Source organism: Hahella sp. NS-SX17 (assembly GCF_057367735.1).
This window is the reverse complement of the sequence record NZ_CM170632.1, coordinates 6,808,442-6,890,000: the sequence shown is the minus strand read 5'-3', so window position 1 is coordinate 6,890,000 and position 81,559 is coordinate 6,808,442. Positions and strand designations below refer to the sequence as shown.

The following is an 81,559-nucleotide window of genomic DNA, read 5'->3' as shown; positions in this document are numbered from 1 at the left end:
TGAGGTTCTAACTCTGACTGGTAATCCCGGTCGAGGACACTGTGTGGTGGGTAGTTTGACTGGGGCGGTCTCCTCCAAAAGAGTAACGGAGGAGCACGAAGGTGCGCTAAGTACGGTCGGACATCGTACGGTTAGTGTAAAGGCATAAGCGCGCTTAACTGCGAGACAAACACGTCGAGCAGGTACGAAAGTAGGTCTTAGTGATCCGGTGGTTCTGTATGGAAGGGCCATCGCTCAACGGATAAAAGGTACTCCGGGGATAACAGGCTGATACCGCCCAAGAGTTCACATCGACGGCGGTGTTTGGCACCTCGATGTCGGCTCATCACATCCTGGGGCTGAAGCCGGTCCCAAGGGTATGGCTGTTCGCCATTTAAAGTGGTACGCGAGCTGGGTTTAGAACGTCGTGAGACAGTTCGGTCCCTATCTGCCGTGGACGTTGGAGATTTGAGGAGAGTTGCTCCTAGTACGAGAGGACCGGAGTGAACGAACCGCTGGTGTTCGGGTTGTGATGCCAATCGCATTGCCCGGTAGCTACGTTCGGACGGGATAACCGCTGAAAGCATCTAAGCGGGAAGCCCCCTTCAAGATAAGATCTCCCTGAGGACTTGATCCTCCTAAAGGGCCCTTGTAGACCACGAGGTTGATAGGCTGGGTGTGTAAGCGCTGCGAGGCGTTGAGCTAACCAGTACTAATTGCCCGAGAGGCTTGACCATATAACACCGAAGTAATTTACCGGTATTGATTGAGTATAACTGCTTATCCAAGTTAAAGGTCTTCTGACCAAGCGCCAACTAGACAAGCTAGAACTAAGACAAAGCTTAACAGTTTTGCCTGATGATCATAGCGGACTGGAACCACCTGATCCCATTCCGAACTCAGAAGTGAAACAGTCCAGCGCCGATGGTAGTGTGGATTCCCATGCAAGAGTAGGTCGTCGTCAGGCTCTTAATACGAAGAACCCGTCCTTGTGGCGGGTTTTTTTATGCCTGTCATTTAGCCCAGGCCGAAACATAAGCTCGCTCCAGGCCCTTCTCTCCCTGTCATCACTCACTCTTATCGCTCAGTGCTCAGCGTCTGAATAAGCTTCACCTGCCCTTAATGCGACAAGTGAAGCAGGGTTGAGAAGGAGATGCCTAACCCTTACTCTGTCCTTGTCCAGTTTTCCATATACCTCTCTTGGCGTGTGCGCGCCTCTCTCTCATATTGTGGTTTTGGCCTGCGATGAACTTTGTCATAATCGAGCTGCTCGTTTTTGGGGGAGTGAGGGTGTATATGAACAAAAAATTGATCGAAATTCTTGCTGATGGTGGGTGTCACTCTGGAGTTGAGTTAGGAGAGGCTTTGGGCGTTACGCGAACAGCTGTATGGAAGCATATCTCGCAGCTGGAGGCGTATGGGTTAGGTGTTGAGTCCATAAAGGGGAAAGGGTATCGGCTCGAGCGGCCGTTGACATTGCTTAACGAGTTGCAGTTAAAAGAGCGGCTTGGGGGGCGGTGGAAGAGTAAGTTACGTAATTTAACTGTGGCGCAGTCTGTAGATTCCACTAATGTGAAGCTAATGGAGTGCAGTAAAGACTTGCCTGTAGGTCTGTATGATATTTTGCTCGCCGAGCAGCAAACTGCTGGCAGGGGACGTCGCGGAAGGGTGTGGGTTAGTCCATTTGCGCAGAATATTTATATGAGCGTGGCGATAAAGCTAATAGGCGGGTTCCCGGTTCTTAATGGGTTAAGCCTTGCGATTGGTGCAGCTGTTGCTGATGCAATTAAAAAACTGTGTGGCATTCAAGTTTCGTTGAAATGGCCCAATGATGTTTGGTGTGAAGAGAAAAAGCTGGCTGGACTTCTATTGGAAGTTCAGGGGGAGCAAGAGGGGCCTGTGCACGTAGTGATCGGTGTAGGGATAAATGTTGATATGGAAAGAGAGGCTGGAGAAGCTATCGACCAGCCTTGGGTGGCTTTATCTGAGGTTAGCAATGCTGGGGTGGATAGAAATCAGCTTAGTATGGCGTTAGTTGACTCTATCCTGGCTTGTCTTGAGTCTTATAAAAAGGTTGGCTTTTTGGGGGTGAAGGACGTGTGGGAAAAGTATGATCTCCTGAGGGGGCGAAAGGTGATGATGGTGAGTGGTTCTGACCAATGGGAGGGGGAGTATCTTGGCGTCTCTGACGAAGGTTATGCGCTTGTGCGTGGTGTCGATGGTCAGCTAAGGTCCTTGGCGGGGGGGGAAATTACGGTCAGGCCGATTTTATGAGAGAGCTTGATCTTGATGTGGGCAATTCGGGATTAAAATGGCGCCTCATCGAATCAGGGCAAATAGTCGCTCGTGGTGGGGGTTGCTACGATAAACTCTTATTTGGGCGAGACTTGCCTATAAGGGGGCTTGATAGGGTTCTTATCAGTAGTGTTGCCTCAGTAGAAGTTAACACGGAGCTTCGGGCTGCACTTAAGAAGGTTTTGAGGGTGTACTGGGCGAAAACAGAGGCTTCTTATGGCTCATTGATAAATGCTTATGAAGACTATTCGCTTCTGGGGGTTGATAGATGGTTGGCTTTGGTGGCGGCTTATTTCAAGTATAGAGAAGACCTTTGTGTAATTGACTGTGGCACCGCGGTTACTGTTGATTATGTGACCAAGTCTGGTGAGCACAAAGGTGGTTATATTGTTCCTGGGGCTTCACTGATGCTGAATTCTTTAAGCACAAAAGCGGCGGCGCTTAAGGGGGTCTACGAATATGCTTCTGATCTGTTGCCAGGTAAGTCGACGCGGGAGTGTATAGAAAGAGGGGTTTTTCATATGCAGAAAGCATTTTTTTTGAGTGTTTCTCGCCAGTATCCCGGTAGTCGAATCGTTTGCACTGGCGGCGGTGGTGCTGCCCTGTTGGAAGGGGCTGAGGCTCATGCGTATATAGAGGATCTGGTTCTGGATGGGCTGAGGATTGTTGCTAATGGTGTTCCTGTGAATTGATTGGGGTTGAACCTGTGCGCTGGATTTTTATCTCACTACTGATGTTGAATGGGTTGGTTTTTGCTGTTCAGTGGCTTGAGCTCCAAAAGCGGGAAGGGTTGGAGGAGGTTCGAAGTAGAGCTGCGGTGTCTGGATCGGGTTCTGATCGATTGACCATGCTAAGTGAGGTGGTTGTGAAAGAGGGCGAGGTGTTGCCTGCTCCCGCCAGTCCTGATAGGGGGCCTGAAGTGAAGGCGTCAAAGGATGATAAGCTTTGTTTGTTGATGGGGCCATTTATAGAAAATGATGTGGCTCTGGGTTTGAAGGCGGCTTTGGCGAAAAGGGGGGTTGAATCGATAACATTCCCTAACAATATTAGCTTGGCCCCTGAATACTGGGTTTACTTGGAGCCAATGGAAAGCCGTAAGACGGCAATTATTAAGTTGAGAGAGCTTCAGGTAAGAAAGATTGATAGCTATCTGATTAGTCAGGGCGAGTTGAGGAATGGGATTTCTTTGGGTCTTTTTAAGAATGTGGACTCGGCAAATCGTCTCCTGAAGCAAAGAATAAGTGAGGGGTATGAAGCTAGAATAAAAGAAGTTTCAAAGGAAAAGCTGGAATATTGGGTGGCTACTAAGGATGATGCAAGCCTTCAGACTATGGCGAGAGTGGATAAGGTTTTGGGTGAAAAAGCTTTAAATACAAATAAGAGACAAATTTTTTGTAAAAGTGTTGCATCGGGTATGAAACTTCCTTAGTATAGCGGCCTCGCGAAACAGGCGAGATGTAGAGCTGGTGTAGCTCAGTTGGTAGAGCAGCTGACTTGTAATCAGCAGGTCGGGGGTTCGATTCCGTCCACCAGCTCCATTTTTTAAAGGCATTGTCTCTGTTGAATGAGGTGTGTCGAATTTGGGAGGGGTTCCCGAGTGGCCAAAGGGATCAGACTGTAAATCTGACGCGCAAGCTTCGCTGGTTCGAATCCAGCCCCCTCCACCACTTATTAAAGTGCGGGCATCGTATAGTGGCTATTACCTCAGCCTTCCAAGCTGATGACGCGGGTTCGATTCCCGCTGCCCGCTCCACATATTGTGGTTTCTGTTCTGCTCATGTAGCTCAGTCGGTAGAGCACATCCTTGGTAAGGATGAGGTCACCGGTTCAATTCCGGTCATGAGCTCCAATAAGCATTCTATAAAAGTCTCGGCTGCTTCATTTCTTTAGGGGGATGGTCAAATGGCAAAAGAAAAGTTTGAGCGTAGTAAGCCTCACGTAAATGTAGGCACCATTGGTCACGTTGACCACGGTAAGACTACTTTGACAGCGGCCTTGACCCGCGTATGTTCTGAAGTTTGGGGTGGTCAAGCGGTGGCGTTTGACGGTATCGATAATGCTCCAGAGGAAAAGGCGCGTGGTATCACTATCGCGACTTCTCACGTTGAGTACGAATCCCCCATTCGTCACTATGCGCACGTTGACTGCCCTGGGCACGCTGACTATGTGAAAAACATGATCACTGGCGCTGCTCAGATGGACGGTGCAATTTTGGTTTGTTCGGCGGCTGACGGCCCTATGCCTCAGACTCGTGAGCATATCCTGTTGGCGCGCCAGGTTGGCGTTCCTTATATCGTCGTGTTCCTGAATAAAGCGGACATGGTTGATGATGAAGAGCTGCTTGAGTTGGTTGAGATGGAAGTTCGCGACCTGTTGAGTCAGTACGAATTCCCAGGTGACGATACTCCGATTATTGTTGGTTCAGCGCTGCTGGCGTTGGAAGGCAAAGATGATAACGGCATGGGTACTAGCGCTGTTAAGAAGCTGGTTGAGACTCTGGATGCTTATATTCCTGAGCCTGAGCGTGCAATCGACAAGCCGTTCCTGATGCCGATTGAGGACGTATTCTCTATCTCTGGTCGCGGTACGGTTGTGACTGGTCGTGTAGAGCGCGGTATCATCAAGGTTGGTGAGGAAGTTGAAATTGTTGGTATTAAAGATACCACTAAGACTACCTGTACTGGTGTTGAGATGTTCCGTAAGCTGCTGGACGAAGGTCGTGCAGGTGAGAACGTTGGCGTATTGTTGCGCGGCACTAAGCGTGACGACGTCGAGCGTGGTCAAGTGTTGGCTAAGCCAGGCACAATTACTCCACACACCGTTTTTGAGTCAGAAGTATACGTTCTGAGCAAGGATGAAGGTGGTCGTCACACGCCTTTCTTTAAAGGTTATCGTCCTCAGTTCTACTTCCGTACTACGGACGTGACTGGTGCATGTGAGCTGCCTGAAGGCGTAGAGATGGTTATGCCTGGTGATAACGTGAAAATGAAAGTCAGCCTGATCGCTCCGATCGCGATGGAAGAAGGTTTGCGCTTCGCGATTCGCGAAGGTGGGCGTACAGTTGGTGCTGGCGTTGTTGCTAAAATTTTCGAGTAACCTTTTTTAAGGTAGGCCAGTAGCTCAATTGGCAGAGCGGCGGTCTCCAAAACCGCAGGTTGGGGGTTCGATTCCCTCCTGGCCTGCCACCTTAAATTGTAGGTTTGGATAGATATGTCTTCAAACGTAGAGAAAAGCTCTGGAGCTTTCGATAAACTGAAGTGGCTGCTTGTTGTTGCTTTGGTTGCGGTGGGGGTTGTTGGTAACTCTTTTTACGCTGATCAGTCACTTCTTTATCGTGTATTGGCTCTTGTTGCTTTGGCTCTTGTTGCGGGCTTTGTTGCTGTGCAGACAGAAAAAGGTAAATCTTTTTTGGTTTTGCTTAAAGAAGCTCGTATGGAGATAAGAAAGGTCGTATGGCCAACTAGACCTGAGCTGACTCAAACAACCCTGATTGTGGTTGTTTTTGTTCTTGTGGTGGCGTTGCTGCTATGGGTCATTGATTCTCTGATCAGCTGGCTTGTGTCAGGCTTAATAGGGTAGGAGAAGGCTTTTGTCTAAGCGATGGTTTGTTGTTCAAGCCTACTCAGGCTTCGAGAAGCATGTTATGCGCTCCCTTAAGGAGCGCATAGTGCTTAAGGGAATGGAGGATCAGTTTGGAGAGATTCTCGTTCCTACCGAAGAAGTTGTCGAGATGAAAGAGGGTAAGAAGCGTAAAAGCGAACGCAAGTTTTACCCTGGTTATGTGCTTGTTCAGATGGATATGAATGACGACACTTGGCACTTGGTTAAATCTACCTCTCGAGTGTTAGGGTTTATTGGTGGTACTCCTGATAAACCGGCACCTATCAGTGATAAAGAAGCTGAGGCGATTTTGCGTCGTGTCGAGAGTGGTGCGGATAAGCCTAAGCCAAAAACTTTGTTTGAGGCAGGTGAAGTAGTTCGCGTCATTGATGGGCCATTTGCTGACTTTAATGGTGTGGTCGAAGAAGTCGACTATGAGAAGAGTCGGGTGAAAGTGGCCGTTTTAATATTTGGGCGTTCCACGCCTGTCGATCTGGAGTTTAGTCAGGTCGAAAAAGACTAATGTCTACATGACGAATGCTCGCTTCATTACTTGTGGGGCGAGCTTTTTGTGTCTGTTCGGGGAGCACTGAGTGCGTTATACCCATTAGGAGGAAAAATGGCTAAGAAAGTTAATGCCTACATTAAGTTACAAGTAAAGGCCGGTCAGGCTAATCCAAGTCCACCTGTTGGTCCTGCTCTGGGGCAACATGGCGTAAACATCATGGAGTTCTGTAAAGCATTCAACGCCAAGACGCAGAGTCTTGAGCCAGGCTTGCCAACTCCTGTTGTAATCACCGTTTATAGCGATCGTAGTTTCACGTTTATTACTAAAACTCCGCCTGCTTCAGTATTGCTTAGAAAGGCTGCTGGTATTAAGAGTGGCTCTGGTCGCCCGAATACAGAGAAAGTAGGTACAGTAAATCGCGCGCAATTAGAAGAAATTGCGAATGTTAAAATGCCTGACTTGTCTGCGGGTAGCCTCGACGCTGCAGTTCGAACTATCGCTGGCACAGCTAGAAGCATGGGTCTGAACGTAGAGGAGTAAGACGTGGCTAAGTTAACTAAGCGCCAAAAGGCGACTCGTGAAAAAGTGGAAGCTGGTAAGGCTTACAGTATTGAAGATGCAGTGGCTCTCTTGGCTGAGCTATCTGGCTCTGTGAAATTTAAAGAATCAATTGATGTCTCTGTGAATCTTGGTGTAGACGCACGTAAGTCTGATCAAGTGGTGCGCAGCTCTACGGTGTTGCCAAACGGTACTGGAAAGAGCGTTCGTGTAGCGGTCTTCACCCAAGGCGCAAACGCTGAAAAAGCGAAAGCGGCTGGCGCGGACATTGTTGGTATGGACGATCTTGCCGAAGAAGTGAAGAAAGGTAATCTGGATTTTGATGTTGTTATTGCAACGCCAGACGCTATGCGGGTTGTTGGTCAGCTGGGTCAGATTTTAGGGCCTCGTGGTCTAATGCCTAACCCAAAAGTAGGCACTGTAACCGCTGACGTTGAGACGGCAGTTACAAATGCTAAAGCGGGTCAGATCCGTTATAGAACTGACAAGAACGGTATTATTCATGCGCCTTTGGGTAATGTTGAGTTTTCGGCAGAACACATCAAGCAAAACCTGGAAGCGTTGATCGCGGATCTGAAAAAAATTAAACCCTCTTCGGCAAAAGGCGTTTACCTCAAGAAGGTAACTCTTTCTTCAACAATGGGTCCAGGCCTATTGATTGATCAAAACAGCTTGGCTGTTTAAATATGAAGATTTTGGTGGTCTTTCGGCATAAGCCGTAGGCTGTCCAAGACCGCAGGCTTTTCCCGCCGCAAGTCGGGAAAATTAAAGGCCCTGCGCAGACGGCTGATAGTAGTTTTCCTGCTTAAAAGCCGTAAACGTCTCTTTGAGACATAGTACGACTAACCGGCTTGGCCGGTACACATAGGAGAAATCCGGTGGCAATTAGACTCGAAGACAAGAAAGCGATTGTCGCTGAAGTCAATGAGACTGCCAGTAAGGCCTTGTCATTGGTGATTGCCGACTATAGAGGCGTGACCTCAAACAAGATGTCTGAACTGCGCGCTAAGGCGCGTGAGGAAAGCGTTTCTTTGAGGGTCGTGCGTAACACTCTGGCTCGTCGCGCCGTTGAAGGCACTGAGTACGAGTGTGTGCGCGAAGCTTTTGTTGGCCCCACAATCTTGGCGTTTTCAATGGAAGATCCTGGAGCAGCTGCTCGCCTGCTTAAGGATTATGCAAAAGAGAATGACAAGTTTGAAATCAAGGCTCTTGCTGTTGGTGGTGAGATGCTTGGCGCGGATCAAATTGATCGTCTGGCTAAACTCCCGACAAGGGATCAGGCTTTGGCGATGTTGATGAGCGTAATGCAAGCACCTGTTACCAAGCTTGCACGTACACTGAACGAAATCCCTTCGAAAGTGACTCGTGCTGTTGCGGCAGTTCGCGACAAGAAGCAAGAAGCGGCATAACGGTTTTTTATTTTTGGCTTTTAGGAGATTTTAGAAATGGCTCTGTCAAAAGACGATATCCTTAATGCAATCGCAGAAATGAGCGTGATGGACGTAGTTGCGCTTGTTGAAGCAATGGAAGAAAAGTTCGGCGTTTCCGCTGCCGCTGCAGTTGCAGTAGCACCTGCTGCTGTTGGTGATGTAGCAGCAGTTGAGGAAAAAACCGAATTCGACGTAGTTCTGCAGTCTGCAGGCGAGAAGAAAGTGAACGTGATCAAAGTGGTTCGCGGCATCACTGGTCTGGGCCTGAAAGAAGCTAAAGATCTGGTTGATGGCGCGCCTTCAACCGTTAAAGAAGCTCTTTCTAAAGATGATGCAGAAAAAGCTAAGAAAGAACTTGAAGAAGCCGGCGCTACGGTTGAACTCAAGTAAAACTTTGCTAGCTTTAGGCTATTAAAGAAGAATTCGGCTGGCGTTTATTCGACGTCAGCCGTTTTCCGTTGTGCAAGCTATAACTTTGCGACCAAAATTTCGCACGAACCGTAATAAGTATTTGCGGTTGTCGAACTCCTTCGAGCACACCAGAGTCAGTTTGAAGAAAGCTGGGGAATATCGATGACATACTCCTATACCGAGAAAAAACGAATTCGTAAAGACTTCGGAAAGCTTCCAGCAGTAATGGACGTTCCGTACCTTCTGTCCATACAGCTAGACTCCTATCATGATTTTTTACAGCAAGACGTAGTAATTGAAGACCGGCAGGAAGTCGGCTTACATGCTGCGTTTAAGTCGGTATTTCCAATTGTCAGCTTTTCGGGAAATGCGGCCCTAGAATATGTAAGTTACCGGCTGGGCCAGCCCGTATTTGATGTAGCTGAATGTCAGCTGCGCGGCGTTACTTATGCAGCGCCCTTAAGGGTTAAAGTTCGCTTGATCATCTACGATAAGGAGTCGTCCACAAAGGCGATTAAAGATATCAAGGAGCAAGAAGTGTATATGGGAGAGGTTCCGTTGATGACTGAAAACGGAACTTTCGTAATTAATGGAACTGAGCGTGTCATCGTATCTCAGCTTCATAGATCTCCTGGTGTGTTTTTTGACCATGATAAAGGCAAAACACATTCTTCTGGTAAGCTTCTTTACTCTGCGAGAATTATTCCTTACCGCGGCTCATGGCTTGACTTTGAATTCGATCCAAAGGATTGCGTATTCGTTCGTATAGATCGCCGCAGAAAGCTTCCTGCGACTATCCTATTGCGCGCTTTGGGGTATGCTGCTGACGAAATGCTTGAAATGTTCTTTGAGAACAGCCTGTTCGAAGTAGAAGGGGGCGAATATTTCCTGGATTTGGTTCCCAGCCGTCTACGAGGCGATATTGCTATCTTTGAAATTAAAGACGATGAGGGCAATCTCATTGTTGAAGAAGGGCGTAGGGTTACTGCAAGACACATTCGTCAAATGGAAAAGGCAGGGTTAAAGCGTCTGCGGGTTCCAAGCTCATATCTACTGGGTAAGGTAACAGCAACCAATATAGCTGATCCTTCAACAGGAGAGGTCATTGTTGAGTGCAACACTGAGATCACAGACGACGTTGTCGAAAAATTTGAGAAAGCGGGCATCAAGCGTGTTGAAACGCTTTATACCAATGACTTGGATTGTGGTCCTTTCGTTTCTGATACTTTGCGTATTGATGCGACTAGGTCTCAATTAGAGGCGCTGGTCGAAATTTATCGAATGATGCGCCCTGGCGAACCGCCAACTAAAGAATCTGCGGAAAACCTGTTTAATAACTTATTTTTCTCCGAAGAGCGCTATGACTTATCGGCAGTTGGACGGATGAAGTTCAACCGTCGATTAGGGCGGGAAGAAACTGAAGGTTTAGGCGTGCTAAGCCATGAGGATATTATTGACGTACTGAGGACGCTGATCGATATCCGCAATGGTAAAGGCGTAGTGGATGATATCGATCATCTCGGTAACCGTCGTGTGCGTTCTGTTGGTGAGATGGCTGAAAATCAGTTCCGTGTAGGGCTGGTTCGTGTAGAGCGGGCGGTTAAAGAGCGTTTGAGCATGGCGGAGTCCGAGGGACTTATGCCTCAGGACCTGATCAATGCGAAACCTGTTGCCGCCGCTGTGAAAGAGTTTTTTGGCTCCAGCCAGCTGTCTCAGTTTATGGACCAAAATAACCCCCTATCAGAAGTGACTCACAAGCGTCGAGTTTCGGCTTTGGGCCCTGGTGGTTTGACTCGTGAACGCGCAGGCTTTGAAGTGCGGGACGTTCATCCGACTCACTATGGCCGAGTTTGCCCTATTGAGACCCCTGAAGGTCCAAATATCGGCTTGATCAACTCCTTGGCGACTTATGCGCGGACTAATGCATATGGCTTCCTTGAGAGCCCGTATCGCAAAGTTGTGGACGGCTTGGTAACCGATGACATCGAATACCTGTCCGCAATTGAAGAAAGCGAATATGTGATAGCGCAAGCAAGTGCGGCTGTAGATGAGAATGGTCGGCTGATCGATGAGCTGGTAACTGTTCGCCATAAGAACGAATTTACCGTTATGCCTCCGGAAAAAGTAACCCTGATGGACGTATCTCCTCGTCAGGTTGTTTCCGTGGCGGCGTCTCTGATTCCATTCCTTGAACATGACGATGCTAACCGAGCCCTGATGGGGTCGAACATGCAGCGGCAGGCTGTTCCTACGTTGAAGGCGGAAAAGCCTCTGGTGGGAACTGGTATGGAGCGCTATGTAGCGCAGGACTCCGGGGTGTGCGTAGTTGCACGACGTGGTGGAGTAGTTGTTAGCGTCGACGCTGCTCGTATTGTTGTCCGCGTGAGCGATGACGAGACGGAAGCAGGTGATGCAGGGGTTGATATTTATAACCTTACTAAATACCAGCGCTCCAACCAGAATACTTGTATTAACCAGCGCTCCTTAGTGATGGAAGGTGACGAAGTTGCGCGCGGCGATGTTTTAGCCGACGGTCCGTCTGTGGATTTGGGCGAACTGGCTCTCGGGCAGAATATGCGCATCGCGTTTATGCCTTGGAACGGTTATAACTTTGAGGATTCTATCCTGGTTTCAGAAAGGGTTGTTCAGGAAGACCGCTTCACAACGATTCATATTCAGGAGTTAACCTGCGTCGCGCGTGATACTAAGTTGGGGCCGGAAGAAGTTACAGCGGATATTCCCAATGTAGGCGAAAGCGCATTAGCGAAGTTGGATGACTCGGGGATCATATACATCGGCGCTGAAGTTGAGCCCGGCGATATACTGGTCGGCAAGGTGACGCCGAAAGGTGAGACGCAACTAACTCCGGAAGAAAAGCTTTTGCGGGCCATCTTTGGTGAAAAAGCCTCTGATGTAAAAGATACTTCTCTGCGTGTCTCAACCGGTATGCGTGGAACGGTTATCGACGTCCAGGTATTTACTCGCGATGGCGTTGAGAAAGATCAGCGTGCGAAAGAAATCGAGCAAACCGAGCTGAACAAGTTCCGCAAAGACCTTAACGATGAGTATAAGATCGTTGAAGGCGCGACGTTTGAGCGTTTGCGCTCTGCACTGTTGGGTCAATCGGTAATCGGTGGTCCTGGTTTGAAGAAAGGTGATGCTCTGACGGAAGTTCACTTTAACGCATTCGAAAAAGAAGAATGGTTCAAGTTGAATATGGCGGATGAGCAACTGAATGAACTGCTTGAAAAAGCAGAAGGGCAGTTGCAGGAGCGTCGTAAGAGCATTGAAGATCGTTATGAAGACAAGAAGCGTAAGCTGCAGTCTGGTGACGATCTAGCTCCTGGCGTTTTGAAGATCGTTAAGGTTTACGTTGCTGTGAAACGCCGTATTCAACCAGGTGATAAAATGGCGGGAAGGCACGGAAACAAAGGTGTTATTTCCGCGATTAAGCCAGTTGAAGACATGCCTTACGATGAACAGGGCAATCCTGTCGATATCGTACTGAATCCGCTCGGTGTACCATCACGTATGAACGTGGGACAGGTGCTTGAGACTCACTTGGGTGCTGCCGCTAAAGGTCTTGGGGATAAGATTAACCGTATGCTGGCGGAGCAAAAGCAAGCTGCGGAAGTTCGTAAGTTCTTGCACGAAATCTATAACGAAATCGGTGGGAGAAACGAAGATCTGGACTCACTGTCAGACTCCGAGGTTCTGGTGTTGGCTGCCAACCTGAAAAAAGGCGTGCCGATGGCTACCCCGGTTTTCGATGGCGCGAAAGAGAAAGAAATAAAGGAGATGCTGCGTCTTGCAGACATGGATGATAGCGGGCAGGTCTGGCTGTATGACGGTCGTACCGGCGAGCGCTTCGAACGCCAAGTAACTGTGGGCTATATGTACATGCTGAAGTTGAACCACTTGGTCGACGACAAAATGCATGCTCGTTCTACTGGCTCTTACAGTCTGGTTACGCAGCAGCCGTTGGGCGGTAAGGCTCAATTCGGTGGACAAAGGTTTGGGGAAATGGAGGTCTGGGCTCTGGAAGCCTACGGCGCCGCTTATACCCTGCAAGAAATGCTCACGGTTAAATCCGATGACGTTAACGGGCGTACGAAGATGTACAAAAACATCGTAGACGGAGACCACCGTATGGAGCCGGGTATGCCGGAGTCATTTAACGTATTGGTTAAAGAAATTCGCTCTTTGGGTATCGATATCGAGCTCGAGGCCAACTAAGACGCGGCGTGAACCTTCACAAACATCCGTTGCCTTGACAGGAGCGGATGTTTGCTGCGAACCGAATTAACTGTGGGCGACAAGATCGCCCTTATTGATCAGTCAGAGGCCTTAGCCAATGAAAGATTTGCTGAACTTACTTAAAAATCAGAACTACGCTCACGAATTTGACTCGATTCGTATCTCTTTGGCGTCGCCTGATATGATCCGTTCTTGGTCATTTGGTGAAGTCAAAAAGCCCGAAACTATTAACTATAGAACCTTCAAGCCTGAGCGAGACGGACTTTTTTGCGCGAAAATATTTGGCCCAATCAAGGACTATGAATGTCTTTGCGGGAAGTATAAGCGTCTTAAGCACAGAGGCGTAATCTGTGAAAAGTGCGGCGTGGAAGTGGCGCCTGCTAACGTGCGCCGAGAGCGCATGGGGCATATTGAATTAGCCTCTCCAGTTGCGCACATCTGGTTCTTGAAGTCATTACCCTCGCGTATTGGTTTGCTGCTGGATATGACATTACGTGATATCGAGCGCGTGCTGTATTTTGAATCTTTCATAGTAATCGATCCAGGCATGACCACCCTTGAAAAAGGGCAGCTGCTTTCTGACGAGCAGTATTATGAGGCTTTGGAAGAGTTTGGTGACGAGTTTGACGCCCGTATGGGGGCTGAAGCAATCCAGGGACTTTTGGCCGATTTAGAGTTGGAAGACGAGATCGAGCGGCTTCGTGAAGAGATTCCCAATACTAACTCTGAGACCAAAATCAAGAAGCTGTCTAAGCGCTTGAAGTTGATGGAGGCGTTTGCCGAGTCAGGTAATCACCCCGAATGGATGATTCTCACAGTTTTGCCAGTGCTGCCGCCTGACCTGCGTCCTTTGGTGCCTCTAGATGGCGGTCGATTCGCCACTAGTGATTTGAACGACTTGTATCGCCGGGTCATCAATCGGAACAATCGATTGAAGCGTCTGCTGGAATTGAATGCTCCTGATATTATCGTTCGTAATGAAAAGCGTATGTTGCAGGAATCTGTGGATGCGCTGTTGGATAATGGCCGTCGCGGGCGGGCTATCACGGGTTCTAATAAGCGCCCATTGAAGTCTTTGGCAGATATGATCAAAGGTAAGCAGGGGCGTTTCCGTCAGAACTTGCTTGGTAAGCGTGTTGACTATTCTGGCCGTTCTGTAATCGTTGTCGGCCCGACTTTACGCCTGCATCAATGTGGCTTGCCCAAGAAAATGGCATTGGAGCTGTTTAAGCCATTTATCTTCTCCAAACTTGAACATCGTGGTTTAGCGACGACGATTAAAGCGGCCAAGAAAATGGTCGAGCGTGAAGAGGCGGTGGTATGGGATATTCTGGACGAGGTTATCCGGGAACATCCTGTTATGTTAAACCGTGCGCCAACTCTTCACAGACTGGGTATTCAGGCATTCGAGCCAGTACTGATCGAAGGTAAAGCAATTCAACTGCACCCTTTGGTATGTACAGCATATAACGCGGACTTCGACGGCGACCAGATGGCGGTTCATGTTCCATTGACGCTAGAGGCTCAGTTGGAAGCGCGTGCGTTGATGATGTCTACAAACAACATTCTCTCGCCGGCTAACGGGGACCCAATCATCGTTCCTTCGCAAGATGTTGTTCTTGGCCTTTATTTCATGACAAGAGAGCGCATCAATGCGAAAGGCGAGGGCATGGTCTTCTCCGATATCAAGGAAGTCCAGCGCGCGTATGGAGCCAAGAAAGTTGATCTTCAGGCAAAAGTGAAGGTTCGGATTCGCGACGTGGTTATCGATGAAGAGCGAAACAAGACTGTGACGATCTCAGTTGTCGACACCACGGTCGGCCGTGCTCTCTTATTTGATATTTTCCCTGAAGGGTTGGCGTTTTCGTTGGTTAACCAGAACATGACCAAGAAGGCGATTTCCCGACTGATTAATGCTTGTTATCGTCGCGTTGGTTTGAAGGAATCTGTCATCTTTGCTGACCAGATTATGTATACCGGTTTTTACTACGCGACGCTTTCTGGCGCGTCAATTGGTGTGAATGACTTCGTTATTCCAGAAGAGAAGGCGAAGATTATCGACGCAGCGGAAAATGAAGTTAAAGAAATTGAGTCCCAGTTTGCTTCTGGTCTGCTAACGCAAGGTGAGAAGTACAATAAGGTTATCGATATTTGGTCTCGTGCAAACGATAAAGTTTCCAAGGCAATGATGGACCGTCTTGGGAAGGAAAAAGTCGTTAATAAAGAGGGTAAAGAAGTCGATCAGGATTCCTTTAACTCCGTTTATATCATGGCTGATTCTGGCGCGCGGGGCTCAGCTGCTCAGATTCGTCAGCTGGCAGGTATGCGGGGACTGATGGCGAAACCCGATGGCTCAATTATCGAGACGCCTATTACGGCTAACTTCCGGGAAGGCCTTAACGTCCTCCAGTACTTTATTTCTACGCACGGTGCACGGAAAGGTCTGGCGGATACCGCATTGAAGACCGCTAACTCTGGATACTTGACCCGTCGTTTAGTGGATGTGGCGCAAGACTTGGTCGTGACTGACTTGGATTGTGGTACGTCTGAAGGTTTGCTGGTTACTCCTCATATTGAGGGCGGAGATGTTGTTGTACCGTTGGGAGACCGAGTGCTGGGGCGTGTTACAGCGAGTGACGTTTACTCTGCTTCAGATAACCAGAACGTTGTTGTGCCCGCGGGCACTCTGCTGGACGAGACTACCGTTGAGACGCTCGAAAAGGCGGGGGTCGATGAGATATTAGTTCGCTCCCCAATTACGTGCGAAACCAAGTATGGTGTATGTGCAAGCTGTTATGGTCGGGATCTGGCGCGTGGTCATTTGGTTAACGTTGGCGAGGCTATCGGTGTTATCGCTGCTCAGTCAATCGGTGAACCTGGCACGCAGTTGACGATGCGGACCTTCCACATTGGTGGTGCGGCGTCTCGGGCTTCTGCGGTCGATAACATCCAGGTTAAGCACGGCGGAACAGTGCGCTTGCATAACCTCAAGCACATCGAAAGAAAGAACGGTAACTTGGTCGTTGTTTCTCGTTCTTCCGCGCTGGCGATAGCGGATGAAGCTGGTCGTGAAAGAGAGTGGTACAAGCTCCCGTACGGCGTTGAGTTGAGCGTGAAGCAAGGGCAGCAGGTAGCAGCTGGCGAGATTGTCGCCAAATGGGACCCGCATACGCATCCGATTATCACTGAGGTCGGCGGTAAAGCAATCTTCGTTGGAGTCGAAGAGGGTATTACCGTTAAGACTCAGACTGACGAAATCACTGGTTTGTCTAATATTGAGGTTATGGATCCTAAGGATCGACCTGCATCAGGAAAAGACATTCGTCCTATGCTGCAGTTGCTTGATGCAAACGGCAAAGAAATGAAGTTTCCGGGTACTGATACGCCAGTGCAGTACTTCCTGCCTCCTAACTCGCTTTTTAGTTTGAAGAATGGCGATAACGTTGAGGTTGGTGATGTTATTGCTAGGATTCCGCAGGAGACTTCAAAGACTCGTGATATTACCGGTGGTCTTCCGCGGGTTGCGGACTTGTTTGAGGCGCGTAAGCCGAAGGAGCCTTCAATACTTGCCGAAATCTCTGGAATTGTTTCCTTTGGTAAGGAAACCAAAGGAAAGAAACGTCTTGTTATTACACCGACAGACAATACAGATCCGTTTGAGATTCTGATCCCTAAATGGCGTCAGTTAAACGTGTTTGAAGGTGAGAGCGTAGAGAAAGGTGAAGTTATCTCCGACGGCCCATCTAATCCTCACGATATATTGAGGTTGCTGGGCGTTGGTGAGCTGGCTAAGTACATCATTAACGAAATTCAGGATGTTTACCGTCTCCAGGGCGTTGTCATAAACGATAAGCACATTGAAGTTATCGTGCGACAAATGATTCGGAAAGTCGACGTAATGAGTTCAGGAGATACCACCCTCATAAAAGGCGATCAAGTCGAACTGGTTAAAGTTCTGGAAGAGAATGAGAAGGCTGGGGAGGAAGCGAAAATGCCGGCTCGTTATGAGCGGGTATTGTTGGGTATCACCAAGGCGTCATTGGCTACAGAGAGCTTTATTTCTGCAGCATCATTCCAGGAAACAACCCGTGTTCTGACGGAAGCAGCCGTAACTGGTAAGCAAGACCACTTAAGGGGCTTGAAAGAAAACGTGGTAGTAGGTCGGCTCATTCCAGCTGGTACGGGGTCTGCCTATCATCAGGAAAGAAGACGTAAACGCATGCAGAAGGAAGGTGGCGTTAGCGCAGCAGATGTTGTTCAGGCGTTAAGCGCAGAACTGAATAAATAATCTGCAATGTCGAAGGCGGCTGGTGGTTTTTTGGCCTCGGTCGCCTTGACTCGTTGAATGGGCGTCAGTACACTTGGCGCCCTTATTATAGTTGGGCACTAAATATCTATCTGTTGTTAACGGAGTAAGCTTGAATGGCAACCATTAACCAATTGGTGCGTAAGCCTAGAAGCCGTAAGGTCGCAAAGAGCGATGTTCCCGCGCTTCAAGGTTGTCCGCAGCGTCGCGGCGTATGTACCCGTGTTTATACGACTACCCCTAAGAAGCCAAACTCAGCTTTGCGGAAAGTATGTCGTGTTCGTTTAACAAACGGCTATGAAGTAACTTCCTACATTGGTGGTGAAGGTCATAACCTACAAGAACACAGCGTTGTATTGATTCGCGGCGGCCGGGTAAAAGACTTGCCGGGTGTGCGTTATCATACTGTTCGCGGTACTTTGGATACTGCAGGCGTAAACGATCGTAGACAGGGTCGTTCTAAATACGGCGCCAAGCGTCCGAAGTCTTGATAACATTTACTGGATAAGAGTAAGGCTGGTTGGCGTTAAGCTATGCCAGATTTACCTGAAGACCTTTTTTATTTTTGAGGGCTTATCATGCCAAGAAGAAGAGTCGCTGCGAAGCGTGAAATCCTGCCGGACCCTAAATTCGGAAGTAAGAAGCTGGCTAAGTTCATTAACCACGTAATGGAAAGTGGTAAGAAGTCAGTGGCTGAGCGTATTGTTTATGGTGCTCTGGATATTGTGTCCAACAAAGCAAAAAAAGAGCCGATTGAAACATTTGAGCTTGCTCTAGAAAATATTCAGCCTCTAGTTGAAGTTAAATCTCGTCGTGTAGGTGGCGCTACTTATCAGGTTCCCGTAGAAGTTCGCCCATCCCGTCAGATGGCGCTTTCTATGCGTTGGTTGGTTGAGTACTCCCGTAAGCGTGGAGAAAAGTCCATGGCTGCGCGTTTGGCGGCGGAAATGTTGGAAGCGGCTGAAGGTCGCGGAGCTGCTGTCAAGAAGCGTGAAGACGTCCATCGTATGGCGGAAGCTAACAAAGCTTTCTCCCATTACCGTTTTTAATCTTTGGAGTAATTAATCGTGGCACGTAAAACTCCCATAGAGCGCTACCGTAATATCGGTATCTGTGCTCATGTTGACGCAGGTAAAACAACGACAACAGAACGTGTTTTGTTTTATACCGGTCTTTCTCACAAGATTGGTGAGGTGCACGACGGCGCGGCGACAATGGATTGGATGGAGCAGGAGCAAGAGCGCGGTATTACTATTACTTCCGCGGCGACAACCTGTTTCTGGGCGGGCATGCAGCAGCAATTTGAACAGCATCGCGTCAACATTATCGACACTCCAGGACACGTTGACTTCACAATTGAAGTTGAGCGCTCCTTGCGTGTTCTTGATGGCGCTGTAGTTGTTCTTTGCGGTTCCTCTGGTGTTCAGCCTCAAACAGAGACGGTATGGCGTCAGGCTAACAAGTACGAAGTTCCTCGCATGGTTTTTGTTAATAAGATGGACCGTGCTGGAGCTAATTTTGAACGTGTTGTTAAGCAGTTGAAGGATCGTCTGGGCGCGACCCCAGTCCCTCTTCAGATGACTATTGGCGCTGAAGATGAGTTCAAGGGCGTTGTGGACTTGGTGAAGATGAAGTCCATTATTTGGAATGAAGCGGATCAGGGTATGACTTTTGAGTACCAGGATATTCCCGCTGATCTTCAGGATAAGTGCGCCCAGCTACGCGAGCAGTTGGTAGAAGCTGCTGCGGAAGCAAACGACGACTACATGAATAAATACCTGGAAGAGGGTGAGTTAACCGAGGAAGAGATCAAGGCTGGGATTCGAGCTCGTACTTTGGCTAACGAAATTGTCCCGGTGCTGGGCGGTTCTGCATTTAAGAACAAGGGTGTTCAAGCGGTGCTTGACGCAGTTATTGAATACCTGCCTTCTCCTACTGAAGTAAAGGCTATTGAAGGTATTTTGGATGATGGCGAGACTGTTGCAGTGCGCAAGTCTGATGATAACGAGCCGTTTTCTGCCCTGGCGTTCAAGATTGCTACAGACCCATTTGTCGGTACGCTGACTTTCATTCGGGTTTACTCCGGCATTCTTGCATCCGGAACTGGTGTTTATAACCCGGTCAAGAGCAAGAAGGAACGTATCGGTCGTATGGTGCAGATGCATTCAAACAACCGTGAAGAAATTAAAGAAGTGCGAGCTGGCGATATTGCCGCAATGATCGGGCTTAAAGATGTCACCACTGGTGATACGTTGTGTGATCCGGACAATGTGATCACTTTGGAGCGTATGGAGTTCCCGGACCCGGTTATTTCCGTTGCTGTTGAGCCGAAGTCTAAAGCCGATCAGGAAAAAATGGGTATTGCTCTGGGCAAGCTTGCGCAGGAAGATCCATCTTTCCGCGTCAAGACTGATGAGGAGACAGGGCAGACTATTATTTCCGGTATGGGTGAGCTTCACCTTGATATTATCGTAGACCGGATGCGTCGCGAATTTAAAGTTGAGGCGAATATTGGTAAGCCTCAGGTAGCTTACAGAGAAGCTATCCGTAATACCTGTGAAATTGAAGGTAAATTCGTTCGTCAGTCTGGTGGTCGCGGACAGTACGGTCACGTATGGATCAAGTTCGAGCCCCGTGCGGAAGGCGAAGGGCTGGAGTTTGTTAATGAAATTGTTGGTGGTGTTGTTCCAAAGGAATACATTCCTGCAATTCAGAAGGGTATCGAAGAGCAGATGCAGAACGGTATCTTGGCTGGCTATCCATTGCTGGCTTTGAAGGCGACCGTATTTGATGGATCCTACCACGACGTTGACTCTAACGAGATGGCGTTTAAAATTGCCGCCAGCATGGCTACGAAGCAGCTTGCAGGCAAGGGTGGTGCCGTACTGCTTGAGCCTATTATGAAGGTTGAGGTGGTCACTCCTGAAGAAAATATGGGTGACGTAGTAGGTGATTTGAACCGGCGTCGCGGCTTGATTCAGGGTATGGATGAAAGCGTGTCTGGTAAGGTTGTGAATGCGGAAGTGCCTTTGGCCGAGATGTTCGGTTATGCAACTGACTTGCGCTCTGCGACTCAAGGTCGTGCAACATACACAATGGAGTTTGCTCAATACTCGGAAGCTCCAAATAATGTTGCTGAAGCTATTATTAGCGCACGCAGCAAATAGTTTAATCATTCGTAGTTGAAACTTTTTAGAATAGTGATTTAGAGAGGAACTAACTGTGGCAAAAGAAAAGTTTGAACGCAGCAAGCCGCACGTAAACGTAGGCACCATTGGTCACGTTGACCACGGTAAGACTACTTTGACAGCGGCCTTGACCCGCGTATGTTCTGAAGTTTGGGGTGGTCAAGCGGTGGCGTTTGACGGTATCGATAATGCTCCAGAGGAAAAGGCGCGTGGTATCACTATCGCGACTTCTCACGTTGAGTACGAATCCCCCATTCGTCACTATGCGCACGTTGACTGCCCTGGGCACGCTGACTATGTGAAAAACATGATCACTGGCGCTGCTCAGATGGACGGTGCAATTTTGGTTTGTTCGGCGGCTGACGGCCCTATGCCTCAGACTCGTGAGCATATCCTGTTGGCGCGCCAGGTTGGCGTTCCTTATATCGTCGTGTTCCTGAATAAAGCGGACATGGTTGATGATGAAGAGCTGCTTGAGTTGGTTGAGATGGAAGTTCGCGACCTGTTGAGTCAGTACGAATTCCCAGGTGACGATACTCCGATTATTGTTGGTTCAGCGCTGCTGGCGTTGGAAGGCAAAGATGATAACGGCATGGGTACTAGCGCTGTTAAGAAGCTGGTTGAGACTCTGGATGCTTATATTCCTGAGCCTGAGCGTGCAATCGACAAGCCGTTCCTGATGCCGATTGAGGACGTATTCTCTATCTCTGGTCGCGGTACGGTTGTGACTGGTCGTGTAGAGCGCGGTATCATCAAGGTTGGTGAGGAAGTTGAAATTGTTGGTATTAAAGATACCACTAAGACTACCTGTACTGGTGTTGAGATGTTCCGTAAGCTGCTGGACGAAGGTCGTGCAGGTGAGAACGTTGGCGTATTGTTGCGCGGCACTAAGCGTGACGACGTCGAGCGTGGTCAAGTGTTGGCTAAGCCAGGCACAATTACTCCACACACCGTTTTTGAGTCAGAAGTATACGTTCTGAGCAAGGATGAAGGTGGTCGTCACACGCCTTTCTTTAAAGGTTATCGTCCTCAGTTCTACTTCCGTACTACGGACGTGACTGGTGCATGTGAGCTGCCTGAAGGCGTAGAGATGGTTATGCCTGGTGATAACGTGAAAATGAAAGTCAGCCTGATCGCTCCGATCGCGATGGAAGAAGGTTTGCGCTTCGCGATTCGCGAAGGTGGGCGTACAGTTGGTGCTGGCGTTGTTGCTAAAATTTTCGAGTAAAACAAGTCGGCTATAAGAAAAGGGGGAGTTAGCTCCCCCTTTTTTATTGAGCTGTTTAAAAAGTGCTCTTGACAGGAAATGGCCAGCTGCTTAAAATGCGGCTCCTTTTTGTAGGGTATGGCTGTCTTCCGTCGTCGGATTCGGAGTAAATAAATGCAAGGCCAGAAAATTAGAATCAGGCTAAAAGCGTTCGACTATCGCTTAATCGATCAGTCTACGCAAGAAATCGTAGATACGGCAAAACGTACTGGTGCGCAAGTTCGCGGGCCAATTCCTTTGCCAACTAAAAAGGAGCGCTTTACGGTGCTAATCTCTCCGCACGTAAATAAAGATGCGCGCGATCAGTATGAGATTCGTACTCATAAGCGTTTGTTGGATATTGTTGAGCCTACAGAGAAAACTGTAGATGCACTAATGAAGTTAGATCTTGCTGCTGGTGTTGATGTTCAGATTAGCTTGGGCTAAGCAAGGTTGGCGCGTATAGCGTCGCTTCATTGGTGTAACACTTTTGTATGTGGCCATAGAGGGTGAAAGCCCCGTGCACTAAGAGGTGAAAAATGGCGATTGGTTTAGTCGGCCGTAAGGCTGGCATGACTCGTTTGTTTGAAGATGACGGCGCAGCCGTCCCGGTCACTGTGATTCAAGTCGAAAAGAACGTTATCGCTCAAGTTAAAAGTCTTGAGGTTGACGGGTATCGCGCGATTCAAGTGACTTCTGGCTCAGTTAAAGCGTCTCGCGTAAATAAGCCCATGGCTGGCCACTTTGCTAAGGCCGGTGTGGAAGCTGGACGTGTTGTTTGTGAATTTACTTTGGACGCCTCTGACTCGGCTGAGTACAAGGTTGGCGACGAAGTCCCTGTCTCTATTTTTGAAGCCGGACAAAAAGTAGATGTGTCTGGGCGTTCAAAAGGTAAAGGTTTTGCTGGCGTTATCAAACGTTGGAACTTTTCTACTCAAGACGCTACTCACGGTAACTCTCTTTCTCATCGCGCTCCTGGCTCTATTGGCCAGAACCAGTCCCCTGGACGTGTGTTCAAAGGCAAAAAAATGGCCGGCCAGATGGGTAATAAAAACGTCACCGTACAGACTCTTAAAGTGGTAAGAGTCGACGAAGAGAAAGGTCTGCTTCTAATTAAGGGCGCAGTTCCTGGAGCGACCGGCGCAGACGTGGTTATCAAGCCCGCGGTTAAAGCATAAGAGGGGTGAGAGATGGAGTTAACGATTAACGGTGCGGGTAAGGGTACTGTCTCGGTATCTGACGTAGCCTTTGCAAGAGATTTTAACGAAGCTCTGGTTCACCAAGTGGTTACTGCTTATTTGGCTGGCGGTCGTCAGGGTTCAAAAGCCCAGAAGACACGGTCGCAGGTTAGTGGCGGTGGTAAGAAACCATGGCGTCAGAAAGGGAGTGGTCGTGCTCGTGCGGGCACTATCCGTAGTCCTATCTGGAGAGGCGGCGGCAAAACGTTTGCGGCCACCCCGCAAGATCACTCTCAAAAAGTGAACAAAAAGATGTACCGTGCTGCGATGCAATCTATCTTGTCAGAGCTTGTGAGACAGGAACGGTTGGTTGTTGTAGAAGAAATGGCGGTAGATGCACCTAAGACCAAGCAGTTCAATACGAAATTGAAGGATCTTGGTTTAGAGAGCGTATTAATTGTAGCGGATGCGGTTGATCAAAACCTGTATTTGGCTTCCCGTAACATTCCGCATGTCGACGTGTGTGACGCTGTTGCTATTAACCCTGTCAGCCTTATCGCGCATGACAAGGTCTTGGTTACAGTTTCTGCGCTTAAGAAAATTGAGGAGATGTTGGGATGAACCAAGAAAGGCTCTATAAGGTTTTGCTTGGGCCCCATATTTCGGAAAAGGCCACATTGTTAGCGGAAATCAACAATCAGGTGGTCTTCCGTGTGGCGGCCGATGCTAAAAAGCCCGAGATTAAGAAAGCTGTTGAAGCTTTGTTTGATGTTAAGGTTGAGTCGGTGCAGGTGGTGAATATCAAAGGCAAAACCAAGCGCACAGCGCGTGGTATGGGTAAGCGCAATGATGTTCGCAAGGCATATGTTCGTCTTGCCTCCGGTCAATCTATCGATTTTGTAGATGTCGAGTAAGGGGGGAGCGAAAATGCCAGTTGTTAAAACGAAACCAACATCTCCCGGTCGTAGACATGTAGTCGCCGTTACTAACCCGGCTCTGCATAAAGGCGCTCCATTGGCGTCGTTGACTGAGAAGAAACGCAAAAACGGCGGCCGAAATAATGCTGGTCGTATTACTGTCCGCCACCAAGGCGGCGGGCATAAGCAGCTTTATCGCGTTATTGACTTTAAGCGGACGAAAGATGGTATTCCTGCCGTCGTTGAACGTTTGGAATATGATCCTAACCGTACTGCGCACATCGCCCTGTTGAAGTATGCAGACGGTGAACGTCGTTACATTATCGCTCCCAAAGGCGTGTCAGTAGGCGATGCGATTGCTTCTGGTCAAGAAGCGCCGATTCGCGTAGGTAGCTGTCTGCCTCTGAGAAATATTCCAGTAGGCTCTGTCGTTCACTGTATCGAAATGAAGCCAGGTAAAGGCGCCCAAATCGCTAGAAGTGCAGGCGCGTCTGCGCAGGTAGTGGCTCGCGAAGGCGCTTATGCCACTATTCGTTTGCGCTCTGGTGAAATGCGCAAGGTCCTTGTTGAATGTCGTGCGACCTTGGGTGAAGTGTCCAATAGCGAGAACAACCTGCGTGTATACGGAAAAGCCGGTGCAAAACGTTGGCGTGGAGTAAGACCCACCGTTCGTGGTACTGCGATGAACCCGGTTGACCACCCGCACGGTGGTGGTGAAGGGCGTAACTTCGGTAAGCACCCGGTTACACCTTGGGGTGTTCCTACGAAGGGTTATAAAACTCGTAAGAACAAGCGTACAGACAAAATGATTGTGCGTCGTCGCAAAGCTAAGTAAGGGGGTGTCTAGTGCCACGTTCTTTAAAGAAAGGTCCATTTATTGATCTTCACCTTCTCAAGAAAGTGGAGACAGCGGTAGAAGTCAAAGACAAGAAGCCAATTAAAACTTGGTCGCGTCGCTCCACCATTTTTCCAGAAATGGTTGGCTTGACTATCGCAGTTCATAACGGTCGTCAACATGTCCCTGTCTATGTGACTGAAGACATGGTCGGCCACAAACTGGGTGAATTTGCAGCCACACGTACTTATCGCGGACACGCTGCAGACAAGAAAGCTAAACGGTAAGAGGGTATAGAGATGGAAGTAGCGGCAAAATTATTTGGTGCTCGCTTATCTGCTCAGAAAGCTCGTTTAGTTGCAGATCAGGTGCGCGGTAAGCGGGTTGAAGAAGCGTTGGACATTTTGACCTTTAGTCCCAAAAAGGCGTCCAGCATCATCAAGAAGGTGCTGGAGTCAGCTATCGCTAATGCTGAGCATAACGAAGGGCTGGATGTTGATGAGCTGAAGGTGGCCACTATCTGCGTGGACGAAGGTCCTACAATGAAGCGGATTAAGCCTAGAGCGAAAGGTCGGGCGGATCGCATTTTCAAGCGGACTTGCCATATCACCGTCAAGGTAGCCGAAGAGTAGGAGATAGCAGATGGGTCAAAAGGTTAATCCAGTCGGTATTCGACTGGGGATTGTTAAAGATCACAATTCAGTCTGGTACGCAGACAAAAAGAACTATTCAGATCATTTGCTGACTGATATTAAGGTTCGCGAGTTTCTGATGAAGAAGCTTGAAAAGGCTTCTGTTAGCAAGGTCATCATCGAGCGTCCGCCACAAAACGCAAAAATTACCATCCACACTGCCCGTCCAGGCATCGTGATTGGTAAGAAAGGCGAAGACGTTGATAAGCTTCGTCAAGAAGTGGGCGAGTTGATGAAAGTGCCTGTGCACATCAACATTGAAGAGATTCGTAAGCCTGATTTGGATGCCAAACTGGTTGCTGCTGGCGTTGCTGGCCAGTTGGAGCGCCGCGTTATGTTCCGTCGCGCGATGAAGCGCGCTGTGCAGAATGCGATGCGCCAAGGCGCCAAGGGTATCAAAATTCAAGTTGGCGGCCGTTTGGGCGGTGCAGAGATTGCTCGTACTGAATGGTACCGTGAAGGTCGGGTGCCTTTGCATACTCTTCGTGCAGATATTGATTACGCTACGCACGAAGCGCACACCACCTACGGTGTGATTGGTGTAAAGGTATGGATCTTTAAGGGCGAAATCCTGGGTGGCATCGAACAGGTTCGCGCTGAAAAGAAAGCAGCTAAAAAGAAAAGTTCTAAGTAGGGGGCAGTGAAATGTTGCAACCTAAGCGTACGAAATTCCGCAAGGTCCATAAAGGCCGTAACACTGGTCTGGCTCAGCGCGGAAACAAAGTAAGTTTTGGTGAATTTGGTTTAAAAGCGACTGGACGTGGACGTATAACTGCCCGACAAATCGAAGCAGCACGTCGTACCATGACTCGTCGTATTAAGCGTGGCGGTAAAATCTGGATTCGAATCTTTCCAGACAAGCCGATTACCAAGAAACCTCTCGAAGTCCGTATGGGTAAAGGTAAGGGCCCAGTTGAGTACTGGGTAGCCGAAATCGAGCCAGGTCGCATGCTGTACGAGATGGAAGGGGTAAGCGAGGAATTGGCCCGCGAGGCGTTTACGCTTGCAGCGGCTAAACTTCCTGTCGCAACTACTTTTGTGACAAGAACGGTGATGTAAATGAAAGCTGCAGAATTGAGAAACAAAACTCAGGAAGAGCTCAGTAACGAACTGATCTCTTTGTTGAAAGAGCAATTCAACTTGCGGATGCGCAAGGCGACGGGCCAATTAAATCAAGTCCATCTTCTGCGCAAAGTTCGTCGTGACATTGCTCGTGTCAAGACAGTCTTAAATCAGAAGGCAGGTGAGTGATATGAGCGCGAACGAAAAGAGCGTGCGCACTGAGACCGGTAAGGTTGTTAGTGACAAGATGGATAAGTCCATTGTGGTCCTGGTTGAACGCCGCGTGAAACACCCCCTGTACGGCAAGTATGTTAAGCGCTCAAGCAAGCTTCATGCTCATGACGAGAACAATGAGTGTCGCATCGGCGATACTGTTCAAGTTCAGGAGTCACGTCCTCTTTCCAAGACTAAGTCATGGAAGCTTGTGAACATTGTTGAGCGGGCCGAAAAAGTCTAGTCAAGCAAAAGCTGTTAGGTGGAGATAACCGATGATTCAGACGCAAACCGTGCTTGACGTGGCCGACAACAGCGGAGCCCGTCGAGTAATGTGTATTAAAGTGCTGGGTGGTTCACACCGTCGTTACGCAAGTATCGGCGACGTGATCAAAGTTTCCGTAAAGGAAGCGATCCCCCGCGGAAAAGTAAAGAAAGGTCAGGTTCTGAAAGCCGTTGTAGTGCGCACACGTAAGGGCGTACGTAGACAGGATGGTTCCTTGATTCGTTTTGATGGCAATGCCGCTGTTCTTTTGAATAACCAGGAACAGCCCATCGGCACTCGTATCTTTGGGCCGGTGACTCGGGAACTGCGTGGCGAGAAATTTATGAAAATTATCTCGCTGGCCCCGGAAGTGCTATAGGAGTCAGACCAAACATGAACAAGATCAGAAAAGGCGACGATGTTGTCGTCATAGCAGGCAGAGATAAAGGGAAGCGCGGTAAAGTTAATCGCGTCCAGAAAGACGGTAAGCTGGTTGTCAGCGGCGTCAATATGGTTAAGCGTCATACCAAGCCAAACCCTATGCTAGGTACTGCTGGCGGCATCGTCGAAAAAGAGGCGCCCATTCAAGCTTCAAACGTGGCGATCTTTAATTCAGCCACCAATAAGCCTGATCGTATTGGCTTTAAGATTCTTGAAGACGGTAAGAAAGTGCGCATCTTCAAGTCGACAAACGAACTTGTCGATAACTAAAGGTTAGGTGGTTGATTATGCCAAAGTATAAAGAGGTATATCAGAAAGAGGTTATCCCTGCGCTGATGAAGGAGTTGTCCTATAGCAGCGTAATGCAGGTGCCTCGTATTGAGAAGATTACCCTTAACATGGGTGTCGGCGAAGCTCTTGGCGATAAGAAGCAGATTGAAGCTGCGACTGCGGACTTGGAGGCAATTACCGGACAAAAAGCGGTAGTAACCAAAGCTCGTAGATCTGTAGCAGGCTTCAAGATCCGTCAAGGCTTTCCTATCGGTTGCAAAGTTACTTTGCGTGGCGATCGTATGTGGGAGTTCTTTGAACGTTTAGTGGATGTAGCTATTCCCCGTGTGCGTGACTTCCGTGGCTTGAACCAGAAGTCATTCGATGGACGTGGAAACTACTCCATGGGTGTTAAGGAACAGATTATCTTCCCGGAAATCGATTACGATAAAATCGACAAAGTTCGCGGGATGGACATCACCATAACGACTTCCGCAAACACTGACGAAGAAGGCAGAGCGCTGCTTAGCGCTTTCAGCTTCCCGTTCAGAAAATAAGGTGAACTGATATGGCAAAAGTTGGAATGCGCGAGCGTGAGCTCAAGCGTGAAAAAACCGTAGCGAAATACGCTGAAAAGCGCGCTGCGTTGAAGGCCATTATTGCAAATCCGAATGTCTCTGATGAAGAGCGTTGGGAAGCGCAGATGAAGTTACAGAAGCTACCGAGAGATGCTAGTCCCTCAAGACTGCGTAATCGTTGCCAAGTGACTGGTCGTCCGCATGCGGTATTGAGAAAGTTCCGTTTGTCTCGTATCAAGCTTCGCGAAGCCGCTATGCGCGGTGATGTGCCAGGCTTGAAAAAGGCTAGCTGGTAACGCTCGACCGTTGGTAAGCGCCTTTCGGTCGTATGGCCGAAAGCGCTGCACAACTAAAATGTTTGGAGCAAATAAATGAGTATGCAAGATACCTTGGCGGATATGTTTACCCGTATCCGTAACGCGCAGATGGCGGAGAAAGAAACTGTGCGTATGCCCTCCTCAAAGATGAAGGTCGCTGTGGCTAACGTTTTGAAGGAAGAAGGCTTTATCACTGACTTTAAAGCCAGTGAAGATGTGAAGCCTGTTCTAGAGATCACTTTAAAGTACTATCAAGGCGCTCCGGTTATTGAAAATATCAGCCGTGTGAGCCGCCCAGGTCTGCGCCAGTACAAAGCCGCAAATGATCTGCCTACCGTAAACGGTGGTCTGGGAATCGCGATTGTATCCACTTCCAAAGGCGTTATGACTGATAGAGCAGCTCGTAAAGCCGGCGTTGGTGGCGAAGTTATTTGTACCGTCTTCTAGGAGTGAATCATGTCTAGGGTAGCAAAAAATCCAGTACAGATTCCCGCTGGCGTAGAGGTTAAGTTCGACGGTCGGCTGGTAAATATCAAGGGCGGCAAAGGCGCTCTTTCTCTGTCTGTTCATCCTTCTGTTGAAGTTAAGCAGGAAGATGGTGTATTGACCTTTGGGCCTAAGGAAGGCTCCAACCAAGCTCGGGCTTTGGCTGGAACCACTCGTGCGCTGATCAACAACATGGTTCTTGGTGTAACCCAAGGCTTTGAGCGTAAGCTTGAGTTAATCGGCGTAGGTTATAGAGCGCAGGCTCAAGGCAAGGCGATCAACCTGACTCTTGGTTTCTCACACCCTGTAGTATTCGAAATTCCTGAGGGAATTACAGCTGAGACTCCCACCCAAACTGAGATTGTTATTCGTGGTATCGATAAACAAAAGGTTGGGCAGGTTGCTGCTGAAATCCGTAGTATCAGACCGCCTGAACCATATAAAGGAAAGGGTGTTCGCTACTCCGGCGAGCAAGTTCGAGTTAAAGAAGCTAAGAAGAAGTAGGGCGCGGCTATGAGTGACAAAAAGATTTCTCGGTTACGTCGGGCTAAGAAAACCCGCTATAAAATTCGTGAACTCGGTGTCGATAGATTGAGTATCAATCGGACGCCGCGTCATATCTACGCACAGATCATCAGTGCGGATGGAAGCAAGGTTTTGGCTACAGCTTCCACTTTGGATAAAGATTTGCGTGCAGGCGCTACCGGCAACGTAGAAGCTGCAGGTAAAGTTGGCGCCATGATCGCGGAAAGAGCTAAGGCTGCAGGCATTACCAAAGTGGCTTTTGACCGTTCCGGCTTCAAGTACCATGGTCGTGTAAAGGCGTTAGCTGATGCTGCGCGGGAAAACGGACTCGAGTTTTAAGAGGTTGAATGTATGACAAATAACGAGCAGCAAAAAGGAGCCGAGCTCCAAGAGAAGCTTGTTCAGGTCAACCGTGTGGCTAAGGTTGTTAAAGGTGGTCGTATTTTCGGCTTCACAGCTTTGACCGTAGTTGGCGATGGGAACGGTAAAGTAGGATTTGGTCGTGGTAAAGCGCGTGAAGTGCCTGTTGCTATTCAAAAAGCGATGGACGCCGCCCGTAAAAACATGATCACTGTAACTCTGAACGGCAATACATTGCAGTACCCGGTTAAGGCTCGCCATGGCTCCGCCAAGGTGTTTATGCAGCCTGCATCGGAAGGTACTGGTATTATTGCTGGCGGCGCAATGCGCGCTGTGCTGGAAGTAGCTGGCGTACAGAACGTATTGGCTAAGTGTTACGGTTCAACCAACCCTGTTAACGTTGTTCGCGCCACGTTTGAAGGCTTGAAAGCCATGCAAGCTCCTGAGGAGATTGCAGCCAAGCGTGGTAAGACTGTGGAAGAGATTCTGGGGTAAGTCATGGCCAATGCAGCAAAGACTATTAAAGTAACTCTGGTAAAGAGTACTATCGGAATCCTGCCTAAGCATAAAGATTGCGTTCGCGGTTTGGGTCTGAGAAAAATTAATCATACTGTGGAAGTAGAAGATACTGCTGCTGTAAGAGGTATGATTAACAAGGTTAATTATCTGGTGAAGGTGGAAGGAGAGTAATATGAAAATGAATACTCTCAAGCCGGCGGAAGGTTCCAAACAGTCACCTAAGCGACTGGGTCGTGGGATCGGTAGCGGGTTGGGTAAAACCGGTGGTCGTGGTCATAAAGGTCAAACTTCCCGCTCTGGCGGAACCATTAGGCCAGGCTTCGAAGGCGGTCAACAGCCTTTGCAGCGTCGTCTGCCAAAATTCGGCTTCACCTCACGGGTTGGCCGTTTCTCTGAAGAAGTGAGACTGAACGAAATCGACAGTCTTGGTACTGATATCATCGACTTAGCGGCCTTGAAAGCAGCTAATATCGTTGACCAGCAGGCTAAGCAGGTCAAGGTTATTCTGTCCGGAGAGATTACCCGAGCGGTGACTGTTAAAGGACTGAAAGTGACCAAAGGCGCGCAAGAAGCAATCCAAGCCGCAGGTGGCAAAGTCGAGGAATAAATGGCCAAACTAAACGCATTACCCGCAGGTGCAGGTAAAGGCCTTGCCGAGCTTCGAGCTCGGCTTTGGTTTGTACTGTTGGCGATACTAGTATATCGAGTAGGCGCTCACATACCTGTACCAGGAATCAATCCTGATAGACTCGCAGCGCTCTTTGATCAGAATCAGGGCACTATCTTGAGCTTGTTTAATATGTTTTCAGGCGGAGCCTTGGAACGTATGAGTATTTTTGCTCTGGGTATCATGCCGTATATTTCTGCATCGATCATTATGCAGTTGTTGACTGTCGTTAGTCCTCAACTGGAGCAGCTGAAGAAAGAGGGAGAGGCGGGTAGGCGTAAGATCAGTCAGTACACGAGATATGGTACTGTGCTACTTGCGACCATCCAGGCGTTTGGTATTTCCGTCGGTCTGGCGAATCAAGGGGTTACCTTTACAGCCGGGCCGAGCTTCTTCTTTGTCGCTGTCGTTACCTTCGTTTGTGGCGCAGTATTTTTGATGTGGGTGGGTGAGCAGATTACTGAGCGAGGTATTGGTAACGGCATTTCGTTGCTAATTTTCGCAGGTATTGTAGCGGGCTTACCTGGTGCGGTCGGTCAGACATTCGAGCAAGCACGTCTTGGCGAAATGAGCGTTTTGACTTTAATTGCCGTTGCTGTGTTTGCAGTTGCAATTATCGCCTTCGTGGTCTTTATGGAGCGTGGACAACGCCGCATTACAATCAATTATGCCCGTCGCCAACAAGGGCGTAAGGTATATGCTCAGCAAAGCAGCCATCTTCCTTTGAAAGTGAATATGGCTGGCGTAATTCCTCCTATATTCGCTTCTAGTATTCTGTTGTTCCCAGCTTCTTTGGGGCAGTGGTTTGGAAAAGGCGAAGGAATGGAGTGGTTGCAGGTTGTTTCGCAGGCGCTTGGTCCAAGCCAGCCGCTATACATTATCCTGTTTGCAATAGCAGTGGTGTTCTTCTGCTTTTTCTACACAGCATTAATGTATAACCCTAAGGAAGTTGCTGACAATCTGAAGCGTTCCGGCGCATTTGTTCCTGGCATTCGTCCAGGAGAAAATACTGCAAAGTATATTGATGGCGTCCTTACCCGATTAACTGTGTTTGGCGCCCTTTATATTGCTGCTGTAGCGTTGCTGCCTCAGTTTTTGGTGGTTTCTTGGAACGTACCATTTTACTTTGGCGGAACTTCCTTATTAATAGTTGTCGTAGTAGTCATGGATTTCATGGCCCAGGTTCAGTCTCATCTGATGTCGCATCAGTATGATTCACTCATGAAGAAGTCTAACCTGAAGAATTACGGCAAAAGCGGTTTGGCCCGATAGTCGAGCAAGTTTTAAAGTAATCGGCGTGAGACTGGAGAATAGCAATGAAAGTTAGAGCATCAGTGAAGAAAATGTGTCGTGGATGCAAAGTTATCCGTCGCAATGGCGCGGTAATGGTAATCTGCAGCACAGAACCAAGACACAAGCAGAAACAAGGCTAATATTTAGCTCGGTTGCTTGATTTGTATACACGAAGGCGCTATCATTCTGCGCCTTTTAATTTGTTGGTAATTGCTACCAATAACATTTACGCGGAGTAAGATGGATGGCACGTATAGCGGGTGTCAATATCCCCGATAACAAGCACACAGAAGTGTCCCTGACCTATATATATGGGATCGGGCGCACCACTTCACGTGGCCTTTGTGAAAGAACCGGCATTAGCCCTCAGTCTAAGGTCAAAGACTTGTCTGAGGAGCAGCTGGACATTCTGAGAAACGAAATCGCCAAGATGGTTGTCGAAGGCGATTTGCGTCGTGAAGTGCAAATGAACATTAAACGGCTGAAGGATCTTGGCTGCTATCGCGGTTTACGTCACCGTCATAGCTTGCCGGTACGAGGGCAGCGCACTAAGACAAATGCGCGCACCCGCAAAGGTCCTCGTAAGCCTATTCGTAAATAAGTATCAGGAATAGAGCATGGCAAAACCAGGTACACGTACCCGTAAAAAGGTGAAAAAGACCGTTGTTGACGGCGTAGCGCATATCCACGCTTCATTCAACAACACTATCGTAACCATTACCGACCGTCAGGGTAATGCTCTTAGCTGGGCGACTTCTGGTGGTTCAGGATTCCGTGGTTCCAGAAAGAGCACACCTTTTGCTGCGCAGGTAGCAGCTGAAAGAGCCGGTAATGCGGCTGCTGAATACGGCCTAAAAAACCTAGATGTTTTGGTTAAAGGACCTGGACCCGGTCGCGAGTCCGCAATTCGTGCATTGAACGCATGTGGGTATAAGATCACTAACATCACTGATGTTACTCCGATCCCACATAACGGATGCCGTCCTCCCAAAAAGCGTCGAGTTTAAAGAGGAAGAAGTCTAATGGCTCGTTATATTGGACCGAAATGTAAATTGTCTCGCCGTGAAGGCACAGACCTGTTTTTGAAGAGCGGAGCTCGCGCGCTTGATAGCAAGTGCAACATGGAGACCGCTCCTGGGCAACATGGCCAACGTCGTGGTCGTCTTTCCGACTATGGCCTGCAGTTGCGTGAGAAACAAAAAGTACGTCGTATGTACGGAGTTCTGGAAAAGCAGTTCCGTAACTACTACAAAGAAGCAGCCCGCATAAAAGGCGCTACAGGCGAAAACTTGCTTCAGTTGTTGGAGCGTCGTCTGGACAACGTTGTGTACCGCATGGGATTCGGCTCCACCCGCTCCGAAGCCCGTCAGCTGGTATCACACAAGGCGATTCTGGTGAATGGTAAGGCCGTAAATATTCCGTCCTATCAGGTCAGGCCTGGTGATGTAGTTAGCATTCGTGAGAAGTCAAAGAATCAGCTTCGCATTAAAGGTTCGCTTGAGTTGGCTGCACAACGCGCAACTCTGGAGTGGATTGAAGTTGATGCTGCGAAAATGTCTGGAACCTTCAAGTCAGTACCTGAACGTTCTGATCTGTCTCCAGATATTAACGAAAACCTGATTGTGGAGCTCTACTCTAAGTAAGGCCAGCAACTAATTTAGCCAGTAGGGGCGTCTATGCAGCGTTCATTAAACGAATTTCTTACACCTCGTACTATCGAGGTGAATCAAATCAATGCGACTCACGCAAAGGTGACCTTGGAGCCGCTCGAACGCGGCTTTGGGCATACTTTAGGAAGTGCATTACGCCGCATTTTGCTGTCTTCAATGCCGGGTTGCGCTGTCGTCGAAGTTGAGATCGACGGCGTTCTTCACGAGTACAGCACCGTAGAAGGTGTGCAGGAAGATGTGATTGAGATTCTTCTGAACCTGAAGAATCTCGCTATCAAAATGCACAACCGCGATGAAGCGACGTTGTCCCTGAACAAGAAGGGTGCTGGTCCAGTATTGGCCAGTGATATCCAACTTGATCATGATGTTGAGATTGCAAACCCAGACATGGTCATTTGCAATCTTAACTCAAATGGCGACGTTAAGATGAAACTGAAAGTGGCTCGTGGGCGTGGTTATGAGCCTGCGGATCAGCGGAACTCAGCTGACGATGAAACAAGAGCAATTGGAAGATTGCAGCTTGATTCCTCATTCAGCCCAGTGCTCCGTGTTGCTTATAACGTTGAAAGCGCTCGGGTTGAGCAGCGTACCGATTTGGACAAGTTAGTTATCGACTTGGAGACAAACGGCACAATCGATCCTGAGGAAGCGATCCGTAGAGCGGCGACAATTCTGCAACAACAGCTAGCTGTCTTTGTAGATTTTGATCAGCAAAATGAGCCAGAAAAAGTTGAAGAGCAAGAGGAAATCGATCCGATTCTTCTGCGGCCGGTTGATGATTTAGAACTGACTGTGCGTTCAGCGAACTGCTTAAAAGCTGAGAACATCTACTATATCGGTGATCTCATTCAACGCACTGAGGTGGAGCTTCTGAAGACTCCTAACCTGGGCAAAAAATCATTAACCGAAATTAAAGACGTGCTTGCATCGCGCGGCTTGTCTTTAGGTATGCGTCTTGAGAATTGGCCTCCAGCCAGCATTCGAGGCGATGATCGGGTATTAGGCGGCTAATGCGCGCCAACAGTGTAGTTGAAGGATAAAGAAGATGCGTCATCTTAAAAGTGGTCGTAAATTTAACCGGACTAGCGCGCATCGCAAGTCGATGTTCCGGAATATGGCGGCATCGTTGGTAGAGCATGAGCTGATCAAAACCACGGTGCCCAAAGCGAAAGAACTGAGAAGAGTGGCTGAGCCGCTGATCACTTTGGCTAAAAGTGATTCTGTTGCAAACCGCCGTCTTGCTTTCTCCCGTCTGAGAAGCAGAGATGCTGTGACCAAGCTGTTCGAAGAGATTGGTCCTCGTTACAAAGATCGCCCTGGTGGTTATCTGCGTATTCTCAAGTGCGGTCTGAGACCGGGCGACAGCGCTCCAATGGCTTTTGTAGAGCTAGTGGACCGTCCGGTAGTTGAAGCCGAAGGCGACAACGAAGAGTAAGTTCTTCTCGGATATTAAAAAGCCGCTTTTTAGCGGCTTTTTTTATGCCTGCATTAGGTTCAGGCATTCTCTCAGCTCAGGGAGCTTTGATTTATCGCTACTCCCTATCATTGCTCTGCTAAGCAGCTAACTTTCCAGAATGCGTTTCAAGAAATGAGCGGTATGAGACTTCTCACTGTCCTTAACTGTTTCAGGTGCGCCCTCGGCGATAATCAAGCCGCCTCTGCTTCCTCCTTCCGGACCCAGGTCGATGATCCAGTCTGCTGTTTTAATTACATCAAGATTGTGTTCGATTACAACAACTGTATTTCCATGATCACGCAGACGATGCAGTACCTTCAGAAGCTGATCAATGTCAAAGAAATGCAGGCCTGTGGTGGGCTCGTCGAGGATGTACAAAGTTTTACCCGTATCCCTCTTAGATAACTCACGAGAAAGCTTGACGCGTTGGGCTTCGCCTCCCGACAAGGTAACTGCGCTCTGGCCGAGGCCGATGTAGGAGAGGCCAACGTCAATCAATGTTTGCAGCTTTTTGGCAATTGCTGGAATGGCGTCGAAAAATTCTCGAGCGTCCTCAACTGTCATTTCCAGCACGTCATGAATCGACTTGCCTTTATAGGTGACTTCAAGAGTTTCTCGATTATAGCGTTTCCCCTTACATACATCGCAGGGGACATATAGGTCGGGCAAAAAGTGCATTTCAACTTTGATGACTCCGTCTCCCTGACAGGCTTCACAGCGCCCTCCTCGCACGTTGAAGCTGAATCTTCCTGGCTTGTAGCCGCGAGATCTTGCTTCTTGAGTCGCTGCGAAAAGCTCTCTTATTGGAGTGAATATACCTGTATAGGTCGCAGGGTTGGATCTAGGCGTACGTCCTATTGGGCTTTGGTCGATATCGATGACTTTATCGAAGTGATCCAGACCTTCGATTGTCTCATAGGGCTCAGCGGTGAGAGTGGTCGCCATATTAAGTTTGGTGGCGGCGATTGGGTACAGAGTGCTATTGATCAGGGTGGACTTACCTGAACCTGAAACACCTGTGATGCAGGTGAACAGCCCAACGGGAATTTTAAGCGTGACCGACTGCAGATTATTCCCGGTGGCCCCGCTGATAATCAGTTGCTTGTCTGGATCCGGCTGGACTCTTTGTTCTGGTATTGCAATACATCGCGTTCCTTTCAGATATTGGCCGGTGATGGATTTATCGCTTTCCATGACCTGTTCAGGAGAGCCTTGAGCGACGATTTCTCCCCCATGGACTCCCGCTCCAGGCCCAATATCTACGACATAATCCGCCATGCGAATGGCGTCTTCGTCATGCTCAACCACGATGACCGTGTTGCCGAGATTTCTCAGGTGCGTCAGGGTAGCCAATAGGCGGTCGTTATCTCTTTGATGGAGGCCAATAGACGGTTCGTCAAGGACATACATGACTCCGACCAGGCCTGCGCCTATCTGACTCGCCAGCCTGATACGTTGGGCCTCGCCCCCGGAAAGTGTTTCCGCACTGCGATCCAAGGTGAGGTAGTCCAAGCCGACGTTGACGAGAAATTGAAGGCGTAGCTGAATTTCTTTAACGATTTTCGCCGCGATTTCACCTTTCCGACCTGGCAGAGACAAGTGGTGAAAGAAGTTGCTAGCGTCGCCAATGGCCATGTGAGAGGTATCTGGCAGACTTTTATTGTCGATAAACACATGACGAGAAGAGCGTTTCAGCCGGCTGCCGTGGCAGTCTGGGCAGGACTTTTGAGTAAGGAATTTGGATAGTTCGTCTCGCACCATTTGCGAGTCCGTTTCCCTATAGCGGCGTTCGATATTTGGTAATATGCCCTCGAATGGGTGCTCTCGGAAGACAATGTCTCCGCGGCTGTTTACATATTTGAACTTGATATCTGTTCGTCCGCTGCCTTTTAAGAGCGCATTGCGGAACGACTCAGGAAGAGCTTCAAAAGGCGTTTCTATGTCGACTTCATAATGGTCTGCAAGGCTGGTCAGCATTTGAAAGTAGAATACGCTGCGTCTGTCCCATCCTTTGATTGCGCCTTCAGCCAGTGTCAGCTCTGGGCGCTCTACGAGTTTATCGGGGTCAAAATACTGTTTTACGCCAAGTCCGTCACAGCTTGGACAGGCCCCCGCTGGATTGTTAAAAGAGAAAACTCTCGGTTCCAGTTCGCTAACGCTGTACCCACATTCAGGACAGGCGAATAGTGCTGAAAAGATCAGTTCTTCGCCGTCTCCGTCCATTGGTGCGGCGATGACGACGCCTTCAGCCAACTCAATACAGGTTTCAATAGACTCGGCCAGTCGGGTCTGAATATCTGCGCGAATTTTGAGACGATCAATGACAACCTCAATAGTGTGTTTGCGCTTTTTATCCAGCTGGGGGATGTCGTCGAGGTCTGTCACGATGCCGTCGATACGCGCCCGAATGAAGCCCTGCGCGCGAAGGCCTTCGATCACATGCAGATGTTCGCCCTTGCGATTGCGTATCACCGGCGCCAGCAGCATCCATTTACTGTCTTGAGGCAACTCCAGGATGCGGTCCACCATCTGGCTGACTGTCTGGGCTTCGAGAACGATGTCGTGATCCGGGCAGCGAGGTTCGCCGGCGCGTGCATACAGCAGACGCAGGTAATCGTAAATTTCAGTAATGGTGCCGACAGTGGAGCGAGGGTTGTGGGAGGTGGATTTCTGTTCGATGGAAATGGCGGGGGAGAGACCCTCTATATGGTCAACGTCCGGCTTCTCCATCATGGACAGAAACTGTCTGGCGTAAGTAGACAGCGACTCCACATAACGCCGCTGGCCTTCCGCGTACAGCGTATCGAAAGCCAGGGATGACTTGCCCGAGCCAGACAGCCCGGTAATGACGATGAGCTTGTCTCTCGGCAAGTCCAGGTCGACATTCTTGAGATTGTGGGTTCGGGCTCCGCGGACTTGGATCGTGTCCATAAAATTCTTTTTCACCTCCGGAATTTACAGCCGGTCATTATATAAGTAGGGAAACAGGATGAGCAAAGCGACAGCGAATCGATTAATAAGTGGCTGGTCAAATGCTACAATATGCGCTTTTTGATGGAATGGTACGGTAGTTAAATGCAAAAGACGCAGAGGTTTATGCCCCAGGAGCGCCGCGCTGTCTCCGCGCTGGCTTCGCTGTACGCCATGCGAATGCTTGGGTTGTTTATGGTGCTGCCGGTTTTCATGGTGTTGGGGAGAGAGCTTGAGGGCGCAACGCCTGCTCTGCTGGGCCTCGCCATAGGTGTTTATGGTTTAAGTCAGGCTGTCATGCAGGTGCCTTTTGGCGCACTGTCTGACCGGTTTGGTCGAAAGAAGCTGATACTGATTGGCTTGGGGGTATTCTGCCTTGGCAGCGTCGTTGCTGCATTAAGCGATAATATCTATGGCGTTATCTTTGGGCGTCTGTTGCAAGGAGCAGGCGCCATCGCCAGTGTTTTGATGGCGCTACTCAGTGATTTGACGCAGGAAGAAAATCGCACCAAAGCCATGGCGACGGTGGGAATGACGATCGGGCTGTCATTTGCATTGGCGCTGGTTGTCGGGCCGTTGATTTCGGGCTTCGCAGGTTTATCCGGACTGTTTTGGGCGACAGCGTGCATGGCGTTGTCAGGAATGGTTTTGTTGTATAAAGTGCCGACCCCGTTGCAGCAACGGCGTAATCTGGAGACGATAGTGCTTCGCTCCGCTTTGCGGGATGTGTTCCAGCACAGGGAACTGATGCGTCTGAACTGGGGAATTTTCTCGCTGCACATGATTTTGACGGCGATGTTTGTCGCAATGCCGGTTACTTTGGCGGATAAATTTCATATGGCGTCGGATCGGCATGGGTGGTTCTATCTGGCGGTAATGGGCGGAGCTTTTGTATTCATGATTCCGCTGATCATCATCGGTGAGAAAAAGCGGCTTTTACGGCAGGTTTTCACCGGAGCAGTCTGGTTAATGGCGGCCGCTCTCATGATTGTAATGAACGGGGTGAACGATTTTATCGGGTTTACCCTGGCTGTGTTTGGTTTTTTCTTGGCTTTCAACTTCTTGGAAGCGACTTTGCCTTCTTTGGTCAGCAAGGTGGCTCCTGCGGGAATGCGGGGAACAGCGATGGGAGTATATTCCAGCTCGCAGTTCTTCGGCGCCTTTCTAGGGGGCGTCCTAGGTGGACTGGCTTACCAGAAGTTTGGTTTGATGGGAGTGTATGGTCTTTGTACAGTGATGGCGGTAGTATGGGGCGGAGTGTCCCTGTTCATGCCTGATCCTCCCTATACAGCGAGTTATGTGCTGTCGCTGCAGCCGTTCAATGTGGACGCGGCGGACAAGATAGCGCAGGAACTGACGCAAATTCATGGTGTTGAAGACGTCACTCTGGTGATCGAAGAACACTTGGCGTATTTAAAGATTGATAGACAGCGCTTTGATGAGAAAGCGCTGGTAAATTACCCTCTCACCGCCCAGGTTGAGGGATAACGTTTGGAGAGCGATATGGCGCGTGGTGTAAATAAAGTAATTCTAATTGGTAATTTGGGTAGCGATCCGGAAACACGTTATACCCCCTCCGGCAGTGCAATTTCCAACCTGAGGTTAGCGACTGACGAGAGTTATAAAGACAAGCAGACAGGGCAACTGGTGCCTCGTACAGAGTGGCACCGTGTCGTGCTGTTCGGCAAGCTGGCGGAGATCGCCGCTCAGTACCTGAGAAAAGGCTCCAAAGTATACATTGAAGGTCGTCTGCAAACGCGCAAATGGCAGGACCAGTCTGGACAGGATCGTTACAGCACTGAAATTGTTGTAGACATGCAAGGTCAGATGCAGATGCTCGACAGCCGCAATAGCGGCGGTGGTATGGATAACTCGCAAGGCTATAACGATGGCTGGCAGCAGTCCGGTTCCTCCGGTGACAGCTACGGTGGCGCTCCAGCTGCTGCGCCTGCCGGTAACTATGGCGGCGCTCCCTCCAACAACAACTACGGCGGAGCTTCCAATAACAACTATGGAGCCTCAAGCGGCGGCTATTCCGCCCCGAACCAGGGGCAGGGGCAACAACGCCCGCAACAGCCACAGCAACCAAAGCCGCCCATGCCTGAGCCTATGGACGACTTTGACGACGATATTCCCTTCTGACCCGGAAGCTAAAGAATATTTAAGACATAGAGCTATGACAGCCTGACTTAAAAGCCCCATTATTTTGGGGCTTTTTTTTTACGTTTTGGGCGAGGAGATCTGGGCCATGAAAATCGCAGTATTATTCGGCGGTACGAGTGAGGAGCGGGACGTCTCTATCGCCAGCGCCGCGCAAATTATTCCGGCGCTGCGTAGTCTGGGGCATGAAGTGTTTTCTGTGGATACAGCCACTGGACAGCTATCTGCAGCGGACGAAATGCGTCTTTTGCAAGCGGGTGTGGCGCCGGAGCCGCCGTCGACCTCGGTTATCGCCGATGTGCGGGGGCGAGCCATTGCTTTGTCTGCGGAGGCTTTCAATATTCGAGACGTTGATGTCGTTTTTCTGGCGTTGCATGGCGGCGCCGGAGAAGACGGGCGGGTTCAGGCGATGCTGAACCTGGCGGGACTTGCCTATACCGGCAGCAATCATATTGCGAGCGCGGCGGCCATGGACAAAGACCTGAGTAAGCGCTTATTTCGGGCCGCGGGCGTACCCACTCCGGATTGGCTGATGGCGCCGGCAAGCAGCGATGAGGTTGCGGAAAAGTTAGGCTGGCCAGTGGTGGTCAAACCCAGCAAACAAGGCTCCACCGTTGGTTTAAGTGTGGTGCGCGAAGCGTCGGAACTGGCGCGGGCGATAGCGCTTGCGAGTGAATACGACGATGAAGTGATGATCGAGAAGTTTGTCCCCGGACGAGAATTCACGGTCGGAATATTGGAAGGACAGACATTGCCAGTTGGCGAAATTATCGCTCCTAACGAGATTTTCGATTATCAGGCTAAATATCAGGCGGGCGGCGCCCGTGAAATATTCCCTGCGGATATTCCTGAGGCTGAGGCTGTCGTCATGCAGGACATTGCAGTGCGTGCTCATGCGGCGCTGAAGCTGGGCGTATACAGCCGGATCGACTTCCGTGTTGAAGAGAACGGCGCAGTCTGGTGCCTGGAAGGGAATTCCTTGCCGGGTATGACGGCGAATAGTCTATTGCCGCAAGCAGCGAAGGCCGCCGGTATCGAGTTTCCCGAGCTACTGGAGCGAATCTGCCGCGGCGCTGTACGTTGAGCGCTGCGTGGATAATGCATAGTTAGCCAATAAGCGGAAACTGTGGCGAGGCCAGGTTGGGAACATGCGGCCAAATCTATCGTTATATTGTGCCATAATGCTGGAGTCAGACCGTTAAGCCATAACGGCGTACATAAAAACTAACAGCAGAAACAAGGGAGTAGGGTATGACTACAATTTTGGATATCGCAAAAAAGGACTTTGAGACCGGCACGGAATATCAATTGGAGTTGATCACCAAGGAAGGCTCAAAAAATGGTAAGCCTTCGCCGTGTCTGGAAGTATGGGAAAGAGCGAGGGGGAACCGAACGATTCTAGGTAGAATCTTTCAGATTGATATGGAAGAAGCGCTTTATCATGCCTCCAAAAATGGCGCTGAAGAAGTCCTCATCGGTAAACGCGGTAAGGATGACGCAGCGTTTTCAGAAGGTAAGATTGTGCTGGAAGGCGGCGCACCCACGAAACTAACGTTGGCGCTGAAGGTCACTTCTTCACCTGCGCCGGAAGTGAAAGAAGCGGCTTATCCCTGGTAAGCCAGTCCGATATTTTGAGGCGAAGCGAGGATGTCCAACGCTTCGCTGCTCCCTATCTTTGATGCGACTGAATCCAGTTCAAGTCCACCTGCTTATTGGATTCCGCCAGTAATTCGCCTTCGTAAGAATACAGTTGAATCATGAAATGTTTACCCCCCAGTAAATCCTGAGCAGTCTTCTTGTCTGTGTTATAACCATCGCTATGCGGTTTACTGGCCAGCGCCGTAACGAGAATTGCGCGCTGATTCTCCCAGTCGAAGTTCGCCAATGTTTTCAACTGCTCCCGAAAAACCTGGCTGTCGCTTTGCGCCGCAACTAATACCGCATACGCAATGGGATAAGCTCTTCCATTACAAGTATGGATGTCCTGACGCAGACTGGTAGTCCGGTACTCGCATGAGGATGAGTCGTAGAAACGGACGGGTTGGGGCTGAGTGGCGCAACTCGCGGCGCTGGCGCCAAATACGACAGCTAGCGCCAGCCTTATCATGGATTTCATATTGTCTTCCCTTGAGCGTGGTTGTAGGTTCTTCATCGCCTGTGTGATGAGCGGGCGGATGAAATGATTTTGAATGAATATTTTAGCCTTGCATAACTTCATAAAAGAAGACCAAGACTAACTTATTGCAACATATCATGCTGAATTTATTGCAGTTTGTTGGAATATAGTTACTGCCTTGGCAACTGGTCCCGTTTTTACAATTAGTTTCTTTTTTGATCAGTTTCGTCCTTATAAGATGCCTTCGCCAAACGTCCGTGTTCAGGCGGTTGCGGGCGATGGATTGCATGTTTGCCGGCAGGTCCGGCGTTGAAGTTATGGGATGAACTATGTTGTTGCGAACTTATCAATGGCCTGACGCTTTGGTGCGATCAGGTTTCATGGCGGTTAGATTATTACTGGCGGCTCTATTTTTGACCTTATGCGCTTGTGGTGGCGGAAGTTCGGCGAATAGCTCCGGCTCCAACGGGGAGGTTGCGGGTACGCAAAGTGAACCACCCACAACGACAAATCCGGATACACCCGAACCCACAGATAATGAGGATAACGATGCTGGTCAGGACGACATCATCGACGATCCTGATGAGCCTGAGTCACCTAAAACCTACGAAATTGCCGGTATCTATTGCAGCTGCGGCCCGACCACCAGCACAACTTCGTCTGTGTTTAATAATATTAATGAGGCAGCTTATCTGGATGGGGTATTAGTGCGCATTCCCTGGGCGGAAATGGAGCCGTCTCCCGGCGTCTATGACTGGTCATTGCTGGATCAGCAGCTGGTTAAAGCCAAGGCGCAGGGGCTGCATGTCACCTTTGCGCTGCTGAATGGGTACGCCGCGCCAGCCTGGTTGGAATCCGAAGGCGCGGACATGCTGGATTACATCTTTCGCGGAGACATTCCCCGGCGTCTGCCGATTCCCTGGGATGAAACCTATCTGCGTTACCTGACAAACTTTATTGCGGCCTTGGGCGTTCGCTATAGCGGCGAGGAGGCGCTGCAGTTGGTGCATATGACCAACTCGACCACCAATGGCTTTGAAATGCAGTACTTTTTTGATGCTCAGGCGGAGGCGGACTTCTACGCAAAAGGATACAGCGAGTCTGCGTTAGTGAACTCATGGAAGCGAATTCTGGATGCATACAACCAGGCCTTTGACGACACCCGCATGGATCTGGACGTGCATCCGGTACTGGGTTCACCGACGGTGGCGGAGCAGGTTGTCGCCTATGGGCAAGCTTCTATTGGCGCGCGCTTTGGCGTATTCGGAGCTTGGTGGAGTCGTCGCAATGCGGAGGTGGCGTACCCGGAAATGTATAACCTGCTGTTGTCCGGCGCGGCGTCCAGCTTTGCTGGCGTGCAACTGGTCGGCACGGCTTCCACCCGGGCTTATAACGAAATTACCCGGGAAGATTTGCTCGACGCCATTCAGTTAGCGCTGCAATCGGGCATTTACTATATCGAAGTCTGGAATCAGGACTTATTGAATACGGATATTTCACCTCAATTGGGCGGCTTTCACACCAGTGTGAATAATGCGGTCAAGTAAGCGGCCAACCCGGAGGCTGAGCCTCCGGGAGCTGTAATGGAGTTAGCTAGTGACGGCGTTCAGAGTACGGGTGTGAACGCTTTCCGGCAGCAGTATTTTCAGTGGCGGCATGGCGTCTATCTTGGCGGCCACATCGCCGTAAATCAGCTGCAGCCCTTCAATGATGCGTGAAGGCTGATCCACCCAGGAGGAGTTGCGACGCTTCAATTCGAACGGCTCCTCACACTGGAAAAACTCCAGCACCTTATCGATGGTCGAGCCCAGGCTCTCGTACTTGATCAGGATGGTCGGGTGTTTAGGGGACAGATTACTGACCCAGTTATCAAACTGGCGCTCGATATTGAACTCATCCACGCCTCTTTCCAAATACTCCTCCAGCGTCATGCCGCGCAGCGAACGCGCCGGAGTGGGGCTGTTCACGTTCATGGCTTTTGCGTGCATGTCCTGATAATTGCGACGAAACAGCGAGAGCACCGCATCGTAAGGATTACCGAACATGTAACCGAGTCGGATGTCGACCTCATCGTCATACACGGCGGGCGTATAGGCGTGTTCGCGGATGGTTTTATCGGAGATGGAGCCGATATGGCGCGCCAGGGCGGTGGAGCCGACGCCGCCCATTGAGCACATGGCGCAGCGCACAGCGGCCTTTTTTCGGAACAGCTTCACTCGGGAGAGGAGTTGCGGTATGTCCAACATAATCGTGTCCTTGTCAGTGGTGGTGAGTTCCAGTTCAGGCGGCGGCTTCGCCAAAAATCGCGTCTTCCACGATACCGCAGATAATGTGTCCGATCATGATGTGGCATTCCTGAATTCTTGGCGTATGTGTGGAGGGCGCGTTGATGACGTGCTCCGCCAGCTCCTGCACTTTGCCGCCGGAACCGGCGAAGGCGGCGGTGATCAGGTCCATTTCTTTGGCGCTTTCCAGGGCGACCAATATGTTCTTGGAATTACCGGATGTAGTGATGCCGATGAACAGATCGCCGGGTTTGGCGTTTGCTTCTACTTGGCGCGCAAAAACCCGTTCGTAACCGTAATCATTGCCGATGGCTGTGAGCATGGAGGTGTCCGTCGTCACCGCCAGGGCGGGCAGGCCGGGGCGATCGAATTCAAAACGGCTGACGAACTCCGCCGCGATATGCTGCGCGTCCGCCGCGCTGCCGCCATTGCCCGCCAGGATAACCTTGTTGCCCCTTTTATAAACCTCCACGCAGACTTGACCCAGACGGAGTACTTTCTCCATCAATGGTTCGTCCGCGAGCAGGCGTTGTTTGACTGCAATCGAATCTCTGATGCGTTCTTTTACATAGTCCATGTCAATGTTCATTGGTCATCCTCCTGGTTGTCCGGGCTCAGTCACTGAGCGCAGAAAGGGTTGCTTCCCGCTGGGGAAAGAACTGCTCTGTGTGGGCGCATAAGAAGTCGTAGTCTTCGGGTATGCCGATATCGATAAAGGGGCCGGCTTTGGTATAGGCGTATAAGCCTCCGCCCACCAGCGCCGGGAAGGCGGTTTGTTCGAAGGAAAACGCGCCTTGTTGCGGACAGTGTTTATGCAAGAACTCGGCGCTGAGGAAATAGACGCCGGCGTTGATCAGGCCAGGGCCGGCGTTCGGCTTTTTCTCCTCAATCATGATCACTTTGCCGCTGTGTTTGTGCACGGTGAGCTTGCCGTAACGAGAGCAGTCGGGTTGCAGCGCGGCCAGCATGCCGTTGGTGAACTCGCTGCGATAAACGGAGGAAATAAAGTCCTGCAAATCGGTGTCGCAGAAACTGTCGCCATTGAGCACCAGATAATAGGGCGCGGGATGTCGCTCCGCCGCCATGCGAATAGCGCCGCCGGTGCCCATGGGCGCGTTTTCAATTACGAAATTCAGGCGCTGGGTGGCGCGGGGACGCTCCTCAAAATAGCGGACGATGTGCTCGCTTTTGTAGCCGAGAGACAGCACGATATCGTGGATATTCTGGCGTTCCAGCTGATCCAGCAGCAGCTCCAGAAACGGGCGATCAGCCACCGGCGCCATGGGTTTTGGCAGATCCGCAACCCGCGAGCGCAGCCGGGCGCCTTTACCGCCGGCAAGAATGATGCAACGTACATGCGTTGCTCTGGCTTCCATGTTCATTTCATTCCCCTTGTTTATTTCTGCCATAAAAAGAGTCTGGCGTCGTAACTCTCATCCACCACGCGCATGTTGCGTTGGACGAATTGCAAGGTGTCCGCGTCGATGACCAGCGTCATCGCATTCCAGGGGGAGGCCACCAACCAGACACGATTATTCTGGTTCAGTACGTCCTGTAGCTCCCTGTCGCTGCGAAGCACCACCGTGCCCAGGAATTTATCCCGATAGAAGGGCGAGTCCAGGTTACGGTCGTAGACGATCTTGCGATCGGTAATGGTCTGCAGGAAATAATCCGGTGTAATGCCGGAATACAGCTTGGTTGGCATCGGCGCCATGCTGATGACTTTATCGCCTTCCCGATAGCCCTGTTTCAACGTGGCGGACACTTTGCGGTAGTCCACGCCGGCGAAGCCGTCCCGGTAATCCGAGCGAAAACCCAGGTGTCCCAGGTTGCCGATGCTATAAAAATGGATCAGGTTGGAGTTCATCGACATCACCGCCATCAATAAGAGCGCCGCCAGATTGAAGCTGGCGACGGCTGTCGCCGCTGGAGCTCTAACCCTGGCGGTAAGACGTGTTACGTCCTCAATCAGAAATGTCAGGATAGCGCCGACGCTGATGATGAAAAACGGGTAGATAAAAAACACATAGTGGGCGTTGTAGAACAGCAAAAAGTTGCTGAGGCACAGCAGCGTGATGAGGAACACCAGATAGTAAAAGCGCAGCGTTGGACGCTTCCAGGCGTAATAGGCGCCGAGCAGGAAAACCGCGCCGGTGATGAGATGGGTTTCCATGCCAAAGAAGTTGATGAAGTAAAAGCCTGGCTCCCAACTGTCCTTAAGAAAGCCCAGCTGCGGCAGACTGACATCGCCTTTGCCGGAGCCCAGCATGAGGTGCGGCTGTTGCAGCACCACCCGACGCACGCCCTGGGCGACCAGCGTTAATATCACCAGTAGATACATCACCCAGAGATTGCGCTGGAAGATCCAGGCCAGATTATCCCGTTTGAAGATAAGCACGATGACGCCCATCACCGGAAGCAGAAACCCGGAGCCTTCCCAGCTCAAATAGGTCACAGTGAATAGCGCCCAGACCAGCAACGCGAATCGCAGTCGAACCTTTTCCTGCTGCAGCAGGTGGTAGACCGCCGTGGCGGTGAGCAGAGTGAAGAACTGCGTCTGCGCCGGGTGAAATGCGTTCTGCGACCAGTAGATAGACCAGGTTGAAAGGCTGTACAAGAGCCCAGCGATCATCGCCGCCGCCAAGCCAAAGCGGCGCAGGCTGATCCAGAAAATCAGGCTCAATACGCCAGTGGAGAATAGCAGCGCCGGCAGGCGTAAAGTGAATTCGGAAAAGCCGCCCAACTTGACCGATAGCGCCAAAAAGTAAGGCACCAGTTCGTAGGTGGCCAAGGGCACTTCCATGGTGCTGACGTAGATATAGGGATAGCCCTTATCCAACACGCCCTCTACAAAACTGGCGATAGTGGCTTCGTCGATAGTGAGCGCGCGGGCCTCCAGGCCGCCGATGCGCAGACTGAAAGAAAGAGCAATCAGTGCGGTGGCGATCAGCATGATCACAGGAAAGGAGTTAGCCCTGGCGCGCATCAGCGGCCACTTCACCCATGGCGACTCGGCGCGGCTGTTCATAAGCTTTCCTCCAAAACTTTGGCGGCTCCGCCGACATAGGCGGTTGCGCAACTCTCGCGTCCAATGGCAAAGCGTGACGAGCGCAACTGTAGCGCAGACAGGGCTTGGGCCAGGAGCGCAGCGCCGAACAAGGCGGTGATGACACCCAGATTAAACAGGCTGGTAGTAAGCAGGCGCGCATCCAGAGCGAGGGCGCACAGCAAGGCGCCGAAGCAGGTAAGAGAGGTCAGCAGTAGATTGATCGCCGCGACAAGACGGGGCAGACCTGCCAGCGCCAACAACAGTCCTGCGCTGGTAAGAACGTTGAGCAGCAACCAGATTGAACACCATTTCAACGCGCGCCAAATCAATTCGGGGTAACTGACTTGCCGCATTACCTCCAGGCTGGGGTCTTCGAAACGAATTGGCGCGCTTTCCGCTGACTCCGTCGCTACCTGACGGATATGTGGCGTATAGGCGGGGCGCTCGTATTGCGCTGGCGCATCCGTAGCGCTGACCGGACGGACGCGCCAATCTATGCCGGGAAAACTGATGAAGCGATCCTCCCCGGTCTGTACAACGGCCTGCAAGCCCATACCCAGGGCTGGGTCGCAATCCGCGAACACTTCAATCTGGTTAGCGGGTGCAGCGCCTAGCGGTTGAAACAAGTTAATGACTTTGATTTGCGGATAGTCGCTGGCGTAGTCGCCCATGCGGCGTTGATTGACGTTAACCTTGAAGCTCCCATTGCATTGCGCCATCAACCAGGCGTTTTGCAGCGCGGTGCGGGAGAAGGGCAAGGTCAGCACAAAACGGGCTTCTGACGCGTTGTCGCCGGCGCCGCTGCGCCAGACCGGCTGCAGCGCACTGGTGCGGCTCCATAGAAAATAGCCGTAATCCACATTGCCGCTAATCGCAGGCGGCTTTAATCCATTGGCTAACTGCGGCGCCCGCCAGTCCTCGTCATAAAACCCGTATTGATACCAAACCCGGGCGTCGGCGCCGCCATTGGCGGGGGTGAAGGACGCCTTCCAGGCGTTATCGCTGACCAGACGCTGTTCCTGTCCCTGGCTGTCTTGGACCCGAAGGGAAAGAATCATCGCCGGCGCGCCGCCGAGGGTGGATTTTTCCACCCGAACTGCGATGACATTTTTACCGGGACGTAAGTATGACTCCACCGCGCCGAGCCAGATGGGCTCAGAGGTGGCGGCGGACTTCATCGCAACCTCTACGCCGTTGATATAGAGCTTGTAATTCTCCGTTCCCGCGATCTTCAGGAAGGCTTTATAGGGCGCGGCGCGCACGATGAATATTTTGCGGAAATAGCTGACGGCGCGGGCGTCTGGGGCAGTGATCCAGCGGGCTCCGCCCCAGTTCAGGCGCACGCCTTGCTGATTCTTCAGCTCCAGCGCGTAGGTGGTCATCAGTCCCAGCAACAGGGAGAAAGCCAGCATCGCCGGAAAGACTTTGCGGCTCGCCTGCAGTCCTTGTCGCGCGCTTCGCCACAGCATGGTTATGACCCGCTGAGTCCGCGTACGGCGCGCAGATTACGTACGCTGTCCGCATCAATGGAAAGCTGGAACGACTGTCGCGCCTGATCCACTTCCCCCATCATCATCAGGCATTCTCCCTGTGTCGCCAGCAAGTCGGCGCGCAGGCTGGAGCCTTGAATTCGTTCGAGCGAGGCGGAAACGCTGGACAAGCAGCTTTCCGGCACGCCCTGGCGGATATAGGCGAGACTGGCCATCGCCCGCAGAGTGTCGCTTTCTGGATAGACCCGCAGCATTTCCTGCAACGCCAGCAAGGCTTCATCCCATTGCTCGTGACGGTAGTTACGACTGATGACCCGGTCAGTCAGGATGGCGAGCCGGCGCTTGGTGTAGTGCGCCACATAAGGAAAGAACTCGTCTTCGCGCCGGTGTTGCAGAGCGGCATGTAGCGTGTCCAGCGCTTCCTGGCGCTTGCCTGCGGTTTCCAACTGCGCCGATTGATAGAGCGCGGCGGCGGGGTTTTCCGGTTTGAACACCATCGCGTTCAATTGTGAGAAAAGCCGGCTGGCCTGCTCGGAGTATGTCAGCAGTGGGTCGAGTTTGAAGGCGATGACCATGGCGCCAAAAGCGGACGCCGGCGCGCCCTCGGTCAAGCGCCATTGTGCGTCCTGTTTGTATTTGGCCGCTTGCAGGGTCGGGTAGAGCGTCAGCGCCAGCGGCGTGATCAGAATGAGCAACGCAACAGGATAAAAGCGCAGGCGCGCTTTGGACAGGGTCATCATAAAGAGAATGACGGCGGCGGCTGTGGCGATATACCAACCCCATTCCAGGCACAGAAACGCCAGCTCCAGACGACCACCCAATGAATCAAAGTTGGCGGTGTCGGGGAGGGCGATGGCCTGGCCTTTATTGGGCGTGAAGAAGGAATTGAAGAACCGCTTCAACGTGCGATAGTCCTCAATATTGTCGGCGTAAGTTGGCAAGGTATGGGGGTCGAGAGCGACGAGGTAACCGGGAACGCAGGCCAGAAACGCGAGGACGAAGGCGGCGCTCGTGAAAGCGAGATTCGGCTTGTTGAAATGGACGCTGATCGCCAGTAAAGGCGCGGCGATCAAAAGCAATAAAACAGGGCCCAGCATATCCGGATGAGGCAGCGCCATCGACGCGGCGTACTGGACGCCAGACTCGCCGCCGGCGAAGGGCAGATTGATCCAGGGAGCAAGGAACGCGCCCAGCATCGCCAGAATCAGACTCGCCTGCACCCCCGCCAGCATCTTCATGGACTTATTGCGCTCCTTTGCCGACGGGGCGACGCTTGATCAGCGCCGCCAGGAAAGCCAGTTCGCGCTGATCCAGCGTTTTGCTGACCAGAATCAGAATCAGATAGGCGACGGCGAACAGCAATGACGCCAGGATAAATTGCAGCAGACCCGGGGACGCAAAAGCCGCGTTCACCGCATAACCCGCCAACAGCGCCGCCAGCAACGGCTTGTAAGACATGCGCACCCATTGCACCGGCACGGACTGGCGATACAGGAACCAGAGCGATCCGACGATAAACAAGGCTTCCGCCGTTACCGTTCCTATCGCAGCGCCCAAAGCGTGCAGATGTGGAATCAGCAAAATATCCAAGATAGCGTTGGTGGCCAGGGTGGCGATGGAAATCAGCGTGAACAGGCGTTGCCGTCCCATGGCGGAATACACGTAAATCATGATGGAGGAGGGGAAGATGAAGAAGATCGCCACCGCCAGCGCTTGCAGAATATTGGCGGAGGAGGCGAACTCCGGCGTATACATCAACCCAATGATGTCCTGGGCGAAGACGAACACATACGCCACGATGGGCAGCGACAGAATGGCGTAGAACTTCAACACCTGATTGAGAAAACGACTGAATTCCGCTTTATCGCCAAGCGCCAGGCGGGCCAGTTTGGGATAGATCGGAATAGATAACGTGAACGGCAGCATTTCGATGATCTGTATCACCCGATAGGCGGCGTTGAACAGCCCCAGGGCCAGCGGCGCCGCCATCGCTTTCAAGATAAGCGTGTCCACATGCAGGGTGGCGCGACGACACATCATGGATAAACCGATGGGGATGGACTCGAGCAGCACGTATTTCCACAAGCCAGGATCAAAGCGCCAGGGAATGTGTTTGAAAACCGCCAGGCTGCAAGCGTAGAACAGCAGGAACTGACAAGTATTCGCCAGCAAATAGTAACCGCACAGCGCGAGAATGCTGGGGTCGTGCTCGCGCCAGTACAAGGTGAGCGCCAACAGAATCACTTTGTGTATGACGAAAATGGCGGCGTTGAACTCCATGCGCTCGAAGGCGCGAAACAGCGCGCCATAGATCACGCTGTGAAACACGATCAAGGCGGCGATCGTCATTATGAACAGACTCATTCCGAAGTCGCGGTCCTCCAGAATCAATAGACAGACAACGGCGGTAGGCGCGGTGGCCACCAGGGTGACCGCCCAGGCCAGCAGGCGCACGTTGCCGAAGAAATGCTTGTATTGCTCCGCCTTCTGCGCAATTTCCCGCACCAGAAGATTGGTGACGCCCATGTCGGTGACCAGTTGCAACAGGCCGACAAACGCCAGAATGAAGGCGAAGTCGCCGAAGGATTCCGGTCCCAGGGTGCGGGCGATCAAGACGATGACGTAGATATTCAGTAGTGCGCCCACGCCCTCGCCGAGCAGGGTGGCGATGATATTGCGGAAAATCTTCTTGTTCGAAGACATTGATTAATCTCCCTCCACGGAGCAGGACCATTGCGCGCCCGGCGTTAGCCGGAAATGCAGCAGCCACAGCTTGGCGTAGGCGTCCAATTTGCCCAGCTCAATTTGTCGGATATCGGAACGGGATTCGATAACCTCACTGACGCCCACCTTGCCCAGTCGAAACAGCTCCTGGTTCTTCTCCAGCTCGGATCTGGCGCGATCCAGGGCGCTGAGCGAGTTCTTCAGGGTCAGTAACTGCTGTTGATAGTCCCGATAATTTTGCAGGGTGACGATGCGTTGATTCGCCCTGATCAGATCCAACTGCCTCTGTTCTTTTTCCACCTGCAGCGCCCAATAGCGGGACTTGCCGCTGGCGCGCAGGGTGTCTTGCAATTTCACCTCAAGACTGACTCCCACCGTGGCGAGATGTTTGCTCTCGCCAAAGTCTTCGTCCGCCACGCCGCGGACGGAGCCGCTCAAGCCGAACGACACGCCGTTATCGTGGCGCGCCTGGTCATACTGGCGACGAGAAATGGCGAGTTGGGTTTGTTGCAGGATGACGTCAATGCTGCCGTTTTCCGCGGCATTGACGAGGGTTTCCAGATCCCCGGCGGGAGGCAGGGAATCCAGTTTGAAGCCCGGCGTCGGCATGGCGTCGGCGGTTTGCGCCAGGAATGTGAATTTCTGGCTCAGATAGTCACGGTTATTCGCGGTTTGCTGCAGCTCGCCTTCCAGTTCAGCGACGGCGCCTTCCGCTTCCAGCAGATCTGAGCGTTCAATCAGGCGGGCGCGGGCGGCGTTGCGCGCGATGTCCAATTGAGACTGGGCGTCCGCAAGCAGTTCCCGTAGCAGAATTTCCTGTTGTTGCGCCTGTTGCAGTGAGACCAGCACTTCCACCAGCTCCAGCAGGCTTTCCTGGAACAGCTTCTGATGCTTGGCGGTTTCATACTCAATGCGCTGCCGCAGAATCGCGGCGTCGTCGGTTTCCTGTCCCACCCAGCGGCTATTGCGATAGATTGGCGCGTCCAAGGCCACCTTGGCCTGATTCACAAACCCGGAGCGGCGTCCGTTGACGGAGGTTTCATTGTCTGAGTCGATGAAGGCGCTCTGATTCTGCTCGAAGGCGAAGTTCCCCACGGATTCGCCTTCGTAGTACTGCGGCCCTGCGCTCAGAGTCAGTTCCGGATACCATGCCTGTCCTGAGGTGTATTCGAACTCTTTGCGCAAAGAGGCGATTTCCAGTCGCTGCACTTGCAATTGCGGGCTGGTGCGGCACATTTTACTCAACAGGGCCTTAAACTCGGGGCGGTCTTCAAAGCCATGACAAACTCCCGCACTCAACGTCATGCAGACGCCTGCGGCGAGTGATAGCGACAACCTGGCTGACATCATGAATTCCTTATCCTTTTACCTTATCTCCGGCTTTCAGACTCTGCTGTCCCGCCACCACGATTTCATCTCCCACATGCAGACCTTCAATGATTTCCACATAGCCGTCACCGGCGATGCCTACTTTCACCGGGGTCAATTCCGCCGCGCCGGACTCGCTGACCCGAAACACCACTGCGTCGTCGTCAAAGCGATTGATCAGGGCGATGGAAGGAATGCGCACGGTGTTTTTATTCTGCTCCAGATACACCGTGCCGGTCATGCCGGGCTTCACGATAAGCTCAGGATTCGGCGCCTGCACGTAGACCCGGGCGGCGCCCTGGCTTTCATCCAATTCAGGGTCCACCCGATAGATTGTTCCGTGCAGGGTGGTGCTGGTGAAGGCGGACAGGCGGATATCCACGGCTTTGCCCAGTGAGAAATTGCCCAGCTCTTTTTCCGGCAGCAGAATCTTGAACAGAATCGGGTCGATGGAATTGATGACCAGCGCTTCCTCGCCTTTTTTGATATAGACGCCGGGAAAACTCTTCACTTCGCTGACGACGCCGGAGATCGGCGAGGCCACTTGCGTTTGCTTAAGTTCCTGGGTGGCGTTGTTAAACTGGTGAGTGGCTTCGGCGAGGCTGCTTTGCGACTGGGTGAAGTTGAGAAACGCGGTCTTATACTGCTCCTGAGAAACATATTCGCCCTCCAGTAGACTCTTCATTTCACTGAGATTGGCGCTGTAGTAGTCCAGCAAGGTTTTGCGGTTTTCCACCAGGGATTTCGCCAGGGTGTAATTGGATTTATAGAGCGTGTCGTCCAGCCGGAACAGCTCCTGACCCTCGACCACCAGATCGCCCAGTTTGACCGGCTGCGCCCTGATAGCGCCTTCGATTTGCGGACGTATCGCGACGGACACCCCTTCCGTGGCGACGGCGGTGGCGGCGAAGCGGGAGGTGACGTCGCCTGCGCCGACCTTGTGCAGCTCTACTGGCGCGGCGTTCCCCACATTGCGGGCGATTTCCGTATTGGTGATTTCCATATGCTTCTTGGCGGACAGCAGCAGGTAGCCGATCAATCCGACGATCGCTACGATGAAGATGGAAAATACGAAATTGCGCTTCATGATGTTCAGCATGCGTCCAGTCATTTGAATCCTTCCAGGGGGTTGCGGGCCCCGCGCGCCTGGCGCCAAAGCAGCCAGGTGAGCGGCGCGAACAGCAATAACTCGGACGCCACCGCCCACACATTGCGCCAGCCGATAAAGCGGGCCAGGGTGTCGTGGTGAGGTCCAATCAATAAAGTGAACGGCGCGGAGATGCGCGCATCGCTTAACGGCCAAAGCAGCGGCGCGCCAAAGCTGCTGTGCAGCCCCCGCTGCGGGCCGGTGAGAAAGTCCAGCAAGCTGTGGCTGAGCAGGGCGCAGGCGATCACTGCGAAGCGTTGCCTGTAGTCAGGCCAGAGCGCCAGCAGTTTCCAGCGCGGCCACGCCAGTAAGGCGGCTGCGGCCAGTAACGTCGCGGGCGCGTGAGATGCGCGGCTGTGATAAGCGAGATGGTCGCCGCTGACGAGATATCCGACCAGCATATCCAGATCCGGCGCATTGCCGAGCAGGGCGAAGAACGCCAGCGCGGCCGCTCCGGGCATAGCCCCGCCGCCGCGCAGCGCATGGGCCGCCAGGAGACAGTCGATACCGCAAAGTGCGTGGGCCACGGTGGTCGCCATAAATACGCCGTCAACGCTTGGGTTGTTTGAACTTAAGGTAACTGCTGGTGTTGTTGCGCGAGACGATCCGAGCCGGCGCGCCGACGACAGTACAGTTATCCGGCACCGAGTCGATCACCAGCGCGTTGGAGGCGACCACCACATTATCGCCGATGGTGATGTCTCCCAGAACTTTGGCGCCGGAGCCGATAAAGACATTGTCGCCCAGTCGGGGACGGCCTTTGCGTTGATAGTCCGGCCCGACGGTGACGCATTGGTTGACGGTGCAGTCTTCGCCTACGACTTCTGCGTCGATAAAAACGCCGGAGAAATTATGGATGACCAGACCGGGGCCGATAGCGACCCGGGGAGGAATGCGAATGCCAGTAATGGAGCCCAGCAGAAACTCGGTCGGGAAATATAACAGCCACGCCGCCAGCTTCAACAAGGGATTGCGCGTGCGCGCGGCATAGTGCCCCAGACGGTACGAGCACAGATAGAGCGTGCCCAGCTGGAACGTGATTTTCAGGTACTTGTTGACGAAATTGTCGATGCGCACATAGTGTGAACGCTTCCTGCGGATATCCGCCGCCAGTAAACCGGCCATGGTTACCTAACCTCCATATAAATCGGCTGCAAGAGCCTGTTCCCTGGGCTGGCGCTGACGCCCAGCCCCACCGGCGTGACGCGGACGCCGGCTTCGCCGTTGCATATGGGCGAATGCGCAGATTGCCAGAATCCGCGCATTCGCGCCAGCGTTTTAATGACGTTGGAAAAGGACGGTTCGCTCCCTTGCCGCACTACATTCCTTTTATACACTTCAAGATCTTACGTCGTTTGGAGAGTAGGTCTCCAGAATGAACTCACGCAGCTTTTCTTTGGGCGCGCGTTCTCCTCCCGTATACAAATGTTCGTACAGCACCTCAATGCCTTGCGCCAACTGTCGCCAGGTGTAGAACTTGTCTACGACCTGACGGGCGGCCTGTCCCAGACGCTGGCGTTTGGCGTCGTCGTCCAATAATTGAATCGCCGCGTCGGCGAGCGCGTCGCAGTCATGATTGTCCACGATCAGCGCATTGCTCTCATGCATCAGTCCCTTGGCGCCGCCGCGAAAGCCGGCGATGGCGACGCCGGCGGACATGTAATTCAACACTTTCACCGGATGTCCCGGGCACTCCGGACGAGGAATCACCGCCACGTCGGCGACCGCAAGGTAGTCCGGCAATTCATCCAGAGGCACCTGATCACAAAACAGTACCTGATGGGCGATGCCGAGCTCCTCCGCCATGCGCTGGTATTTGCTGTGGGCTTCCGGATTGGAAATATTGCCGACTAATAACAGCTTCACGTCATTGCGGCGGGCGGCTACTCGCGCCATGGTCTCCAGCAGGTAGTCGATTCGCTGAAAGGCGTCTAGACTGCCTGTGTAAACCAGATAGTGATCGTCTTTACTTAACTGGTGGCGGGCGTAGATGCGCTCGGGATTGGGGTTGTCGAACATCTCTGGCACGACCCCGGCGGGCAGGACGGTGATTTTGTCCGCGTCCACGCCCAGTTCCACCAGAAAATGTTTGAGATCATCAGACACGGCGGTGACATGGTCGCCTTTGAAGGGCAGGGTTTTGTCCAGAAAGGTCGCCAGCTTGCGGGCGAAATCTTTGTTTTTGAAGAAGTCGTAGGTGGGCAGCTCGTCGGTCATGCTGTTGACCGCGTTGTACAGCAACGGCCGGCGCGTGATCAGTTTGGCCAGCCAGCCGATCAGCACGCCTTCATAATTGTGGGCGTGAATAATGTCGATATCGTATTTGAGGATGACGCGTATGAGTTTGAACACCATCAGCGGGTTGAACAGAAACTTCTCTGGGGAAGGGCCCACCCGTATGGCGTTTTTCTTGAAACCCGGAACCCGCACCCGATGTATGTGCGGCCCGACAACGGGAATATCCTCTTTAATAGGGTAGGTGACGATATGGACTTCATTGCCCAGGTTCACCAGCGCTTCCGACATTTCCCTGATGGAGGCTGGCGATCCATGATTGGCGGGGAAAGGGCAGGCCGCCACCATGGCGATTTTAAATTTCCTTTTTTCTGGCTTCACTTTGTATGCATTCCTTCTAAAAGTGACGTAGATCCTGGCTGAAAAGCAAACAGGTTTAACCTGCTATTAACTCCGAAAAAGGCAATATTCGAGCCAAAGGAGGTGGGGCAGGATGACAGGTTTGTAAAATGAAAACCCGTGGAGATGACGATAAATGAGCGCAATTTCTCCTTTTTAACGCCAGCTTTTTCTCGCCCAAATACCCAATATATAGAGTCTATGGCCCGGAAACCCTTTGGTGGCGCGGGATGACGCAAATAAGCTGACTGGATGGTCAAAAGTGGTGCAAAAAAGAAGTGTAAAAAATATCAACACTTCCGGTTTTGTTTGTCGTTATAAGTATCCGAATTATTTACAAAGATCAATTAATAAACAGAGAATATGAGTAAAGCGTAAACTGAATCGACATTCATCTTATTATTTTCTTTACACTTAGCGCATAAGCGGCTGCACTTCTTTCACTATCGGCGCCCTCAAATGAAACAGAAATTGGCATAAAAATCGGGCGCTTTTCATCCTGGTTCATGAGAGAAAATTCATTTTTTATAGGTGTTTTTTACGGAGGCGAAGGCTCAAAGTGGTGACCTCCTATCTCGACTTCTTCCCGCGTAGGCCATCGTTAAACCGGTCTTAAGTGGAAGATAAAACAGCTCTTTATTTGTTCAGGTCGTAAGCGGCGCTGATCGGCTCCGCGTTTTCCTTGAACTGTCATATAAGCGTCATCTGCGTTTTTCCCCTGTTTTGGGCCTTGCTCGGGCATGCTTTTTGCCTCGCTGAGGACATTGGGCTGCTGCTTTACTCTGCTGAGATTGCTCCCACGGATAAGGAAATGAACGCGGATTTGCGTTTCGCTCATGGCTTCAGGAGTACGACAGTGGCTAAGGAATATACAATAAAGTCTGGGAATGACGTCTGCGCCGATATTGTCTGGCATCAGCATAAAGTCAGTAAGTCCCAGCGTGCGTCCATCAAGACGCAAAAGCCTTGTCTATTGTGGTTCACCGGCATTAGCGGAGCAGGCAAGTCCACGATCGCCAATGCGGTGGAGGCGCAGTTGTTTGAGTTGCAGCGCCACACCTATCTGTTGGACGGTGACAACGTCCGTTATGGGCTGAACAACGATCCGGCTTTCTCCAGTGAGTCCCGGGTTGAGAACATCCGCCGAATCGGCGAAGTCGCCAAGCTGTTTCTCGACAGCGGCATGATCGTTCTGAGCGCTTTCATCTCCCCCTTCCGCGAAGATAGAAAAATAGTGCGTCAAATACCGGAGCCCGGCGAATTTGTCGAGGTCCATGTTTCGACGCCTCTCAACGTTTGTGAACAGCGCGACCCCAAAGGCTTGTACAAACAAGCCTGCGCAGGCCGCATAGAAAAGTTCACCGGCGTTGATTCTCCTTATGAACCGCCAGTCAATCCGGAATTGACTTTGAATACTGATGCAGTATCCCTGTCCGAATGCGTGGAGAGGGTTATCGGTTATCTCATTGCACAGCAATTTATTGTTGAAAGGGACGCAACACTGTATCGCGCTTCCTGAAGCGCAAGGACTGCAGTTTGTTGTAACTGGACGTATTCAAAATGATTAGGTTACAAAACTAGGGAAAGGACTACTTTATGTTTTACCGATCAAAAGCTCCGCTAAGGATCAGCTTCGCCGGAGGCGGCACCGATATCGCCAGCTACTCCGACATTTATGGCGGCAATGTTCTGAATGTCACCATAAACAAATACGCATACACCCATCTGGAGTTGCGGGAAGTGCCGCAAATAGAAATCTACTCGCAGGATTTCGAAAGCATCACTCGCATCAAAGCCAACAAGGACCTTCAATTCAATGGCGAAAGCGATCTGGCCAAAGGCGTGATCAAGCGCTTTTACGAAGGCTCCGCCGGTCTACGTATCGTCACCCACAATGACGCCCCGCCAGGGTCCGGTCTGGGCTCTTCGTCAGCCATGGTGGTGTCGTTGATCGGCGCTTTCCGGGAACTCAAAAACCTGGCGTTAAGCCCTTACGACATCGCCCGACGCGCCTGCGAAATCGAGCGCGGCGATCTGGGGATTCTGGGAGGCATGCAGGATCAGTACGCCAGCGCTTTCGGCGGCTTCAACTTCATGGAGTTCCAGAAAGACCATGTCATCGTCAACTCGCTGCGCATCGACCCCTGGGTTATTCATGAACTCGAATACAACCTGATTCTGGCGTACACCAGAAAGAACCGGTTGTCTTCGCGCATTATTGAGTCTCAGGTCAAGAACGTAGAGCGCAACGACCAGGCGAGCCTGAACGCCATGCACAACCTCAAGGCGCATGCGGTGGAAATGAAAAAAGCGCTGCTGACCGGTCGCCCGGATGAATTCGGCAAGCTGCTGGATTACGCATGGCAAGAGAAGAAGAAAATGGCGGCGACCATTTCCAACGGTCAACTCGACCAGATTTATGAAGACGCGATTAAAGCCGGCGCCCTGGGCGGTAAAGTCAGCGGCGCCGGAGGCGGCGGCTTCATGATGTTCTATTGTGAGTCCACCCGTAAACGTCGGGTGATGGAAGCGCTGGTGAAAGCCGGCGTGGAAGTGATGTCTTTCAACTTTGAACTATCTGGCGTGCAGTCCTGGCGCAGTTCCCGTGAGCTGCGAACGCCGCAAACGGTGTTCACCAAGGACAAATTTCTGGCTGCGTGATTTACGGGTGGTTAAGTAAACGCCGCAATGGAATAACCCAGCGAAACAAAGGACAGTTCAATGGAAGCGGACATCATATTACGTAAGGTGGATAAGGCGCCCACAGAGGACGCCCAGACGGAAGCTTCGGTTTCCCCGCAAAATAAGAAATTATCTAGCGTATCTGTTGTATTCCCCGCCTATAACGAAGAAACGAATATAGAAATGACGGTCCTGAAGGCGATAGGAGCGTTTAAGAAGCATTTTGAAAGCGTAGAGATCATCGTCGTCAACGACGGCAGCTCCGACGGCACGCGGGATATCTTGGAACGCCTGCGTCAGGAGCATGAGGAAGTGCGTCCCATTCACCATGTGCAGAACAAGGGATATGGCGGCGCAGTCAGGACCGGTCTGAAGTCGGGGCGAGGGGATTTTATTTTCTTCTCGGATTCCGATGGCCAGTTCGACCTGGAGGAAGTCGACCTGCTGCTGCGGCACATCAACGATTACGACATCGTGGTGGGTTACCGGGCGCAGCGCGCCGATCCCTGGCATCGCAAGCTGAACGCTTACTGTTGGGGAACTCTGGTGCGCTATCTGTTCGGTATTCGGGTGCGGGATATTGATTGCGCCTTCAAGATTTTCCGGCGCGATTTTATCCAGAGCATTCGGATTGAGGCGGAAGGCGCCATGATCAACACCGAGATTCTGGCTCAGGCGGGCATGATGCACTGTACGATCAAGCAAGTGCCCGTGAGTCACTACCCCAGGTTGTCAGGCTCCGCCACCGGCGCCAATCCGTTAGTCATCTTCAAGGCGTTTGTGGAGCTGTTCAATCTCTACGGCAAATTGAAGGCCACCGGCTATAAAGAGCTGCAAACCAAAGCATAGAGTGAAGTCGTAAGCATATGTTATTTGCACGTTTTGTTGAGCAGGCGCAACGGTTTCCCGAAAAGGAAGCCGTTGTCTGGCGCGAGACTTCCTACAGTTATCGCGAAATGATCAGCGCCGCCGTCGGATACGCCCGCGAACTGCGGGCGGCCGGCGTCGGTCCCGGCGAGGCGGTGGTGGCGCTGGTTCCCAACTCCATTTACTTCGTGGCGACCTCGCTGGCGGTCTGGGCCAACGGCGGCGTACTGTTACCGTTAAACGTGGCGTACACGCAGGAGGAAACTGCGTTGTACCTCGACAACGCCCGAGTGCGCTTCGCCTTTGTCGTTCCTGACGCGGAAGCGAAGCTGCCCGCTGAGATGGCCCGTTGCGTGATTGGCTTGGATGACGGGTTGCCAGTGACGGATGAGGCCGCCCCGGAAGTCCGTTATCCAGGAGCGGCGGACGCCGTCATTATGTTCTCGTCAGGCTCCACCGGCGCGCCCAAGCAGGTAGTGCGCACGCAGGCGCAGGTGCTGGCGGAAGTGGAGGGCTCCGCCGCGACGCTGAGCATCACCCATGAAGACGTCATCGCCTGCAGCGTGCCGCTGTTTCACGCTCATGGCTTTGGCAACTGTTTCCTGGCGGCGTTGATGAATGGCGGAACCTTGTTGATTCATCACGGCGAGTTCAATGCGCGAAAAATGATGCGGCTGGTGTCGGAACATCAGGCGACCTTGCTGCCTTCTGTGCCGTTTATGTGCAAAATGATGGCGATGACGCCATTCAAGCAGGCGCCGGATTTGAGCCGATTGCGTTTGGCGTATACGGCTGGAGCGCCGTTGGAGGCAGACATATTCACCGGCTTCCGTGAGGCCTTCGGTATTTCTCTGGGACAGTTGTACGGCTCTACGGAAACCGGCGCCGCGGCGGTGAATGCGCATGTTTCGGCCGCTAACTTTCGCTCCGTTGGCAAGCCGGTGTCCGGCTCCGTTATCCGTTTGATTGACGATGAGGGAGAGCCTGTGGCCGCAGGCCAGGAAGGCGAAGTGGTGATCGACTCTCCAGCCATGACCCATGAGTACCGGGGGCTGCCGGAATTAAGTGCGGAAACCTTCCGCAAAGACGGTTACCATACGGGAGACCTTGGCCGCCTGGACGAGGAAGGCAATCTGATCATCGTTGGGCGTAAAAAGCTGATGATCAATGTGGCCGGTCATAAAGTCGATCCCGCGGATGTCGAGGAAGTGATTCGGCGTATTCCCGGCGTGCTGGAAGTGGTGGCGTTGGGCAAACCCGACGGCATGTACGGCGAAATGGTCAAGGTGGCGGTAAAGGCCGGCGCCGGCGTTACCAGGGAGATGGTGGCGGCCTGTTGCGCGGAGCATTTGGCGTCTTATAAAACGCCGAAAATTATCGAATTCGTAGACGAAATTCCAAAGAGTCCTCTGGGCAAAGTGCTCAGAAAATATCTTTAATCCGCAAAGTTAAGTACAGGGTGGAGAGCATGTTAGATTGTTTTAAAGCAAAGGGATATATTGCTGGCGGCATCATTACCAACAAGCGCGATGAGAGTCTTGATATCGCCGCGATGCCGCCGATTTTGCGGACGCTTCTGGTCACTGACGGCACGGTGACCAAAACCTTGGAAGCTTATTATTGGGAGCCGTTGATGGTCGAGCAACTCGGCCAGCACGAGCAGGCGTTGGAAGAAGACGTGGAGGAGATGTCCTGCCAGAAAGGCGATACCGTGCTGCGGCGTAATGTCTGCATTCGCGGTGTGGAAAGCGGCGATATCTACGCGTACGCCACCTCTATTATCAAGACGCAGGACCTGCCTGAGCAAATCAGCGAACAGTTATTGCAGGGTAAAATCGGCATTGGCGAGCTGCTGCGGGAAATGGGGCTGGAAACCTATCGTCAGGTCGCGGACATCTACCGCGAAATCAAGCAGGAAGTGGTTCCGGGCAGCTCCAGCTACTACTGTGGCGAGTTGATCTGCCGCACTTACTACATCTACGTGGGTCACAACCCGGTGATCCAGGTGACGGAGAAATTCCCCTACCGCTTATATATCAAGAAGGGCTGACGCTTCGCCGCGCAGTCCGCAGAAAGGGTTACGGAAACAAAGGCTTAAACGGAAGTGAACATGGAGAAAATAATATGAGCCAATCGGATACGCTAGAACGCTTGAAGTCAGTCGTAGGCGGCGTCACCCGCGTCGATTATGAAGGAGTGGGTCTCGATGACCCCCTGAATCTGGATTCCATTCAGCGCATTTCACTGATTGTGGCGTTGGAGGGAGAGTTCGATATCGAGATTGACAGTGAAAGTCTGGAGCCGGAAACGTTCGATACCTTCGGCGCCATGGCGACGTATGTGGCGGGGTGCGTAGCGGAATCCGCCAGCGTCTGAGCAACGGATAGCAAAAGGACTTATGCAAAAGATGGGACTTTTCAGCCTGATCAAGGCGGACGTCAAATTCAAGCAGCAATGGTTTCTCAGCCAGAAAAGCTGGTTCACCCGTAACGTGCGGGTCTTTCTGGAGCCGGGAACCATCGCCGTCATCGTTTATCGTTACGGGAGCTGGGCGCGCACCGTCAAGCCCGCTCTGTTGCGTATTCCTCTGTATATTCCCTACGCCCTCGGCAAGGTTCTGGTGGTGCTGGGGTTTGGCATCTACGTTCCCTCGAAGGCCAAGATCGGCCCGGGGTTCGTCATCCACAACTTTTCCAACATCTTCATCAGCGAAGGCGAAATTGGCAGCAACTGCATCGTGTTCCAGGGGGTGACCACCGGCCACCTGCGTGAACAACCGGTTCCGCCGAAGCTTGGCGACAATGTTTTTCTCGGCGCCGGCGCCAAGGTGTTGGGCAGTGTGAAGATCGGCGATAACGTGGTGGTCGGCGCCAATTCGGTGGTGATCTCCGACGTGCCGGACAACTGCACGGTGATGGGGAACCCCGCCCGCATTATCTCCCGGGAAACCAACTGGATGGCGGAGAAGCGGGAAGGCAAAAAGGTGGTTAATTACTGAAGACGGATCATGATAACGAACATTAAACAGGATGTGAGGCGCAAGGCGGAGCTGCTCTACGGCGACGCCTCCACCGCCAATTGTCTGCGCGTATTGCCGCACAGAGGGACGCTCGCGGCGGTGGTGTATCGCTTCGGGAGACAGGCGGGCGCCATCAAGTTCAAACCCTTGTCGTTGCTGCTGAAAGTAGCGTACTTCGTGTTGTTTTATCTGGTGCAAATGTTCACCGGCATCAGCGTCCAGAGCTATGCGAGGATCGGCAAGGGCATGGTGGTGTGCAACTTCTCCGGCATCTTTGTGCTGGCGGAGGAGATCGGCGAGAACTTCACCGTGTATGAAGGCGTCACCGTCGGCAATATTCGCGGCAAACCGCGTCTGGCGATCATCGGCGACAACGTGACTCTGGAGCCCGGATGCAAGGTGCTGGGCGACGTTACTATCGGCGATAACGTAGTGGTGCGCGCCAACAGTCTGGTGATCACGGACGTGCCCGCCAACTCGATCGCCATTGGCAACCCCGCGCGCATCGTTCCCATGAAGACTGAGGAAAAAGTGGAAGAGCCCAAGGAGAGGATGGCGCAACATGGCTAAACCATTCAACGTCGACTTTATCGGCATCGGTTCAGGAAAATGCGGGTCCACCTGGTTTTTCGAAAATCTGGTGCAACACCCGGAAATATTCGACGGCAACCCGAAAGAAATTAACTATTTCAGTGACCTGTACGATCAGCATGAATTCGCCTGGTATGAGTCGCAGTTCAAAGGCAGCGACGACCGCCTGTTGAAGGGAGAGTTCTCGGTGACGTACATGTATCGACCGGGAACGGCGGAGCGCATACGTCGCCATTTTCCGGAGGCCAAGATCATTGCGATTGTGCGCGACCCGGTGCAGCGAACGTTTTCCGATTATCTGCACGCTATCCGCAAAGGCGATATCGCCGGCAGCACCTCTTTTGCGGAGTTTATCCGCAATGAAGAGCACCTGAAGTTCGGTTGTTACACCCAGTATCTGGAGCCTTTTTTTGCGAGCTTTCCCAAGGAGCAGATCAAAATTATTGTGTTGGAGGACTTCAACAAGGATTACGCCAGAGGCTTTCGCGAAGTCTACGAATTCCTCGGCTGCCAGGATGTGGACTTCCTGCCCGAAGGCGTGGAGCAGCGCAGAAATCAGGCGCGTTCCTACCGTTTTCTGTTTCTGGAAAACATCATGGTGCGCACCTATCGAATGCTGGCCAAATCCGGCTACACCCGTCTGACGGAAGTTATCAAGCGCTCCGGCGTGCCTGAGCTGCTGCGGCGCTTGAATGTGAGTTCCAAACCGCTGCCGAAAATCGACCCGGACAGCCGGGAAGCGCTCAGCAGCTACTACTCCGGCGAGAAGAAATTCGTCGCCGAATTGACCGGCAGTAATCTGTCGGCCTGGCAGTAAGAACTCTTGTTTGCATCTTCGCCCGTAAGGGCTTTCAAGGGGCGCGGCGGCGCCCCTTTTTTGTCGCGCTGGAAGAAGCATTAACCTCAACTCGTTCCAGTCAGTGCTTTGAGATGGCGCTGATCACGCCTTGTGACGCCCTGTGCAGACACCCTGTCAGAGCGCGTTTTCCACTTTGTTCACCTTCCTCGAACAGTGTTGTATTGATCGATCCAGAGGGCTCGGATGACGCCATTTTAATCAAATTCTTTTTTACACTTTTACATTTGCAACAATAAGTTAGTGGTCTAAGCTGAAGTTATGTAAAAACTAGGATCAGTGTGCCCGTTGTAAGGATACCGGCCGTTAGATATCGCTTAGCGACGCGGCCGTCGGCGCTTAAAACGAGGTATTAGATTGCTTTCATGGCTTTCCTTTTCCAAAGGCAAAAAAGGGCTGGTCGGCATTGAAGTAAGGCCGGACGGAATGGCTATCGCCGTCTCTGAGCCGACTGGCGGACAATCCCATATTCGCGCCATTGAATATCTGGACGCGCGCGCCGCCCAGCGGGCTGGCGCGCTCAAAGCCTTCGTGAGCGAGCGTAAGCTGGAAAAAATGGCCTGCAATCTGGTGCTGCCGCCGGAAATGTACGCACTGCAACAGATCGAGCGTCCCGCCGTGGAGGAAAGCGAGCTGCGTGAAGCCGTGCGATGGAAGGTGAAGGATCTGCTCGACTACGCCATCGACGACGCCATTGTGGATGTATTCGAATATCCCAGTGACGCCCTGCGCGGCAGGCCTGCACAGATCAATGTAGTCACCGCCCGTAAATCCCTGCTGAAAGAACTCATCCGCGTCATAAACGACAGCGGGTTGCGATTGTCCTCCATCGACATCACCGAACTGGCCCTGCGCAATCTGGCGCAGCCTTTCGAAGAAGACGGCAAGTCCCTCGGGCTGATGATGATGCGGGAAAACACCGGTCTCATGCTGTTAATTAAAAACGGTTCTGTCTACCTGTCCCGTCGTCTGGATGCGGACATGGAAGCGCTGGCCGATCCTGAGCGTAAATCCTGGGTAGGACAGCAACTGGCGTTGGAGGTGCAGCGCTCTTTCGACTATTTCGAAAGTCAGATGGGGCAGGCGCCGCCTCGCAAATTAATGGCGGGCTCCGTGGTGAACGAGGCGGAACTGTTGTCGCAATTGGATGAAGCGCTGGGCCTGACCGTTCATACACTGCAGGAAGATAAGGTTGGACTGCCGGACGATCAGCTCGCGTCGGCCATTCACTGGGTGGCCTGCGGCGGCGCTATGCGCAAAGCCGCTGGGGGAAGGAAAGGCGTCTGATGCAGCAGGTCAACTTATACGTAGAAGAGTTTCGTCCCCGGCGAGATCCACTTTCCATTCGCGTAATGGTTGTCGCGGTGTTGGCCATATCAGTGCTATGCGGTTGTTATACCGGTTATCTGATATGGCGTAGCGCTGACGTGAAGGTGAGTCAGGCGGCCGCGGAATCCCGGAAACAGGCGTTGGGAGCGGAAATTGACAGCATGCGTAAACAACTGGAAGCCCGCGCCCGCGACACCCGTCTGCAATCGGACAATGAACGCCTGCGTCTGCAAATGCAGAATACCGAGGCGTTGTTGGCAGCGTTGGAATCCGGTCTGAAAGCGGACGGCGGCGCCATGTCCTACAGCGAATTGCTGATCGCCCTGGCTCGGCACCGCCAGGAGCCGTTGTGGCTGCAGCGCATCCGTATTCAGCAAGGGGGCGAACGCCTCATATTCAGCGGCGCTACTATTCAGCCCGACTTACTCCCCGCCTATTTACAAGCACTGGGCGAAGAGCCGGCGTTACGCGGCCGCGCCTTCAATATGCTGACGCTGAAGCCGGAGCAGGAAAGCGCCAGCGCCCGATTATTCGAGGTTGACACCTATGTGGAAACGCCTGAGCAGGAAGGGAAGGCCGCCCGTCCTGTGGCGGGCGGCCGGGCGCTTAACCAGCCGGTGGCGAACGCGGGAGGCAAACAGCCATGATCAAGCAATGGGTCGCCCGCGTTAACCGCTTTAGTTTACGGGAGAGAGCCATTCTGTTGGCGACGGTGATTGTGGCGGTAGTGATGCTATACGCCCAGTTAGCCTGGGAGCCGCTGTGGCGGAGCAATCATACTGCGGAGCAGGCGATTGCTGCTGCGAACCTGGAATTAGTGGACCTCGGCGCCCAGGCGGAAGTGTTGCGCAAACAATTGGCGCAGGACCCGGATGCCGCGTTGCGCAGGGAAAATGAGCGCTTGCGTAATCAGCTTGGCGTACGTCAGGAGCGGCTGAAGCAAAGCCTCTCGCGTCTGGTGGCCCCGGAAGAAATGCCCGAATTGCTGATGGAATTATTGCGCAAGCATTCCGGCCTGCAAGTAGTGGCGGTGGCCAAACTCCCCCCGCGCAAAATTCAGCACGGCGAAGGTGAGGCGGCCGCCGTGCTGTTCAGTCATCGAGTGAAAGTGGTGCTCACCGGGGGGTACTTCGACACGCTGCAATATATTCAGAAAATAGAGCGCAACGAGTCCCGTTTACGCATTGTCGACATGGACTACAAAGTGGACGCCTATCCCAGGGCGGAGGTGACGCTGGAATTTGAGACTCTGGGGCTGGATGAGAGGTGGCTGGGTGTTTGAAGTTACCAAATGGTCGCTGGGCCTGTTGTTGCTGAGCGCTGCGATGTCGGTCCGCGCAGAGAGTTTCCGGCTGCCGGATGGCGAAGTCCTGGCGGACCCGACACGTCCCATGAGCTGGCGCGCGGATGGCGTGTCAGTCAGCGGGGCGCCCAGTCGCCCGGCGGTCAGCGTTGACTCCATCCTGTATTCCTCCTCCCGCAAAGTGGCGACGATTAACGGCGCCGCCCTGGCGGAAGGACAGCAAACCGGCGCTGTGCGTGTGGTGAAAATCGAGGCGCGCAGGGTGTTATTGGACTGGCGCGGTCAGCGCTGGTACGAAAGTGTGCAAGGCGCATCCCAGGATGCGCTGATTATTCGGAGATAAGTATGAGAAGTCTTTGGCGGACCTTGTTGTCAGTTTGGGTCGGCTTCGGCCTGGCGGCGTGCGCCAGTCAGCCTGCTGCGCCCAAGAAGGATGAGCCCGAGCCGCCGCCCACCAGTGCGCAGGCGATTGGCCAGGCGATGCAGGAAGCTGAAGAGACGATGGCGCAGGCGCAACAGCCCGCGCCGCCGCCTGATGTCGTGCAGGCGTTACTGCCGACCATGCCCGCGACAGAGACGATGCAGGCGGCGGAACGCTTTGACATTACCGTCAATAACGCGCCGGCCAGAGACTTTTTCATGGGGCTGGTGAAAGGCTCCGGCTACAACATGGTGGTGCACCCGGGCGTAGAGGGGGCGATTTCACTGGACTTGAAAAACGTCACCCTGGACGAGGTGATGGAGATCGCGCAACAGTTGTATGGTTTTGAATATCAGCGTAAAGGCAACCTGTTCAAAGTGCTGCCCGGCGGCGTGCAAACCCGCATTTTTCAGATCAATTATCTGAACGTCAAACGCAAGGGCGCGTCGGACATCATGGTCAGCTCGGGACAACTGTCCAATTCCACAGGGTCCTCTTCCAGCGGCTCCAGCAACAACAATAGTAACAATAACAGCAATAATTCAGGCGGCGCCGTCAATGCGGTGTTGTCGCGCATCACCACTGAAACTGACTCGGATTTCTGGAGCGCCTTACAGGAGACGCTGATCACGATCATTGGTTCTGAAGAAGGTCGCAAGGTGGTGACGAATGGCGGCGCAGGCATCGTGGTGGTGCGGGCGACGCCCAGTGAATTGACGGCGGTGGAGGAGTATCTCAACAAAGCCCAGCTGATCATGCAACGGCAAGTGATTCTGGAAGTGAAAATTCTGGAAGTGGTGCTGAACAAAGGCTTTGAACAGGGGGTCAACTGGTCTTACTTTGATGAGTTCACTTCCAAAGTGGACGCCTCTGGCGATCCGACCAAAAGCCTGACCTTGGGACAGACTTCCCGCAACGTCACTAATCCGGGGCTCGAAGGGGTCTTCAGCGCAGCGCTGCGCATCAATGACTTCACCACGCTACTGCAGTTGCTGGGCGAGCAGGGCACAGTGCAGGTGCTGTCCAGCCCCCGCATCTCCACCATCAATAACCAGAAAGCTGTGATCAAGGTAGGGGATGACGAATTCTTCGTCACGGGTATCGAGACCAATGACGCCACCACCTCCGGCGGAACCAGCAATCTGATTTCGGAAGTAGAAATCACCCCGTTTTTCTCCGGCATCGCTCTGGACGTGACCCCGCAGATTGGCGACAACGGCGACGTTACTTTGCATGTTCATCCTACCGTCAGCGATGTGCAGGATCAGACCAAGACCATCTCCCTGGGCTCCAATGACCTGGTGTTGCCGCTGGCGTTCAGTTCCGTACGGGAGACCGACAGTGTGATCAAAGCGCGTAATGGTCAGGTGGTGGTGATTGGCGGATTGATCCGTAATCTCACGGAAAAGTCGCAGGCGAAAGTGCCGCTGCTGGGAGATATCCCGCTGCTGGGACAGGCGTTCAGACAAAAACGGGACACGGAACTCAAGAGCGAACTGGTGATTCTGATCCGGCCGATCATCGCCGACAGCGAGAGCTACCGTCAGGATCTGCGCGGCAGCCGCCAGCGCATGGACAAACTGCAGCACCGGGCGAGCGAGCAATTCTGACCGGCGAAAGGAGGGCGTATGTACGAAACACATTTCGGATTGCGCGAGGCGCCGTTTTCCCTCACGCCCAATACGCATTTTTATCTGGACGCGTCTACGCACCGTAACGCCTTTGAAACGGTGCGCGCCGCGCTGGAGAGCATGGAAGGCTTTATCAAAGTGGTCGGCGAGGTCGGCACGGGGAAAACCCTGTTGTGCCGTCGCCTGCTGAATTTTCTGGATGGCGACTACGTGTCCGCCTACATCCCCAATCCGCGATTGTCGCCACAGGATCTGTATCTGGCGTTGGCGGACGAACTGCAGGTGGATTTGGGGGAGCTTAATGGCGGTCGTCACCAGTTGTTAAAGCTGATTAACGAAAAACTGATCGCCCACAACGCGGAAGGCCGACGAGTGGTGCTGGTGATCGATGAAGCTCAGGCGATGCCCGAGCAGACCATTGAAGCGTTGCGTCTGCTGACCAATCTGGAAACGGAGTCGCGAAAACTGTTACAGGTAGTGCTGTTCGGGCAGCCGGAGCTTGATGTCATGTTGGCGCAACCGCAGCTGCGACAATTGAAGCAGCGCATCACCTTTCAGGAATACATTCGTCCGCTGGACAGGTATTCGGTGGAGCAATACATACGGCATCGCCTGATCGCCGCCGGCTACAACGGCGACGGCCTGTTCCGCGCCGACGCCGCCAAGTTGATATTTCGCGCCAGCGGCGGCGTACCGCGACTGGTGAACGTGCTGGCCCATAAAGCCATGCTCGCCGCCTATGGCGATGGTGATCGAACCGTCGCCCCCGGCCATGTGCGGCGGGCGGTAAAGGATACGGAAAGCGCCCGTCCGCTCAGGTTCGCCTGGTTGGGAGGTTGGGCGTGAGTCTGCTGAATGATGTCCTTCGAGATTTAGACAAACGGGAGTCTGCGCAACGCACGCCTGTGCCCCACGGATTGCAGAAAGCGCCGCCGGCTTCCTCCCGCCGTTGGCGGGGCGCGTTTGTATTGGTTCTAGTCACGGCTGCAACCGCTGGTGGTTTCTGGTGGGTGAGGCTGCAGCCGTCAGCGCCGACGCCGGTAGTTTCGCAAGTGGCGATGGTCAATACGCTGACAGCGGATAATGCTGCGCTAGTGGAGCTGGACAATCAGGAGGGCGCTGTATCAGAAGTGACGGAATTGCATGCGCCGGTCGTCGCGGAGGTTGCCCCGCCGATTCGGTACACCTCGCCGCAACCTGCTCCCCAGCCCGTGGTTGCGCCGCCGCAATACGCCCAGGAACCGGCGCGGCAAACTCGCCCCAGACAAGAGCCTGTCGTCACTGCCGCCGATGACCCGCTACAGCCCGTACTGACGATGGAATCTCCCCCTGCCGCCGGGCATGAAACGCCAACCGCCAGTGCGATGGGGCGCTTTAGCCTGAATGATGGAGCGGAGCCCGTGGAGCAAGCCAAGGCGGCGATGAATGCTCCGGATGCTCTGGAGACGCCGGCGCAGCTGGCGGCCGCACCGGAACAGGCGCTGGAGATGACGCCGATGCGCGCTATTGATTTGACTGCGGCGGCGGTGGAAGAGCCCGATCTTTCCCAAACCGAGATGAATATTGCGCCTTCGCAAACGCCGGAAGCCAAAGCCGCGAGATCGCTACAGCAGGCGCGGCGAGAGTATCGCCAAGGGGATGTGCAGGCGGCGCAGCAGCGTTTGCGGGATGTGCTTGAGTCGATGCCGGAACATGAAGCCAGCCGTTTTCAGTTGGCGACCTGGCTGATTGGCGGCGGCGATTATACCCAGGCGCTACAAGTGATGCAGAGCGTTGACGCCTACAGCAGCGTGGACTTCAAAGTGATGAAAGCGCGCACTCTGGCGGCCACTGGCGCGGTTACGCAGGCCATCGCTCTGTTAGAGAATGAGGCGCCGAAAGTAGAAACGGCGCCGGATTATCACAGCCTGCTGGCGGGGCTATACCAACAGGCGCGCCGTTACGAAGAGGCCATCGCTTCCTATGCGGCTTTGATCGAAGCGCACCCCCATAAAGGCGACTGGTGGGCGGGTCTGGGCATCGCCCTGGATCAGACCGGACGCAGCCAATCGGCGTTGCAAGCCTACCGTCAGGCGGTGGGCGATCCCGAGTTACAGACGACTCTGGCGCAGTACGCCAGCCGCCGCATCCAGCAGTTGGAGCCGGGCGGCGGGGGCGGCTGACACCGCAAGCGCAGCGGAGAGATAGAGAGTAATTATGGTCGAACCGAAGAAGAAAATACGCTTGGGCGATTTGCTGGTGCAAAACGGCGTCATCACGGAAGAGCAACTGATGACGGCGTTGAGTGAGCAGAAAAAAGCTGGCCGTAAGCTTGGCCGCACCCTGATTGACCTGGGATATATGGATGAGGACAGCCTGCTGCGTTTCCTGTCGCAGCAGATGGGCATTCCTTTTGTGCAACTGCGCCATTACCAGTTCAACCAGGAACTGATCAAACGCCTGCCGGAAACCGCGGCGCGCCGCTTCCGCGCGATTGTGCTGTCCGAAGAGAAAGGCGAGTTGCTGGTGGGCATGTCGGACCCCATGGATATCTTTGGCTACGACGAGCTGGTGCGAGTGCTGAAACAACCCATTCGCCAAGCGGTTGTGCGGGAAAGCGAGCTGCTGGACACGCTGGATCTGGTATATCGGCGCACGGAGGAAATCGCCAGCATCGCCGGCGAACTGGAAGACGAGCTGGGCGAAGACGCCTTTGACCTGGCGGAGCTGGCGGCGGCAGGCGATGACACCGAAGCGCCGGTGGTGCGCCTGCTGCAATCCATCTTTGAAGACGCCGTGGTGGCGCGGGCCTCGGATATCCATATCGAACCGGACGAAAACGTGGTGCGCCTGCGGCAACGCATCGACGGCGTGCTGCATGAGCAGGTGATGAAGGAAAGGCGCGTCAACGCCGCGCTGGTGCTGCGTCTGAAGCTGATGTCCGGCCTCAACATTTCTGAAAAGCGTCTGCCCCAGGACGGCCGCTTTAATGTGCGTGTCAAAGGCCGCTCTATCGATGTGCGTCTGTCCACCATGCCGGTGCAATACGGTGAGTCGGTCGTGATGCGTTTGCTGGATCAGACCGAAGGCATGTTGAATCTGGAAGCCACCGGGATGCCGAAAAAGCTGCTGGACCGGCTGCGCGTTCTGATCAAACGGCCCCATGGCATTCTGCTGGTGACCGGACCTACCGGTAGCGGTAAAACCACCACCTTATACGGCGCCCTGACGGAACTGAATCGGCCGGAAGTCAAAATCATCACCGCGGAAGACCCGGTGGAATATCGTTTGCCGCGGGTGACCCAGGTGCAGGTGAATCCGAAAATCGGGCTCGATTTCGCGTCGGTGCTGCGCGCCGCATTACGGCAAGACCCGGATGTGGTGCTGGTGGGAGAGATGCGGGATCAGGAAACCGCTGAAATCGGCCTGCGCGCCGCGATGACCGGTCACTTCGTGTTATCCACGCTGCACACCAACGACTCCATCTCCAGCGCCATGCGTCTGATCGATATGGGCGCCGAACCCTACCTGGTAGCCAGCGCCCTGACTGCCGTAGTGGCGCAGCGGCTGGTGAAACGAATCTGTGATAACTGTAAGCAGCCTTATCACGCCAGCGAGCAGGAAAAAATCTGGTTGCACGCTATGACCCAAGAGTCCCTGCCGACGCATTTTTATCATGGCGCGGGTTGTTATCAATGCGGCAACTCTGGCTATCGCGGCCGTATCGGCGTCTATGAGCTGCTGGAAATGAGCGACTCACTGCTGGATGCGTTGCGCAAGGACGATCAGAGCGCCTTTACGCACGCCGCCAGACGTTCGCAGCATTATCGACCTTTGGCGCTGAGCGCGTTGGATTATGCCCGCGAAGGCGTCACTACCTTGGATGAAGTGTTCCGCATCTCGGCGTCTCTGGGCGATCTGCCGCACTCGCCGAGCCATCTGGAGTTCAGCTGATCGTGGCGAATTTTGCATTCAAAGGGCGGGACAGCAAAGGCGCGCTGATTGAAGGCGTGCAGGAGGCGGTTAACCGGGAAGCGCTGGCCAATGAACTGCTGCGCAAAGGCGTGACGCCCACCAGCATTGAGGAGCAGGAAGCGCAAACTGATGTGCTGTTATGGCTGAAAAAGCTGCCCGTCTTCCGTAAAAAAGTGACGCTGGACGAACTGGTGATTCTCTGCCGGCAGATGCACGCCCTTAGCCGCGCCGGCATTCCCATTATTCGCGCGATCCGCGGACTGGCGGAGTCTACGCGCTCGGAAACCCTGGCGGAAGTGCTGGATGATGTCGCGCGGCGACTGGAAGGCGGGGTGAATCTGGCCACCGCCATGCGCGCCCATCCCCGCACCTTCAACGAGTTGTTCGTCTCCATGATTCTGGTGGGGGAAAACACCGGCCAACTGGAGGAGTCATTCCGGCAGTTGGGGGAGAACATCGAGCTGGAGCGGGATACCCGTAAGCGGGTGGCGCAGGCGGTGCGTTATCCCATCATGGTGGTGGTGGCGATCACGATTGCATTGCTGGTGGTCAACTTCTTCGTGATTCCCGCCTTCGCAGGCGTGTTCGCCAAGTTCGGCGCGGATTTGCCGTTGCCGACCAAGATTTTGGTGGCGACGTCCAATTTTCTGATTAATTACGGCTGGTTCGTGGCGGCGGGGTTGGCGGCCGCGATTTATGGCTTTATCCGTTGGAAAAAAACACCCCGGGGAGCCTATCGCTGGGACCGCTTCAAATTACGCATCCCCATCGTCGGTCCTTTGTTCGAACTGGTGGCGTTGTCCCGCTTTTCCCGCAACTTTTCCATGATGCTGGCGGCGGGACTGCCGGTGACCTCTGCTCTGACCCTGGTGGCGGAAGCGGTGGACAACAAGTATGTCGGCTCCGCTATTGCGGATATGCGCAACGGGATTGAGCGCGGCGACACCCTGGTGCGCACGGCCCGCGCTTCCGGCATGTTCTCTCCACTGGTGATGCAGATGCTGGCGGTGGGAGAGGAAACCGGCTCCGTGGACAGCTTGTTGGTGGAAGTCGCGAATTTCTATGACGAGGAAATCGAGTACTCCTTAAAACGGCTGGCGGAGTCCATCGAACCCATCCTGCTGGTGGTGATGGGAGTCATGGTGCTGATCCTGGCGCTGGGCGTGTTCCTGCCCATGTGGAGTCTGGGTCAGGCGGCGCTGGGCAAATAGTCATGGCCGCGCGGTGGCTGAGCCAGTTTCTGCGAGTGGAGATCTGGTTGATTGGCGCGCTGATCGCGGTGCTTGTCGCGGTGTTTCTGCGTTCCGTGGATACCCTGGTGGATAACGCCGGCGAGGTGCGCGCGCAGCAACTGAAATCAGTTTTCCTCACCAGTCTGCGCCTGGCGCATACCGCATGGCTGGCGGATGGGGGACGTTCCGAGCTGGTTGAGTTGGGGACGTTGGCGGCGGGCGCGGATATCAGTTCTGACGCTCTGCAGGCTCAGGGGGGCGGCATGCTGCGTATGAATGCGCAGGGATGGCCGGTCGACTGGAGCGCTATTGGTGCGGCGGCGTCAGCGACGATGACGGATGAGAGCTGCCGGCGGCTGTATTCCGCCTTGCTTTTACGGCGTGGCGGTGACGCTGCGCTGCAGGAAAAGGTTGATGCTTTGGCTGTGGGATCGGTCTGCGCCTATCAGATAGGCATTCAGGGGAAGGATTTTTTTTCACTGCTGTATAACGCCGAAAGCGGCGAAGTGAGGTTGTCTGTACAACGCAAAAGCGCTGATAGCGATTGAAATATTTAACTATTTTACAAACACAAGAATAACTTGGCGTCTATACTTGATTAAAAGCTTATATGTTCTCGTGGAGGGACAACTATGCAAAGGCAGATAAAGACTCAGCAGGCGGGTTTTACGTTGATCGAGCTGGTCATGGTTATCGTTATTCTGGGAATACTGGCGGCGTTTGCGTTGCCGAAGTTCGCGGATTTGTCTTCACAAGCTGAAGCGGCGACGCGTTCAGGCATTGAAGGATCAGTTCGTTCGGCTTCGGCCATTGCGCACGCGGCTTGTCTGGCGACCACCGCTTGTGATGAATCTGCGGCCACCAGCACGGTGTCTTTGGAAGGAACGACGGTTGATCTGGTGTTTGGTTACCCCGCTGGCACAGCCGCTGGCATTGAGGCTGCGTCGCAAATTGATGGCGGTAACGTTACGGTTGCTCATGCGGGCGGAACAACGACGGTTACTGTCGCCACCAGTTGCACCGTGACTTATGCGCAAGCCGCCTCTGCAGGTGCGGCGCCGACAATCGGCGGCACAACCACTTGCCCTTGATCGTTACTCTAAGCTGAGTCAGGTCCGTGTGTGAAGGTACTCCGACGGCGATGGGGAGGCAAAGCCCTCAATAGAGGATTCACCATGATCGAGATGATCATGGTGATGATTTTGCTCGGGATTCTATCCATCACGGCCATCAGTCTTTTCGCCACGCGGGACGCCTATTCGGCCCGTGTGGTCGCCGATCAAATCCTTTCTCAGGCGCGCCTGGCGGAGCAAGTCGCCATCGGTCGCCGCGCCGCAGCCACCACCACTCTGACTCTGTCGTTGTCCGGCGCGGACTTTTCCGGCGTGGTGGCGCAGGGCGGTTATGTGTCCCAGCGTGCGGTAGACGCGTCCGGCGTCAGCATCAATTGGAGCCAGAGCGCGACCACTTCCTGCGCCGGCGGCGTCTTGCCCGCCACCATTACCTTTAATCAGGACGGCGACGTGATCAATCCGGTTTCCGGCGGAACCACCAACACGCTTATCTGCGTCAGCGGCGACACGGTTTACCCTATTTGCATCACCACCCTGGGATACGCCTATGAAGGCTTTTGCGAATCCTGAGCGACAGCGCGGCGTCACCCTGGTGGAGCTGGTGATCACTATAATTGTGATTGGCGTCGCCTTAGTGGCGATTGTCACCGCCATGAGCGGCAGCATCGGCCGCAGCAGCGATGTGCTGTTGCGCAATCGCACTATTCAGCTGGCGCAGGCCTATCTGGATGAAATTATGGGCAAACGCTATGACGAGGCGACCCCTTCCGGCGGCGTTCCGGCAGTGACCAGCTGCAATATCTCAACGGAAGAGGGCAGTCGGGACGAGTATGACGATGTGGACGATTACGACGGCATCGCCAATGAAGCGCCGCGCTCGCAGACTGACGCGGACTTTAACAATTATCCCGGCTATCTGGTGAGCGTGTCGGTGTCCTGCGCGGGCGCGGATATTGGCTTGTCTGCGTCCAACGCCAAGCTGGTGAGGGTGACGATCACGCCGCCTTCCGGTCCGGCGATGACTTTTTCCGCCTATCGGGCCAATTTTTGAGGCGCAGTATGAAGACAGGACGCTCCCGCGGGTTTACATTAATTGAATTGGTGATGGTCATCGTCATCGTCAGCGTACTGGCGGTGGGCGTGACCCGTTTTATCACCGCGACCGTGGGAGGTTATGTGGACACGGCGGAACGGCAGCAGATGGCGACGGCGGGGTTGATCGCTGCGGAAAAAATGTCCCGCGCGATTCGCTCCGCGCTCCCTAATTCGGTGCGGGTCGCCAGCGGATGCATCGAGTTTATTCCCGTTCTCGCCGGCACGGATTATGTCAACGCCCCCATCTCCACCGCCGGCGCGAGCATTGACGCCGTGGGCGCCCGTCTCGATAACGCCGTGTTTGGACGGGCGGCGATTTACCCCATTGATCAGAGCGAGCTGTATAACCCGCAAAGTCCGGGGCCTAACTCTTTATCCGATGCGCTGGCGCAACTGCCCACCGGCGCCGATGACGTCACTGTCACTTTGTCGGCGAATCATCAGTTCCCTACCGACTCTCCCGCACGCAGGATGTATCTGGTGGGCGCGCCGATGGCGTTTTGTCAGTCCGGTACGGCGATCTATCGCTATGTGAATTATGGCTTCAACGCTACTCCGGACCTGCCTCCTTCCGGCGGTGGCGTAGTGCGGGAAATGTTGATCAACCTGGTGGCGGCGGGCACAACGGATTTCAACTACACGCCAGCGTCTCTGGTGCGCAATGCCGTGGTGCAGATGAGCTTTCGGGTATCCGATGGGGGAGAAAGTTTCGACATTCAGCAGGAGGTGAATATCCGCAATGTGCCCTGACCGTCGCCTCATTCATCCGATACGTCGCCAGCGGCAGGCGGGCCTGGGATTGCCCGCGGCGTTATTCGTCATCGTGATTCTGGGGTTATTGGTGGTGGCGATTACGGAACTGGAGCGCTCTACGGCGGAAGGCGTTTCGATGGACATACTTTCCACACGGGCGTTTTATGCGGCGGAAACCGGCGCACAGGCGGCGTTGGGAAGACTGTTTCCCCCCAGCGGGGCGGATAACGATTGCTCGGTGGGGTTCCCGGTTTTGAATTTCACCGCAGATGGTCTGGCGGGATGTTCCGCATCGGTGGTGTGCCTGACGGACTCGGTGGGAGGGGATGACTACTTCACTCTGCGCAGCACGGGAAGCTGCGGCGGCGGCGATGAAACGGCGTCGCGCACCATTGAAGTGAGGGCGCACTGATGCGTCGGCCAGGCCGGATTCTGCTGACGCTGGCGGCGCTGGCCTGTTTATGCAGCCTCAGCGCGAAGGCGCTTGCGGCTTATGTGGTGGAGACAGTGTCCGGCACAGCCTTCGACTCAACTTCGTCGACAGTCACCTGGAACCGGGACAGCTCACTGACTGGCTATCCGCGCGACGACGATTTCCAACTGGTCAATATCGGCTTCACGTTTTATCTGGGGCAAACCGGCTATACCCAGGTTCGCATTCTCTCCAACGGCGCGCTGCATTTTGGCGCTGATCAAGGTTTTTACAAAGACTACACCAATGAAGCGCTGCCGATAGAAGGGGCCTGTACAGGGAATTGCCCAGGCTACGAAGAGCCTGCCGATAGAGCCATCCTGGGGTACTGGGATGATCTGGAGCCCTCACTGGGAGGCAGCGTGACCTACGGTACGTCCGGGACCGCGCCCAACCGGCGATTTATTGCGTCCTGGAATGGCGTTCCCCGTTACAACGGCTCTGGCACCAGCTATTCCCTCCAGATCGTGCTCTATGAGAACGGCAATGTGTTGTTTCGCTATGGCGCCGGCAACACTAATGGCGCCAGCGCCACCATCGGTATTGAGGTGGATAATTCCGACTACACTCAGTATTCCTTTGACACCGTCTCCGTCAACGACGCCACTGATCTGTTGTGGCGACGGGAGTTTCCGGCCTTGTCCGCCGCTGCGGCCAGTTGCACGACGCCTACTCAGGTCACTGTGGACTTCGCCGCCCCAGTCTCGCCGGCGCGGGCGGTAGACGCCTCTAATTACAGCCTGGACAACGGCGCCTCTGTTTTGAGCGCGTCCCTGGTGGACTCGGATACGGTGTTGCTCACCACGAGTTCGCTGAACACGGGCGTCACCTACACGCTGCAAACCACCTATCCCACGCAAAGCGTTACGTTCAGTCTGGATGATTCCACTACTGGTGAGTTTAGCGATGACTTCAGTTCCGGCGGTTACAGCGGAGGCTCAGGAAGCTGGAGCGGCAGTTGGCAGGAAGTGGATGACAACGGAAATGCCGGCTCAGGCTACGTGCAGGTAACCGGAGGCTCGGTGCGTTTCAATGCCTATTTCACCTCTGGGCTCCCTGGCCTGTACCGGGAGGTCAACCTTTCTGCATACACTTCTGCGACCTTGACCTATAACTACTCTACTTCAGGTAATCTCGAAGGCTCGGATCGCTTTGATGTGGCGGTGTCGGCCAATGGCGGCTCCAGCTACACGGTAGTGGAGTCCTACAGTAATGATGTAAGCGGAACAGCAACGATCGATCTGACGCCCTATCTTTCCGCCAATACCCGCGTCCGTTTTCGTATCAATAGTAGTTACAATAACTTTAACGAGTTTATGTATATCGATAACGTTAATATCGCCGCCAGCGGCGCGCCCAGCGCCTGCGGGTTTTCCGCCATCGCCATCTGGCGCATGGAGGATGAGGTCTGGAACGGCTCCGCCGGGGAAGTCAGTGACGCCAGCGGCAACAACCTGAGCGGCCGCGCCTTTAGCGGCGCGCAGACATTGGATGCGTCGCCGGCGATCGCCGGGGACCCTGGAACCTGCGCCTATGCGGAGTTTGACGGCAGCTCGCAGTATATCGAGATCGCCGATAATAACCTGCTGGACATCAGCACTAACCTGACGGTAAGCGCCTGGGTCTACCCCAGACAAATACCGTCTTCGGGGCTGAAAACCATCCTCTCCAAGGACGAAAACTATGAATTCCATATTGATAGTTCTGGTGAAATCTTCTGGTGGTGGAACGACAATGGAGGTACGACGCGTTCGATTACAACTAGCGGCGTTAATATGGCTGTTAATACTTGGCGTCATGTCGTCATCACCTATGAGAGCGGGGCGCAAAGAGTCTATGTGGATGGCGTGGTGCGCGGCTCCGCCTCCTACACGGGGACGTTATTGACCAACTCCGATCCACTGCAGATCGGACAGGACCAGGGGTATGCCGGACGCTATTTCAATGGCCGCATCGATGAAGTCCAAGTTTATAACAAGACGCTGTCCGCGACGGACGTTGGCGATCTTTATGTGGAAACGCATCCTTGCGCAGGCAGCGGCGCCTGTCTGGGGTCATTCCCGGACGCTATTTCCAGCCATTCCGGCGGAATCGTCAGCTTTGGGTATAACTCCCAGGTTATCGATAGCCCTGACAACATTCTGGATGTCGGAACTGTGACAGTCAACGGCGGCTCTTCTGTGCCGAGCTGCACCTCCACCACCTGCGTCGCTTCTGGTGACTCGGTGGATACGCTGAATCCGGGAACCTTTCCCGACACGAGCGTGTATGTGACGGATTTAAGTGTGAGCGGCGCGGGAACTCTGGGCGGCTCCACTAATCAGTATCGTACTGTTTCCGTGAGCGACGCTTCGGTCATGAACGTGTCCAGCGCTTATTCCGAGTACTTTATCAATCAATTGAGCATCGGCTATCAGGGCAAGGTTAACCTGCAGCCGGGCGACTATTGGGTTAATCAGCTTACGTTGGGGAGTGAAGTGGAAATCAATGTGGCGGGATCGGGGACGGCGCGCCTCTTCGTCAATCAGTCCTTGTCAATTGGTTACCAGGACTACCTGAACGCCGCTGGAGGTAGTCCTTCCAACGCCAGCCGATTGTTGCTGTACGCCTACGGCAATGTGACATTCAGCTCCGCCGTGACATTTTCCGGCGTGCTTTATAGCGCTGGCGATGTGAGTCTGGGTTATCAGAACAAGATCTACGGCGCGATCACGGCGGAGGATGTGAGCAGCAACAGCGATGTAGACGTCACCTACAATTCAGGTAGTGTGTCCGCGCTGGATTATGGCGCGCTGTGCAGCGTTGGCGCCTTGAAC

At 52.9% G+C, this 81,559-nt stretch carries 89 protein-coding genes, 5 tRNA genes and 2 rRNA genes (2 of these 96 cut by a window edge); 81 read left to right on the top strand and 15 right to left on the bottom strand.

The window, feature by feature from the left end:
- The 51 genes from AC2IBB_RS30950 to rplQ all read left to right on the top strand — a co-directional run.
- Window positions 1-716 (top strand): 23S ribosomal RNA (locus tag AC2IBB_RS30950); it begins 2,175 nt to the left of the window's first position.
- A 117-nt stretch (window positions 717-833) separates the two neighbouring features.
- Window positions 834-946, top strand: a 5S ribosomal RNA gene (gene rrf, locus AC2IBB_RS30945).
- A gap of 329 nt (window positions 947-1,275) precedes the next feature.
- A complete protein-coding gene (gene birA, locus AC2IBB_RS30940; RefSeq protein ID WP_486330486.1) occupies window positions 1,276-2,253 on the top strand; it encodes a bifunctional biotin--[acetyl-CoA-carboxylase] ligase/biotin operon repressor BirA in 978 nt (325 codons plus the stop codon).
- The gene (locus AC2IBB_RS30935; protein ID WP_486330485.1) at window positions 2,250-2,966 is read left to right on the top strand and encodes a type III pantothenate kinase; all 717 of its coding nucleotides are present in this window, start codon (window positions 2,250-2,252) and stop codon (window positions 2,964-2,966) included. The genes birA and AC2IBB_RS30935 overlap by 4 nt, the downstream gene beginning before the upstream one ends.
- 14 nt (window positions 2,967-2,980) lie before the next feature.
- Window positions 2,981-3,703: an SPOR domain-containing protein gene (locus AC2IBB_RS30930; RefSeq protein ID WP_486330484.1), complete on the top strand. Its 723-nt coding sequence runs from the start codon at window positions 2,981-2,983 to the stop codon at window positions 3,701-3,703.
- Window positions 3,704-3,736: 33 nt separating this feature from the next.
- Window positions 3,737-3,812 (top strand) — tRNA-Thr (locus AC2IBB_RS30925).
- A gap of 45 nt (window positions 3,813-3,857) precedes the next feature.
- Window positions 3,858-3,941 (top strand) — tRNA-Tyr (locus tag AC2IBB_RS30920).
- Window positions 3,942-3,952: 11 nt separating this feature from the next.
- Window positions 3,953-4,027, top strand: a tRNA-Gly gene (locus AC2IBB_RS30915).
- 20 nt (window positions 4,028-4,047) lie between these two features.
- Window positions 4,048-4,123, top strand: a tRNA-Thr gene (locus tag AC2IBB_RS30910).
- Between the two features lie 53 nt (window positions 4,124-4,176).
- The gene (gene tuf / locus AC2IBB_RS30905) at window positions 4,177-5,370 is read left to right on the top strand and encodes an elongation factor Tu (protein WP_305902780.1); all 1,194 of its coding nucleotides are present in this window, start codon (window positions 4,177-4,179) and stop codon (window positions 5,368-5,370) included.
- 13 nt (window positions 5,371-5,383) lie between these two features.
- Window positions 5,384-5,459: transfer RNA gene (locus AC2IBB_RS30900), tRNA-Trp, on the top strand.
- A 25-nt stretch (window positions 5,460-5,484) separates the two neighbouring features.
- Window positions 5,485-5,853 carry a preprotein translocase subunit SecE gene (secE, locus tag AC2IBB_RS30895; protein ID WP_127973671.1) on the top strand — a complete coding sequence of 123 codons (369 nt, stop codon included), beginning with the start codon at window positions 5,485-5,487 and terminating at the stop codon, window positions 5,851-5,853.
- A gap of 10 nt (window positions 5,854-5,863) precedes the next feature.
- Entirely contained in the window at window positions 5,864-6,397 is a 534-nt protein-coding gene (gene nusG, locus AC2IBB_RS30890) for a transcription termination/antitermination protein NusG (RefSeq protein ID WP_486330483.1), read from the top strand.
- 96 nt (window positions 6,398-6,493) lie between these two features.
- Window positions 6,494-6,922: a 50S ribosomal protein L11 gene (gene rplK / locus AC2IBB_RS30885; RefSeq protein ID WP_486330482.1), complete on the top strand. Its 429-nt coding sequence runs from the start codon at window positions 6,494-6,496 to the stop codon at window positions 6,920-6,922.
- Between the two features lie 3 nt (window positions 6,923-6,925).
- Window positions 6,926-7,624 (top strand): 50S ribosomal protein L1, encoded by a 699-nt coding sequence (rplA, locus tag AC2IBB_RS30880; RefSeq protein WP_486330481.1) that lies wholly within the window; start codon window positions 6,926-6,928, stop codon window positions 7,622-7,624.
- 194 nt (window positions 7,625-7,818) lie between these two features.
- Window positions 7,819-8,349: a 50S ribosomal protein L10 gene (gene rplJ / locus AC2IBB_RS30875; RefSeq protein ID WP_486330480.1), complete on the top strand. Its 531-nt coding sequence runs from the start codon at window positions 7,819-7,821 to the stop codon at window positions 8,347-8,349.
- Window positions 8,350-8,385: 36 nt separating this feature from the next.
- The gene (rplL, locus tag AC2IBB_RS30870) at window positions 8,386-8,760 is read left to right on the top strand and encodes a 50S ribosomal protein L7/L12 (protein WP_486330479.1); all 375 of its coding nucleotides are present in this window, start codon (window positions 8,386-8,388) and stop codon (window positions 8,758-8,760) included.
- Between the two features lie 183 nt (window positions 8,761-8,943).
- On the top strand, window positions 8,944-13,017 hold the full coding sequence (rpoB, locus tag AC2IBB_RS30865; RefSeq protein ID WP_486330478.1) for a DNA-directed RNA polymerase subunit beta: 4,074 nt from the start codon (window positions 8,944-8,946) through the stop codon (window positions 13,015-13,017).
- 118 nt (window positions 13,018-13,135) lie between these two features.
- Window positions 13,136-17,326: a DNA-directed RNA polymerase subunit beta' gene (rpoC, locus tag AC2IBB_RS30860; RefSeq protein ID WP_486330477.1), complete on the top strand. Its 4,191-nt coding sequence runs from the start codon at window positions 13,136-13,138 to the stop codon at window positions 17,324-17,326.
- 134 nt (window positions 17,327-17,460) lie between these two features.
- A complete protein-coding gene (rpsL, locus tag AC2IBB_RS30855) occupies window positions 17,461-17,835 on the top strand; it encodes a 30S ribosomal protein S12 (RefSeq protein ID WP_127973663.1) in 375 nt (124 codons plus the stop codon).
- A gap of 87 nt (window positions 17,836-17,922) precedes the next feature.
- A complete protein-coding gene (gene rpsG, locus AC2IBB_RS30850; protein WP_011399924.1) occupies window positions 17,923-18,393 on the top strand; it encodes a 30S ribosomal protein S7 in 471 nt (156 codons plus the stop codon).
- Window positions 18,394-18,411: 18 nt separating this feature from the next.
- The gene (fusA, locus tag AC2IBB_RS30845) at window positions 18,412-20,511 is read left to right on the top strand and encodes an elongation factor G (RefSeq protein ID WP_486330476.1); all 2,100 of its coding nucleotides are present in this window, start codon (window positions 18,412-18,414) and stop codon (window positions 20,509-20,511) included.
- 55 nt (window positions 20,512-20,566) lie between these two features.
- A complete protein-coding gene (tuf, locus tag AC2IBB_RS30840) occupies window positions 20,567-21,760 on the top strand; it encodes an elongation factor Tu (protein ID WP_305902780.1) in 1,194 nt (397 codons plus the stop codon).
- A 153-nt stretch (window positions 21,761-21,913) separates the two neighbouring features.
- Window positions 21,914-22,225, top strand: a complete 312-nt coding sequence (gene rpsJ / locus AC2IBB_RS30835) for a 30S ribosomal protein S10 (protein ID WP_011399921.1) — start codon at window positions 21,914-21,916, stop codon at window positions 22,223-22,225.
- A gap of 92 nt (window positions 22,226-22,317) precedes the next feature.
- Window positions 22,318-22,956: a 50S ribosomal protein L3 gene (gene rplC / locus AC2IBB_RS30830; protein ID WP_486330475.1), complete on the top strand. Its 639-nt coding sequence runs from the start codon at window positions 22,318-22,320 to the stop codon at window positions 22,954-22,956.
- Between the two features lie 12 nt (window positions 22,957-22,968).
- The gene (gene rplD / locus AC2IBB_RS30825) at window positions 22,969-23,577 is read left to right on the top strand and encodes a 50S ribosomal protein L4 (protein ID WP_486330474.1); all 609 of its coding nucleotides are present in this window, start codon (window positions 22,969-22,971) and stop codon (window positions 23,575-23,577) included.
- The gene (rplW, locus tag AC2IBB_RS30820) at window positions 23,574-23,870 is read left to right on the top strand and encodes a 50S ribosomal protein L23 (protein ID WP_279508552.1); all 297 of its coding nucleotides are present in this window, start codon (window positions 23,574-23,576) and stop codon (window positions 23,868-23,870) included. Before rplD ends, rplW begins: the two co-directional genes overlap by 4 nt.
- A 13-nt stretch (window positions 23,871-23,883) precedes the next feature.
- Window positions 23,884-24,708 (top strand): 50S ribosomal protein L2, encoded by an 825-nt coding sequence (rplB, locus tag AC2IBB_RS30815; RefSeq protein ID WP_486330473.1) that lies wholly within the window; start codon window positions 23,884-23,886, stop codon window positions 24,706-24,708.
- A gap of 11 nt (window positions 24,709-24,719) precedes the next feature.
- The gene (rpsS, locus tag AC2IBB_RS30810) at window positions 24,720-24,995 is read left to right on the top strand and encodes a 30S ribosomal protein S19 (protein ID WP_011399916.1); all 276 of its coding nucleotides are present in this window, start codon (window positions 24,720-24,722) and stop codon (window positions 24,993-24,995) included.
- A 12-nt stretch (window positions 24,996-25,007) separates the two neighbouring features.
- A complete protein-coding gene (gene rplV / locus AC2IBB_RS30805) occupies window positions 25,008-25,340 on the top strand; it encodes a 50S ribosomal protein L22 (protein ID WP_011399915.1) in 333 nt (110 codons plus the stop codon).
- Window positions 25,341-25,350: 10 nt separating this feature from the next.
- The gene (gene rpsC, locus AC2IBB_RS30800) at window positions 25,351-26,034 is read left to right on the top strand and encodes a 30S ribosomal protein S3 (RefSeq protein WP_486330472.1); all 684 of its coding nucleotides are present in this window, start codon (window positions 25,351-25,353) and stop codon (window positions 26,032-26,034) included.
- Window positions 26,035-26,045: 11 nt separating this feature from the next.
- The gene (rplP, locus tag AC2IBB_RS30795; protein WP_011399913.1) at window positions 26,046-26,459 is read left to right on the top strand and encodes a 50S ribosomal protein L16; all 414 of its coding nucleotides are present in this window, start codon (window positions 26,046-26,048) and stop codon (window positions 26,457-26,459) included.
- Window positions 26,460-26,651 carry a 50S ribosomal protein L29 gene (rpmC, locus tag AC2IBB_RS30790; RefSeq protein WP_127973655.1) on the top strand — a complete coding sequence of 64 codons (192 nt, stop codon included), beginning with the start codon at window positions 26,460-26,462 and terminating at the stop codon, window positions 26,649-26,651.
- Window position 26,652: 1 nt separating this feature from the next.
- Window positions 26,653-26,919, top strand: a complete 267-nt coding sequence (rpsQ, locus tag AC2IBB_RS30785; RefSeq protein ID WP_486330471.1) for a 30S ribosomal protein S17 — start codon at window positions 26,653-26,655, stop codon at window positions 26,917-26,919.
- A 31-nt stretch (window positions 26,920-26,950) separates the two neighbouring features.
- The gene (gene rplN / locus AC2IBB_RS30780; protein ID WP_011399910.1) at window positions 26,951-27,319 is read left to right on the top strand and encodes a 50S ribosomal protein L14; all 369 of its coding nucleotides are present in this window, start codon (window positions 26,951-26,953) and stop codon (window positions 27,317-27,319) included.
- Window positions 27,320-27,333: 14 nt separating this feature from the next.
- On the top strand, window positions 27,334-27,651 hold the full coding sequence (gene rplX, locus AC2IBB_RS30775; RefSeq protein WP_486330470.1) for a 50S ribosomal protein L24: 318 nt from the start codon (window positions 27,334-27,336) through the stop codon (window positions 27,649-27,651).
- A 17-nt stretch (window positions 27,652-27,668) separates the two neighbouring features.
- Window positions 27,669-28,208, top strand: a complete 540-nt coding sequence (rplE, locus tag AC2IBB_RS30770) for a 50S ribosomal protein L5 (protein ID WP_486330469.1) — start codon at window positions 27,669-27,671, stop codon at window positions 28,206-28,208.
- An 11-nt stretch (window positions 28,209-28,219) separates the two neighbouring features.
- Complete coding sequence (rpsN, locus tag AC2IBB_RS30765) at window positions 28,220-28,525, top strand: 30S ribosomal protein S14 (protein ID WP_011399907.1); 306 nt, start codon at window positions 28,220-28,222, stop codon at window positions 28,523-28,525.
- Between the two features lie 75 nt (window positions 28,526-28,600).
- Window positions 28,601-28,993 (top strand): 30S ribosomal protein S8, encoded by a 393-nt coding sequence (gene rpsH, locus AC2IBB_RS30760; protein WP_486330468.1) that lies wholly within the window; start codon window positions 28,601-28,603, stop codon window positions 28,991-28,993.
- 9 nt (window positions 28,994-29,002) lie between these two features.
- Window positions 29,003-29,536 carry a 50S ribosomal protein L6 gene (gene rplF, locus AC2IBB_RS30755; RefSeq protein ID WP_486330467.1) on the top strand — a complete coding sequence of 178 codons (534 nt, stop codon included), beginning with the start codon at window positions 29,003-29,005 and terminating at the stop codon, window positions 29,534-29,536.
- A 9-nt stretch (window positions 29,537-29,545) separates the two neighbouring features.
- Window positions 29,546-29,896 (top strand): 50S ribosomal protein L18, encoded by a 351-nt coding sequence (rplR, locus tag AC2IBB_RS30750; RefSeq protein WP_011399904.1) that lies wholly within the window; start codon window positions 29,546-29,548, stop codon window positions 29,894-29,896.
- Window positions 29,897-29,908: 12 nt separating this feature from the next.
- Complete coding sequence (rpsE, locus tag AC2IBB_RS30745) at window positions 29,909-30,412, top strand: 30S ribosomal protein S5 (RefSeq protein WP_011399903.1); 504 nt, start codon at window positions 29,909-29,911, stop codon at window positions 30,410-30,412.
- A gap of 3 nt (window positions 30,413-30,415) precedes the next feature.
- Entirely contained in the window at window positions 30,416-30,607 is a 192-nt protein-coding gene (gene rpmD / locus AC2IBB_RS30740; RefSeq protein WP_011399902.1) for a 50S ribosomal protein L30, read from the top strand.
- Between the two features lies 1 nt (window position 30,608).
- Window positions 30,609-31,043 carry a 50S ribosomal protein L15 gene (rplO, locus tag AC2IBB_RS30735; protein WP_486330466.1) on the top strand — a complete coding sequence of 145 codons (435 nt, stop codon included), beginning with the start codon at window positions 30,609-30,611 and terminating at the stop codon, window positions 31,041-31,043.
- Window positions 31,044-32,375 carry a preprotein translocase subunit SecY gene (secY, locus tag AC2IBB_RS30730; protein ID WP_486330465.1) on the top strand — a complete coding sequence of 444 codons (1,332 nt, stop codon included), beginning with the start codon at window positions 31,044-31,046 and terminating at the stop codon, window positions 32,373-32,375.
- A gap of 44 nt (window positions 32,376-32,419) precedes the next feature.
- The gene (rpmJ, locus tag AC2IBB_RS30725; protein ID WP_486330464.1) at window positions 32,420-32,536 is read left to right on the top strand and encodes a 50S ribosomal protein L36; all 117 of its coding nucleotides are present in this window, start codon (window positions 32,420-32,422) and stop codon (window positions 32,534-32,536) included.
- A 104-nt stretch (window positions 32,537-32,640) separates the two neighbouring features.
- Window positions 32,641-32,997, top strand: a complete 357-nt coding sequence (gene rpsM / locus AC2IBB_RS30720; protein WP_486330463.1) for a 30S ribosomal protein S13 — start codon at window positions 32,641-32,643, stop codon at window positions 32,995-32,997.
- Window positions 32,998-33,013: 16 nt separating this feature from the next.
- Window positions 33,014-33,403 carry a 30S ribosomal protein S11 gene (rpsK, locus tag AC2IBB_RS30715; RefSeq protein ID WP_011399897.1) on the top strand — a complete coding sequence of 130 codons (390 nt, stop codon included), beginning with the start codon at window positions 33,014-33,016 and terminating at the stop codon, window positions 33,401-33,403.
- Window positions 33,404-33,418: 15 nt separating this feature from the next.
- Window positions 33,419-34,039 (top strand): 30S ribosomal protein S4, encoded by a 621-nt coding sequence (gene rpsD / locus AC2IBB_RS30710; protein WP_486330462.1) that lies wholly within the window; start codon window positions 33,419-33,421, stop codon window positions 34,037-34,039.
- A 33-nt stretch (window positions 34,040-34,072) separates the two neighbouring features.
- Window positions 34,073-35,077, top strand: a complete 1,005-nt coding sequence (locus AC2IBB_RS30705) for a DNA-directed RNA polymerase subunit alpha (RefSeq protein ID WP_011399895.1) — start codon at window positions 34,073-34,075, stop codon at window positions 35,075-35,077.
- A gap of 34 nt (window positions 35,078-35,111) precedes the next feature.
- Complete coding sequence (rplQ, locus tag AC2IBB_RS30700; protein WP_486330461.1) at window positions 35,112-35,501, top strand: 50S ribosomal protein L17; 390 nt, start codon at window positions 35,112-35,114, stop codon at window positions 35,499-35,501.
- 126 nt (window positions 35,502-35,627) lie between these two features.
- On the opposite strand, the gene uvrA is transcribed toward rplQ, so the two are convergent.
- Window positions 35,628-38,453 (bottom strand): excinuclease ABC subunit UvrA, encoded by a 2,826-nt coding sequence (gene uvrA / locus AC2IBB_RS30695; RefSeq protein ID WP_486330460.1) that lies wholly within the window; start codon window positions 38,451-38,453, stop codon window positions 35,628-35,630.
- A 144-nt stretch (window positions 38,454-38,597) separates the two neighbouring features.
- Between uvrA and AC2IBB_RS30690 the strand changes: the two genes are divergently transcribed.
- From AC2IBB_RS30690 to AC2IBB_RS30675, 4 genes are all read left to right on the top strand, one after another.
- On the top strand, window positions 38,598-39,980 hold the full coding sequence (locus AC2IBB_RS30690) for an MFS transporter (protein ID WP_486330459.1): 1,383 nt from the start codon (window positions 38,598-38,600) through the stop codon (window positions 39,978-39,980).
- Between the two features lie 15 nt (window positions 39,981-39,995).
- A complete protein-coding gene (ssb, locus tag AC2IBB_RS30685; protein WP_486330458.1) occupies window positions 39,996-40,634 on the top strand; it encodes a single-stranded DNA-binding protein in 639 nt (212 codons plus the stop codon).
- A 106-nt stretch (window positions 40,635-40,740) separates the two neighbouring features.
- A complete protein-coding gene (locus tag AC2IBB_RS30680) occupies window positions 40,741-41,736 on the top strand; it encodes a D-alanine--D-alanine ligase family protein (RefSeq protein ID WP_486330457.1) in 996 nt (331 codons plus the stop codon).
- 167 nt (window positions 41,737-41,903) lie between these two features.
- Window positions 41,904-42,269, top strand: a complete 366-nt coding sequence (locus AC2IBB_RS30675; protein WP_486330456.1) for a hypothetical protein — start codon at window positions 41,904-41,906, stop codon at window positions 42,267-42,269.
- A gap of 52 nt (window positions 42,270-42,321) precedes the next feature.
- Here AC2IBB_RS30675 and AC2IBB_RS30670 read toward each other — a convergent pair whose 3' ends face one another.
- Window positions 42,322-42,768 carry a hypothetical protein gene (locus AC2IBB_RS30670; RefSeq protein ID WP_486330455.1) on the bottom strand — a complete coding sequence of 149 codons (447 nt, stop codon included), beginning with the start codon at window positions 42,766-42,768 and terminating at the stop codon, window positions 42,322-42,324.
- A 329-nt stretch (window positions 42,769-43,097) separates the two neighbouring features.
- Between AC2IBB_RS30670 and AC2IBB_RS30665 the strand changes: the two genes are divergently transcribed.
- A complete protein-coding gene (locus AC2IBB_RS30665; protein WP_486330454.1) occupies window positions 43,098-44,315 on the top strand; it encodes a beta-galactosidase in 1,218 nt (405 codons plus the stop codon).
- A 42-nt stretch (window positions 44,316-44,357) separates the two neighbouring features.
- Here the strand turns inward: AC2IBB_RS30665 and AC2IBB_RS30660 are convergent, their stop codons facing one another.
- The 13 genes from AC2IBB_RS30660 to AC2IBB_RS30600 are packed head-to-tail and all read right to left on the bottom strand — an operon-like array spanning window position 44,358 to window position 57,447.
- Window positions 44,358-45,068, bottom strand: coding sequence for a hypothetical protein (locus AC2IBB_RS30660; protein ID WP_486330453.1), 711 nt, complete (start codon window positions 45,066-45,068; stop codon window positions 44,358-44,360).
- Window positions 45,049-45,642, bottom strand: coding sequence for a D-sedoheptulose-7-phosphate isomerase (locus AC2IBB_RS30655; protein WP_486330452.1), 594 nt, complete (start codon window positions 45,640-45,642; stop codon window positions 45,049-45,051). Before AC2IBB_RS30655 ends, AC2IBB_RS30660 begins: the two co-directional genes overlap by 20 nt.
- A gap of 25 nt (window positions 45,643-45,667) precedes the next feature.
- The gene (locus AC2IBB_RS30650; RefSeq protein ID WP_486330451.1) at window positions 45,668-46,429 is read right to left on the bottom strand and encodes a nucleotidyltransferase family protein; all 762 of its coding nucleotides are present in this window, start codon (window positions 46,427-46,429) and stop codon (window positions 45,668-45,670) included.
- A gap of 20 nt (window positions 46,430-46,449) precedes the next feature.
- On the bottom strand, window positions 46,450-48,081 hold the full coding sequence (locus AC2IBB_RS30645) for a glycosyltransferase family 39 protein (RefSeq protein WP_486330450.1): 1,632 nt from the start codon (window positions 48,079-48,081) through the stop codon (window positions 46,450-46,452).
- A complete protein-coding gene (locus tag AC2IBB_RS30640) occupies window positions 48,078-49,571 on the bottom strand; it encodes a hypothetical protein (protein WP_486330449.1) in 1,494 nt (497 codons plus the stop codon). The genes AC2IBB_RS30645 and AC2IBB_RS30640 overlap by 4 nt, the downstream gene beginning before the upstream one ends.
- 2 nt (window positions 49,572-49,573) lie before the next feature.
- Window positions 49,574-50,830 carry a tetratricopeptide repeat protein gene (locus tag AC2IBB_RS30635; RefSeq protein WP_486330448.1) on the bottom strand — a complete coding sequence of 419 codons (1,257 nt, stop codon included), beginning with the start codon at window positions 50,828-50,830 and terminating at the stop codon, window positions 49,574-49,576.
- Between the two features lie 4 nt (window positions 50,831-50,834).
- The gene (locus AC2IBB_RS30630) at window positions 50,835-52,295 is read right to left on the bottom strand and encodes a flippase (RefSeq protein ID WP_486330447.1); all 1,461 of its coding nucleotides are present in this window, start codon (window positions 52,293-52,295) and stop codon (window positions 50,835-50,837) included.
- A 3-nt stretch (window positions 52,296-52,298) separates the two neighbouring features.
- The gene (locus AC2IBB_RS30625; protein ID WP_486330446.1) at window positions 52,299-53,666 is read right to left on the bottom strand and encodes a TolC family protein; all 1,368 of its coding nucleotides are present in this window, start codon (window positions 53,664-53,666) and stop codon (window positions 52,299-52,301) included.
- Window positions 53,667-53,673: 7 nt separating this feature from the next.
- Complete coding sequence (locus AC2IBB_RS30620) at window positions 53,674-54,795, bottom strand: efflux RND transporter periplasmic adaptor subunit (protein ID WP_486330445.1); 1,122 nt, start codon at window positions 54,793-54,795, stop codon at window positions 53,674-53,676.
- The gene (locus AC2IBB_RS30615; RefSeq protein ID WP_486330444.1) at window positions 54,792-55,370 is read right to left on the bottom strand and encodes a metal-dependent hydrolase; all 579 of its coding nucleotides are present in this window, start codon (window positions 55,368-55,370) and stop codon (window positions 54,792-54,794) included. The genes AC2IBB_RS30620 and AC2IBB_RS30615 overlap by 4 nt, the downstream gene beginning before the upstream one ends.
- A 10-nt stretch (window positions 55,371-55,380) precedes the next feature.
- Window positions 55,381-55,956, bottom strand: coding sequence for a serine O-acetyltransferase (locus AC2IBB_RS30610; protein WP_486330443.1), 576 nt, complete (start codon window positions 55,954-55,956; stop codon window positions 55,381-55,383).
- A gap of 2 nt (window positions 55,957-55,958) precedes the next feature.
- Window positions 55,959-56,168 (bottom strand): hypothetical protein, encoded by a 210-nt coding sequence (locus AC2IBB_RS30605; protein ID WP_486330442.1) that lies wholly within the window; start codon window positions 56,166-56,168, stop codon window positions 55,959-55,961.
- A 1-nt stretch (window position 56,169) separates the two neighbouring features.
- Window positions 56,170-57,447, bottom strand: a complete 1,278-nt coding sequence (locus AC2IBB_RS30600; RefSeq protein WP_486330441.1) for a glycosyltransferase family 4 protein — start codon at window positions 57,445-57,447, stop codon at window positions 56,170-56,172.
- 874 nt (window positions 57,448-58,321) lie between these two features.
- Between AC2IBB_RS30600 and cysC the strand changes: the two genes are divergently transcribed.
- The 25 genes from cysC to AC2IBB_RS30475 form a co-directional block, all read left to right on the top strand.
- The gene (gene cysC, locus AC2IBB_RS30595) at window positions 58,322-58,984 is read left to right on the top strand and encodes an adenylyl-sulfate kinase (RefSeq protein WP_486330440.1); all 663 of its coding nucleotides are present in this window, start codon (window positions 58,322-58,324) and stop codon (window positions 58,982-58,984) included.
- Window positions 58,985-59,061: 77 nt separating this feature from the next.
- Window positions 59,062-60,126 carry a GHMP family kinase ATP-binding protein gene (locus AC2IBB_RS30590; protein ID WP_216737704.1) on the top strand — a complete coding sequence of 355 codons (1,065 nt, stop codon included), beginning with the start codon at window positions 59,062-59,064 and terminating at the stop codon, window positions 60,124-60,126.
- A 60-nt stretch (window positions 60,127-60,186) separates the two neighbouring features.
- Complete coding sequence (locus AC2IBB_RS30585) at window positions 60,187-60,996, top strand: glycosyltransferase family 2 protein (protein WP_486330439.1); 810 nt, start codon at window positions 60,187-60,189, stop codon at window positions 60,994-60,996.
- Window positions 60,997-61,013: 17 nt separating this feature from the next.
- On the top strand, window positions 61,014-62,453 hold the full coding sequence (locus AC2IBB_RS30580; RefSeq protein ID WP_486330438.1) for a class I adenylate-forming enzyme family protein: 1,440 nt from the start codon (window positions 61,014-61,016) through the stop codon (window positions 62,451-62,453).
- A gap of 29 nt (window positions 62,454-62,482) precedes the next feature.
- On the top strand, window positions 62,483-63,064 hold the full coding sequence (locus AC2IBB_RS30575) for a chorismate--pyruvate lyase family protein (protein WP_486330436.1): 582 nt from the start codon (window positions 62,483-62,485) through the stop codon (window positions 63,062-63,064).
- 74 nt (window positions 63,065-63,138) lie between these two features.
- Window positions 63,139-63,390, top strand: coding sequence for an acyl carrier protein (locus AC2IBB_RS30570; RefSeq protein WP_486330435.1), 252 nt, complete (start codon window positions 63,139-63,141; stop codon window positions 63,388-63,390).
- Window positions 63,391-63,412: 22 nt separating this feature from the next.
- A complete protein-coding gene (locus AC2IBB_RS30565) occupies window positions 63,413-64,012 on the top strand; it encodes a serine O-acetyltransferase (RefSeq protein WP_486330434.1) in 600 nt (199 codons plus the stop codon).
- Between the two features lie 9 nt (window positions 64,013-64,021).
- Window positions 64,022-64,603 carry a serine acetyltransferase gene (locus AC2IBB_RS30560; RefSeq protein WP_486330433.1) on the top strand — a complete coding sequence of 194 codons (582 nt, stop codon included), beginning with the start codon at window positions 64,022-64,024 and terminating at the stop codon, window positions 64,601-64,603.
- Window positions 64,596-65,441, top strand: coding sequence for a sulfotransferase family protein (locus AC2IBB_RS30555; RefSeq protein WP_486330432.1), 846 nt, complete (start codon window positions 64,596-64,598; stop codon window positions 65,439-65,441). The genes AC2IBB_RS30560 and AC2IBB_RS30555 overlap by 8 nt, the downstream gene beginning before the upstream one ends.
- Before the next feature lie 396 nt (window positions 65,442-65,837).
- Window positions 65,838-66,767, top strand: a complete 930-nt coding sequence (locus AC2IBB_RS30550; RefSeq protein ID WP_486330431.1) for a hypothetical protein — start codon at window positions 65,838-65,840, stop codon at window positions 66,765-66,767.
- Complete coding sequence (locus AC2IBB_RS30545) at window positions 66,767-67,456, top strand: hypothetical protein (RefSeq protein ID WP_486330430.1); 690 nt, start codon at window positions 66,767-66,769, stop codon at window positions 67,454-67,456. The genes AC2IBB_RS30550 and AC2IBB_RS30545 overlap by 1 nt, the downstream gene beginning before the upstream one ends.
- Window positions 67,453-68,091, top strand: a complete 639-nt coding sequence (locus AC2IBB_RS30540; protein ID WP_486330429.1) for a hypothetical protein — start codon at window positions 67,453-67,455, stop codon at window positions 68,089-68,091. The genes AC2IBB_RS30545 and AC2IBB_RS30540 overlap by 4 nt, the downstream gene beginning before the upstream one ends.
- A complete protein-coding gene (locus AC2IBB_RS30535) occupies window positions 68,084-68,455 on the top strand; it encodes a general secretion pathway protein GspB (RefSeq protein ID WP_486330428.1) in 372 nt (123 codons plus the stop codon). The genes AC2IBB_RS30540 and AC2IBB_RS30535 overlap by 8 nt, the downstream gene beginning before the upstream one ends.
- Before the next feature lie 2 nt (window positions 68,456-68,457).
- Window positions 68,458-70,143 (top strand): pilus (MSHA type) biogenesis protein MshL, encoded by a 1,686-nt coding sequence (gene mshL, locus AC2IBB_RS30530; protein WP_486330427.1) that lies wholly within the window; start codon window positions 68,458-68,460, stop codon window positions 70,141-70,143.
- Between the two features lie 18 nt (window positions 70,144-70,161).
- Entirely contained in the window at window positions 70,162-71,010 is an 849-nt protein-coding gene (locus AC2IBB_RS30525) for an ExeA family protein (protein WP_486330426.1), read from the top strand.
- Window positions 71,007-72,326 carry a tetratricopeptide repeat protein gene (locus AC2IBB_RS30520; protein WP_486330425.1) on the top strand — a complete coding sequence of 440 codons (1,320 nt, stop codon included), beginning with the start codon at window positions 71,007-71,009 and terminating at the stop codon, window positions 72,324-72,326. Before AC2IBB_RS30525 ends, AC2IBB_RS30520 begins: the two co-directional genes overlap by 4 nt.
- A 34-nt stretch (window positions 72,327-72,360) precedes the next feature.
- The gene (locus tag AC2IBB_RS30515) at window positions 72,361-74,097 is read left to right on the top strand and encodes a GspE/PulE family protein (RefSeq protein WP_486330424.1); all 1,737 of its coding nucleotides are present in this window, start codon (window positions 72,361-72,363) and stop codon (window positions 74,095-74,097) included.
- A 2-nt stretch (window positions 74,098-74,099) separates the two neighbouring features.
- Entirely contained in the window at window positions 74,100-75,329 is a 1,230-nt protein-coding gene (locus AC2IBB_RS30510) for a type II secretion system F family protein (RefSeq protein ID WP_486330423.1), read from the top strand.
- A gap of 2 nt (window positions 75,330-75,331) precedes the next feature.
- Entirely contained in the window at window positions 75,332-75,898 is a 567-nt protein-coding gene (locus AC2IBB_RS30505; protein WP_486330422.1) for a hypothetical protein, read from the top strand.
- Between the two features lie 84 nt (window positions 75,899-75,982).
- Complete coding sequence (locus tag AC2IBB_RS30500; RefSeq protein ID WP_486330421.1) at window positions 75,983-76,441, top strand: prepilin-type N-terminal cleavage/methylation domain-containing protein; 459 nt, start codon at window positions 75,983-75,985, stop codon at window positions 76,439-76,441.
- Window positions 76,442-76,525: 84 nt separating this feature from the next.
- A complete protein-coding gene (locus AC2IBB_RS30495) occupies window positions 76,526-76,993 on the top strand; it encodes a pilus assembly FimT family protein (RefSeq protein WP_486330420.1) in 468 nt (155 codons plus the stop codon).
- On the top strand, window positions 76,971-77,474 hold the full coding sequence (locus tag AC2IBB_RS30490; RefSeq protein ID WP_486330419.1) for a type IV pilus modification PilV family protein: 504 nt from the start codon (window positions 76,971-76,973) through the stop codon (window positions 77,472-77,474). Before AC2IBB_RS30495 ends, AC2IBB_RS30490 begins: the two co-directional genes overlap by 23 nt.
- 8 nt (window positions 77,475-77,482) lie before the next feature.
- Window positions 77,483-78,268 (top strand): PulJ/GspJ family protein, encoded by a 786-nt coding sequence (locus AC2IBB_RS30485; protein WP_486330418.1) that lies wholly within the window; start codon window positions 77,483-77,485, stop codon window positions 78,266-78,268.
- On the top strand, window positions 78,258-78,683 hold the full coding sequence (locus tag AC2IBB_RS30480) for a hypothetical protein (RefSeq protein WP_486330417.1): 426 nt from the start codon (window positions 78,258-78,260) through the stop codon (window positions 78,681-78,683). Before AC2IBB_RS30485 ends, AC2IBB_RS30480 begins: the two co-directional genes overlap by 11 nt.
- Window positions 78,683-81,559, top strand: partial view of a DUF6701 domain-containing protein gene (locus AC2IBB_RS30475; protein ID WP_486330416.1) — the 5' portion only. Its footprint extends 2,163 nt past the window's final position; only the first 2,877 of its 5,040 coding nucleotides appear in the window; the start codon lies at window positions 78,683-78,685; its stop codon lies off the right edge, out of view. The genes AC2IBB_RS30480 and AC2IBB_RS30475 overlap by 1 nt, the downstream gene beginning before the upstream one ends.

What these genes read in the sequence shown, in the direction of transcription:
- AC2IBB_RS30490 (WP_486330419.1), top strand. Translation starts at nt 76,971, where the DNA reads ATGAAGGCTTTTGCGAATCCTGAGCGACAGCGCGGCGTCACCCTGGTG.
- AC2IBB_RS30585 (WP_486330439.1), top strand. Translation starts at nt 60,187, where the DNA reads ATGGAAGCGGACATCATATTACGTAAGGTGGATAAGGCGCCCACAGAG.
- rplL (WP_486330479.1), top strand. Translation starts at nt 8,386, where the DNA reads ATGGCTCTGTCAAAAGACGATATCCTTAATGCAATCGCAGAAATGAGC.
- AC2IBB_RS30565 (WP_486330434.1), top strand. Translation starts at nt 63,413, where the DNA reads ATGCAAAAGATGGGACTTTTCAGCCTGATCAAGGCGGACGTCAAATTC.
- rplB (WP_486330473.1), top strand. Translation starts at nt 23,884, where the DNA reads ATGCCAGTTGTTAAAACGAAACCAACATCTCCCGGTCGTAGACATGTA.
- rplC (WP_486330475.1), top strand. Translation starts at nt 22,318, where the DNA reads ATGGCGATTGGTTTAGTCGGCCGTAAGGCTGGCATGACTCGTTTGTTT.
- AC2IBB_RS30665 (WP_486330454.1), top strand. Translation starts at nt 43,098, where the DNA reads ATGTTGTTGCGAACTTATCAATGGCCTGACGCTTTGGTGCGATCAGGT.
- AC2IBB_RS30675 (WP_486330456.1), top strand. Translation starts at nt 41,904, where the DNA reads ATGACTACAATTTTGGATATCGCAAAAAAGGACTTTGAGACCGGCACG.
- rpoC (WP_486330477.1), top strand. Translation starts at nt 13,136, where the DNA reads ATGAAAGATTTGCTGAACTTACTTAAAAATCAGAACTACGCTCACGAA.
- AC2IBB_RS30545 (WP_486330430.1), top strand. Translation starts at nt 66,767, where the DNA reads ATGCAGCAGGTCAACTTATACGTAGAAGAGTTTCGTCCCCGGCGAGAT.
- rplO (WP_486330466.1), top strand. Translation starts at nt 30,609, where the DNA reads ATGAAAATGAATACTCTCAAGCCGGCGGAAGGTTCCAAACAGTCACCT.
- AC2IBB_RS30625 (WP_486330446.1), bottom strand. Translation starts at nt 53,666, where the DNA reads ATGATGTCAGCCAGGTTGTCGCTATCACTCGCCGCAGGCGTCTGCATG.
- AC2IBB_RS30630 (WP_486330447.1), bottom strand. Translation starts at nt 52,295, where the DNA reads ATGTCTTCGAACAAGAAGATTTTCCGCAATATCATCGCCACCCTGCTC.
- birA (WP_486330486.1), top strand. Translation starts at nt 1,276, where the DNA reads ATGAACAAAAAATTGATCGAAATTCTTGCTGATGGTGGGTGTCACTCT.
- AC2IBB_RS30495 (WP_486330420.1), top strand. Translation starts at nt 76,526, where the DNA reads ATGATCGAGATGATCATGGTGATGATTTTGCTCGGGATTCTATCCATC.
- rplF (WP_486330467.1), top strand. Translation starts at nt 29,003, where the DNA reads ATGTCTAGGGTAGCAAAAAATCCAGTACAGATTCCCGCTGGCGTAGAG.
- AC2IBB_RS30640 (WP_486330449.1), bottom strand. Translation starts at nt 49,571, where the DNA reads ATGCTGTGGCGAAGCGCGCGACAAGGACTGCAGGCGAGCCGCAAAGTC.
- rpsN (WP_011399907.1), top strand. Translation starts at nt 28,220, where the DNA reads ATGGCAAAAGTTGGAATGCGCGAGCGTGAGCTCAAGCGTGAAAAAACC.
- rpsH (WP_486330468.1), top strand. Translation starts at nt 28,601, where the DNA reads ATGAGTATGCAAGATACCTTGGCGGATATGTTTACCCGTATCCGTAAC.
- rpsQ (WP_486330471.1), top strand. Translation starts at nt 26,653, where the DNA reads ATGAGCGCGAACGAAAAGAGCGTGCGCACTGAGACCGGTAAGGTTGTT.
- rplN (WP_011399910.1), top strand. Translation starts at nt 26,951, where the DNA reads ATGATTCAGACGCAAACCGTGCTTGACGTGGCCGACAACAGCGGAGCC.
- rplV (WP_011399915.1), top strand. Translation starts at nt 25,008, where the DNA reads ATGGAAGTAGCGGCAAAATTATTTGGTGCTCGCTTATCTGCTCAGAAA.
- AC2IBB_RS30670 (WP_486330455.1), bottom strand. Translation starts at nt 42,768, where the DNA reads ATGAAATCCATGATAAGGCTGGCGCTAGCTGTCGTATTTGGCGCCAGC.
- AC2IBB_RS30610 (WP_486330443.1), bottom strand. Translation starts at nt 55,956, where the DNA reads ATGGCCGGTTTACTGGCGGCGGATATCCGCAGGAAGCGTTCACACTAT.
- AC2IBB_RS30480 (WP_486330417.1), top strand. Translation starts at nt 78,258, where the DNA reads ATGTGCCCTGACCGTCGCCTCATTCATCCGATACGTCGCCAGCGGCAG.
- AC2IBB_RS30500 (WP_486330421.1), top strand. Translation starts at nt 75,983, where the DNA reads ATGCAAAGGCAGATAAAGACTCAGCAGGCGGGTTTTACGTTGATCGAG.
- rpmC (WP_127973655.1), top strand. Translation starts at nt 26,460, where the DNA reads ATGAAAGCTGCAGAATTGAGAAACAAAACTCAGGAAGAGCTCAGTAAC.
- rplP (WP_011399913.1), top strand. Translation starts at nt 26,046, where the DNA reads ATGTTGCAACCTAAGCGTACGAAATTCCGCAAGGTCCATAAAGGCCGT.
- rpsJ (WP_011399921.1), top strand. Translation starts at nt 21,914, where the DNA reads ATGCAAGGCCAGAAAATTAGAATCAGGCTAAAAGCGTTCGACTATCGC.
- AC2IBB_RS30515 (WP_486330424.1), top strand. Translation starts at nt 72,361, where the DNA reads ATGGTCGAACCGAAGAAGAAAATACGCTTGGGCGATTTGCTGGTGCAA.
- rpsM (WP_486330463.1), top strand. Translation starts at nt 32,641, where the DNA reads ATGGCACGTATAGCGGGTGTCAATATCCCCGATAACAAGCACACAGAA.
- secE (WP_127973671.1), top strand. Translation starts at nt 5,485, where the DNA reads ATGTCTTCAAACGTAGAGAAAAGCTCTGGAGCTTTCGATAAACTGAAG.
- rplX (WP_486330470.1), top strand. Translation starts at nt 27,334, where the DNA reads ATGAACAAGATCAGAAAAGGCGACGATGTTGTCGTCATAGCAGGCAGA.
- rpsL (WP_127973663.1), top strand. Translation starts at nt 17,461, where the DNA reads ATGGCAACCATTAACCAATTGGTGCGTAAGCCTAGAAGCCGTAAGGTC.
- AC2IBB_RS30485 (WP_486330418.1), top strand. Translation starts at nt 77,483, where the DNA reads ATGAAGACAGGACGCTCCCGCGGGTTTACATTAATTGAATTGGTGATG.
- rplR (WP_011399904.1), top strand. Translation starts at nt 29,546, where the DNA reads ATGAGTGACAAAAAGATTTCTCGGTTACGTCGGGCTAAGAAAACCCGC.
- AC2IBB_RS30560 (WP_486330433.1), top strand. Translation starts at nt 64,022, where the DNA reads ATGATAACGAACATTAAACAGGATGTGAGGCGCAAGGCGGAGCTGCTC.
- AC2IBB_RS30650 (WP_486330451.1), bottom strand. Translation starts at nt 46,429, where the DNA reads ATGGAAGCCAGAGCAACGCATGTACGTTGCATCATTCTTGCCGGCGGT.
- AC2IBB_RS30590 (WP_216737704.1), top strand. Translation starts at nt 59,062, where the DNA reads ATGTTTTACCGATCAAAAGCTCCGCTAAGGATCAGCTTCGCCGGAGGC.
- AC2IBB_RS30635 (WP_486330448.1), bottom strand. Translation starts at nt 50,830, where the DNA reads ATGAAGATGCTGGCGGGGGTGCAGGCGAGTCTGATTCTGGCGATGCTG.
- rpmJ (WP_486330464.1), top strand. Translation starts at nt 32,420, where the DNA reads ATGAAAGTTAGAGCATCAGTGAAGAAAATGTGTCGTGGATGCAAAGTT.
- AC2IBB_RS30690 (WP_486330459.1), top strand. Translation starts at nt 38,598, where the DNA reads ATGCAAAAGACGCAGAGGTTTATGCCCCAGGAGCGCCGCGCTGTCTCC.
- AC2IBB_RS30620 (WP_486330445.1), bottom strand. Translation starts at nt 54,795, where the DNA reads ATGACTGGACGCATGCTGAACATCATGAAGCGCAATTTCGTATTTTCC.
- AC2IBB_RS30525 (WP_486330426.1), top strand. Translation starts at nt 70,162, where the DNA reads ATGTACGAAACACATTTCGGATTGCGCGAGGCGCCGTTTTCCCTCACG.
- rplD (WP_486330474.1), top strand. Translation starts at nt 22,969, where the DNA reads ATGGAGTTAACGATTAACGGTGCGGGTAAGGGTACTGTCTCGGTATCT.
- rpoB (WP_486330478.1), top strand. Translation starts at nt 8,944, where the DNA reads ATGACATACTCCTATACCGAGAAAAAACGAATTCGTAAAGACTTCGGA.
- tuf (WP_305902780.1), top strand. Translation starts at nt 4,177, where the DNA reads ATGGCAAAAGAAAAGTTTGAGCGTAGTAAGCCTCACGTAAATGTAGGC.
- AC2IBB_RS30580 (WP_486330438.1), top strand. Translation starts at nt 61,014, where the DNA reads ATGTTATTTGCACGTTTTGTTGAGCAGGCGCAACGGTTTCCCGAAAAG.
- AC2IBB_RS30705 (WP_011399895.1), top strand. Translation starts at nt 34,073, where the DNA reads ATGCAGCGTTCATTAAACGAATTTCTTACACCTCGTACTATCGAGGTG.
- AC2IBB_RS30505 (WP_486330422.1), top strand. Translation starts at nt 75,332, where the DNA reads ATGGCCGCGCGGTGGCTGAGCCAGTTTCTGCGAGTGGAGATCTGGTTG.
- AC2IBB_RS30655 (WP_486330452.1), bottom strand. Translation starts at nt 45,642, where the DNA reads ATGAACATTGACATGGACTATGTAAAAGAACGCATCAGAGATTCGATT.
- rpsD (WP_486330462.1), top strand. Translation starts at nt 33,419, where the DNA reads ATGGCTCGTTATATTGGACCGAAATGTAAATTGTCTCGCCGTGAAGGC.
- rpsC (WP_486330472.1), top strand. Translation starts at nt 25,351, where the DNA reads ATGGGTCAAAAGGTTAATCCAGTCGGTATTCGACTGGGGATTGTTAAA.
- AC2IBB_RS30680 (WP_486330457.1), top strand. Translation starts at nt 40,741, where the DNA reads ATGAAAATCGCAGTATTATTCGGCGGTACGAGTGAGGAGCGGGACGTC.
- rplW (WP_279508552.1), top strand. Translation starts at nt 23,574, where the DNA reads ATGAACCAAGAAAGGCTCTATAAGGTTTTGCTTGGGCCCCATATTTCG.
- AC2IBB_RS30555 (WP_486330432.1), top strand. Translation starts at nt 64,596, where the DNA reads ATGGCTAAACCATTCAACGTCGACTTTATCGGCATCGGTTCAGGAAAA.
- ssb (WP_486330458.1), top strand. Translation starts at nt 39,996, where the DNA reads ATGGCGCGTGGTGTAAATAAAGTAATTCTAATTGGTAATTTGGGTAGC.
- rpmD (WP_011399902.1), top strand. Translation starts at nt 30,416, where the DNA reads ATGGCCAATGCAGCAAAGACTATTAAAGTAACTCTGGTAAAGAGTACT.
- AC2IBB_RS30540 (WP_486330429.1), top strand. Translation starts at nt 67,453, where the DNA reads ATGATCAAGCAATGGGTCGCCCGCGTTAACCGCTTTAGTTTACGGGAG.
- rplQ (WP_486330461.1), top strand. Translation starts at nt 35,112, where the DNA reads ATGCGTCATCTTAAAAGTGGTCGTAAATTTAACCGGACTAGCGCGCAT.
- AC2IBB_RS30615 (WP_486330444.1), bottom strand. Translation starts at nt 55,370, where the DNA reads ATGGCGACCACCGTGGCCCACGCACTTTGCGGTATCGACTGTCTCCTG.
- AC2IBB_RS30575 (WP_486330436.1), top strand. Translation starts at nt 62,483, where the DNA reads ATGTTAGATTGTTTTAAAGCAAAGGGATATATTGCTGGCGGCATCATT.
- rpsE (WP_011399903.1), top strand. Translation starts at nt 29,909, where the DNA reads ATGACAAATAACGAGCAGCAAAAAGGAGCCGAGCTCCAAGAGAAGCTT.
- secY (WP_486330465.1), top strand. Translation starts at nt 31,044, where the DNA reads ATGGCCAAACTAAACGCATTACCCGCAGGTGCAGGTAAAGGCCTTGCC.
- rplK (WP_486330482.1), top strand. Translation starts at nt 6,494, where the DNA reads ATGGCTAAGAAAGTTAATGCCTACATTAAGTTACAAGTAAAGGCCGGT.
- mshL (WP_486330427.1), top strand. Translation starts at nt 68,458, where the DNA reads ATGAGAAGTCTTTGGCGGACCTTGTTGTCAGTTTGGGTCGGCTTCGGC.
- rpsG (WP_011399924.1), top strand. Translation starts at nt 17,923, where the DNA reads ATGCCAAGAAGAAGAGTCGCTGCGAAGCGTGAAATCCTGCCGGACCCT.
- AC2IBB_RS30570 (WP_486330435.1), top strand. Translation starts at nt 63,139, where the DNA reads ATGAGCCAATCGGATACGCTAGAACGCTTGAAGTCAGTCGTAGGCGGC.
- AC2IBB_RS30645 (WP_486330450.1), bottom strand. Translation starts at nt 48,081, where the DNA reads ATGAACAGCCGCGCCGAGTCGCCATGGGTGAAGTGGCCGCTGATGCGC.
- rpsK (WP_011399897.1), top strand. Translation starts at nt 33,014, where the DNA reads ATGGCAAAACCAGGTACACGTACCCGTAAAAAGGTGAAAAAGACCGTT.
- uvrA (WP_486330460.1), bottom strand. Translation starts at nt 38,453, where the DNA reads ATGGACACGATCCAAGTCCGCGGAGCCCGAACCCACAATCTCAAGAAT.
- rplE (WP_486330469.1), top strand. Translation starts at nt 27,669, where the DNA reads ATGCCAAAGTATAAAGAGGTATATCAGAAAGAGGTTATCCCTGCGCTG.
- AC2IBB_RS30935 (WP_486330485.1), top strand. Translation starts at nt 2,250, where the DNA reads ATGAGAGAGCTTGATCTTGATGTGGGCAATTCGGGATTAAAATGGCGC.